The organism is Mesorhizobium sp. C399B, assembly GCF_030323185.1.
Classification (GTDB): domain Bacteria; phylum Pseudomonadota; class Alphaproteobacteria; order Rhizobiales; family Rhizobiaceae; genus Mesorhizobium.
This window is the reverse complement of record NZ_CP100472.1, coordinates 397,935-508,296: the sequence shown is the minus strand read 5'-3', so window position 1 is coordinate 508,296 and position 110,362 is coordinate 397,935. Positions and strand designations below refer to the sequence as shown.

Annotated in this window: 117 protein-coding genes and 1 tRNA gene (2 of these 118 only partly in view); 60 read left to right on the top strand and 58 right to left on the bottom strand. The window is 62.6% G+C overall.

Translation table 11 applies throughout. The features are described from left to right. Window positions 1–314, top strand: the 3' portion of a protein-coding gene (locus NLY36_RS02530; RefSeq protein WP_023667574.1) for a response regulator. It extends 58 nt beyond the left edge of the window; 314 of the gene's 372 nt are visible here — the last part of the coding sequence; its start codon lies off the left edge, out of view; it ends in the stop codon at window positions 312–314. Between the two features lie 24 nt (window positions 315–338). After that, on the top strand, window positions 339–1,712 hold the full coding sequence (locus tag NLY36_RS02525; RefSeq protein WP_023710626.1) for a PleD family two-component system response regulator: 1,374 nt from the start codon (window positions 339–341) through the stop codon (window positions 1,710–1,712). 409 nt (window positions 1,713–2,121) lie between these two features. Here the strand turns inward: NLY36_RS02525 and rpmG are convergent, their stop codons facing one another. From rpmG to NLY36_RS02485, 8 genes are all read right to left on the bottom strand, one after another. Then, window positions 2,122–2,289, bottom strand: coding sequence for a 50S ribosomal protein L33 (gene rpmG / locus NLY36_RS02520; RefSeq protein ID WP_006201775.1), 168 nt, complete (start codon window positions 2,287–2,289; stop codon window positions 2,122–2,124). Between the two features lie 323 nt (window positions 2,290–2,612). Then, the gene (locus NLY36_RS02515; RefSeq protein ID WP_023710625.1) at window positions 2,613–3,068 is read right to left on the bottom strand and encodes a YqfO family protein; all 456 of its coding nucleotides are present in this window, start codon (window positions 3,066–3,068) and stop codon (window positions 2,613–2,615) included. Window positions 3,069–3,184: 116 nt separating this feature from the next. Further along, complete coding sequence (locus NLY36_RS02510; RefSeq protein ID WP_023681570.1) at window positions 3,185–4,360, bottom strand: MFS transporter; 1,176 nt, start codon at window positions 4,358–4,360, stop codon at window positions 3,185–3,187. Window positions 4,361–4,439: 79 nt separating this feature from the next. Then, entirely contained in the window at window positions 4,440–5,180 is a 741-nt protein-coding gene (locus tag NLY36_RS02505) for an NUDIX hydrolase (RefSeq protein ID WP_023735321.1), read from the bottom strand. 87 nt (window positions 5,181–5,267) lie between these two features. Then, window positions 5,268–5,720, bottom strand: coding sequence for a DUF983 domain-containing protein (locus NLY36_RS02500; RefSeq protein WP_031194788.1), 453 nt, complete (start codon window positions 5,718–5,720; stop codon window positions 5,268–5,270). Continuing rightward, a complete protein-coding gene (gene rnr, locus NLY36_RS02495) occupies window positions 5,720–8,026 on the bottom strand; it encodes a ribonuclease R (protein ID WP_023735322.1) in 2,307 nt (768 codons plus the stop codon). The genes NLY36_RS02500 and rnr overlap by 1 nt, the downstream gene beginning before the upstream one ends. 4 nt (window positions 8,027–8,030) lie before the next feature. After that, window positions 8,031–10,694 carry a type I DNA topoisomerase gene (gene topA / locus NLY36_RS02490; RefSeq protein ID WP_023735323.1) on the bottom strand — a complete coding sequence of 888 codons (2,664 nt, stop codon included), beginning with the start codon at window positions 10,692–10,694 and terminating at the stop codon, window positions 8,031–8,033. A gap of 316 nt (window positions 10,695–11,010) precedes the next feature. After that, a complete protein-coding gene (locus tag NLY36_RS02485) occupies window positions 11,011–11,388 on the bottom strand; it encodes a COG4315 family predicted lipoprotein (protein ID WP_023725729.1) in 378 nt (125 codons plus the stop codon). Window positions 11,389–11,605: 217 nt separating this feature from the next. Between NLY36_RS02485 and NLY36_RS02480 the strand changes: the two genes are divergently transcribed. The 4 genes from NLY36_RS02480 to NLY36_RS02465 all read left to right on the top strand — a co-directional run bounded on the left by NLY36_RS02480 (window position 11,606) and on the right by NLY36_RS02465 (window position 16,720). After that, window positions 11,606–12,355 (top strand): cytochrome c biogenesis CcdA family protein, encoded by a 750-nt coding sequence (locus NLY36_RS02480; protein WP_023725730.1) that lies wholly within the window; start codon window positions 11,606–11,608, stop codon window positions 12,353–12,355. A gap of 122 nt (window positions 12,356–12,477) precedes the next feature. Beyond that, entirely contained in the window at window positions 12,478–13,851 is a 1,374-nt protein-coding gene (gene glmU / locus NLY36_RS02475) for a bifunctional UDP-N-acetylglucosamine diphosphorylase/glucosamine-1-phosphate N-acetyltransferase GlmU (RefSeq protein WP_023735325.1), read from the top strand. 194 nt (window positions 13,852–14,045) lie between these two features. Continuing rightward, entirely contained in the window at window positions 14,046–15,869 is a 1,824-nt protein-coding gene (gene glmS, locus NLY36_RS02470; RefSeq protein WP_023735326.1) for a glutamine--fructose-6-phosphate transaminase (isomerizing), read from the top strand. 92 nt (window positions 15,870–15,961) lie between these two features. Then, on the top strand, window positions 15,962–16,720 hold the full coding sequence (locus NLY36_RS02465; protein ID WP_027050381.1) for a DUF502 domain-containing protein: 759 nt from the start codon (window positions 15,962–15,964) through the stop codon (window positions 16,718–16,720). Here the strand turns inward: NLY36_RS02465 and recG are convergent. Continuing rightward, window positions 16,672–18,780, bottom strand: a complete 2,109-nt coding sequence (gene recG / locus NLY36_RS02460) for an ATP-dependent DNA helicase RecG (protein ID WP_286461663.1) — start codon at window positions 18,778–18,780, stop codon at window positions 16,672–16,674. The two genes, NLY36_RS02465 and recG, sit on opposite strands and share 49 nt — an antisense overlap. Before the next feature lie 314 nt (window positions 18,781–19,094). On the opposite strand from recG, the gene NLY36_RS02455 reads away from it, so the two are divergent. Next, the gene (locus tag NLY36_RS02455; RefSeq protein ID WP_023735327.1) at window positions 19,095–19,382 is read left to right on the top strand and encodes an FAD assembly factor SdhE; all 288 of its coding nucleotides are present in this window, start codon (window positions 19,095–19,097) and stop codon (window positions 19,380–19,382) included. A 10-nt stretch (window positions 19,383–19,392) separates the two neighbouring features. Beyond that, complete coding sequence (gene mfd / locus NLY36_RS02450) at window positions 19,393–22,884, top strand: transcription-repair coupling factor (protein ID WP_023735328.1); 3,492 nt, start codon at window positions 19,393–19,395, stop codon at window positions 22,882–22,884. Here mfd and NLY36_RS02445 read toward each other — a convergent pair. Continuing rightward, on the bottom strand, window positions 22,881–23,489 hold the full coding sequence (locus tag NLY36_RS02445) for a hypothetical protein (protein ID WP_198020825.1): 609 nt from the start codon (window positions 23,487–23,489) through the stop codon (window positions 22,881–22,883). The genes mfd and NLY36_RS02445 overlap by 4 nt on opposite strands. Window positions 23,490–23,760: 271 nt before the next feature. Between NLY36_RS02445 and NLY36_RS02440 the strand changes: the two genes are divergently transcribed. Continuing rightward, window positions 23,761–25,134 carry a class II 3-deoxy-7-phosphoheptulonate synthase gene (locus tag NLY36_RS02440; RefSeq protein ID WP_023735330.1) on the top strand — a complete coding sequence of 458 codons (1,374 nt, stop codon included), beginning with the start codon at window positions 23,761–23,763 and terminating at the stop codon, window positions 25,132–25,134. A 58-nt stretch (window positions 25,135–25,192) separates the two neighbouring features. Here the strand turns inward: NLY36_RS02440 and NLY36_RS02435 are convergent, their stop codons facing one another. The 3 genes from NLY36_RS02435 to NLY36_RS02425 form a co-directional block, all read right to left on the bottom strand. Next, window positions 25,193–25,963, bottom strand: a complete 771-nt coding sequence (locus NLY36_RS02435) for an RES family NAD+ phosphorylase (RefSeq protein WP_023735331.1) — start codon at window positions 25,961–25,963, stop codon at window positions 25,193–25,195. Further along, the gene (locus NLY36_RS02430; RefSeq protein ID WP_050590417.1) at window positions 25,923–26,321 is read right to left on the bottom strand and encodes an MbcA/ParS/Xre antitoxin family protein; all 399 of its coding nucleotides are present in this window, start codon (window positions 26,319–26,321) and stop codon (window positions 25,923–25,925) included. Before NLY36_RS02430 ends, NLY36_RS02435 begins: the two co-directional genes overlap by 41 nt. A gap of 105 nt (window positions 26,322–26,426) precedes the next feature. After that, window positions 26,427–27,497, bottom strand: coding sequence for a GGDEF domain-containing protein (locus NLY36_RS02425; protein WP_023681555.1), 1,071 nt, complete (start codon window positions 27,495–27,497; stop codon window positions 26,427–26,429). A gap of 338 nt (window positions 27,498–27,835) precedes the next feature. Here NLY36_RS02425 and NLY36_RS02420 point away from each other — a divergent pair, with 338 nt between their 5' ends. The 3 genes from NLY36_RS02420 to NLY36_RS02410 all read left to right on the top strand — a co-directional run bounded on the left by NLY36_RS02420 (window position 27,836) and on the right by NLY36_RS02410 (window position 29,321). Continuing rightward, window positions 27,836–28,255, top strand: a complete 420-nt coding sequence (locus NLY36_RS02420) for a GFA family protein (RefSeq protein WP_023725736.1) — start codon at window positions 27,836–27,838, stop codon at window positions 28,253–28,255. Window positions 28,256–28,330: 75 nt separating this feature from the next. After that, a complete protein-coding gene (locus NLY36_RS02415) occupies window positions 28,331–28,690 on the top strand; it encodes a diacylglycerol kinase (protein WP_023667554.1) in 360 nt (119 codons plus the stop codon). A gap of 43 nt (window positions 28,691–28,733) precedes the next feature. Continuing rightward, the gene (locus NLY36_RS02410; protein ID WP_023735333.1) at window positions 28,734–29,321 is read left to right on the top strand and encodes a hemerythrin domain-containing protein; all 588 of its coding nucleotides are present in this window, start codon (window positions 28,734–28,736) and stop codon (window positions 29,319–29,321) included. A gap of 3 nt (window positions 29,322–29,324) precedes the next feature. On the opposite strand, the gene NLY36_RS02405 is transcribed toward NLY36_RS02410, so the two are convergent. Next, window positions 29,325–29,933: a DedA family protein gene (locus NLY36_RS02405; RefSeq protein WP_023734443.1), complete on the bottom strand. Its 609-nt coding sequence runs from the start codon at window positions 29,931–29,933 to the stop codon at window positions 29,325–29,327. Then, on the bottom strand, window positions 29,930–30,493 hold the full coding sequence (locus tag NLY36_RS02400; RefSeq protein WP_023735334.1) for a DUF1003 domain-containing protein: 564 nt from the start codon (window positions 30,491–30,493) through the stop codon (window positions 29,930–29,932). The genes NLY36_RS02405 and NLY36_RS02400 overlap by 4 nt, the downstream gene beginning before the upstream one ends. A gap of 91 nt (window positions 30,494–30,584) precedes the next feature. Between NLY36_RS02400 and NLY36_RS02395 the strand changes: the two genes are divergently transcribed. From NLY36_RS02395 to NLY36_RS02370, 6 genes are all read left to right on the top strand, one after another. After that, the gene (locus NLY36_RS02395; RefSeq protein WP_023734442.1) at window positions 30,585–31,301 is read left to right on the top strand and encodes a DNA-3-methyladenine glycosylase I; all 717 of its coding nucleotides are present in this window, start codon (window positions 30,585–30,587) and stop codon (window positions 31,299–31,301) included. A gap of 62 nt (window positions 31,302–31,363) precedes the next feature. After that, window positions 31,364–33,079: an NAD+ synthase gene (locus NLY36_RS02390; protein ID WP_023735335.1), complete on the top strand. Its 1,716-nt coding sequence runs from the start codon at window positions 31,364–31,366 to the stop codon at window positions 33,077–33,079. A 32-nt stretch (window positions 33,080–33,111) separates the two neighbouring features. Further along, window positions 33,112–33,996: an SPFH domain-containing protein gene (locus NLY36_RS02385; RefSeq protein ID WP_023667548.1), complete on the top strand. Its 885-nt coding sequence runs from the start codon at window positions 33,112–33,114 to the stop codon at window positions 33,994–33,996. A 13-nt stretch (window positions 33,997–34,009) separates the two neighbouring features. Beyond that, the gene (locus NLY36_RS02380) at window positions 34,010–34,960 is read left to right on the top strand and encodes a diacylglycerol kinase catalytic domain-containing protein (protein WP_050588495.1); all 951 of its coding nucleotides are present in this window, start codon (window positions 34,010–34,012) and stop codon (window positions 34,958–34,960) included. Window positions 34,961–35,030: 70 nt separating this feature from the next. Then, a complete protein-coding gene (locus NLY36_RS02375) occupies window positions 35,031–35,441 on the top strand; it encodes a GNAT family N-acetyltransferase (RefSeq protein ID WP_023735336.1) in 411 nt (136 codons plus the stop codon). A gap of 392 nt (window positions 35,442–35,833) precedes the next feature. Further along, a complete protein-coding gene (locus NLY36_RS02370) occupies window positions 35,834–37,639 on the top strand; it encodes an ABC transporter ATP-binding protein (RefSeq protein ID WP_023735337.1) in 1,806 nt (601 codons plus the stop codon). Window positions 37,640–37,682: 43 nt separating this feature from the next. Here the strand turns inward: NLY36_RS02370 and NLY36_RS02365 are convergent, their stop codons facing one another. From NLY36_RS02365 to NLY36_RS02335, 7 genes are all read right to left on the bottom strand, one after another. Then, on the bottom strand, window positions 37,683–38,096 hold the full coding sequence (locus tag NLY36_RS02365; RefSeq protein WP_023735338.1) for a GFA family protein: 414 nt from the start codon (window positions 38,094–38,096) through the stop codon (window positions 37,683–37,685). A gap of 26 nt (window positions 38,097–38,122) precedes the next feature. Further along, complete coding sequence (locus NLY36_RS02360; RefSeq protein ID WP_023681542.1) at window positions 38,123–38,587, bottom strand: SRPBCC family protein; 465 nt, start codon at window positions 38,585–38,587, stop codon at window positions 38,123–38,125. After that, the gene (locus tag NLY36_RS02355; protein WP_023681541.1) at window positions 38,584–38,904 is read right to left on the bottom strand and encodes an ArsR/SmtB family transcription factor; all 321 of its coding nucleotides are present in this window, start codon (window positions 38,902–38,904) and stop codon (window positions 38,584–38,586) included. Before NLY36_RS02355 ends, NLY36_RS02360 begins: the two co-directional genes overlap by 4 nt. Before the next feature lie 185 nt (window positions 38,905–39,089). Further along, a complete protein-coding gene (locus tag NLY36_RS02350; RefSeq protein WP_023667541.1) occupies window positions 39,090–39,587 on the bottom strand; it encodes an NUDIX hydrolase in 498 nt (165 codons plus the stop codon). Between the two features lie 208 nt (window positions 39,588–39,795). Further along, on the bottom strand, window positions 39,796–40,296 hold the full coding sequence (gene gpt, locus NLY36_RS02345; protein ID WP_023667540.1) for a xanthine phosphoribosyltransferase: 501 nt from the start codon (window positions 40,294–40,296) through the stop codon (window positions 39,796–39,798). Between the two features lie 87 nt (window positions 40,297–40,383). Beyond that, window positions 40,384–41,217 carry a universal stress protein gene (locus NLY36_RS02340; RefSeq protein ID WP_023735339.1) on the bottom strand — a complete coding sequence of 278 codons (834 nt, stop codon included), beginning with the start codon at window positions 41,215–41,217 and terminating at the stop codon, window positions 40,384–40,386. A gap of 98 nt (window positions 41,218–41,315) precedes the next feature. Next, window positions 41,316–42,056 (bottom strand): competence/damage-inducible protein A, encoded by a 741-nt coding sequence (locus NLY36_RS02335; protein ID WP_023667538.1) that lies wholly within the window; start codon window positions 42,054–42,056, stop codon window positions 41,316–41,318. Between the two features lie 174 nt (window positions 42,057–42,230). On the opposite strand from NLY36_RS02335, the gene NLY36_RS02330 reads away from it, so the two are divergent. Then, window positions 42,231–43,232 (top strand): alpha/beta fold hydrolase, encoded by a 1,002-nt coding sequence (locus NLY36_RS02330; protein ID WP_050591490.1) that lies wholly within the window; start codon window positions 42,231–42,233, stop codon window positions 43,230–43,232. Between the two features lie 65 nt (window positions 43,233–43,297). Then, the gene (locus tag NLY36_RS02325; protein WP_023735341.1) at window positions 43,298–43,567 is read left to right on the top strand and encodes a hypothetical protein; all 270 of its coding nucleotides are present in this window, start codon (window positions 43,298–43,300) and stop codon (window positions 43,565–43,567) included. Between the two features lie 117 nt (window positions 43,568–43,684). Here NLY36_RS02325 and NLY36_RS02320 read toward each other — a convergent pair whose 3' ends face one another. The 4 genes from NLY36_RS02320 to NLY36_RS02305 form a co-directional block, all read right to left on the bottom strand. Beyond that, window positions 43,685–43,924, bottom strand: a complete 240-nt coding sequence (locus NLY36_RS02320; protein ID WP_023667535.1) for a DUF2188 domain-containing protein — start codon at window positions 43,922–43,924, stop codon at window positions 43,685–43,687. 59 nt (window positions 43,925–43,983) lie between these two features. Next, window positions 43,984–44,262 (bottom strand): DUF982 domain-containing protein, encoded by a 279-nt coding sequence (locus tag NLY36_RS02315; protein WP_032891817.1) that lies wholly within the window; start codon window positions 44,260–44,262, stop codon window positions 43,984–43,986. Between the two features lie 84 nt (window positions 44,263–44,346). After that, window positions 44,347–44,661 (bottom strand): SH3 domain-containing protein, encoded by a 315-nt coding sequence (locus tag NLY36_RS02310; RefSeq protein ID WP_023691186.1) that lies wholly within the window; start codon window positions 44,659–44,661, stop codon window positions 44,347–44,349. A gap of 124 nt (window positions 44,662–44,785) precedes the next feature. Next, on the bottom strand, window positions 44,786–45,883 hold the full coding sequence (locus NLY36_RS02305) for an NADH:flavin oxidoreductase/NADH oxidase (RefSeq protein WP_023735342.1): 1,098 nt from the start codon (window positions 45,881–45,883) through the stop codon (window positions 44,786–44,788). 144 nt (window positions 45,884–46,027) lie between these two features. Between NLY36_RS02305 and NLY36_RS02300 the strand changes: the two genes are divergently transcribed. Together NLY36_RS02300 and NLY36_RS02295 are read left to right on the top strand one after the other, a co-directional pair. Next, window positions 46,028–46,606, top strand: a complete 579-nt coding sequence (locus NLY36_RS02300) for an NUDIX domain-containing protein (RefSeq protein WP_023735343.1) — start codon at window positions 46,028–46,030, stop codon at window positions 46,604–46,606. Between the two features lie 89 nt (window positions 46,607–46,695). After that, window positions 46,696–47,667 carry an ATP-grasp fold amidoligase family protein gene (locus NLY36_RS02295; protein ID WP_023735344.1) on the top strand — a complete coding sequence of 324 codons (972 nt, stop codon included), beginning with the start codon at window positions 46,696–46,698 and terminating at the stop codon, window positions 47,665–47,667. 372 nt (window positions 47,668–48,039) lie between these two features. Here the strand turns inward: NLY36_RS02295 and NLY36_RS02290 are convergent, their stop codons facing one another. Both NLY36_RS02290 and NLY36_RS02285 read right to left on the bottom strand, forming a co-directional pair. Then, complete coding sequence (locus tag NLY36_RS02290; protein ID WP_023688348.1) at window positions 48,040–48,228, bottom strand: hypothetical protein; 189 nt, start codon at window positions 48,226–48,228, stop codon at window positions 48,040–48,042. A gap of 724 nt (window positions 48,229–48,952) precedes the next feature. Continuing rightward, window positions 48,953–49,174 (bottom strand): hypothetical protein, encoded by a 222-nt coding sequence (locus tag NLY36_RS02285; protein WP_023681532.1) that lies wholly within the window; start codon window positions 49,172–49,174, stop codon window positions 48,953–48,955. An 86-nt stretch (window positions 49,175–49,260) separates the two neighbouring features. On the opposite strand from NLY36_RS02285, the gene NLY36_RS02280 reads away from it, so the two are divergent. Next, window positions 49,261–50,124 carry an ATP-dependent DNA ligase gene (locus NLY36_RS02280; protein ID WP_023667527.1) on the top strand — a complete coding sequence of 288 codons (864 nt, stop codon included), beginning with the start codon at window positions 49,261–49,263 and terminating at the stop codon, window positions 50,122–50,124. A 1,088-nt stretch (window positions 50,125–51,212) separates the two neighbouring features. Here NLY36_RS02280 and NLY36_RS02275 read toward each other — a convergent pair. From NLY36_RS02275 to NLY36_RS02260, 4 genes are all read right to left on the bottom strand, one after another. Continuing rightward, entirely contained in the window at window positions 51,213–51,404 is a 192-nt protein-coding gene (locus NLY36_RS02275) for a hypothetical protein (RefSeq protein ID WP_023667524.1), read from the bottom strand. A 1,096-nt stretch (window positions 51,405–52,500) separates the two neighbouring features. Further along, window positions 52,501–52,586: transfer RNA gene (locus NLY36_RS02270), tRNA-Leu, on the bottom strand. A 128-nt stretch (window positions 52,587–52,714) separates the two neighbouring features. Further along, window positions 52,715–53,377: an outer membrane protein gene (locus NLY36_RS02265; RefSeq protein WP_023695400.1), complete on the bottom strand. Its 663-nt coding sequence runs from the start codon at window positions 53,375–53,377 to the stop codon at window positions 52,715–52,717. 127 nt (window positions 53,378–53,504) lie between these two features. Then, window positions 53,505–54,356: an alpha/beta fold hydrolase gene (locus tag NLY36_RS02260; RefSeq protein ID WP_023735346.1), complete on the bottom strand. Its 852-nt coding sequence runs from the start codon at window positions 54,354–54,356 to the stop codon at window positions 53,505–53,507. 261 nt (window positions 54,357–54,617) lie between these two features. Between NLY36_RS02260 and ade the strand changes: the two genes are divergently transcribed. Continuing rightward, window positions 54,618–56,429: an adenine deaminase gene (gene ade / locus NLY36_RS02255; RefSeq protein WP_023735347.1), complete on the top strand. Its 1,812-nt coding sequence runs from the start codon at window positions 54,618–54,620 to the stop codon at window positions 56,427–56,429. Between the two features lie 22 nt (window positions 56,430–56,451). Here ade and NLY36_RS02250 read toward each other — a convergent pair whose 3' ends face one another. From NLY36_RS02250 to NLY36_RS02240, 3 genes are all read right to left on the bottom strand, one after another. Beyond that, a complete protein-coding gene (locus NLY36_RS02250; protein WP_023735348.1) occupies window positions 56,452–57,615 on the bottom strand; it encodes an alpha/beta hydrolase in 1,164 nt (387 codons plus the stop codon). 133 nt (window positions 57,616–57,748) lie between these two features. Beyond that, window positions 57,749–58,822, bottom strand: coding sequence for an alpha/beta hydrolase (locus NLY36_RS02245; RefSeq protein WP_023681526.1), 1,074 nt, complete (start codon window positions 58,820–58,822; stop codon window positions 57,749–57,751). Between the two features lie 100 nt (window positions 58,823–58,922). Continuing rightward, window positions 58,923–60,326, bottom strand: coding sequence for an aminopeptidase P family N-terminal domain-containing protein (locus NLY36_RS02240; protein WP_031249063.1), 1,404 nt, complete (start codon window positions 60,324–60,326; stop codon window positions 58,923–58,925). Window positions 60,327–60,450: 124 nt separating this feature from the next. On the opposite strand from NLY36_RS02240, the gene ilvA reads away from it, so the two are divergent. Further along, window positions 60,451–61,707: a threonine ammonia-lyase IlvA gene (gene ilvA / locus NLY36_RS02235; protein ID WP_023735350.1), complete on the top strand. Its 1,257-nt coding sequence runs from the start codon at window positions 60,451–60,453 to the stop codon at window positions 61,705–61,707. After that, a complete protein-coding gene (locus tag NLY36_RS02230; RefSeq protein WP_050591491.1) occupies window positions 61,704–62,291 on the top strand; it encodes a DUF1697 domain-containing protein in 588 nt (195 codons plus the stop codon). Before ilvA ends, NLY36_RS02230 begins: the two co-directional genes overlap by 4 nt. Before the next feature lie 2 nt (window positions 62,292–62,293). On the opposite strand, the gene NLY36_RS02225 is transcribed toward NLY36_RS02230, so the two are convergent. Together NLY36_RS02225 and NLY36_RS02220 are read right to left on the bottom strand one after the other, a co-directional pair. After that, entirely contained in the window at window positions 62,294–62,587 is a 294-nt protein-coding gene (locus tag NLY36_RS02225; protein ID WP_023735352.1) for a DUF2218 domain-containing protein, read from the bottom strand. Between the two features lie 133 nt (window positions 62,588–62,720). Beyond that, the gene (locus NLY36_RS02220) at window positions 62,721–63,161 is read right to left on the bottom strand and encodes a VOC family protein (RefSeq protein WP_023667513.1); all 441 of its coding nucleotides are present in this window, start codon (window positions 63,159–63,161) and stop codon (window positions 62,721–62,723) included. Window positions 63,162–63,516: 355 nt separating this feature from the next. Between NLY36_RS02220 and NLY36_RS02215 the strand changes: the two genes are divergently transcribed. From NLY36_RS02215 to NLY36_RS02190, 6 genes are all read left to right on the top strand, one after another. Beyond that, entirely contained in the window at window positions 63,517–64,113 is a 597-nt protein-coding gene (locus NLY36_RS02215) for a cold-shock protein (protein WP_031244492.1), read from the top strand. A gap of 113 nt (window positions 64,114–64,226) precedes the next feature. Next, on the top strand, window positions 64,227–64,799 hold the full coding sequence (locus NLY36_RS02210; protein WP_023735353.1) for a DUF192 domain-containing protein: 573 nt from the start codon (window positions 64,227–64,229) through the stop codon (window positions 64,797–64,799). Window positions 64,800–64,809: 10 nt separating this feature from the next. After that, a complete protein-coding gene (locus NLY36_RS02205; protein ID WP_023735354.1) occupies window positions 64,810–65,577 on the top strand; it encodes an alpha/beta fold hydrolase in 768 nt (255 codons plus the stop codon). A 56-nt stretch (window positions 65,578–65,633) separates the two neighbouring features. Continuing rightward, window positions 65,634–66,005: a hypothetical protein gene (locus NLY36_RS02200; protein WP_023741428.1), complete on the top strand. Its 372-nt coding sequence runs from the start codon at window positions 65,634–65,636 to the stop codon at window positions 66,003–66,005. Window positions 66,006–66,075: 70 nt separating this feature from the next. After that, window positions 66,076–66,390, top strand: a complete 315-nt coding sequence (locus NLY36_RS02195; protein ID WP_023744842.1) for a hypothetical protein — start codon at window positions 66,076–66,078, stop codon at window positions 66,388–66,390. A gap of 39 nt (window positions 66,391–66,429) precedes the next feature. Then, a complete protein-coding gene (locus NLY36_RS02190; RefSeq protein ID WP_023735356.1) occupies window positions 66,430–66,930 on the top strand; it encodes a GNAT family N-acetyltransferase in 501 nt (166 codons plus the stop codon). Here NLY36_RS02190 and NLY36_RS02185 read toward each other — a convergent pair. Next, window positions 66,927–67,541 carry an HD domain-containing protein gene (locus tag NLY36_RS02185; protein ID WP_023681513.1) on the bottom strand — a complete coding sequence of 205 codons (615 nt, stop codon included), beginning with the start codon at window positions 67,539–67,541 and terminating at the stop codon, window positions 66,927–66,929. The two genes, NLY36_RS02190 and NLY36_RS02185, sit on opposite strands and share 4 nt — an antisense overlap. Window positions 67,542–67,674: 133 nt before the next feature. Here NLY36_RS02185 and cysE point away from each other — a divergent pair, with 133 nt between their 5' ends. Then, entirely contained in the window at window positions 67,675–68,523 is an 849-nt protein-coding gene (gene cysE, locus NLY36_RS02180; protein ID WP_023667506.1) for a serine O-acetyltransferase, read from the top strand. A gap of 256 nt (window positions 68,524–68,779) precedes the next feature. Then, the gene (locus NLY36_RS02175; protein WP_006200852.1) at window positions 68,780–68,983 is read left to right on the top strand and encodes a DUF3126 family protein; all 204 of its coding nucleotides are present in this window, start codon (window positions 68,780–68,782) and stop codon (window positions 68,981–68,983) included. Between the two features lie 287 nt (window positions 68,984–69,270). Here NLY36_RS02175 and NLY36_RS02170 read toward each other — a convergent pair whose 3' ends face one another. Then, window positions 69,271–69,996, bottom strand: coding sequence for a hypothetical protein (locus NLY36_RS02170; RefSeq protein ID WP_023735357.1), 726 nt, complete (start codon window positions 69,994–69,996; stop codon window positions 69,271–69,273). Between the two features lie 110 nt (window positions 69,997–70,106). Between NLY36_RS02170 and NLY36_RS02165 the strand changes: the two genes are divergently transcribed. The 3 genes from NLY36_RS02165 to NLY36_RS02155 all read left to right on the top strand — a co-directional run bounded on the left by NLY36_RS02165 (window position 70,107) and on the right by NLY36_RS02155 (window position 71,280). Further along, window positions 70,107–70,475 carry a DUF6949 family protein gene (locus NLY36_RS02165; protein WP_023735358.1) on the top strand — a complete coding sequence of 123 codons (369 nt, stop codon included), beginning with the start codon at window positions 70,107–70,109 and terminating at the stop codon, window positions 70,473–70,475. A gap of 84 nt (window positions 70,476–70,559) precedes the next feature. Continuing rightward, on the top strand, window positions 70,560–71,087 hold the full coding sequence (locus NLY36_RS02160) for a gamma carbonic anhydrase family protein (RefSeq protein ID WP_023735359.1): 528 nt from the start codon (window positions 70,560–70,562) through the stop codon (window positions 71,085–71,087). Between the two features lie 16 nt (window positions 71,088–71,103). Next, a complete protein-coding gene (locus NLY36_RS02155) occupies window positions 71,104–71,280 on the top strand; it encodes a hypothetical protein (protein WP_023735360.1) in 177 nt (58 codons plus the stop codon). Window positions 71,281–71,508: 228 nt separating this feature from the next. Here the strand turns inward: NLY36_RS02155 and NLY36_RS02150 are convergent, their stop codons facing one another. Then, entirely contained in the window at window positions 71,509–71,631 is a 123-nt protein-coding gene (locus tag NLY36_RS02150; protein ID WP_280812998.1) for a hypothetical protein, read from the bottom strand. 234 nt (window positions 71,632–71,865) lie between these two features. Between NLY36_RS02150 and NLY36_RS31495 the strand changes: the two genes are divergently transcribed. Continuing rightward, on the top strand, window positions 71,866–72,147 hold the full coding sequence (locus tag NLY36_RS31495; RefSeq protein ID WP_032905114.1) for an HNH endonuclease: 282 nt from the start codon (window positions 71,866–71,868) through the stop codon (window positions 72,145–72,147). An 84-nt stretch (window positions 72,148–72,231) separates the two neighbouring features. After that, a complete protein-coding gene (locus tag NLY36_RS02145) occupies window positions 72,232–72,891 on the top strand; it encodes a DUF2726 domain-containing protein (protein ID WP_023735363.1) in 660 nt (219 codons plus the stop codon). Window positions 72,892–73,079: 188 nt separating this feature from the next. Here NLY36_RS02145 and NLY36_RS02140 read toward each other — a convergent pair whose 3' ends face one another. The 3 genes from NLY36_RS02140 to NLY36_RS02130 all read right to left on the bottom strand — a co-directional run bounded on the left by NLY36_RS02140 (window position 73,080) and on the right by NLY36_RS02130 (window position 75,354). Further along, a complete protein-coding gene (locus NLY36_RS02140) occupies window positions 73,080–73,688 on the bottom strand; it encodes a transglutaminase-like cysteine peptidase (protein WP_023729811.1) in 609 nt (202 codons plus the stop codon). A 288-nt stretch (window positions 73,689–73,976) separates the two neighbouring features. Beyond that, window positions 73,977–74,594 (bottom strand): PilZ domain-containing protein, encoded by a 618-nt coding sequence (locus NLY36_RS02135; RefSeq protein ID WP_023667501.1) that lies wholly within the window; start codon window positions 74,592–74,594, stop codon window positions 73,977–73,979. A gap of 124 nt (window positions 74,595–74,718) precedes the next feature. Beyond that, on the bottom strand, window positions 74,719–75,354 hold the full coding sequence (locus NLY36_RS02130) for a PAS domain-containing protein (RefSeq protein ID WP_023735364.1): 636 nt from the start codon (window positions 75,352–75,354) through the stop codon (window positions 74,719–74,721). A 403-nt stretch (window positions 75,355–75,757) separates the two neighbouring features. On the opposite strand from NLY36_RS02130, the gene NLY36_RS02125 reads away from it, so the two are divergent. The 4 genes from NLY36_RS02125 to NLY36_RS02110 all read left to right on the top strand — a co-directional run bounded on the left by NLY36_RS02125 (window position 75,758) and on the right by NLY36_RS02110 (window position 79,290). Beyond that, window positions 75,758–76,525: a rhomboid family intramembrane serine protease gene (locus NLY36_RS02125; RefSeq protein WP_023695379.1), complete on the top strand. Its 768-nt coding sequence runs from the start codon at window positions 75,758–75,760 to the stop codon at window positions 76,523–76,525. 138 nt (window positions 76,526–76,663) lie between these two features. Then, window positions 76,664–77,095, top strand: a complete 432-nt coding sequence (locus NLY36_RS02120; protein ID WP_023667498.1) for a CBS domain-containing protein — start codon at window positions 76,664–76,666, stop codon at window positions 77,093–77,095. Window positions 77,096–77,297: 202 nt separating this feature from the next. Beyond that, on the top strand, window positions 77,298–78,797 hold the full coding sequence (gene gatB / locus NLY36_RS02115) for an Asp-tRNA(Asn)/Glu-tRNA(Gln) amidotransferase subunit GatB (RefSeq protein WP_023735365.1): 1,500 nt from the start codon (window positions 77,298–77,300) through the stop codon (window positions 78,795–78,797). 4 nt (window positions 78,798–78,801) lie between these two features. Further along, window positions 78,802–79,290, top strand: coding sequence for a GNAT family N-acetyltransferase (locus tag NLY36_RS02110; protein ID WP_023807389.1), 489 nt, complete (start codon window positions 78,802–78,804; stop codon window positions 79,288–79,290). A gap of 16 nt (window positions 79,291–79,306) precedes the next feature. Here NLY36_RS02110 and NLY36_RS02105 read toward each other — a convergent pair whose 3' ends face one another. The 4 genes from NLY36_RS02105 to panB form a co-directional block, all read right to left on the bottom strand. After that, window positions 79,307–80,707 (bottom strand): ArnT family glycosyltransferase, encoded by a 1,401-nt coding sequence (locus NLY36_RS02105; RefSeq protein ID WP_023735366.1) that lies wholly within the window; start codon window positions 80,705–80,707, stop codon window positions 79,307–79,309. A gap of 182 nt (window positions 80,708–80,889) precedes the next feature. Continuing rightward, the gene (locus NLY36_RS02100) at window positions 80,890–82,050 is read right to left on the bottom strand and encodes a helix-turn-helix transcriptional regulator (protein WP_050591492.1); all 1,161 of its coding nucleotides are present in this window, start codon (window positions 82,048–82,050) and stop codon (window positions 80,890–80,892) included. Window positions 82,051–82,274: 224 nt separating this feature from the next. Continuing rightward, window positions 82,275–83,132, bottom strand: coding sequence for a pantoate--beta-alanine ligase (gene panC, locus NLY36_RS02095; protein ID WP_023688379.1), 858 nt, complete (start codon window positions 83,130–83,132; stop codon window positions 82,275–82,277). An 11-nt stretch (window positions 83,133–83,143) separates the two neighbouring features. Then, window positions 83,144–83,974: a 3-methyl-2-oxobutanoate hydroxymethyltransferase gene (gene panB / locus NLY36_RS02090; protein WP_023710576.1), complete on the bottom strand. Its 831-nt coding sequence runs from the start codon at window positions 83,972–83,974 to the stop codon at window positions 83,144–83,146. Window positions 83,975–84,294: 320 nt separating this feature from the next. Here panB and NLY36_RS02085 point away from each other — a divergent pair, with 320 nt between their 5' ends. From NLY36_RS02085 to NLY36_RS02075, 3 genes are all read left to right on the top strand, one after another. Next, window positions 84,295–84,693 carry an NADH:ubiquinone oxidoreductase subunit NDUFA12 gene (locus tag NLY36_RS02085; RefSeq protein ID WP_023710575.1) on the top strand — a complete coding sequence of 133 codons (399 nt, stop codon included), beginning with the start codon at window positions 84,295–84,297 and terminating at the stop codon, window positions 84,691–84,693. Between the two features lie 115 nt (window positions 84,694–84,808). Beyond that, window positions 84,809–85,360, top strand: coding sequence for a DUF2155 domain-containing protein (locus tag NLY36_RS02080; protein ID WP_023681499.1), 552 nt, complete (start codon window positions 84,809–84,811; stop codon window positions 85,358–85,360). Window positions 85,361–85,435: 75 nt separating this feature from the next. Then, window positions 85,436–85,819 (top strand): hypothetical protein, encoded by a 384-nt coding sequence (locus tag NLY36_RS02075; protein WP_023667489.1) that lies wholly within the window; start codon window positions 85,436–85,438, stop codon window positions 85,817–85,819. A 42-nt stretch (window positions 85,820–85,861) separates the two neighbouring features. Here NLY36_RS02075 and aat read toward each other — a convergent pair whose 3' ends face one another. The 6 genes from aat to NLY36_RS02045 form a co-directional block, all read right to left on the bottom strand. Beyond that, entirely contained in the window at window positions 85,862–86,479 is a 618-nt protein-coding gene (gene aat, locus NLY36_RS02070; protein ID WP_023681498.1) for a leucyl/phenylalanyl-tRNA--protein transferase, read from the bottom strand. A 27-nt stretch (window positions 86,480–86,506) separates the two neighbouring features. Then, window positions 86,507–87,850 carry an acetyl-CoA carboxylase biotin carboxylase subunit gene (gene accC / locus NLY36_RS02065; protein WP_023681497.1) on the bottom strand — a complete coding sequence of 448 codons (1,344 nt, stop codon included), beginning with the start codon at window positions 87,848–87,850 and terminating at the stop codon, window positions 86,507–86,509. A gap of 10 nt (window positions 87,851–87,860) precedes the next feature. Further along, the gene (gene accB / locus NLY36_RS02060) at window positions 87,861–88,325 is read right to left on the bottom strand and encodes an acetyl-CoA carboxylase biotin carboxyl carrier protein (protein ID WP_023681496.1); all 465 of its coding nucleotides are present in this window, start codon (window positions 88,323–88,325) and stop codon (window positions 87,861–87,863) included. A 26-nt stretch (window positions 88,326–88,351) separates the two neighbouring features. Next, the gene (gene aroQ / locus NLY36_RS02055) at window positions 88,352–88,786 is read right to left on the bottom strand and encodes a type II 3-dehydroquinate dehydratase (RefSeq protein WP_023667485.1); all 435 of its coding nucleotides are present in this window, start codon (window positions 88,784–88,786) and stop codon (window positions 88,352–88,354) included. Between the two features lie 150 nt (window positions 88,787–88,936). After that, window positions 88,937–89,740: a DsbA family protein gene (locus tag NLY36_RS02050; protein WP_023735368.1), complete on the bottom strand. Its 804-nt coding sequence runs from the start codon at window positions 89,738–89,740 to the stop codon at window positions 88,937–88,939. 58 nt (window positions 89,741–89,798) lie between these two features. Next, a complete protein-coding gene (locus tag NLY36_RS02045; protein ID WP_023735369.1) occupies window positions 89,799–91,211 on the bottom strand; it encodes a M48 family metalloprotease in 1,413 nt (470 codons plus the stop codon). 152 nt (window positions 91,212–91,363) lie between these two features. Between NLY36_RS02045 and NLY36_RS02040 the strand changes: the two genes are divergently transcribed. Next, on the top strand, window positions 91,364–92,512 hold the full coding sequence (locus NLY36_RS02040) for a pyridoxal phosphate-dependent aminotransferase (RefSeq protein ID WP_023735370.1): 1,149 nt from the start codon (window positions 91,364–91,366) through the stop codon (window positions 92,510–92,512). A gap of 11 nt (window positions 92,513–92,523) precedes the next feature. Next, the gene (locus NLY36_RS02035) at window positions 92,524–93,453 is read left to right on the top strand and encodes a glutaminase (RefSeq protein ID WP_023735371.1); all 930 of its coding nucleotides are present in this window, start codon (window positions 92,524–92,526) and stop codon (window positions 93,451–93,453) included. Between the two features lie 93 nt (window positions 93,454–93,546). On the opposite strand, the gene NLY36_RS02030 is transcribed toward NLY36_RS02035, so the two are convergent. Then, on the bottom strand, window positions 93,547–96,465 hold the full coding sequence (locus NLY36_RS02030; RefSeq protein ID WP_023695366.1) for a ribonuclease E/G: 2,919 nt from the start codon (window positions 96,463–96,465) through the stop codon (window positions 93,547–93,549). A gap of 648 nt (window positions 96,466–97,113) precedes the next feature. Between NLY36_RS02030 and NLY36_RS02025 the strand changes: the two genes are divergently transcribed. From NLY36_RS02025 to NLY36_RS02005, 5 genes are all read left to right on the top strand, one after another. Continuing rightward, complete coding sequence (locus NLY36_RS02025) at window positions 97,114–98,373, top strand: N-acetylmuramoyl-L-alanine amidase (protein WP_023735372.1); 1,260 nt, start codon at window positions 97,114–97,116, stop codon at window positions 98,371–98,373. A 213-nt stretch (window positions 98,374–98,586) separates the two neighbouring features. Next, the gene (locus NLY36_RS02020) at window positions 98,587–101,043 is read left to right on the top strand and encodes a penicillin-binding protein 1A (protein WP_023695364.1); all 2,457 of its coding nucleotides are present in this window, start codon (window positions 98,587–98,589) and stop codon (window positions 101,041–101,043) included. Between the two features lie 130 nt (window positions 101,044–101,173). After that, a protein-coding gene (gene prfB, locus NLY36_RS02015) for a peptide chain release factor 2 (protein WP_155922402.1) occupies window positions 101,174–102,305 on the top strand; the annotation gives its coding sequence in 2 pieces (ribosomal slippage) (window positions 101,174–101,239 and window positions 101,241–102,305; 1,131 coding nt in all). A 119-nt stretch (window positions 102,306–102,424) separates the two neighbouring features. After that, window positions 102,425–102,844 (top strand): GFA family protein, encoded by a 420-nt coding sequence (locus tag NLY36_RS02010; RefSeq protein WP_023735373.1) that lies wholly within the window; start codon window positions 102,425–102,427, stop codon window positions 102,842–102,844. Between the two features lie 287 nt (window positions 102,845–103,131). After that, window positions 103,132–103,527 carry a hypothetical protein gene (locus tag NLY36_RS02005; RefSeq protein WP_023667474.1) on the top strand — a complete coding sequence of 132 codons (396 nt, stop codon included), beginning with the start codon at window positions 103,132–103,134 and terminating at the stop codon, window positions 103,525–103,527. A 57-nt stretch (window positions 103,528–103,584) separates the two neighbouring features. Here the strand turns inward: NLY36_RS02005 and NLY36_RS02000 are convergent, their stop codons facing one another. Beyond that, window positions 103,585–104,454, bottom strand: coding sequence for an NmrA/HSCARG family protein (locus NLY36_RS02000; RefSeq protein WP_023735374.1), 870 nt, complete (start codon window positions 104,452–104,454; stop codon window positions 103,585–103,587). Window positions 104,455–104,557: 103 nt separating this feature from the next. Here NLY36_RS02000 and NLY36_RS01995 point away from each other — a divergent pair, with 103 nt between their 5' ends. The 5 genes from NLY36_RS01995 to NLY36_RS01975 all read left to right on the top strand — a co-directional run bounded on the left by NLY36_RS01995 (window position 104,558) and on the right by NLY36_RS01975 (window position 107,856). Beyond that, window positions 104,558–105,448, top strand: a complete 891-nt coding sequence (locus NLY36_RS01995) for a LysR family transcriptional regulator (protein WP_023681487.1) — start codon at window positions 104,558–104,560, stop codon at window positions 105,446–105,448. A gap of 148 nt (window positions 105,449–105,596) precedes the next feature. Then, window positions 105,597–105,965, top strand: a complete 369-nt coding sequence (locus tag NLY36_RS01990; RefSeq protein ID WP_023667471.1) for a GFA family protein — start codon at window positions 105,597–105,599, stop codon at window positions 105,963–105,965. Between the two features lie 150 nt (window positions 105,966–106,115). Next, on the top strand, window positions 106,116–106,766 hold the full coding sequence (locus tag NLY36_RS01985) for a YiaD family glycine zipper/OmpA-like lipoprotein (protein WP_023667470.1): 651 nt from the start codon (window positions 106,116–106,118) through the stop codon (window positions 106,764–106,766). Window positions 106,767–107,002: 236 nt separating this feature from the next. Then, window positions 107,003–107,611: a hypothetical protein gene (locus NLY36_RS01980; protein ID WP_023735375.1), complete on the top strand. Its 609-nt coding sequence runs from the start codon at window positions 107,003–107,005 to the stop codon at window positions 107,609–107,611. 89 nt (window positions 107,612–107,700) lie between these two features. Beyond that, on the top strand, window positions 107,701–107,856 hold the full coding sequence (locus NLY36_RS01975; protein WP_023735376.1) for a hypothetical protein: 156 nt from the start codon (window positions 107,701–107,703) through the stop codon (window positions 107,854–107,856). Here the strand turns inward: NLY36_RS01975 and NLY36_RS01970 are convergent. Beyond that, the gene (locus NLY36_RS01970) at window positions 107,841–108,110 is read right to left on the bottom strand and encodes a DUF2798 domain-containing protein (RefSeq protein WP_023667468.1); all 270 of its coding nucleotides are present in this window, start codon (window positions 108,108–108,110) and stop codon (window positions 107,841–107,843) included. The genes NLY36_RS01975 and NLY36_RS01970 overlap by 16 nt on opposite strands. Window positions 108,111–108,157: 47 nt before the next feature. Then, window positions 108,158–109,042: an NmrA/HSCARG family protein gene (locus NLY36_RS01965; protein ID WP_023735377.1), complete on the bottom strand. Its 885-nt coding sequence runs from the start codon at window positions 109,040–109,042 to the stop codon at window positions 108,158–108,160. A gap of 119 nt (window positions 109,043–109,161) precedes the next feature. Between NLY36_RS01965 and NLY36_RS01960 the strand changes: the two genes are divergently transcribed. Together NLY36_RS01960 and NLY36_RS01955 are read left to right on the top strand one after the other, a co-directional pair. Further along, window positions 109,162–109,620, top strand: coding sequence for a LysR family transcriptional regulator (locus NLY36_RS01960; protein WP_245260195.1), 459 nt, complete (start codon window positions 109,162–109,164; stop codon window positions 109,618–109,620). Then, window positions 109,512–110,054 carry a substrate binding domain-containing protein gene (locus tag NLY36_RS01955; protein WP_353620215.1) on the top strand — a complete coding sequence of 181 codons (543 nt, stop codon included), beginning with the start codon at window positions 109,512–109,514 and terminating at the stop codon, window positions 110,052–110,054. The genes NLY36_RS01960 and NLY36_RS01955 overlap by 109 nt, the downstream gene beginning before the upstream one ends. A 162-nt stretch (window positions 110,055–110,216) precedes the next feature. Here NLY36_RS01955 and NLY36_RS01950 read toward each other — a convergent pair whose 3' ends face one another. Continuing rightward, window positions 110,217–110,362: the final stretch of a DEAD/DEAH box helicase gene (locus tag NLY36_RS01950; RefSeq protein ID WP_031198453.1), read on the bottom strand. Its footprint extends 1,471 nt past the window's final position; the window shows 146 of its 1,617 coding nt (coding positions 1,472–1,617); its start codon lies beyond the right edge, outside the window — the gene reads right to left on this strand; its stop codon occupies window positions 110,217–110,219.

Sequence of the window (110,362 nt, the reverse complement as noted above, 5' to 3'; positions counted from 1 at the left end):
ACCTCATCGAAGCCAGCGGTTATGAAACGGTGCGCACGCGCAACGGGCTCGAGGCGCTCGATCTGGCGCGCCAGCACAGGCCCGACCTGATCCTGATGGACATCCAGCTGCCCGAAGTGTCGGGGCTGGAAGTGACGAAATGGCTGAAGGAGGACGACGACCTCCATTCCATTCCGGTCATCGCCGTCACCGCCTTCGCCATGAAGGGCGACGAGGAACGCATTCGCCAGGGCGGTTGCGAGGCCTACATCTCCAAGCCGATCTCGGTGCCGCGTTTCATCGAGACCATCAAATCCTATCTCGGTGATGCCTGATGCCTTCAGCCGGAGCCTTGTGACATGACCGCGCGGATCCTCGTCGTCGACGACATCCCTGCCAATGTCAAACTTCTCGAGGTTCGGCTGCTGGCCGAATATTTCGAGGTGTTGACGGCCTTCAACGGGCCGGACGCGATCGAGACCTGCGAAAACGGCAAGGTCGATGTCGTGCTGCTCGACGTGATGATGCCCGGCATGGACGGGTTCGAGGTCTGCAAGCGGCTGAAAAGCGATCCGGCGACCGCGCATATACCGGTGGTCATGGTGACCGCGCTGGGCCACGTTGCCGACCGGGTGCGCGGCCTCGAGGCAGGCGCCGACGACTTTCTCACCAAGCCGGTCAACGATCTGCAGCTGATGACGCGGGTGAAGAGCCTGGTCAGGCTGAAGTCGCTGACCGACGAGCTGCGGCTGCGCGCATCGACCACCCGCAACATCGGCATCGAGGCGCTGTTGAGCCGCAGCTTCGCGTCGGAGGACGCCACGCCGAAGGTGCTGTTGATCGACGAGCGCAAATCGTCGTTCGAGCGCATCCAGAAAATGCTGCGCGGCAGCGCCGAGCTCGACATTGCGACCGATCCGCATGCCGGCTTCTTCCAAGCCGCCGAGGCGCCCTATGAGTGCGTGCTGATCTCGACCGGTTTTGCCGATTTCGATCCGCTGCGGTTGTGTTCGCAATTTCGTTCGCTCGACCGCACCCGCTTCCTGCCGATCATCCTGATTGCCGATGGAGGCGAGGAGGGGCGCATCATTCGCGGGCTCGAGCTCGGCATCAACGACTATCTGATGCGGCCGATCGACCAGCAGGAGCTGACGGCGCGGCTGCGCACGCAGGTGCGCCGCAAGCGCTACAACGACCAGCTGCGCGCCAGCGTCACCCAGACCATCGAGATGGCGGTGACCGACGCATTGACCGGCCTGCACAACCGCCGCTACCTCGACAGCCATTTGCAGACGCTGTTCGACCGCGCCGTGGCGCGGCGGCGGCCTCTGTCGGTGATGATCACCGATCTGGACCGCTTCAAGACCGTCAATGACTCGCATGGCCATGATGGCGGCGACGATGTGCTGCGCGAGTTCGCAAGGCGGCTGCGCAAGAACGTCAGGGGTATCGACCTTGCCTGCCGCTTCGGCGGCGAGGAATTCGTCGTTGTGATGCCGGACACGGACGGCGCGGTGGCGGAGAAAGTTGCCGAGCGCATTCGCGCTGAAATCGCCCAGCTGCCGTTTGCCATCGGCCCTGAAGGCAAGGCGATCGAAGTCACGGTCAGCGTCGGCGTGTCATCGGTTCTGAAGGGCGCGGACACGGTCGCGGCGTTGATGAAACGTGCCGACGTGGCGCTCTACGAAGCCAAAAGTGGCGGCCGCAACCGGGTCGTCGCCAAGGCAGCGTAGGCTAGACCACCGATTATGCAGTCAATCGGACAGGGTTAGGAATTTACCTTAATCCAAGCGATTCGGCAGGCTTGGTTAAGAAACTATTGATTTTCAAACATTGTTGCGCAAATGTGCGGTGCAAGAACAAGGGCGATGCGGGCACGAGGGTAGACAGCCGCATCGCTTCGCCGAATACCCCATGATGCTCAGGTCCGCCGCATCTCCTGGGTCCGTGGGGTCGGCCGGCCGGCGCTGGCACATAGTGGCCTCCTCGTACCGCTGCCATACGCCGACCGGCCCCCTTTTTTGCCAAAAAATGAGATGAGCACTTCGCGCCAAACAGCGGAGGGTTCTGGCTTTTCGGGGCCTTGAATCAAAAACGCCGCCCGAAGGGGCGGCGCTTTTGACAGAGCGTATGAAAACCAGATTACTTGATCTTGGTTTCCTTGAACTCGACATGCTTCTTGGCGACCGGGTCGTATTTGCGGAACGACAGCTTGTCGGTCTTGGTACGGCTGTTCTTGCTGGTCACGTAGAAGAAACCGGTGTCGGCGGTCGACAGAAGCTTGATCTTGATGTTTGCGGCTTTGGCCATTGTATCAGTCCGTTATGTTCGTGGGGTTTTGGCCGCTGGAGCGGGGGAAAACACCCGGACGCGGGAAACTTGGCGCGACACATAAAGAACGTGCCCGGAAAGTCAAGCCCGGCGCGGCCGCCGTGTCGTAAGCACATGAGTTGTCCGGATTAGGTAGCACATGAGTTGTCCGGTTTTATCACCGGCTCGATGGAGGCTGAGGCTCAGGGCGTTCGAATCTCGAAAACCAAGCAATTGGCTTTTCGTCCGCTACGAGGCCGCTTCTCACCCCACAAGGAGAGAAGGTAAGGTCGCTGTTGCTCGCCCTCAGCGGGGCCGGATTTCTAGGCTTCTTCCTTAACTGGAAGCGCTTTTTTCCAGTCCCCGGTGGTGTTCCACCAGCGATTCGGATTGGCGCGGTCGTCCAGGCCCTTGGAGCGGCTGGCGAGGATCGGCTGGATGCGGATCACCGGCTCCTGGTAGGAATGCGCCTGGAAAATCGCCTCGACGACGCGTGCGGCGAGCACCTGGTCGTCGGGCAACTCGAACGAGACCTCGACGGTGCCGGGGCGGCGGCGCAGTTCGGTTTCGACGCCGGCGGCTGCACCTTCCAGCGGTCGGTAGCGTTCGATGCCGTGCGCCGTTTGATAGGCGTTGCGGTCGTATTTGCCCATTGCCAGCGGCGCGATCGCGACCACGGCGTCCATGATGCGGTCGACATCGGTTGCCGGGGCCTGGAAGCTGACAAGCAGCAGAAGCGTCATGCGCAGAGATGTGGTTTCAAAGCCGCTGTCGATCATCACCGTATCCTCAAACTCGGGTTTTTTGGGACACCCTTTTAGCTGAGGTCTCCTGACACGGTTCTGTCAGCAGCGGCGACATCCCGTCAGGATTGCGCAGGCTGGCGACGGACAGGCTACCAGATCTTGCGGACCAGCCTGGCGCTGACCAAGGCGATATAGGCGGCAAAGAACAGGCCGAGCGACCAGCCGAAGCCGGAGGGCCCGAAGGCATCCATGCCGATGCCGATCGCCTGCGGGCCAAGCACCATGCCGACGCCGTAGCAGAGCACGAAGGCGGCATTGGCCGAGGCCAGTTCATGGCCGGAGAGCTGCGAGCCCAGATGGGCAAGGCCGATCGTGTACATGGCGGCCACCACGCCGCCCCAGACAAACAGAAGCGCCGCCATAAGGTGCCAATTGCCGGCGAAGAACGGCATGAAGATGGTGCCGGCAAGTCCGACCGTGGCACAGGCCAAAAGCAGATAGCGGCGGTCTGAGACGCGGTCGCTGATCATGCCGATAGGGATCTGCAACAGCACGTTGCCGAGGCCGATCATGGTGAGCAGGAGGGCTGCATCCGCCTCGGAATAGCCGATGCGGTTGCCATAGACGGGGAACAGCGCAAAGCCGCCGGTCTCGACGGCGCCGAACACCAGCACGGCGGCGGTCGCTGTCGGCACCAGCCAGATGTAGCGCAGGAAGTTGCTGGTTTCGCCGTCAACCACGATTGTGGGACTTTCATTCCGTGCGGCCAGCACCGGGATTGCGGCCAGCGCGACCAGGACGATGATGACGCCAAACGGCAAGAAGCCGGTGCTGCCGATATGGGCGAAGATCCATGGCCCGGCGGCGAAGCCGAGCGACAGCACTGTGGCGTAGATGCCGAGCACCAGGCCGCGCCGGCGCGGCGGCGCCGAGGTGCTGATCCAGAATTCCGACAGGATGAACAGCACCGTCAGCGCGATGTGCAGCACGACGCGTAGTGGGAACCACATCCAGAAGTCCGGCGCGAAGTGGAAGCCGACAAAGGCGAGCGCGCCGGCGGCGATCATGGCGATCATCGTCCAGGCGACGCCGAAGCGCATCGCCAGCGGCGTGGCCAGCGGGGCGCCGGCGATCGAGGCAAGGCCGGCGACCGCGGTGTTGAGGCCGATCATCGATGCCGAGTGGCCGCGGCTCTCGAGAATAACGCTGAGCAGCGGCATGCCGAGGCCTATGGCGATGCCGACGACGCTGATCGACGAGATCGCGGCGATCATCGGTAGCCAATGTACGCGCTCGTCGCCCTCTTGCTGGGTATCGACCGTCATGTGATGCCTGAATACTCTGTCTGTTTGATATTGCGTAATTCCGGACGGAAAACCGCGTCACACTTTTCCTGGAATTGCTCTAAAGAATTTCGCGAACGAAGCGGTTGCGGATAAGCCGGTAGAACGGCACGGACCCACCGGGTCGCAGGCGCGGATCGCCGGCAAGCCGCGTCTCCAGCTCCTGCAAGATCGTTCGGGTGATGTCGGGGATATCGGCCTCTCTGGCCTTGGCAAGCGGCAGCCAGACCAGTTCTTCCAGCTCATTGGTCGGGCCGCCACCCGGCAGTTCCACGGCGACATCGCTGCGCCAGGCGCTGAAGAAGCGGGTGTCGAAACGACGCACGCGATTGGGCGGGGTGATGGCGCGGGCGATGAAGCGCAGCGGCGCCAGCGAAGGCTGGACGCCGTGCTCGACAAAGCCCTGCCAGTCGCGCTTGTCGGTTGCGAACGAGCCTTTGCGGCCGATGAGCAGGCCGGCTTCCTCATAAGTCTCGCGGATGGCCGAGAGCGCGATGGCACGGGCCCGCGACGGGCTGATGCGGCCGACGCCGGCGGTCAGCCTGGCTTCTTCCTCCGGGAGCAATGGGATGGCAACGGCTATGCGGCTGTCGGCCGAATCGGTGCGGCCGCCGGGAAAGACGAACTTGCCGGGCATGAAGGCGTGGCCTGCATGGCGCCGGCCCATCAGCACCAGAATCTCGTCGCCCTCGCGGTCGAGCAGGATCAGGGTGGCGGCATCGCGCGGGCGTATGGGCAGGCCGCTGTGGGCGGCTGCGCCACGGTCCATCCTGCTGACTTCCGCCTTGGTCATACCTTCCATGCGCAGGACCTAGCGGAAACTTCTGGCAAACGAAAGTGGCCTTTCACGGTCGGCATGTTGCGCCAGGCGACATTGCCCTGACGCAAACTAGGTTCCGGGATGCGGCTCGGTGCCGTCTTTTTCGCCGCCGAAGCCGTGCATATAGAGCGCCCATTGCAGTCCGATGACGGCGCCCTTGACCGGTTGCAGCAGAGCGACCGACAGCACGATGGTCAACGGCACCCAAATGGCGATGTGCTGCCACATGGAGAGCGTCGAGGTCGCCTCAACGCCCATGAAGGCGCCGAGAACGATGTGGCCGACAATGACGATGACGAGATAAGCGGGCAGGTCGTCGGCGCGGTGGTGGTGGAACTCCTCACCGCACACGGCGCATTTGTCGACACTTTTGGTGAAGCCGGCGAACAACCTGCCTTCGCCGCAATGCGGGCAGCGGCCAAGGGCGCCGCGCTTCATCGCCGTCCACAGCGGGCGGGCGACTCGGCCCGAATGATGTTCGCCGCCGAAAACCTGCTTCTGGATTCCCATTTCGCTTGCCATTATCGTCTCCTGCCGCGCGACCCCGGGCGCGATTGCGACGCGCGGGCGCGGCCTTTTGCCTTGTGAAACGACCGTTTGGAGCCGGGCAGGGGCTTCGGGTCGGTCAGCATCTCGAAACGCATCGCGCCGGCCATAGGCGCCACCTCGATCAGGCGAACCTCGACGCGGTCGGCAAGCTGATAGCCCTTGCCGGTGCGTTCTCCGAACAGCGATCGCGCGGTTTCGTCATATATATAGTAATCGCCATCCAGACTTGACACCGGGATGAAGCCATCTGCGCCAAACTGCGGCAATTGGACAAATAGTCCCGATTTGGTGACGCCCGAAATGCGGGCGTCGAACCGGTCGTCGATGCGCTCGGCGAGGTAGGCAGCGATCAGCCGGTCGACGGTGTCGCGCTCGGCCGCCATGGCGCGGCGCTCGGTGCCGGAGATCAGCACCGCGACGTCTTCCAGCCGCGTCTCTTCGTCCTGCGTCAGCCCGCCAGGGCCGAGCCCAAGTGCGGCAATCAGCCCGCGATGCACGATCAGATCGGCATAGCGGCGGATCGGCGAGGTGAAATGCGCGTAGCGCTTCAGGTTGAGGCCGAAATGGCCGATGTTCTTGGGCGAATATTCGGCCTGACTCTGCGAGCGCAGCACCACTTCGTTGACCAGCCCCTCATTGTCGGCGCCACGCACGCGCTCGAGAATGCCGTTGAACTGGGCGGGCCGCATCTGCGCGCCACGCGCCAGCGACAGGCCGAGCGTCTGCAGGAACTCGCGCAGCGATTCCTGCTTGGCCAGCGACGGCGCATCGTGGACGCGGTAGACCAGCGCCTGCTTCTTCGCTTCCAGCGTTTCGGCGGCGGCGACATTGGCCTGGATCATGAATTCTTCGATCAGCTTGTGGGCGTCGAGCCGCTCCGGGACGACGACGCGGTCGACGGTGCCGTCCGGCTTGAGCAGGATCTTGCGCTCGGGCAGATCAAGCTCGAGTGGCTGGCGGCCATCGCGGCCGCGCTTGAGGATGGCGTAGGCGTCCCACAGCGGCTTCAGCACCGTATCGAGGATCGGGCCGGTCTTGTCGTCAGGAAGGCCGTCTATCGCGGCCTGGGCCTGCGGATAGGCGAGCTTTGCCGTCGATTTCATCATGACGCGGTGGAAGGTGTGACGCAGCTTGCGGCCATCGGCGGCAAAAATCATGCGCACGGCAAGCGCGGGACGGTCCTGGCCTTCGCGCAGCGAGCACAGGTCGTTGGAGATGCGCTCTGGCAGCATCGGCACGACGCGGTCGGGGAAATAGACAGAATTGCCGCGTTTCAGCGCCTCGCGATCGAGTGCGGTGCCATAGCGGACATAGGCTGCAACATCGGCGATCGCCACCGTGGCGATCACGCCGCCGGGGTTCTTCTCGTCGAGGTCGGGCGTGGCGAAGACGGCGTCGTCATGGTCCTTGGCGTCGGCCGGGTCGATGGTCACCAGCGGCAGGTCGCGCCAGTCCTCGCGGTGAGCAAGCGTCGCCGGTTTTACCGCCTCGGATTCGGCGATGACGTCGGCCGGGAAGATATGCGGAATGTCGTGCGCGTGGATGGCGATCATCGAGACCGCCTTTTCGCTGGTCAGCGAGCCCAGCACCGCCACCACTTTTGCGCGCGGCAAACCATACCGGGAGGCCCGCGCGGGCTCGACCTCGACAAGGTCGCCGTTCCTGGCGCCGTTCTGGAATTCCTTGTCGACGATCAGTTCGGGCTGGCGACGTTCCACCGGCTCGATGCGGAAGGTGCCGTCCTGAAGGATACGAAAGACGCCCAGCACGGCATCTGTCCGCTTCTCGAAAATCTTCATTACGCGGCCCGTATAGGCGGGCCCGGTCGCATCGTCGGTCGGGAAGGTCTTGGCCAGCACACGGTCGCCGATGCCCGGCTGCGGGCCATTGCCGCCGCGCGAGACGCGGATCGAGACGACGGGCGGTTCGCCGGTGCCTACGGGCTCGGCAGGATGCGCCAGCAGGATGCCGTCGCCATCGCGGCCAAAAATGTCGAGTACGGCGACATGCGACAAGGCGCCGACACGGGCCAGCCGTTTGCGCTCCTTGGTCAGGATGCCTTCGTCCTGCAGGTCGCGCAGAATGTCCTTCAGCCAGATGCGGTCGTCGCCGCGCAAGGCAAACGCCTTGGCGATGTCGCGTTTTCCCGCGCGGTCGGGGTTCTCGGCGATGTAGCGCAGGATTTCGTCACGCGAGGGCCTGTAGTCGTCCTTGACCTTGGCCCTCGTGTCGGCGGTGCGCGGATCGCCGTGGCTTCTACCGGTGATCCTGCGCGCCACGCTGCTATCCCTTTTTCTTCGCCGCCGGCTTCTTGGTCGCCGACTTCTTGGCTGTGGTTTTCTTGCCAGTGGTTGTTTTGGCAGTGGTTTTCTTGGCTGTGGGGGCCTTGGCGGCTGCCGCCTTGCGGAACGGCTTCTTGCCGCCGCCCTTGGCTTCCTTCTCGGCGATCAGCGCCAGCGCGTCCTCGACGGTCACCGACTGCGGATCCTTGCCCTTGGGCAGTGTCGCGTTGACCTTGCCGTAGTTGACATAGGGCCCATATTTGCCATCGCGCACGACGATCTTGCCCCCGCCATCGGGATGGTCGCCGAGTTCCTTCAGCGCCGCCGCAGTGCCGCCATTGCGGCCGCCCTTGCCCTTCAGCTGCTTCTCGGCGATCACGGTGACAGCGCGGTTGAGGCCGATCGAGAACACATCCTCTATGCTGTCGACATTGGCATAGATGCCATCATGCAAAACGAATGGACCATAGCGGCCAAGCCCGGCGGAGATCATCTTGCCGGATTCAGGGTGCTTGCCGATATCGCGCGGCAGCGACAGCAGCGCCAAGGCCTTTTCATGGTCGATCGAGTCGGGCGTCCAGCCCTTGGGCAGGCTGGAGCGCTTGGCTTCCTTGCCGTCGCCGCGCTGGATATAAGGACCGAAGCGGCCTGAGCGCAGCGTGATTTCCTCTGCCGTGTAGGGGTCCTTGCCGAGCACCTTGGTGCCGTCCTCGCCGCCGCCATTCTCGCCATTCGGGTTGGCGGCGTCGCCGAGCTGGCGGGTAAAGGAACATTCCGGATAGTTGGAGCAGCCGACGAAGGCGCCGAACTTGCCGAGTTTCAGCGACAGATTGCCGGAGCCGCATTTCGGGCAGATGCGGGGATTCGAGCCATCCTCCCGCGCGGGGAACACCAGCGGCGCCAGTTCCTCGTTCAGCGCATCGAGCACGTCGGTGACGCGCAGTTCCTTGATGTCGGCGACCGCGCCGGAAAAGTCTTTCCAGAAGTCGCGCAGCACGTCCTTCCAGGCGAGCTTGCCGTCGGAAATCTCGTCAAGCTTTTCCTCGAGTGAGGCCGTGAAGTCATATTCGACATAACGCTCGAAGAAGCTTTCGAGGAAAGCCGACAGCAGCCGGCCCTTGGCCTGCGGCACCAGCCGGCGCTTGTCGATGCTGACGTAGTCACGGTCTTCCAACGTCTTCAGGATCGCGGTGTAGGTCGACGGACGGCCGATGCCGAGCTCTTCCAGCTTCTTGATCAGCGACGCCTCGGAATAGCGCGGCGGCGGCTCGGTGGTGTGCTGGGTGGCATTGATCGCCTGACGGGCCAGCTGCTCGCCGGCACGGATCTCGGGCAGGCGACGGTTTTCCTCGTCTTCGGCGTCCTCGTCCTTCTGGTCGGTGTAGGCGGCGATGAAGCCGTCGAAGCGAACGACCGAACCGACGGCGCGAAGCTCCGCCGTGCGGGCGCCATTGACCGCCTCGATTTCGACCGTGGTGCGCTCGATCTCGGCCGACTGCATCTGGCTGGCGATGGCGCGCTTCCAGATCAGCTCGTAAAGCCGCAGCTGGTCGGAATCGAGATACTGCCTGACCGAAGCCGGCGTGCGCATGAAATCGGTCGGGCGGACCGCCTCGTGCGCTTCCTGGGCATTCTTGGCCTTGGCTGTGTACTGGCGCGGCTTTTCCGGGAGGTATCTTGGGCCGAATTCCTTGGCGATGGTGTCGCGGGCGGCGTCGATCGCCTCCGGCGCCATCTGCACGCCGTCGGTTCGCATATAGGTGATCAGGCCGGTGGTCTCGCCGCCGATCTCCATGCCTTCATAGAGGCGCTGCGCCACTTGCATGGTGCGCGTCGCCGAAAAGCCGAGGCCCGACGATGCCGCCTGCTGCAGCGTCGAAGTGGTGAAGGGCGGGCCAGGATTGCGCCGCGTCGGCTTGGCTTCCACCGACAGAGCCTTGAAGGTCGCGCCTTCGAGCATGCCCTTGATATCGTCGGCCTGCGCCTTGCTGGCGATGTCGAGCTTCTGCAGCTTCTTGCGCTCGAACGCGGTCAGCCGCGCCTCGAAGCTGTCGTTACGTGGCGTGCCGAGGAGGGCAGCGATCTGCCAGTATTCCTCGCGGACGAAACGTTCGATTTCGGATTCGCGGTCGCAGACCAGGCGCAGCGCCACCGACTGGACGCGGCCGGCCGAACGGGCGCCCGGCAATTTGCGCCACAGCACCGGCGACAGCGTGAAGCCGACGAGATAATCGAGTGCGCGGCGAGCCAGATAGGCATCGACCAATGGTGCATCGATCTGGCGCGGATTGGCCATCGCTTCCAGCACCGACGACTTGGTTATGGCATTGAAGACGACGCGGCTGACCGGCTTGTCCTTCAACACGCGCTTCTGCTTGAGCACCTCCAGCACGTGCCAGGAAATGGCTTCGCCCTCGCGATCCGGATCCGTGGCGAGGATCAGGCCATCGGCATCCTTGACCGCGTTGGCGATGTCGGTGAGACGCTTTCCGGAAGCGGTGTCGACCGCCCAGGACATGGCGAAATCCTCGTCGGGACGCACCGAACCATCCTTGGCCGGCAGATCGCGGACATGGCCGAACGAGGCCAGAACCTTGAAGTTCTTGCCGAGATACTTGTTGATTGTCTTTGCCTTGGCCGGCGATTCGACGACGACGACGTCCATGAGGTCTCATATCAGCTGTGGGGCGGCAGAAGAATTCCGCTGCGTGACGCATTCAATTGGTCGCTCACATGGCCGCGCTTTTGCGATCGGTCAAGGGCAAGCGGCCAAAATGCGGAGGCGTGTGCCGCAATACACTCTTAGAGTGTATGGAGAAGATCACAAAATTTTTGTCTGGGACGGTTCGTGTTTCGAGCCACCGGGAAAGGCGCCGCGACCAGTTCGTGCTGCGCGTAAATGCCGAACTGGTCGCCGGGTCGCTTGGAGCCGGCGGCCAGCCGAGTCCCGCCGATGGGGTGCGGGATAGAGGTTCGGACGATCAGTCGGCCTTGACGATGTGCCAGACTTCGCCGACGCCGTCGCCCGTGATGTCACCGGCCTTCTTGTCCTTGATGAAGGTGTAGACCGGCTTGCCGTCATAGGCCCACATCTTGGTGCCGTCGGTGCGGTCGACGATGGTCCATTCGTCGTCCGCCTTAGCGCCGTCCTCGGCCTTCAGCGGCGGCCAGTTGGTGGCGCATTTGTCGTAGCAGTTGGTCTTGCCCTTCTCGTCCTTGTCATAGGTATAGAGCGTCATGCCATTGGCATCGGTGTAGATCTTGGTGCCACCGACTTCGGCTTCCTTCCACGCTTCGGCGGCGAAGGATGCGGCGGTGCTGAGCAGAAGGGCGGCCAGGCCGACGGTGATCGTTTTCATGGAAATCTCCCTGGTGATCCGACGAAGCGCGCAGAAATCGCGGCTTCGCTCTGTGAACGCTCGGCGAGGGACATTTCTTCCCCGGCTTGGTCAACTTGGGATTGGCCGCCAACAATTCGTCCGCCGGACCGTATCTGTAGCCAAATGCCACACGATGGTGATTGGCGAACACGGGTTTGCACCGCTATATCGGCGCCAGGGAATCTGGAGTTCTGGAATGCCATTGGACGTCGGCTATGTCAGCGCGGTCGGAGCGGGGGCGATCTCGTTCCTGTCGCCTTGCGTGCTGCCGCTGGTGCCTCCCTATCTCTGCTACATGGCCGGCGTGTCGGTCGACGATTTTCGCGGTGACGATGCCGGCGTCACGGCCAAGGCCGGCGCCCGCGGCGCGCTCATCTATTCCTCGCTCGCCTTCGTACTCGGTTTCTCCACCGTGTTCGTGGCGCTTGGCGCCGGCGCCTCGACCATCGGCCACTGGCTGCGCGTCTGGCAGGAGCCGCTGGCGATGGCTGCCGGGGTGCTGATCATCCTGATGGGGCTGAATTTCCTCGGCATCCTGCGCATCCCGCTTTTGTCGCGCGAGGCGCGCTTCCAGTCGCAGGGCAAGCCCGCCAGCATGGTCGCCGCCTATGTCATGGGGCTGGCCTTCGCCTTTGGCTGGACGCCGTGCATCGGCCCGGTGCTGGGGCCGATCCTGACCTTGGCCGGCGGCCGCGAGACGGTGGGCGAGGGCGCTCTTCTGCTTGCCGCCTATTCGCTTGGCCTCGGCATTCCGTTCCTGATTGCTGCCCTGTTCTCCGGCGCCTTCATGCGCTTCCTCGGCAAATTCCGCGTCCATCTCGGCCGCGTCGAAAAGGCGATCGGCGCGCTGCTGGTCGTCGCCGGCGTGTTCTTCCTCACCGGCGGCGTGCAGACGGTGTCCTACTGGCTGCTGGAGACCTTTCCGCTGCTGGGCCGGCTGGGGTAGAGATCCGCTAATCGAGAGTGAACTGCCTCATCACCTCACCGGAATTTAACCCCATTGGTGCAGCATGGCGCCAGATGCTACCACTCTGCGATTCCTGATCCCATTCATACGGTTGTCCTTCCATGAGCCAGAGATCCTGCTTGTCCGTCATTCTCGCCGCCGGTGAAGGCACGCGCATGAAGAGCGCGATGCCGAAGGTGCTGCACCAGATCGCCGGACTGCCGATGGTCGCCCATGTGGTGAAAGCGGCCGAGGCCGCCGGCGCCCGCAGCCAGGCGCTGGTGATCGGCCATGGCGCCGATGATATGCGCAAGGCGGCGGCGAAATTCGCGCCCAAGGCCGAGACCTTCGTGCAGGAGAAGCGGCTCGGCACTGCGCATGCCGTGCTGGCTGCGCGCGATGCGATATCAAAGGGTTATGACGATATTCTCGTGATGTTCGGCGACACGCCGCTGATCGATGCTGAAGCCCTAGTGGCCGCGCGGCAAAAGCTTGCCGATGGCGCGGCCGTCGTAGTGATCGGTTTCCGTCCGCCCAGCCCGGCCGGCTATGGCCGGCTGATCGAAAAGGGCGGCAAGCTCACCGCCATCCGCGAGGAGAAGGACTGCTCCGCCGAGGAAAAGAAGATCGGCTTCTGCAATGCCGGCATGATGGCGGTGGCGGGCAAGCATGCGCTCGACCTGCTCGACCAGGTTGGCAACAAGAACGCCAAGGGCGAGTACTATCTCACCGACATCGTCGAGATCGCCAGTGCGAAAGGGCTCGATGTCGTCGCCACCGAAACGAGCTTCGAGAGCGCGCTCGGCATCAACAACAGGGCCGAGCTGGCGCAGGCGGAAGGCATCTGGCAACAGCGTCGTCGGGACGAGGCGATGCTGTCGGGCGTAACGCTGATTGCGCCGGACACCGTGTATTTCTCGCACGATACCGAAATCGGCGCCGACACCATCGTCGAGCCCAATGTCTGGTTCGGCCCGGGCGTGAAAATCGCCGGCGGCGCCAAGATCCACGCCTTCAGCCACATCGAAGGCGCGACCGTCGCTGCCAATTGCGACGTCGGTCCGTTCGCACGGCTCAGGCCAGGCGCCGATCTCCGCGAGAAAGCCAAGGTCGGCAATTTCTGCGAGGTCAAGCAGGCGGTCATCGAGGAGGGCGCCAAGGTCAATCATCTGACTTATATCGGCGATGCCCGTGTGGGCGCGGGGGCCAATATCGGCGCCGGCACCATTACCTGCAACTATGACGGCTACTCGAAGTTTTTCACCGACATCGGCGAGGGCGCCTTCATCGGTTCGAACTCGTCGCTGGTGGCGCCGGTTACGATCGGCAAGGGCGGCTACATCGCCTCGGGTAGCGTCATAACCGAAAGCGTGCCGGACGATGCGCTGGCCTTCGGCCGCGCCCGCCAGAAGACCATTCCCGGCAAGGGCAAGGAATTGCGCGAGCGCTTCGCGTCTGCCGCAGCGGCGAAGAAAAAGGCCGGCACCGGCCATTAACCGCCGAAGCAATTGAACAACCGAGGAATTGCGGTAACCGGATTGCAAGAGCGGTGTGTCATGGTGCATCGGGTTGAGAAGCGTTCCGTTACAGCAGACGAAACGCAAAGTGACTTTCGCGGCGGGCCGGCAATCCCTAGATAGCGCTGGTTTTCCATCGGGACTGGTTTTCCAGGTGAATCGGGGGCAGGCGCATGTGCGGTATCGTCGGAATTGTCGGCCAGAGCCAAGTCGCGCCGCTCATCGTCGATGCTTTGAAGCGGCTGGAATATCGCGGCTATGACTCGGCCGGTGTCGCCACGATCGAGCATGGCCGGCTTGGCCGCCGCCGCGCCGAAGGCAAGCTGATCAACCTCGAACGCCGGCTGAAGGACGAGCCGCTCGATGGCACGATCGGCATCGGCCACACGCGCTGGGCCACACATGGCGTGCCCAACGAGACCAACGCCCATCCGCATTTCTCCGACGGCGTCGCCATCGTTCACAACGGCATCATCGAGAATTTCGCCGAGTTGCGCGATGAGCTGATCCGCGACGGCTATTCCTTCTCGTCGCAGACCGATACCGAGGTCGTAGCGCATCTGGTGGCGCGGCAGCTTGCCAAAGGGCTGAAGCCGATCGAGGCGGCGCACCAGGCGCTGAAGCGGCTGGAAGGCGCCTTTGCTCTGGCCATCATGTTCACCGGCGACGAGGATCTCATCGTCGGCGCCCGCAATGGCCCGCCGCTGGCCGTCGGCCATGGCGATGGCGAGATGTTTCTGGGCTCCGACGCCATCGCGCTGGCGCCGTTCACCAATTCCATCACCTATCTCGAAGACGGCGACTGGGCGGTGGTGCGCCGCGATGGCGTCACCATCTTCGACATCGACGGCAAAGAGGTTGCCCGCAAGCGCCAGCAATCACTGTCGACCAGCTTCATGGTCGACAAGGGCAACCGCCGCCATTTCATGGAAAAGGAAATCCATGAACAGCCCGAAGTGATCTCGCATACGCTGGCGCACTATGTCGATTTCGTCTCTGGCGTGTCGAAGCCGCTGGAACTGCCGTTCGACTTCGCTAAGATCGGCCGGCTGGCGATCTCGGCCTGCGGCACCGCCTATCTCGCGGGGTTGATCAGCAAATACTGGTTCGAGCGCTATGCGCGGCTGCCGGTCGACATCGATGTCGCCTCGGAATTCCGCTATCGCGAAATGCCGTTATCGGCTGATGATGCTGCCTTCTTCATCTCGCAGTCCGGCGAAACCGCCGACACGCTGGCCTCGCTGCGCTATTGCCGCAAGGCGGGCATGAAGATCGGCGCCATCGTCAATGTGCGCGAATCGACCATGGCGCGCGAATCCGACGTGGTGCTGCCGACGCTGGCCGGGCCGGAAATCGGCGTCGCCTCGACCAAGGCTTTCACCTGCCAGCTTTCGGTTCTGGCGTCGCTTGCGGTGCGCGCCGCCGTGGCGCGCGGGACGATCTCGAAGGACGAGGAAAAGACGCTGGTGCGCGCGCTTTCGGAAGCGCCGCGCTATGCCAACCAGGTGCTCAAGCTCGAGGAGCAGATCGAGCGCATCGCGCGCGAAATCTCGCGCTACAAGGACGTGCTCTATCTCGGCCGCGACACCAATTTCCCGCTGGCCATGGAAGGCGCGCTGAAACTCAAGGAAATCTCTTACATCCATGCCGAGGGCTATGCCGCGGGCGAACTGAAACACGGGCCGATCGCGCTGATCGACGAGAACATGCCGGTCATCGTCATCGCGCCGCATGACCGCATCTTCGAAAAGACGGTGTCGAACATGCAGGAAGTGGCGGCGCGCGGCGGCAAGATCATCCTGATCACCGACGCCAAGGGCGCGGCGCAGGTCAGCGTCAAGACGATGGAGACGATCATCCTGCCAGACGTGCCGGAAATCATCTCGCCGATCATCTACGCGCTGCCGATCCAGATGCTGGCCTACTACGCCGCCGTCTTCATGGGCACCGACGTCGACCAGCCGCGCAATCTAGCGAAATCGGTGACCGTGGAGTAGTCGGCGCTCATCGGCGGTCTTAAAAACTTCGCGGTTCCAAAGCGCCGTTCGCTTCACTAGTGTGGCCCTGCAACCCGCGTCCCCGGTGAACCATGTCCGATGCTCCCAGAACTTCCGGCATGACCCGGCTGAGGAACTATTTCCTCACAGGCTTTATCGTCTGCGCGCCGCTGGCGATCACCGCCTATATCGCCTGGTCGTTCGTCGGCTGGGTCGATTCCTGGGTGAAGCCGTACATTCCGGCGCGCTACAGCCCCGACACCTATTTGCCGTTTCCGGTGCCCGGCTTCGGCCTGATCGTGGCGCTCGTGCTGATCACGCTGATCGGCTTCATGACCGCCAACATCGTCGGCCGCGCGATCGTCAATTTCGGCGAACGGCTGCTTGGCCGTATGCCGCTGGTGCGCGGCATCTACGGTTCGCTGAAGCAGATATTCCAGACGGTGCTGTCGAACAAGGGCGATATGTTCCGCCAGGTCGGGCTGGTCGAATATCCGCGAAAAGGCGTCTGGTCGCTGGTGTTCGTCGCCAGTGAAAAGGAAACCGAGATCAACCAGAAGCTCGACCATGCAGGCGACCCGATGATCGCCGTGTTCATGCCGTGCACGCCGAACCCTACCACCGGTTTCCTGATGTACGTGCCGAAATCCGACATCGTGCTGCTCGACATGACGATCGAGGACGGCGCCAGGCTGATCGTCTCGGCCGGGCTGGTGGCGCCCGAAGTCAAGCCGAAAATGGTGACTATGAACGGCCAGCCGATCGACGGAGATCTCGCCAACCCGCCGCTTGGCGCTTTGGCTCAGCCGGCACGCAAGAGCCGCACGGCCTCGTCGCGGCCGAACAAATAGAGCAGCAGCCGCAGCGCCTCGCCGCGCTCAGACTGTAGTTCCGGATCACGCGACAGGATCAGCCTTGCATCGTCGCGGGCTGCTTCGAGCAAGTCGGCGTGCACCTCGATGCGCGCCACCTGGAAGCCCGGCGTGCCGGACTGGCGGGTGCCGAGCAATTCGCCTTCGCCGCGCAGCTTCAGATCCTCTTCGGCGATCAGGAACCCGTCCTCGGTCTCGCGCATCACCGACAGCCGGCGCTTGGCCGTTTCGCCGAGCGGGTCCTTGTAGAGCAGCACGCAGGAAGAAGGCTTGTCGCCGCGGCCGACGCGGCCGCGCAACTGGTGCAGTTGCGCCAGGCCAAAACGTTCGGCATGCTCGATGACCATGATGGTGGCGTCCGGCACGTCGACGCCGACCTCGATGACGGTGGTGGCGATCAGGATGCGGGTTTCGCCGGCCTTGAACGCGCGCATCGCCTCGTCCTTTTCGGCGCCCTTCATGCGGCCGTGGACGAGGCCGATGCGATCGCCGAACAAGGGCTGCAGCGAGGCAAAACGGTCCTCGGCCGACATCAACTTGATCTCTTCGGATTCCTCGACCAGCGGGCAGATCCAGTAGATCTTCTGGCCGTCGGCAACCGCGTCCAGCATGCGACCGACCAGTTCGTCCAGCCGTTCCAGCGGCAGCGTGACGGTGCGGATCGGCTGGCGGCCGATCGGTTTTTCCGTCAGCTTGGAGACGTCCATGTCGCCGAAGGCGGTCAGCACCAGAGTGCGCGGGATCGGCGTCGCCGTCATCACCAGCATGTCGGGGGCGTCGCCCTTGGCGGTGATGGCAAGCCGCTGGTGGACGCCGAAGCGGTGTTGCTCGTCGACCACGGCAAAGACGAGGTCGTGATAGGTCACCGTTTCCTGGAACAGCGCATGGGTGCCGACGACGATGTCGATCTCGCCGCTGGCGAGACCTGATAGCGTTTCAGTGCGTTCGCGGCCCTTTTCGCGGCCGGTCAGGATAGCGACGCGTAGGCCGGCCTGTTCGGCCAGCGGCGTGATTGTCGCCAGATGCTGGCGCGCCAGGATTTCGGTCGGCGCCATCAAGGCCGCCTGGCCGCCGGCCTCCACGGCGCGCGCCATGGCGAGCAGCGCCACCACCGTCTTGCCGGAGCCGACATCGCCTTGCAGCAGGCGCAGCATGCGCTCGGGGTCGGCGAGATCGGCATTGATTTCGGCGAGCGCGAATTCCTGGCTGCCGGTCAATGAATAGGGCAGGGCCGCACGCAGTTTCTCGACGATGCGGCCGTCGCCGATGAGCGGCCGGCCCGACAGCCGGCGCACCTTTGCCCGCACCAGCGCCAGCGAGACCTGGCCGGCGAGAAGCTCGTCATAGGCAAGGCGGCGCCATGCCACCCCCTCGATGGCGACATCGATCGGGTCCGCGGGATAGTGGATGCGAGCGAGCGCGTCGGCGAAGGCGGGGAAAGTCTGCTTGCGCATGAAGGCGCCGTCCTGCCATTCCGGCAATTCCGGCAGCCGGCCGAGCGCCTGGCCGATGGCGCGGCGCAGCACCTTGCCCGACAGGCCGGCGGTCAGCGGATAGACCGGTTCGACCAGCGGCAGTGTTTCCGCCTCGCTCACCAGGGCGATATGGTCGGGATGGACCATGGTCGGGCGGCCGTTGAACCACTCCATGCGGCCGGAGACGACGACATGCTCGCCCACCGGCATCGCCTTTTCGAGATAGGCGGCATGGGCGTGGAAGAAGATCAGGCCGATCTCGCCGGTGTCGTCATGGGCATAGACGCGGTAAGGCACCGACCGGTTGCCCCGCGGCGGCGGCTGGTGGCGGTCGATGCGCACGTCGAGCGTGACGATGGCGCCGGCCGGCGCAAGCGCGATGCCGGGACGATTGCGGCGGTCTATGACGGTGTGCGGCAGAACGAACAACAGGTCGCCGGCGCGCGCCGGCCGTTCGCCGAGATCGGCCGCCACCACCTTCTCAATCAGAGCGCCAACCTTGGGGCCGACGCCGGCAAGCGAAGTGATCGGGACGAAGAGAGGGTCGAGGAGGGAGGGGCGCATGGCTTCACTCTCCCCCCTGTGGGGAGGGTCGATCCGCGAAGCGGAGCGGGATGGGGGTAGGTGCGCGGCTAACTTTCGAGGAAGTCGGTAGGTCAGCGCCGCACCCCCACCCCGTCTCACTCGCTTCGCTTTGCGAAGCGTGCTCGCCGACCCTCCCCACAAAGGGGAGGGTGAAGTGCGGGCGGTGTCCGGCACCAGCGTTGTCAGGAGTGTTCTTCACACCCGGGATGTTTAGCCGCCCACCCGTGCGTTGCAAGGCTGACACCGCCCTCTATCCACGCTATATGCGCCGCACCAAGCAAGGATGCGGCACGATGACCGGGACGAAACGATCGAGCGAGGGGCTGGATATCAGGCGCCGCAAGCTGTTGTTCCGCTCCTGGCATCGCGGGATGCGCGAGATGGACCTTATCCTCGGTACGTTTGCCGACAACGAGATCGGCGCCTTGACCGGCGATGAAATCGACCAATATGAAAGGCTCCTCGACATCCCCGACACCGAATTCCTGCCCATGGTCACCGGCGAACGCCCGGTTCCCGGGAATATCGACTGTGCCGTCCTGCAAAAGATCCTGGCATCGCGCCGGACCATGACATTTTAAACGTGCAACCATGAGCCTCATTCCCAGAATCGGTCTGCCGAAAGGCCGCGCCGGCCAGTTCATCGTCGATGGCGTTGCCGATGGCTACGAAGCTTTTGCTCTGGTGCAGGCGATCCATGAGATTGCGCCTGACAAACCGGTGCTGTTCGTGGCGCGCGACGGCCAGCGCCTGCCGTCGATCATCGAGGCGCTGACCTTTGCCGCCCCCGGCCTGCCGGTGTTGGAGTTGCCGGCCTGGGATTGCCTGCCCTATGACCGCGTTTCTCCCGGCTCCGATGCCGCCGCCAAGCGGCTCGACGCGCTGACGGCGATGATCGCGCTGGCGAAAAAGCCGCATCGCGCCGTCATCCTGACCACTGCCAATGCGCTGCTGCAGCGCATTCCGCCGGCCGATCTGGTCGAAGCGCAGACTTTCCACGCAAAGCCCGGCAACCAGATCGACATGAACGCGCTGGTGTCCCGGCTGGAGATTTCCGGCTTCGAGCGGGTGCCGACGGTGCGCGGTATCGGCGAATTCGCCGTGCGCGGCGGCATCCTCGACCTCTACGCACCCGGCTGGACGGAAGCACTGCGGCTCGATTTCTTCGGCGACACGCTGGAATCGATCCGCGTCTTCGACGCCGCCACGCAGCGCACCACCGGCCAGCGCAAGTCGATGGCGCTGCAGGCGATGAGTGAAGTGGCGCTGACCCCCGAAACCATCAGCCGCTTCCGCCGCTCCTATATCGAAGGCTTTGGCGCGCCGCAGCGCGACGACGGCCTTTATGCGGCGGTGAGCGAAGGGCGGCGCTTTGCCGGCATGGAGCACTGGCTGCCGCTGTTCTACGAGCGGCTCGAGACAGTGTTTGATTATCTGCCGGATGCGCCTGTCATCTTCGACCATCTGGCGCACGAAGCGCTGGCTGAGCGTCACACGCTGATCCTCGACCACTACGAAGCGCGCCGCAAACAGGCCGACGCCGCGTTGAAGGACGCCGTGCCCTACAAGCCGGTGGCGCCGGACCTGCTCTATCTCTCACCGGAAAACCTCGTAGCGTCGCTCGGACCGCGCGAAGCCATCGACTTCACCGCCTTCGACGCGCCCGATGTCGGGGCCAAGAAGGTCTTCCATGGCGGCTCGCGCCATGGCCGCAGCTTTGCCGAGGAACGGGCTGACCCAAACATCAACGTCTTCGATGTCGTCGTAAAACACATCGCTGACGAGCGCGCGGCGCGCCGCCGGGTCATCGTCGCCGGCTGGACCGAAGGCTCGCTCGACCGGTTGGGCCAGATCCTGGCCGAGCACCATCTCGGCAATCTCGTGCCGGTGGCGACGCTGGCCGAGGCGGAAAAGCTCGAGCCGGGGCAGGCGGCACTCGCCGTGCTGCCGCTGGAATCCGGCTTCGAGACCGAACAGCTGGTTGTCGTCGCCGAGCAGGACATTCTGGGCGACCGGCTGATCCGCCGCTCGAAGCGCAAGAAGCGCGCGTCGGATTTCATCGCCGAGGCCTCGTCGCTGTCGGCCGGCGACATCGTCGTCCACGCCGATCACGGCATTGGCCGCTTCATCGGCCTGCGCACCATCGAGGCGGTCGGCGCGCCGCATGACTGCCTGGAAATCCACTATGCCGGCGACGACCGGCTGTTCCTGCCGGTGGAAAACATCGAGCTTCTGTCGCGCTACGGCTCTGACACAGCCGAGGCGACGCTGGACAAGCTCGGCGGCGGCGCCTGGCAGTCGCGCAAGGCGCGGCTGAAGAAGCGCCTGCTCGACATGGCCGGACAGTTGATCCGCATTGCCGCCGAGCGCCAGATGCGTACCGCGCCGCCCATGGTGCCGGCGGAAGGGCTTTACGGCGAATTCTCGGCGCGCTTTCCCTATGAGGAGACCGACGACCAGCAGGGCGCGATCGATGCCGTCGTGGACGATCTCGGCGCCGGCAAGCCGATGGACCGGCTGATCTGCGGCGATGTCGGCTTCGGCAAGACCGAAGTGGCGTTGCGCGCCGCCTTCATCGCGGCGATGGAAGGGTTCCAGGTCGCGGTCGTGGTGCCGACGACGCTGTTGTCGCGCCAGCATTTCAAGACTTTTTCGCAGCGCTTCTCCGGCCTGCCGATCCGCGTCGGCCAGGCCTCGCGGCTGGTCGGCGCCAAGGAACTGGCGGAAACCAAGAAAGCCATCGCCGAGGGGCAGGTCGACATCGTCATCGGCACCCATGCACTGCTCGGGTCGGCGATCTCGTTCAAGAATCTCGGCCTGCTGATCATCGACGAGGAGCAGCATTTTGGAGTCAAGCACAAGGAACGGCTGAAGGACCTCAAGACCGACGTCCACGTGCTGACGCTGTCGGCGACGCCGATCCCGCGCACGCTGCAGCTTGCCTTGACCGGCGTGCGCGAACTGTCGCTGATCGCCACGCCGCCGGTCGACCGCATGGCGGTGCGCACCTTCATCTCGCCTTTCGACCCGCTGGTCATCCGCGAGACGCTGCTGCGCGAACGCTACCGCGGCGGCCATTCCTTCTATGTCGTTCCGCGCATCAGCGATCTCGCCGAAATCCATGATTTCCTGCGCGAATCCGTCCCCGAGCTGAAGGTGGCGGTGGCCCATGGCCAGATGCCGCCGGGCGAACTCGACGACATCATGAACGCCTTCTATGACGGCCAGTACGACGTGCTGTTGTCGACCACCATCGTCGAATCCGGGCTCGACATTCCGACCGCCAACACGCTGATCATCCATCGCGCCGATATGTTCGGCCTGTCGCAGCTCTACCAGCTGCGCGGCCGCGTCGGCCGTTCCAAGGTGCGGGCATATGCGTTGTTCACGCTGCCGGCCAACCGCAAGCTCACCGACACGGCCGAGCGCCGGCTGAAGGTGCTGCAGTCGCTGGACACGCTTGGCGCTGGGTTCCAGCTCGCCAGCCACGACCTCGACATCAGGGGCGCCGGCAATCTACTCGGCGAAGAACAATCCGGACACATCAAGGAGGTCGGCTTCGAGCTTTACCAGCAGATGCTGGAAGAGGCGGTGGCCGAGGTGAAGGACTCCGGCGAGGTCCAGGACGGCGGCTGGTCGCCGCAGATCGCTGTCGGCACGGCTGTCATGATCCCGGAAAGCTACGTGCCGGACCTTCAGCTCAGGCTGGCGCTCTACCGCCGCCTTGGCGATCTCGAAAACACCGAGGAGATCGATGCTTTCGGCGCCGAGCTGATCGACCGCTTCGGCCCGCTACCGGAGGAAGTGAAGCATCTGCTCAAGATCGTCTTCATCAAGGCACTCTGCCGCAGGGCCAATGTCGAAAAGCTCGATGCCGGCCCCAAGGGCGTCGTCATCCATTTCCGCAAGCGCGAGTTTTCCAACCCGGTCGGGCTGGTCAAGTACATCGGCGAACAGGGCTCGCTGGCCAAGATCAGGGCCGACCACAGCGTGGTCTTCATCCGCGACTGGCCGACAGCCGAGAAGCGTCTGGCGGGCTCGGCTGTCGTCATGACCCAGCTGGCGCGGCTGGTGGCCGCCTAGACTTTCGGATGGAAATTCGACTGCAACTGCAGGTCGGATGCCGAGAACGTGCCGGCGCCGACGATGACGTGCCCGGCAGGCACGGTGAAGCCGCGCGCGGCGCCGGCGCCTTTCAGCAATCCGGCCCGGCGGTCGGGGTCGGGCTCACGAAAACTGCCGCCCGGTTCCAGCCGGCAACTGTCGACTGTGATTGCACCGAGAAGCTGGCTGCCTGAACCCAGCACCGTTTCGCCGAAGACCGCCGCGCCGTTGAGATAGCGGCCTCGATCGCCGATCACGATCGAGGCTCCCGGCCTGTTGGCCTTTGCAGTAAAACCGCCTTCGCCAAACTGGTTGCGTGAGCCGACGCGGATTGCGCCGGCGGATGCTTCGAACAGTGTGTTGGCGTGGAAAATGTTGGCGTCGCCGATCTCCAGCGCGCCACCGTCGGTGCAGAACAGGTAGACGCCGGGGAAGAAGACGTTGCCTCGCCCGATGACGGCGCCTGCGGAAATCAGCGTGGAGTAGGGGTCGTAGATCACGTTGCCGCGCTCGGACAGGCCAACCACCTCTTCGATCGCAAACAGGCCTTTCTCGCGGCGCACGCGGTCAAGGTAGGCGGACACGGACATAGGGACTCCATGGAGAATTGTTGCGCAGCGGACGATGACCGGCGCGACTAGATCGGTGAGGATCGATTCTGGCACCAAGCGATATTGCACAGCCGTCGCGAAGATAAGAAGCCAAAGTGGGTCGCGGCATGGAGCTCCCCATCATTCGCCAGCGCTTGAATTCCGGTCTAGAATAGAAAATCGGCTTCGTGTATGGAGCCGCCATCCCCATATGGGGCGGGAATGGCGGGCAAAAGCCTGCTGGAAAGAGCGTTTGGGTGCAGCGATGACGAAATGGTCGCCGAATTCTTGGAGAGCAAAGCCGATCAAGCAGGTTCCTGCCTATCCGGACCTCGCCGCGCTGAAGAACACGGAAGCCCAGCTCGCCACCTTTCCGCCGCTGGTTTTTGCCGGTGAGGCGCGCAAGCTGAAGAAGCAGCTTGCGGCTGTCGCTGCCGGCGACGCATTCCTTCTGCAGGGCGGCGATTGCGCCGAGAGTTTCGCCGAACATGGCGCCGACAACATCCGCGACTTCTTCCGCGTCTTCCTGCAGATGTCGGTGGTGCTGACCTTTGCCGGCGCGCAGCCGGTGGTGAAGGTCGGCCGTGTCGCCGGCCAGTTCGCCAAGCCGCGCTCGTCCGACAATGAGACCAAGGGCGAGGTGACGCTGCCGAGCTATCGCGGCGACATCATCAACGGCATCGAGTTCGACCCGAAGTCGCGTATTCCCGACCCGGCCCGCCAGGAGATGGCTTACCGCCAGTCGGCGGCGACGCTCAACCTGTTGCGCGCCTTCGCCCAGGGCGGCTATGCCAGCCTGGAGAACGTGCATAGCTGGATGCTGGGTTTCGTCTCCGACAGCCCGCAAGGCGAGAAGTATGGCATGCTCGCCAACCGCATCACCGAGACGATGGACTTCATGAAGGCCGTCGGCATCACCTCGGAGACCAACTACGCGCTGCGCGAGACCGACTTTTACACCAGTCACGAGGCGCTGCTGCTCGGCTATGAAGAGGCGCTGACCCGCGTCGATTCGACCTCCGGCGACTGGTACGCAACGTCGGGCCACATGATCTGGATCGGCGACCGCACCCGACAGCCCGACCATGCGCATGTCGAATATTGCCGCGGCATCAAGAACCCGCTCGGCCTCAAATGCGGCCCGTCGCTGACGACTGACGGCCTGCTGGAGCTCATCGATCTGCTCAATCCGGAGAACGAGCCGGGCCGGCTGACGCTGATCGCCCGCTTCGGCTCCGACAAGGTCGCCGACCATCTGCCGAAGCTGGTGCGCGCGGTGCAGAAGGAAGGTCGCAGCGTCGTGTGGTCGTCCGACCCGATGCACGGCAATACGATCGAGGCTGCCGGCTACAAGACGCGGCCGTTCGACCGCATCCTCAAGGAAGTGCAGACCTTCTTCGAGGTGCATCGCGCCGAAGGCACGCACCCCGGCGGCATCCATGTCGAGATGACCGGCAAGAACGTCACCGAATGCACCGGCGGCGCCCGCGCCATCACCGCCGAGGAGCTGCAGGACCGCTATCACACCCATTGCGACCCGCGCCTCAACGCCGACCAGGCGATCGAGCTGGCGTTCCTGGTGTCGGATCTCTTGAAGAAGAGCCATCCGGTGCAGCACAAGCAGGTGGCTAACGGCTGAACCCGTTTTCAGAATTGAAATGATAAGCGCCAGAGAAATCCGGCGCTTTTTCGTTTGATCAACGCCCGCGTTCCCAGCGCAATCCGTTGAGCCGGGGATCGTTGGCAAAGGCGGTTCTGGAAAACTCGATGCGCCTTTCCGGAAATTCGCAGATCGCCTGGACGCCGAGGGAGCCCAGCCGGATGCGCCATGTGTGCGGCTCCAGCGGCTTGGCCTTGGTAAAGCCGCGGCATGTCAGCAGCGCCACATTGACGCCCTTCGGGTCGCGCGCCGAACGGTAACGGATCGCCTCCAGCCCAGCCTCACGCGCGACATCGGCAATCGCCTGGCTGGCGGCATAGTCGGTCGGATGCGTCCAATGGGCCCGGTCGCGGTCGAGCGGCGGCCGCGTCAGGTCGACGGCCTTGTCGGTACGGATCGCGGCGGCGAAGGCGGTGTATTCGGCGGCGTCGTGCGGCCATGGCGTGTCGGGCGAATCGGCGAAGAACAACAAGCGGTAGAAGGCCATTTCGGCGACCGCCGTCATGATCGTCTCCGCGGCATAGTAGACACCCAGGGTGCGGCCAGCGCGGCGGAAGCGCGAGCCGTAGGGATAGATCGAGCCGTAGCGGAAGGGCGTCGCCAGGAGATAGTGGAGATGCCGGCATTCCATGGGGATTTGCGGCTTGGTCTCCTCGATCAGATCCTCGAGCAGCGCCTGTTCGTCCAGCGTGTCGACGATCTTCAGCGTCGAGACGCGGTGCTGCGCCTCGACCATGCGCCAGTATTTGCCGTCGAGCCGGACGGCTTCAGACGAGAGCGCGTCGGGAGTCCAGATAGGCAATGACATCGACAAGCCCGGTAATAGTGAGGATCTTTTCAAGCGGGCTGCCATCGAAAGCCGTGTTGGCGTTCTTCAGCCATGCCCGGGCTATCGTCTCGTCACCGCCGACAATGGCATCGAGCGAACGGAACAGCCGCACGAACAGCACCGCGAGTTCGAACGGCTTGGTGCCGCGCTCCAGCAGGAATTCCTGCCTGCGCATGCGTGAAACCGTGGCTTCCGAGACGCCGATGATCGACGCAAGCACCCTGGCGGTTATATCCAAGAGTTCGGCGGCGCGCAGCGTGGCCTTGGTCAGAACCGCGTTTTCGGCCGCCTTCGCGGTCAGATCAGGGGCGGCAGCATTGGGTAGTGTAACAGACATGGCCTCTCTCTTTCCATGGAAAATATAGTCCACGGAAATTCATATGGAAAGAGGCGGGATCCGATAAATTTGCCTGTGCCCGGGAATTGGCTGCACGCCGAAGCGTCAGTCTTTCTTGTAGAGCAGCCAGTTCTTGCCGGTGCGGCCGGCCATTGTCGAGTGCCGGGTGACGCGGTTGCGCCCGCCAACCTTGGAGCGGTAGAGCGCCCGGTCCGCCTTGGTGTAAAGATCCTCCGGGCTTTCCGCTTCGGAAGCCATGCAGATGCCCATGGAAACGGTCACCGTGCCGTAATTGGCGCCGGTCTGGCTGCTGGTGAACGGCGTCTGTTCGATCAGCACGCGGATGCGTTCGGCGATCTCGTAAGTGGTATCCTCGCTGGCGCCCTCGACGATCAGCGCGAATTCCTCGCCGCCGGTGCGGGCAACGAACATGTCTTCACGGATGCTGGTCTGGAAGATTTCAGCGACGATCTGGATGATCTTGTCGCCGACCGGGTGGCCGTAGCGATCGTTGACACCCTTGAAATGGTCGATGTCGGCAAGGATCAGGGCGTTGAACAGGATCCCCTTGTTGGAGGTGTAAATCGCCGTGATTTGCTTGTCGAAGGCGCGGCGGTTCCAGATATGCGTCAAGGGGTCGGTGTCGGCGAGCCGCTTGTACTCCTCAAGCTTCGACTTGACGCTCTCCAGTTCCGCCGTCTTGTCGCTCAGCGTGGTTGCAACCTGCTTGCCGTGGTCGAGGGTCGAGTTGGTGGCCGCCGCCATGGCGCTGGCGACCTTCTGCAGCAGATCCTGCGAAAGCAGGCTGCGGTTGGCGAGGCCACTCGATGTCTCATCGAGGATCTTGCCGTATTTCTCGATATGGCTACGTTCGCTGCGCAGCAGCAAGGCGATGTCCTCGAGTTCCCTGGCCAGCACGTCGCGCGCCTGCTCGACAATGCCGGGACCGTGATGCTGGGCAAAGAAAGCGCGGCCGATGCGGTCGAGATCGTCCTGCGTCGGCTGGTTGCCCAGCGCGACGACGGCCAGGCCGAGTTCGCGATTGGTGCCTTTCAGTGCTTCGTAGAAGATTTCGTAATTGCGCGGCAGGCCAAGCACGCCGAGCTGACGCATGGTCGCCACAACGGCTGTTGCAATGTCGCTGTTTCGGTCGGTCTGGACGGCTGCCGGCTGCATGTTCTGTTCACTCTGCCTCTGGGAACCATCGCAGACCGTGCGAGATGCCGCCGACCGGAGAGTGCCAGCCGTATTTCGGATCATCCTGCGAAAGACACGTCCCCAATCGCGACATTCGCTTGGCAACGACCATAGATGCGCCGGCGCTAAAGTTTCCTTAATGTGCCGCCAGGTAACGCGTCCGTTCTACCGCAGGCTGCAGAAATGGTTTGCAAAGATCCTGAGGTCAGGTCCGAACACGCCCACCCCATGTCGCATTTGCCGGTGCCCGGCTGCGGCAAAACTGAAATCCTCTCGGCCAGCGGCGAAGCCGTGGACGATGGCTGGTGGAGGCAGGGATGAGCAACAACCACAGCGGATCTTGCCTGTGTGGAGCCGTGCGTTTCCAGACGCGAGGGCCGTTGCGCGGCGTCATTTATTGCCACTGTTCGCAGTGCCGCAAGCAGAGCGGGCATTTTTACGCCGCGACCAACGTCGCCGACGGCGACATCACGATAACCGGCGCCGACAACATCAGCTGGTACGAATCGTCTTCCTTTGCCAAGCGCGGCTTTTGCAAGATCTGCGGCTCGGTGCTGTTCTGGAAGCCGGGTCAGAATGCGTATGTCTCAGTTCTGGCCGGATCGTTCGACAACCCGACCGGGCTCGAAGGCCAATGCCACATCTTTGTCGGCGACAAGGGCGATTACTATACGATCGACGATGGACTGCCGCAGTTCGAGAAGTCGACGCCGACGATCAAGGTTGCGGAGGAGTGATTTTGCGGCGGCTGCCTTATTCCCTTGATCCAGCCATTGCGATATCCCCTGCCGGTGATTCGAAGGGGATGCGGCATGCAGCGGCTGATCGGTGCTTACTTCAATTCTGTGCGAGCCTTTCGCAAGCTCGCCGCCAGCGAAAGGGCATTTCAGCAGGAACTGATGCTGCTGGTGCTGGCGCTGCCGCTCGGCTGGTTCGTCTCGGTCTCGTGGCGCGGCTACGCGCTGTTGATCGGCGCGGTGCTGCTGCTCATCATGGTCGAAGTGCTGAACACCGGCATCGAGGCAGCCTGCGATGCCTTCAGTCGCGAGTTCAACGTCGACATCCAGCTCGCCAAGGACTGCGGCTCGCTGGCGGTGCTGATTTCGGTTGTTATCGTCGCCGGCGTCTGGGGAATCGCCCTCATCGAGCGCATCACGGGACTACCGATCTGATCTGAACGCTCCCATATGTTAGTCACCAAAGGAGACTGACGTCGTGGAAGCCAATTTTCTGCTGCTTGAAAGAGCCGGCCTGCCGGAAGACCTGCGCTGGCTGGCGGAAAAATATCCGCGCGAGACATGGCAGGGCCACGCCAACATCCACGGCATGGCAAACATGTGGCTGCAGCGGCACGACATGTTCCGAGAGCTGGGCGGCATGCTCACCAACGGCATTGGCGACTATCGCGAAGGCAGGCTGACGGCGCCGGATTTCGCGCGCTGGTTCGCGCCGCGGCTGAACCACTTTCTCGGCAATCTCGACGGCCACCACAATGTCGAGGACTACCAATATTTCCCGGCTTTCGCCAAGGCGGAGCCGCGCCTGAAGCGCGGCTTCGAAATCCTCGATGCCGACCATCACACCATTCATGAGGGGTTGGAGCGCAACGCCGAGACGGCGAACGCCTTCATCCGCACGCTCGAGGAGAGCGAGGACAGGCAACGCTTCGCCGCCGACGCCTATGCGGACGAGAACAGCCGGCTGATCGCCATGCTGAAGCGGCATCTGGCCGACGAGGAAGATCTCATCATCCCGCTGATCCTCGATCGCGGCGACCGGACTCTGGTCGAGGACGACGACTGAACCTTACGATATGGTTTCGCTGTCGCGGGCGTCCTTGGCGCGCTCCTTGCCGGCGACGGTGCGGGCGATGAGCCAGGCAAGGATGGCGACACCCAGACCTATGGCAAGCGCGATCAGCAGCCGTTCGTGATGGAGCAGTGCCTTGCCTATCATCTGCTCGGCGCCGAGGCCGAAGACGTAGCCGATGCCGCAGAACAAAGCCGCCCAGACCAGCGACGACACCGCGTTGAGGATAACGAAGCGCGCTACCGAAATGCTGGCGAAACCGGCCGCGATGCCGCCGACCAGGCGCAGGCCATAGATGTAGCGGTTGGACAGGACGAATATGTTGGGATGGGACGAGACGAGACGGTAGGCGTGGTTGAAGCCGGGCCTCGCCTTCAGTTTCAGCACCCTGGGATGGTCGGCAAAGCTGCGGCCGAGGACGAAGAAAAACGTGTCGCCGACGAAGGCGCCAATGGCGGCCGCGAGGAAAGCCTTCCAGAGGATGAAGACATGCTGATGGGCGAAGAAGCCGCCGAGGATGGCCGCACTTTCGCCTTCGGCGACACAGCCCAGGAAAACCGCGATCAACCCATATTGCTCGATGAGGTGATGGACGATCCCGGTCATTGAGAGGTTTGCCGGCCCGACAGTTTTTCGTCTATGCGGTTCACCTGTTCGGCCAGGCGCGCGATGTCCTCGCGCATGCCGATGATCTGGCTGTGGCGCAGTTCGTCCAGCTTTTCATGCAGAGCCATGATCTCGATCTCGGCCTTGAGGTTGACCTCATAGTCATGCGCGGCGTCGATGCGGTCGCGCGCGGCCTGTCGGTTCTGCGACATCATGATCACCGGCGCCTGCAGGGCGGCGATCATCGACAGCACCAGGTTGAGGAAGATGAAGGGGTAGGGGTCGAACGAGTCTCGCCCGAGCAGCCACCAATTGGCGCCGATCCACAGCACCAGGAAAGCAATGAAGGACAGGATGAACGTCCACGAGCCGCCGATGCGGGCAATGGCATCGGCGATCCGGTCGCCGGCGCCCTGAAGGCCGGTGAGGCTGTCGTTGATATCCTGCGAGATGGGCTTGCGGTCGACAGTGCTCTGCAACACCCGCCGCTCGAGCTCGCTGAGGCCCTCCGGCGTTCGCTTCAGCCAGCGGTTGGCCAGTTCTGGCACGGTTTTGTGCATGGATGTCTCCATAGGAAAAGCGTCGGCTTGGCAGCCTCGTTTGCATATAGGAAGATGGCGTTTCGTCAAAAGCGCGGCGCGAGGATGCAGGATGCCCGATTTCGCGAAGATTCGCGCCCGTGCTGCAAAACGCAAAGGCGGCGACGCGGTGCTGACCTCGCTGCTCGGGCCGGCGCCTGACAATGCTGCCGTTGCCGACATTACGGACGATCGCATCCTGTCGACGATGGCCGAGCGGGTGTTTGCCGCCGGCTTCGTCTGGCGCGTCATCGAACAGAAATGGCCGGGCTTCGAGGAAGCCTTTCTCCATTTCGACCCGAAACGGCTGTTGTTTCAACCTGATGACTTCTGGCACGACCTGACGGCTGATCAACGCATTGTGCGCAACCCGCAGAAGATCAAATCCGTCCGCGACAACGCCGCCTTCGTTGAGCGTGTGTCGAAGGAACATGGCGGTTTCGGCAAATTCCTCGCGGAGTGGCCTGACGACGACCAGGTCGGGCTGATGGCGTATCTCGGCAAGCATGGCAGCCGGCTTGGCGGCAACACCGGCCAGTATTTCCTGCGCTGGCTGCAATGGGACGCCTTCGTCATCTCGGCCGATATGGTCGCGGCTTTGCGTGACGCCGGCCTCGACATCGCGGAAAGTCCGACGTCGAAGAGGGATCTCGACAGGATTCAGGCGCAGATCAACAAATGGGCGCAGGAAACCGGCCTGCCGCGCCGGCACATTTCGCGCATTCTGGCGATGTCGATGGGAGAGAACCATTCGCCGCAATCGCTGCGCGAATATATGGGCGACGACTGATCACCGAATTGGTCCAAACGAACGCCATTGCTCGGGCAAATTTGCCGCGCTAAACCGCACAGATGACCCAGAAGACCGCACCCGATATTCTGCGCATCGCCGTTGCCCAGCTCAACCCGACGGTCGGCGATGTCGCCGGCAATCTTGCCAAGGCGCGCGAGGCGAGGGCGGATGCCGCCCGCCAGGGCGCCGACATCGTGCTCTACACCGAGCTTTTCCTTGCCGGTTATCCGCCGGAGGATCTGGTGCTGAAGCCGGCCTTCCTCAAGGTTTGCGAGAAGGCCGCTCAGGATTTCGCCGCGGATACCTCCGATGGCGGGCCGGGCGTCATCATCGGCACGCCGCTGAAGCGCAAGAGCGGCACCCACAATTCGATCATCGTCGCCGATGGCGGCAAGATCCTCGCCGAGCGCTACAAGCTCGATTTGCCAAACTATGGCGAGTTCGACGAGAAGCGCGTCTTCCAGGCCGGGCCCGAGGCTCAGGGACCCGTCAACTTCCGTGGTGTGCGCATCGGAATTCCGATCTGCGAGGACATCTGGGGCGACGTTGGCATCTGTGAAACCCTGGCCGAGAGCGGCGCGGAAATCCTGCTAGTGCCGAACGGCTCGCCCTACTACCGCGCCAAGATGGACGTGCGCCATCAGGTCGTTATCCGCCAGGTCATCGAGACCGGTTTGCCGATGATCTATGCCAATCAGATTGGCGGCCAGGATGAGCTGATCTTCGACGGCGCCTCTTTTGCCATTGGCGCCGACAAGACGCTCGCCTTCCAGATGAGCCAGTTCGAGGAAACTGTCGACGTCACCACCTGGAAGCGCAACCGCGTCGCCGCAGGCGCGCAAAACGCAGAAGAGTTCGACGGCTGGGTCTGCTCGGAAGGGCCGATGTCGAAAATCCCCGAGCGCGAAGAGGCGGACTACCGCGCCTGCATGCTCGGCCTGCGCGACTACGTCAACAAGAACGGCTTCAAGAACGTGGTGCTGGGTCTCTCCGGCGGCATCGATTCGGCGATCTGCGCGGCCCTTGCCGTCGACGCACTTGGCGAGGAGCGGCTGCGGGCGGTGATGATGCCCTACCGCTATACCTCGGAGGATTCGCTGAAGGATGCCGAGGATTGCGCCCGTGCGCTTGGCTGCCGCTATGACATCGTGCCGATCTTCGAACCGGTCGAGGGTTTTCTGCATACGCTGACGCAGCTTTTCGAGGGCACCAAGGAAGGCATTACCGAGGAAAATTTGCAGAGCCGCGCGCGCGGCACGATCCTGATGGCGATTTCCAACAAGTTCGGCTCGATGGTCGTCACCACGGGCAACAAGAGCGAGATGTCGGTGGGCTACGCCACGCTTTATGGCGACATGAATGGCGGCTTCAACCCGATAAAAGACCTCTACAAGATGCAGGTCTATGCGCTGTCGCGCTGGCGCAACAGCCATGTGCCGCCGGGCGCGCTCGGTCCCTCAGGCGAGGTGATCCCCAGGAATATCATCGACAAGGCGCCGTCGGCGGAATTGCGCGAGAACCAGACCGACCAGGATTCGCTGCCGCCCTATCCGGTGCTGGACGACATTCTGGAATGCCTGGTCGAGAACGAAATGGGCGTCGACGACATCGTCGCGCGCGGCCACGACCGGGCGACGGTGACGCGCGTCGAACATTTGCTCTACATTGCCGAGTACAAACGCCGGCAAGCGGCGCCGGGTGTGAAGATCACCCGGAAGAATTTTGGCCGCGACCGCCGCTATCCCATCACCAACCGTTTCAGGGATCGCGGCTGAACTTCGTTTAATTAGAGAACCTTGGGGCTTTCATGTTTTTCAGCTATTTCAAGGGAACGCCTGAATATCACATCCTGCGCTTCAAGAACGGCAAGGTCCGTGAGCAGGGGCGCGGCATCTCCTTCTGGTACGGGACGTTCGGCACCACCATCGCCATGGTGCCGGTGACGTCGCTCGACAACCCTTTCATCTTCACCGAGACGACGGCGAATTTCCAGGATCTGGCAATCCAGGGGTCGGTCAGCTACCGCATCATCGATCCACTCAAGGCAGCCGAAGGTTTTGATTTCAGCGCCAAGCTCAGCCGTGCCGACGTCGTCGGCGACGGCCGGGAGAAGATCGCCGAGCGCCTGGTGCTTGCGATACAGAGCCGCGCCCGCGCGGTGGTTTCGAGCATGACGCTGGAACAGGCGCTGGCCGAGGTGACCAAGCTCGGCGGCAATCTCGCCGAACTCCTGCGCAACGATCCGATTGCGGCAACCGCCGGCCTGTCGATCGAGGAGGTCCACATCACCTCGGTCCAGCCGACGCCGGAGATCCGCAAGGCGCTCCAGACCGAATATCGCGAGGCGCTGCAGCGCCAGGCCGATGCGGCGATCTATGGGCGCCGTGCCTGGGGCGTGGAGAAGGAGCGCGAGATCAAGCAGAGCGAACTGGCGACCGAAATCGAGCTTGCCGAACGCAACAAGCTGCTGGTCGACACCGAAGCGCGCAACAAGCTGACGCTTGCCGAGGCGCAAGCCAAGGCGCAGCAGCTGGAACTGACCGTCTATTCGTCGGCGCCCGCCCACGTGCTGACGGCGATGGCCTTCAAGGCCTGGGCGGAAAAGGGCGGTTCGGTCGGCAATCTGTCGATCACGCCTGACATGCTCACCAGCGCGCTCAGCCAGCTTTCCACGCCGAAAGCCGGGTCCTGAAAGGCAAGCACGGGTGGCAAGCGACCAGAGCGGAAGGCCGATCGACCGGGTGATCGTCGTCACCCGCAAGACCGAGCTGGAGGAGCTGACGACGCGCTTCAACACGCAGGGACAGGCGCGCTTTTATCTCCGGCAGGCCGGCATGAATTTCGACCCGGTCAAGGCGGCGCATGACGTCTATCACCAGGCGCTCGACCGGGTGATGGGTTCGCTTCCCCAAGGCCTCAAACAGTTGCGGCTCGACCGCGAACTGGTACCGCAGTTCGAATTCGGCTCCGACGCGGTGATCGCGCTCGGTCAGGACGGGCTGGTGTCCAACACCGCGAAGTACCTCCCGTACCAGCCGCTGATCGGCATCAACCCGAACCCGGCGCTTTTCGACGGCGTGTTGCTGCCGTGGAATGCCGACGATACCGAAAAGGTCCTCGGCCTGACGATCGCCGGCAAGGCGAAGCGCCAGGCGGTGGTGATGGCCGAAGCGCGCTCCAATGACGGACGCCGGCTGATCGCCTTCAACGATCTGTACGTCGGCGCCTCGACGCATGTCTCGGCGCGCTACGAGTTGACCTATGGCGGCAGGACCGAGCGCCAGTCGTCGAGCGGCATTATCATCTCCACGGGCGCCGGCTCCACCGGCTGGCTGCGCTCGGTGATGGCGGGCGCCGCGGGACTGGCCGCGGCCTATGGTGACAACTCCGTGCCGACCGTGCCGCCGCAAGGCTACGATCGCGAAGGCGAACAGCTGTTCTTTTCGGTGCGCGAACCGTTTCCGAGCAACACGACCGGCGTGTCGCTTGTGCATGGCGTCATCACCCGCGACCGGCCGCTGGTGGTTTCTTCGCGGCAGAGCAGGGGCGGCGTCATCTTCAGCGACGGGATGGAGCTCGATTTCGTCGAGTTCAATTCCGGCACCGACGTGACCATCGCGATCGCCGACCAGAAGGCCTATCTCGTGGTGCCATAAACGCGCCACGTGGGCAGCCAAATCACCGGCCGGACTGAATTCGGCCGCCCGCCATTCTTTGCGATGCACCATGCCCGACTGTGAAATCAGCTTCGACATGTCACGGATCGATTTCCGGGCGACCTCCGACCTGTTGATGGCCAGCTATTGGGGCGACGGTCGCAGCGATGAGTTTCATCGCCGCGCCTTTGCCAACTCGCTTTGCGCCAGCGCCTATCTGGATGGGAATCAAGTCGGTTTTGGCCGGGCCATCACCGACCGTACGGTGTTTGCCTATCTCGCCGACATCATCATCTGGCCGCAGCAGCGCGGCCGGGGCATTGGCTTGCAACTGGTGAGGGCGCTCATCGATCACCCTGAGCTCAGCACGGTCTCGCACTGGAGCCTGTCGACCAGCGACGCGCATGGCGTCTATGAGAAGCTGGGCTTCAAGGCATCGACCGATGGCCGCTATATGCGCCTCGATCGCAACCCTGATTGAGCGATGCGCCGTGCGGGCTCGCCCGCCAGTTGTTGCAAAATAACCTCAGTGGTTGGACCAGATACGCATTGCCGCTCGCTCGCTCTTGGCGATCCGCCGAGGCGTCTCTATAAGGACCGCTCCGCAATTGCCTTGCGGGAGGTCCGAATGGCAGTATTTCACATGGTAATGCGAGGCCGCGAAGCTTAGGTCTCACCTGGCGTCCGGCGAAGGCTTGTCCTTCGCGCCGATGCCGGGTCGAGTACAGGCTTTTGCCGATGCCGGTCGCCACCCGATATCTAGGGCGCGCCGCCACCTATGCCGAACCTCCGCATATCAGGGCGAATTGCCCAGCGCGGTTTTCAATTTTTCGACCTTACCGGGACCGGGCATTTTTGCGCCCGGAGGACATCATGCCTCGTTTTCGAATCGATCTGCGTGCAAGCGCCTTTCGCAGCGTTCTTGGCTTCACGCTCAGCCACTGGCGGCGCCAGCCGTGGCGGCTTTCGCTGATCATGGGCAGCTTCCTGCTGTCGACCCTGGCCGATGTCTTGACGCCGCTCTATTCCGGCCGGCTGGTCGACGCGGTAGCCAGCAGTGCGTTGGCTGACGATGTCGCGTGGAATGCGGCAATGGCGGCGTTCTCCGCGCTCATCGCTTTGGCGCTGACCGGCGTGGTGCTGCGCAACCTGGCTTTCATGGGTATTGTCGAGCTGACGCTGAAGATGATGGCCGACATCGCCGCCGACGCGTTCTATCGCGTGCAGCGCTTCTCAACCGACTGGCACGCCAATAGCTTTGCCGGATCGACGGTGCGCAAGGTTACGCGCGGCATGTGGGCTCTCGACCTGCTCAACGACACCATCCTGATTGCGTTGCTGCCGTCGGTCGCCATGCTGGTCGGCTCGACGTTGCTGCTCGGCTGGTTCTGGCCGCTGATGGGGCTGGTCGTGGCAGTCGGCTCGCTGCTGTTCATCACCGTGACGGCGCTGCTGTCGCTCGGCTATGTCGCGCCCGCGGCACGGCTCGCCAACAGCTGGGATACGCGGCTTGGCGGCTCGCTTGCCGATGCGGTGAGCTGCAATGCCGTGGTCAAGGGTTTCGGCGCCGAGACGCGCGAGGAAACGCGTCTTGCCAAGGTCGTCGCCAAATGGCGCGCGCGGACCAGCCGCACTTGGGTGCGCGGCACCATCAACGGCACGACGCAAGGCGCCATGCTGCTGGTGCTGCGGACGGCAGTAATCGGCCTGTCGCTGATGCTGTGGGCCTGGGGCCAGGCAAGTGCGGGCGATGTCGCCTTCGTGCTGACCTCGTTCTTCGTGCTGCAGGGCTACCTCAGGGACATCGGCACGCATATCCGCAATTTGCAGCGTTCGGTCAACGACATGGAGGAACTGGTCGATTTCCAGTCGCAACCGCTCGGCGTCGAGGACCGGCCCGGCGCCAAGCCGATCCGGATCACGCATGGCCACATCGCCTTCGATAACGTCACCTTCCACTATGGTAGCCATCGCTTGCCGCTCTACCGCGACTTTTCGGCGGAGATAACGGCGGGCGAGCGGGTCGGACTGGTCGGCCATTCCGGCTCGGGCAAGACGACCTTCGTGAAGCTGATCCAGCGTCTCTATGATGTCAGCGGCGGCAGGATCCTGATCGATGGCCAAGACATCTCCCAGGTTGCACAGGCGTCGCTGCGCGCGCAGATTGCCATCGTCCAGCAGGAGCCCATCCTGTTCCACCGCTCGCTGGCGGAAAACATCGCCTATGCCCGTCCGGACGCCACGCAGGCCGAGATCGAGCATGCCGCCAAGCTCGCCAGCGCGCACGACTTCATCACCAGCCTGCCGAAGGGCTACGGCACGCTGGTCGGTGAACGCGGCGTGAAGCTGTCGGGCGGCGAGCGCCAGCGCGTGGCGATCGCACGCGCCTTCCTGGCGGATGCGCGCATCCTGATCCTGGACGAGGCGACATCGAGCCTCGATTCGGAATCGGAAGTGCTGATCCAGCAGGCGATGGAGCGGCTGATGGTCGGCCGCACGACGCTGGTCATCGCACACCGTCTGTCGACGGTGCGGGCGCTGGACAGGCTGCTCGTGTTCGACCGTGGCAAGATCGTCGAGGAAGGCTCGCATGACGAGCTGATCCGGCTGAAGGGCGGCATCTACCGCCGCCTGTTCGAGCGGCAGGCGCTGGAACTGACCAAGGGCCTGGTGATCTGAGCTGAACGCAGAGCCCTATCCGAGGGATAGGGCTCTGCCTAGTTCATCCAGGCATTCGCTCGAATGGCTGAAGCGCTGGGTCGATCGTGTCCCAGGCGTGGCCGCGCACGGTGTAGGTGACCGCCTGCGGGTCGAACTGGCCGGGATCGTCGAGGCTCGTGGCCTGGATCGCCGTCACCTCCGGCATGGCGACGAACGTTACGTAGACCGGCGTGCCGCAGGTCGGGCAAAAGGCCTGGGCCTTTTCATTGCCGCTGTCGGCGATCATCCGCCATGTGCTCGGCTCGCCGGTGATCTTTACGTCAGCGCGCCGGCCGAAGGTCACATAGGAACAATGGCCAGTACCGCTGCGCTTTTGGCAATCGAGGCATTGGCAGTGGTTCTGAAAGATCGGCTCGCCGCTGGCCTCATAGCGGATCGCGCCGCAGGCGCAGCCGCCGGTATAGTGCCTGGTCATTGTCGTTCTCCCGCTGTCAGATTGCTTCAGGCCGATTTCGGCTTGGCGAACAGGTCGATGCCTGTGCCGGTTTCGAGGAAGGATTTCATGCTGGACAGCACGGCCGGCCAGCCCTGGCTGATGCCCTTGGCCATGCCGCTGCCGGCTTCGAGCTCGTCATGGCTGACGGTCAGCTTGACCATGGTGTCGTATTCCTCGATGGCGAACGTCACCCGGCTGTGCTTGGTGGGATCGTCGGCCTGCGAGGCGTTGGCCCAGCTCATGACCAGGCGTGTCGGCGGCGAGATTTCGACGACCTTGCCAACGAGTTCGACGGTCCGTTCGTCATTGGCGCGGATGTGTTCCCATTTCGAGCCGGGCTTCCAGTCGGAGACGTTTTCGTGGCCCCAGTAGCGCTTGGCGATATCGGGCCTGGTGATGGCTTCGAACACCTTTTGTGGCGTCGATCTGATGTAGGTCACGTAGACAAAACTGGTGGTTTCCCGGGTCATTGGTCGTCTCCTTCGAGTTCTTGTTTCAGGTCGTGCAGCAGGCTCAGCCGCTGCCGTTCAAATTTTCGCACCCACCGCTCGTAGACTTCGTGCAGCGGCACGGGGTTGATGAAATGCAGCTTCTCGCGGCCACGCTTGACCGTGCTGATCAGATTGGCCGCTTCCAGCAGATCGATGTGCTGCGTGGCGGATTGCCTCGCCATGTCGAGATTTTCGCAAAGCTCGCCGAGCGTCTGGCCGTTCTTCTCACACAGAAGATCGAGCAGCATTCTGCGGGTCGGGTCGCCCAGCGCTTTGAAAACCTTGTCGGCGTCCATCGGTCTCACTCATCTTGAAGACACAATATGCAGGTAAATGCCTGCATGTCAAGCTGTGGCTAAGCTTGGCCTGAAGGGGAGGGATTTATAGTGTCGGATTGCTGGCGCGCGGAGCGAAGCACCGAGCCCGGAATCGGGGCAAGAACCGGTGCGGGCTCGCAGGACTATGCAGCGGTGGCTGTGAGCTAGGCTCTAACGACGAACTTGTCGGGATCGGCGCAGAAATGGGCGATGATCTGGCAGAGGTCCGGCTCGTTGACCATGCGTACGGCCTCGGCCCCATTGACCCATTTGCGGGTGCGCGCGCGCTTTTCCTTCCAGCGGTCGGCAACGTGCTCGACCTGCAGCGGAAACACCAGCACTTCGCAAGGGACTTCCTCGCCGGACGCGAGGGCCTTGGCGTAGAAGTAACGACCGGCCTCGAAAAGCGAAATCTTGCCACGCAATCCGGCTTCCTCGCCCGCCTCGCGCGCCGCTGCCTCGCAGAGCGGCTCCCTGGCCTCGGGCCAGCCCTTCGGCAGCACCCAACGCCCGGTGTCTCGGCTGGTGATCAGCATGATCTCGACGCCGTCTTCGTTATTGCGCCATGGCAAAGCGGCAACCTGCAGGCGACAAGGCGAAGTGCCGAAGAGCTTGCGGACCCTTTCAGCCAGATGGTCGTGTGTCGCCGGTGTCGTCAGCATCAGTGAAAGCTACCCCAGCCCTCAGAATCGTTAGCCGCCGTATGAATCTTACCGACAAGTGTAAGTCTTAAAAGTAAAAAACCTCACACCGACCCGTCAAACTCCGCCAACAGCTGTCGATTCGACAGAATATTGTCCCTTCCAGTGCCTGTTTTCATAGCAAACGGGGCGGGTTTGGCCGTCTGGGCAGAAATGGGGCTGGCGCGAATCAGCCTGCGTGATCGTCGGCGATCGGCTTCTGGTAGGTAAAACCCATGTCCCAGGGAAAGTAGATCCAGGTGTCCTGACTGACTTCGGTGATAAAGGTGTCGACCAGCGGCCTGCCTTTCGGCTTGGCGTAGACGGTGGCGAAATGCGCCTTGGGCATCATGGCGCGCACGATGCCTGCCGTCTTGCCGGTGTCGGTGAGGTCGTCGATGATCAGCACGCCCGCCCCATCATCGGCGAGCAGCGCCGGGGTGATCTCCTTCAGCACCTGCAACTGCCCCTGGCTGGTGTAGTCGTGATAAGAGGCGACGCAGACCGTCTCGATGACGCGTATTCCGAGTTCGCGCGAGATGATGGCGGCGGGAACCAGGCCGCCACGGGTGATGCAGACGATGGCCTTCCACTGTCCCTTGTTGGCGCCGGCAAGCCGCCAGGCGAGCGCCCGGGCATCGCGGTGGAACTGGTCCCAGGAGACCGGAAAGGCTTTTTCGGGAAGGGACATTCTGCACTCCGCGCGCACCATTGTGGAATGCGCGCGGAATTAACTGGAAAGTCAGGGCATTGGCAAGGGCGGGGCCAGTCTGTGGAGTTACCGCGACAAAAAGGCCGCAACCGGCACGCTGCGCAACACGGTGCGCGTGACGCCGCCGAACAAAAGCTGACGCAGCCAGGAATGGCTGTAGGCGCCGAGCACCAGAAGGTCGGCTCCGGTCTCGGCGATCCGGGTCTGGATGACGTCATCGACCGAAGCATTACCCGATTTTTGCACCGACACGCTGACCGTTGCGCCATGCCTGGAGAGTGCCGCGGCGATCTCGGCGCCGGCGGCTTCCGGGTTGTCATCCAGCGTATCCGGCGGATCGATGACCAGAATGTCGGTTTTCTCGGCCTCGATGATGAAGGGCAGCGCGTCGAAGGCGGCACGCGCCGCCTCCTTGCTGCCGTTCCAGGCCAGCAGCACATGTTTGAATGTGGTGACCAACGGCCCCTCATGCGGCACCACCAGCACCGGCCGGCCGGCATCGTAAACCAGCGTGTCGACATCGGCGCTCTGGTCGCCTCCGGTCTCGCGCTGCGCGGCAATAATCAGATCGGCGGCGCGCACGCTGGAAATACCCGTCAGCGCGCTGTCGCCGGAAAAGCTCTCGAGGCTGCGCCATTCGAAGGAAAGGCCGGAATTCTCGATCTGCCGAACGAAAAGCGCCTGCAATTTCTCGGCGCGCTCGCGGTTCATGTCGGCGGAGACCTGCAGGAACTCGGTGTCGGGGAAGCCGGTTGCCGAGGTGTAGGGAACGGGCAGCGCTTCGGCATGGATGCCGATGAGATGGCTCTCGAACCGGTCGGCAAGCGGGATGGCGCAGTCGAGCACGCGTTCGGCGTCCTGTTCGTTCTGCAATATGGCGACGATGGTCTTGAAGCGCATGCGAAATCCCTCAAATCTGCCGGCGCGTGCTGCGCCCGAGGGAAAACGTGGGAGTGCGGTGCTTGGTTCCGGCCCGGCGATGGGCCGCGAACCCAGGGTCAATTGGCGGCGGTGAAGCCGGCCACCATCGCCTCGACGTCCTTGCGTGCCGAATCCAGCGCCTCCTGGCTGCGGGCGCGGACGACCAGCTCCGTCCAGAACTTGCCGTCGCCATATTTCGGATACGAGCCGATGATGGTGTCGGGATGCGCCTTCTGGATATCGCCCAGGGGACCACCGATCAGGCCTTCGCCGAACGGGCAATGGACGGTGGCCGACAGCATCTTGGTGCCGGCCTTCAGCGTCGGCACGACATTGTCGAGCATGGCCTGGAAAATCGCCGGTACGCCGGCCATGACATGGACGTTGCCGATGCGAAAGCCGGGCGCGACGGAGACCGGATTGTCGATATGGTCGGCGCCGCGCGGCATGCGCGACATGCGCTTGCGGGCCTCGGTGTATTCGATGCCGCGCGCGGCATAGCTCTCGCCCAGCATGGCATAGGCCTTGGCGTCGTATTCGCACGGCACCCCAAAAGCCTTGGAAATCGAATCGGCGGTGATATCGTCATGCGTTGGGCCAATGCCGCCGGTGGTGAAGACATAGGTGTAGCGGGCGCGCACGGCATTCACCGCAGCGACAATCTCGTCCTCCTCGTCGGGAACGATCCGCACTTCCTTCAGGTCGATGCCGATGGCCGTCATGATGTCGGCGAGGTGGCCGATATTTTTATCCTTGGTGCGGCCGGACAGAATCTCGTCGCCGATGACAAGCATGGCGGCAGTGACGATTTCAGGCATGGAAGGCTCCGGCAAACAGGCCCATTGGCAGACAAGGTCGCCTGAGGCAGAAAGAAGGTCGCCTGAGATAGCGCGCCATCGAACTGGCGGCAATGCCGACACAAGCCGCCATCTGCCTTGCCGAGCGTTCGTCAGTGGGTGATGGTGCGCGCCGGTCCGCTTCCCGGGTGAAACATGCTGGTATCGATTCTGCTTTGGCTTGTCGCCGGCCTGTCCGTGCTGGCTCTCGTCATCGTGGCCTGCCTGGTGGCCGCTACGATCTGGATTGCCGCCAAGGCCGAAAGGCTGGTGCCGGCCAGCGGAAACTTCGTCGAGATCGACGGCAGCCGCATCCATTATGTCGAAACGGGCGAGGGACGGCCGATCCTGTTCGTTCACGGACTTGGCGCGCAGCTCCACCAGTTTCGCCACACGCTGTTTGAGCGCTTTGGCCCTGGCTACCGCCTCATTGCACTCGACCGGCCGGGATCGGGCTATTCTGTTCGCGCGCGAGGAGCCACCGGCCGTCTGCCTGAACAGGCCGAGATCATCAGGCGCTTCATCGAAACACTCGGGCTGGAAAGGCCGCTCGTGGTCGGGCACTCGCTGGGGGGCGCCGTCGCGCTGACCCTGGCCTTGGAGCATCCCGGCGCGATTTCCGGCATCGCTTTGCTGGCGCCGCTGACGCATCTGGAAGCCGGCGCCCGCGAGAAAGCGGGCCTGCTCTATATCCGTTCGCGGCTTTGGCGCTGGATCATGGCCTACACCGTCGCGATACCGACAAGCCTCAGATATGCGCGGCAGACACTGGAGTTCATCTTCGCGCCGCAGGCCGTTCCCGCCGACTACATGATCGATGGCGGCGGATGGCTCGGGCTGAGGCCAAGCCATTTCCATGCAACCTCCACCGATTTCGTAGCGGTCGAACAGGATCTTGGCCGCATCGAAGAGCGCTATGAAGAGATCGCCATGCCGGCCGGCATTTTCTTCGGGACAGCCGATCGCGTCATCGCCATGCGCATACATGGGGAGCCGATGAAGGACAGGATCGAAGGGCTCGATTTCGAGACGGTCGAAGGCCTCGGCCACATGCCGCAATTCGACGAGCCGGACCGCGTCATCACCTTCATCAAGCGCATTGCCGAGCGGACATTCGCCGGCCAAGACCTCACCACAGCCTCACAACAATTTCACTGAACCATTCGGCTGATATCCGGTTTTACCCCGTGTCGCACCCAAGGCGGCAGATACGGAGTAATTCAATGTACAGGAAAGTTTTTGCAGCATCCGTGCTGACGATCGGTCTTGCCACACCGGCGATGGCGCAGTCATCGGACGGCACGTATTCCAACGATCACAGCTGGTGGCCGTTCGGCAACGAGCAGTCATCGACCGTCGACCAGAGCACCACCGGCAGCATCAATGCCGACGGCAGCCAAGGTTATGGCGCTACGGGGCCGTGCGCCTCCGACCCGTCAGGACCCTACGGAAATGTGAGGCCCAACGTGAACGATCAATATTGCGGCAAGTGATCAAGCCGCGGCTTCGACTGACCGGCAGGATGTCCCGCCTGTTTGTTTTGACGCAATTCCCAAGGGAATTGCTTAGGCGAGCATCCACGGCCGGCAGCGAAAGCTGAGGGGCAAGGATCAGTCGGAAACTTCGGTCTGCGGCCGGTCGCGGCCGTCGGCCAGTTCGTCGTGCCACTTGCCTTCGGCATCCTCATACTGGATGCCGTCCGTGGCGCCGGCGATCTGCTGTTCGGCCGAGGCGATCTCGGCGGCGCGCAGCGCATCCTGGTGGGTCGGGAATGTCTCCGAGAATGTCGAACCGACCTTGTAGGCCCAGCCCCCGTCATGCTCGACGATCTTGTAAGTCAGCTTCGCCATGAAATCCTCCGGTTCGTCCGTCCGCTCAATGCGGCCCGTTTTTCATTGCAATTTGGGCTTCAATGCAACTTGGCGTCTGGCAGCCGGTCTTCGGGAACCAGCACTTCCGATTCCTTGGCCGCTTCGATCAAGGCCCTGCGTGCATCGGCCGTCGAACGATAACCTTCCAGCACTTTGAGGCAAGTGTCGAGAGCATCACGATGGCGCGGGCCGCGATTGAGCGGCCACACCGTCATCAGACACTCCGCCGCTTCCTGGGTGCTGCGGATCTGGCGATATTTGCCGACATGGCCGAGTTCGACCACGACCGGGGTTTCAAAAGGTTTGTTATCCATGATGGCCGCAACGCAAAGCAGCCAATATGGTTGCAAAAGTGGCCGTCAGCCTGCGCCCAAACGTCTCACCAACCGCAATCGTTGGTCTCAGTAACCGCAGTCGTTGCGCAGCCAGTGGGCGTTGGCCCAGCCGGTCCGTCCGCCGATTTCGACCTGGTACCAGTTGCCCCGGCGGTCGAAAATCTCCGTGTGGTCGCCGTTGAACAATTGCCCGATCATGCGCGACGACGAGTTCGGCCGTGCGCGCACGGCGAGAAACCCGCTGCCGGTATCCAGATCGTAGTGCCTGGACAGGCCGTGCACCGTGCCTTCGCAATATTGCGCGCCGACCGGAGACGACGCGGCGAACGACAGTGCGACCACCAGAGCGGCTGCCGCCGGATAGATTGCCCTTGATGCCATGGACTTTGCTCCCAACCCGGCCGCCAAGGCGGCCTGCCCCCAGGGACTATAGCGGGCGGATTAAAGCGAAGCTGCGGCAATCTGTCCAGCAGATGCGTTTGGCGCATCCGTCGGCGCTGCCTGTTCAGCCCTTCGTCCAATGCTGCATCGTCGTCACCGAGCGGGCGAGCTGTGGCGCGGGATGGATTTTCTCGCTGAAGGTGGCGGCGGCGCGCCAGCCCCAGCGCGGATCGGCGAGGAAGGCGCGGGCCAGCGCGACCATGTCGGCGCGGCCGTCGGCGACGATCGCCTCTGCCTGCGCGGGATCGTCGATCAGGCCGACAGCCCGTGTCGGGATGCCGGCGCCCTTGCGCACCGCTTCGGCCAGATGCACCTGATAGCCGGCGCCGGTCGGCAGCTTCTGCAACGGCGAATTGCCGCCGCTCGAACAGCAGATATAGGCAACATCAAGCGCCTTCAAGGCTTTGGCCACCTCGATCGCCTCGTCGACCTCGAAGCCGCCATCGACCCAGTCCTTCACCGACAGGCGGGCGCCAAGCATCAGGTTTGGAACTGCCTTCCTCACCGATTTGGCGATCTCGATGAGGAAACGCATGCGGTTTTCCAGCGAGCCGCCCCAGCGGTCGGTGCGCTGGTTGGAAAGCGGCGACAGGAACTGGAAGATCAGATAGCCGTGCGCGGCGTGCAGCTCGAGGAAGTCGAAGCCGGCGCGCTCGGCCCGCCTCGCGGCTTGAGTGAAGCGCTCGACAAGCTGCAGGATTTCATCTTCCTCCAGCGCATGCGGCACATTCCAGCCGGTGTCATAGGCGATGGCCGAGGCCGAGACGGTCTGCCAGGGATCCTCGCCCGGCTGCAATGGGCCGCCGCCTTCCCAGGGCTTTCGGTTGGATGCCTTGCGGCCGGCATGGGCAAGCTGAATACCGAATTTCGTTTCCGGCGCGGCGACGCGCCTCGCTGCATCCAGCGTGCGCCGGGCGGCCGCCTCGTTGTCGTCGGAATAGAGGCCGAGGCAGCCATGGGTGATGCGGCCGCGCCGTTCGACGTCGGTCATCTCGACGGTGACCATGCCGGCGCCCGACATCGCCAGGTTCATCCAGTGATAGAGATGCCAGTCGCTGGCCGAGCCGTCTTCGGCGGAATACTGGCACATCGGCGCCACCGCGATACGATTCGGAAAGGTCAGGCCATCGAGGGCGATCGGCTGGAAAAGCGCTGCGGTCATCAAAAAAACTCCGGAGAGGGACTGCAGCTATTTAGGCGATGGCAGTTGCCGGCACCAGACACGAGGCGGTGAAAGGTTCGCCGTTTCGGTTGCGCGCAAAACCGTTCGCGGTTACGCCATGGCGCCGACAGCTTGGAGCTCATCATGGAAGATCGTATCCGCATCCGCTCGGAGGAAGTCCTGTCCGACGACTGGGCGGTTCTGAAGAAGACCGTCCTCGATTACCGTCGGCGAGACGGGCAGTGGGAGACGCAGATTCGCCAGACCTACGATCGTGGCGACGGCGCGGTGATCCTGCCTTTCGATCCCGAGCGTCAGACGGTGCTTCTGGTGCGGCAGTTCCGCTACCCCGCCTACGTCACCGGCCACCGCGAACCGCTGATCGAGGCCTGCGCCGGCCTGCTCGACAAAAACGATCCCGAAACCGCCATCCTCAAGGAGGCCGAGGAAGAGCTCGGCTATCGCTTACAGAACATCGAGCGGCTGTTTTCCCCCTATATGAGCCCAGGCAGCGTCACTGAACGGCTGTGGTTCTTTGTGGCGCGCTATTCACCCGCCGACCGCATCTCGACCGGCGGCGGCGCGGCCGACGAGGGCGAGGACATCGAGGTTCTGGAAATGCCTCTTGATGAAGCGCTGGCCGGCATTTCAGACGGCCGCATCATCGACGCCAAGACGATCATCCTGATCCAGCATTTGAAACTGTACCCGATGAAGGGCTAGCTCGGCGAAGCTCGACGTGCCTCACTGCTGCGGGCAGGGTGGCACGTCCACTTCGCGGATGAAGTTGCGCAGGTTGCAAGGACACCGGAATGGCGCGTGGCGCAAAGGCATGGCTGAAGCGAAACAGCGCGCGGGCATCTCTCCTGTTGCTGAACGCCGCGCTGCTTGTCCGCTACCGCCGGTTGACCCAGCGTTTCCTTGAGCGGATGCGGCATCTGCCGAATTTTGCAGCCCCGGTGACGTTCACGGAAAAGATCCACTGGCGCAAGATTTTCGATGACGATCCTCGCTTTACCGGCCTTCTCGACAAGCTCAAGTCCAAGGAAATCGTCAGGGAGCGGCTTCCCGGGCTCGCCATCCCGGAGGTGCTGTGGCAGGGCGACGATCCGCGCCAGATCCCTTTCGATGACCTGAAAATCCCCTACGCCGTCAAATGCAACCACGGTTGCGCCATGAATGTCATCGTTCGTGATCCGGCCAACGCCGACCGGGAGGCGATCATTGCCGAGATGACGGAATACCTTGGCCAAACCTATGGCGCCCGCAAGCTGGAGCGCAGCTATGCGCACATAGAGCGGCGGGTTTTCGTCGAAGCGCTTGTCGGCAAGGACCAGGATTATGACCCGGTCGACTACAAATTCTGTGTGCTGGCTGGCCACGTCGCCTACATTGTCGTCGTCGCCTTCCGTTCCACGGTCAAGAATACCGCCCACCTGGATCGCGATTGGCGCCCGCTGAACATCGTCCAGGGCGCGATCGACTCGAGCCTGGAAATTCCCCCTCCCAAGAGCCTGGCGCGGATGATCGAGGCAGCCGAGGTGCTCGGCAGCGAGTTCGACATGGTGCGTGTCGATTTCTACGAGGAGGAGGGGGAGCCGATCTTCGGAGAATTCACGGTCTACCCACGCAGCGGCTTGCTGCAATTCGACCCGGCTGCCTTCGACCGCGAACTGGGCGCGCATTGGGATATTGGCGCGTCAGCTTACCTCAGTCGTTTGCCCAGCCGATTTGCCCGGCGATATAAGGCAACGCTGGTCGCCGCCGGCTATCTCGACGTTTGACGGCTACTCGGTGGCCTGCCACCCCGAAGCTCGAAGAGCGAAGGGTGGTGCGGAGAATCCATACGATTAGAGATCGAGGGAAACTGATAGCTCAGCAGGTCAATAGCCGTGATTTCGAAGTGCTGCCTCAACTGAGCCGTAGCGGTCAATTTGCCCTGCTGGGATCAATCTTCGTGAGCCGCTGCCTGGTCTCGACCACGCGCCTTTGCGCAGATCGGATTCGGCAACACAAGGCGAGATTCATAGCGACGCCGCAGTCTTCATCGAGCAAGTTTTCAGCGCGCTTCCTGCTGCGACTCGGCCGATTACCGCTAAGGTTACCGGCAAGCTCTCCCACGTCCGGACTGGGTCGAGATCATTTGAAGAACTCTTTCAGCTTGTTGAGTCGACTGTCGCCAGAGGCCTTCCGGCCTTCAGGACACGCCGCCTCGCCGATCGTATCCTGCTGGATAAAGCGAGGTTCTCAGCCACCATTTTCTCGCTGAGTACCAGCGCGAACTCGGTCTGTTTGATGCGCTGCTGAGCATCAGCGAGTTGCATCGTGAAAAGATCGGTTGCCATTGTTGATCCGGGATCCGCGAGATTCATGATTGCGTAACACATGGCGGCCGAAATCGTTCCTAGTTGTCGGGCGAAGCCGGTGCCGCAAAGGGCGGCTGAGTTTGAACTTCCCACCCGACCAGACGTCCGCGAGCGCCAAGGCATCGAGAGCCCAGTAATCGGAGGGCCACTACGAGCGGGCGCAACCCGACCACTTAAGTGATCAGCCTCGCTACAGCCTTGACAGGTACAGTCGCGGCCTCATCAAGGGGAGGTATCAATGGTCTCGGCGATTGGAAACCAACATCGGCAGGCAGCTGAAACTCGACCGAAACCCGCAAAGACAGAACCGGGCGAAGGATTTGCGCCAGGCAAAAGCGCAGACAGCGTAGGACATCGCGCCAAGGCAATGGCGGCAGAAAGTGGCGACACGGATTCTGGCGCCCAGGGGCGCGCCGCATCGACAATCGCCAGGATGGATATCACCGTTCTGGCTCCACAGAGCGAAGAGCCGCCTTTGGAGTAGCCCGGGCGGCCGCGCCGCTGCCTCGGTCCTTGTGCAGCACAACGCGCGCTGGCTACGCTCGGTGGACATCGTCGTCTCGAAACACTTCGGGCGTTGCACTGCCGCGAGCCGCCTTCGCTGCTGGTCGAGGGGCTGTAACCCTTGGTGAGGCCGGCATCGCCTCGCCGGTCGTTGCGAGCCCACGATCGCGCGGCCAAGCGACCTTCCCTGTGTCGGTCTCTATTTGATACTAGGGGACGGCGGTTTCATCACGGGCAATTGCAGCTGGTCAATGGTTGCGACGATGCCGGCGGCAATGGCTTCCGCCTCATGGATCAGTTCCGGACCATAGAGCCCATTGACCATCTCTTCGCTCGGCAGCACGCCAGGAGGACAGTGCTCTTCCATCGTGCGCCGGATGAGCGTCAGCGCTGCCCGGCATTGGTCGGCTTCGATCTTCATAGCCCTTCAAACATCCAATTCGTCTAAAATGTTCCGGAACTAATTTAGCGATAGCTAATTTAAGTCGTGGTTCTGCGAGTCAGTGCATGCGTCTGAAATTCATCAAGCCCATGGAACCCGAACTGGTCGACACGCCGCCGATGGGCGATGATTGGATTCATGAGATCAAATTCGATGGCTACCGCACCCAGGTCATCAAGGATGATGACGGGATTCGGCTGATCACCAAGAACGGTTATGATTGGACGGGCCGCTACATCCAACTTGCCGGTGAGGCGGAAGCGATCGAGGCGAAAGACTTCATCATCGACGGCGAGACCATTACGATCAATGAGGCTGGCCTATCCGACTTCCATGCGCATCAATCAGCCGCGACCAGCCGCAAGCCGTCGCGCGATCTGTATCTGCTAGCATTCGACCTCTTGCATCTGAACGGGCATGACTTGCGGAACACGCCGGTGGAAGACCGTCGCGAGATCCTCCGGGCGTTGATCCCGGACGGCGGCCGAATCCAGTTCAGCGAAGCGATGCCGGGCACTGGCGACGCCGTCTTTCATCTGGTCGACCAGGCTGGGCTTGAAGGTATCGTTTCAAAGCGGAAGGGCAGCAAGTATCGGTCGGGTCCGACGACGAACTGGCGCAAGATCAAGTGCTATGCCGAAAAGGAGATGGACATCATCGGCGTGCAGCGCGAGGCCGGCAAGCCTGCCATGGTGCTGATGGCCGACAAAGGCCACTATGCCGGCGGCGCCTTCGTCACCTTCAAGGCGGACAAGCGCCAGCGCCTATGGGACCGCGTGCAAGGCAAGATTGGCGGGCCGGCGCCGAAAGGGCTCAAGAGTGACAAGGCCGAATGGCTAAAGCCCGGCCTGGTCGGCCGCGTGCGGTTCCTGAAGGGCGAGGAGAAGCTTCGCCATGCCAAGCTGCTGGATTTCCGGGAGGAGACTTAGCCCGGAGGCTTGTCCCGGGGCTGTGCCGGTCCTGTCCCGTTCCACTGGATGAACTTCGCCTTCTGGCCGGTGATGGTCTCGAGTACGCCAGGAGCGGCCCGACGATGCTCTTGTGCAGCGCTTCGGCTGCCGCCAGGAAGCGCTCGATTTCAGCCCGGGAAAGTTGTTCCGAAGGTTTGGTTCTGGCCATTGGCGCTCTCCATTGAGGGGTCGCCGCAACGAGGACTATAATCCTACATGCCGGACTGCCTGACAAGAGGGCTCGCCGGCCTTACCCCGCAGGTAGCAGTAGGGCGACGGCGTCAAGCGCAGCCATCAGGAGCAACCACCAGCAAAGATGAGCAACGGCAGGCCCGGCGACCTCCTTTGGCACACTGGACAAACAAGAAGGTCGCCGAGCCTTACCGGCGCTGCTTTGTGAGGGAGACGACGCCGGATGAGATGAGAGTATGCGATCGTGCTAATCTCTGCGAACCATGCGAACGAAGGAAAGCCTTGTGGCACCGACGTTGAGATCAAGGTCGGGCGGGGCGCTGATCGCTGCGGCAGGATTCTTCCAAAGCGGTAGTGAGTCCAGAGCGGAACATTAGCGTCGGCTAACGGTTAATTCGGCAGTGTTCCGAACCGTGATTGGTAGAGCGATGGTGACGTTTCATCTTGTCTATTTTTCCGGCCTGACGGCAGACCAGCTGCTAGGCAGCGCCGTTTCTATCCTGGCGTGTTTGCTGCTTTATAACGCTCTGGCTTCGGACGCCTGACTGATAGGTCGGCCAGCGGCCCGGCATCCTTGGCAGCCGGCGATTGCGATCCCGATGCCAACTTCAAGACCTATCACGAGGCCAAAGACAAGCTTGCCGACGAAATCAATGGCGAGGGCCGGACAGGACGCCACACGTCCAGGCAGGGCTCTCTGAGGGCATTGCGATGCCCGTTGCCTCAAGGTGGCGAGCTTTTTCGTTAATAGGCCTCCGCGCTGGGCAATCTGTTCCGAGAGCTTCTGTGATGCCTCTATGACGCGGCAAACCTTGGAAAAGGTTTCCGTGGCAGGACCGGGGTACGATTCTAACCAACTAGGGCTGTATAGGCCACTAGCGCCCGACGATCCGGCTAATCATGTCGTCGTCAGGTGCGCTGTCGGTGAATTCCCGTAGGAGCGCCTTCGCGTGGTCTACCCAATGCTCTTCAGCCAGGTTCAGCTCCCGAACGGATCTCCTGAAGGTCTCGCACACCACATCGAAATCGAAGGCGTCAATGCTGTAGCCTTCCTCGTCATGGTCCATCGGCAGCTCCCCCAATGGGGGAAACTGTACGGAATCGTACGAAGCAAGTGCAAGGGCATTCAAAAGCAATTGGCTGATGCCGCCCGATCGTTCCACAATGTGTTGCTAATATGCAGCACCGACTGAATCTCCGATCAGCGGCACTTGTGGTTGGTTCCAACAGCTGCACGTTGACGGCAAGATGCCAAAGCCAACGACATGCGGGCGACGAAGATGGACAAGCGACAAAACACAAGAAATGTTGAGTTGGTCGGTCTTCTGGCCGTGCCGTTGTCAGTTCTAATCACGCTGCTGATAGCTGGAATGATCCTTTGCTGAAATGTTTGAGTGGCAAAAGGCTGGGGCGGCGGGTTTTTCCCCTTTGAAAGAAGTCACGATGTCCCAATCCGTCGAACCCCCGATATTGCCAGAGGATAGCCCAGACCGTGAGGTGAACTGTGAAGTCGCATTAGAAGCCGCGTTTGCGGCCTTGGTGACTGCGTCAGAAGCGCAAGGTTGGACGCCACAGGAAACGGCTGCAACTCTTCTTAAAATCGCGACGGGGCATGCCCACCGGGTTGAGGCCGCTGCGGCCCCAGCCGGCTCCCGTTCTGCGGCCACATCCTGATCTCATAATGACCGTCAAGGCCGGACGACGGGTATTTCTCATGTCGGCCTTCATTGTAAGTTCCGGTACTTCGGAAGGCATCCTCGATGTCGACATGCTCCATAGGTATGAAGAGCTACCAGCACGCTTGTAATATTGCTTTTGATCGCTGCGATGTGGTCGACGTTCCGACCGTGGCACGTCGATGACTATGAACTCGGCGTTTTGGTCGGCATTCGATGCAAATCCAGCGACACGGATACCGTCGTTTTTCGGATGCAGTAGATCCCCAACTGCCGAGCTTACGACCGAAGGGGCTACAGGTTCGGGATTTGGCTCAAGCGCAGTTGCGCCGTCAGCCCCGTCACTGTTCTTACGGCAGCCAATACCGAACACCAAAACTCCAGCATGGCAGTTCCCGGCTTGTATCCCGGCTCTACGGCTACCCGCGTCAGCCTTTTCTATGGTAGCCAGTGAGTTCTTACAGAACGAATCCTAAGCATTTCAATTTGGTGCGGACGACGGGAATCGAACCCGTACGATCAGAGATCGAGGGATTTTAAGTCCCTTGCGTCTACCAATTCCGCCACGTCCGCAGGCCAGCCCTTTTCAGACGCCAGCGAAAACCCGTCAAGCCATCTTTTGCCGAGTGTCGAACTCATGAAAGGTGGTTCGTGATTTCAAAACAATTGGTTGTGGCGAAAATCTCAGTCGCCGAGAACGCTCAGAATTTGTAGCTGAGATTGATACCGACCGCGTTCAGCTTCACATCCTGATCGCGATCGTTGAAGGGTTCCGCCACGTCATAGTGCTCGGAGCCGAAATCGTAATAGCGATATTGCGCGCCGACGATGAATTTGTCGGTCAGCGCGTAGTCGACGCCGGCACCCAAGGTCCAGCCGACATTGGTGCGTGTGCCGGCGAACGACGCGCCCGCGACTTGCGAAGTTTCGATGCCGGCAAAGGCGACGCCGCCGACGCCGTAGACCAGCACGCGGTCCATGGCGAAGCCCGCTTTGGCGTCGACAGATCCGAACCACTTGATGTCCGTGCGGAATGTGCTTCCAAGGCCTGATACGGCCGTACCGTCGACGGCGGAATAATTGAGCTCCGCCTCGGCGCCGAGCACTGCCTGGTCGAACTGCCACAGGCCGGCGACATGGGCCCCGACGAAACCGCCGTCAATGTCGGGCGAGATGGAAAACGGCGCGCCTTCCGTCACTGATATGTCGGACTGCCCCCAGCCGTAGCCGGCCTGCAGGCCGGCATAGTAGCCGGTCCAGTCGAAGCCTGGTTCGGTCATCGGCACCGCCATCGGGTCGGCGGCGAATGCCGGCGCGGCCAGAGCAATCAGAAATCCGGCACTGGCAATCGTCAGACAGCGCATCGAGTTCTCCGAAAAGGCGGTTCAGAAGGCGCCTTGTCGGAAGGTAATCCTATTCGCCGCAAAACGGAACCCATTGTTCAACAATCGGAATGCACCCGTGCTGCGCTGGGTGCTCTAGCTGGGGGCGCTATTTGGCGTCAATGAAGTCCAGCGCCGCCTGACTATATTCGTCCGGCGCCTGCAGCATGGCGAAATGACTGGCGTTGGGCAGGATGATGAGCTTGGCGCCCGGAATGACGGAGGCCATGTATTCGGTGTGTTCGCGCTTGATCGCCTCGTCATGGTCGCCGGCAACGATCGCGGTCGGCGTGGTTATCTTGCCGAGCTGTTCCTTGGTCCAGGCCGGCTCCGACTCCCACATGTGGCTGATCTGCGCCACGAAGGCATCGTACTGGTCGGGAGTCTTCGACAGTTTCTTGTAGTCGCGGCCCGAGCGGTCGATATAGGCGGCAAAGGTCTTGTTGGTCAGCACACCCGGATCGACGCCATCGGTGGTGACGTTGGCGGCCTGCGCAAAGAGCCGTGTCAGCCGCTCCGGATGATGCAGCGCGATGTCGATGCCGATAATGCCGCCGTCGCTCCAGCCGACAAGAGCGGTCTTGTCGATCTTAAGATAGTCGAGCAGTGCAAGATAGTCCGACGCCATGAGGTCATAGCCGTAAGGCTGCTCGGTGCGGGCAGAGCGGCCGTGGCCGCGGCTGTCGGCGATGATAACCTTGTGCGTCTTGGACATGGTCGCCACCTGGCTTGCCCAGATGTCGCCATGGCCAAGGCCGCCATGAATCAGGAGAATCGGATCACCGGCGCCGAAAACGGCATAGTACATCTGAATGCCGTTGACCGGCGCATATCCGCTCTGATCCGGTTTGGGCATCGCCGCCGGCTCCGGCAAGGTCTGCCAACGCTCCTCGGCGGATGCAAAGCCGGACGAGATCAGGAACAGGGTGACGAAGGCGAATGCTTTCAGGAACCGGATCATGACTTCACCTCAGGAGGTTTCGGGCTCATCACAACAAAAACCCGCCTCGCGGCGGGTCGTCGGTGCAAATCAGCACCATAGCCAGAATGGTAGCATAAGTGGCGGCACAAGCCAAACTGAATGACCGCACCACTGATGCCTGCCCTCGGGGTGAGCAGGTGCGGCGCATCCGCCCGGGCGAATTCTCATCGACGGATTTCGTCCGTGATCGCTGGCCAAAACCTTGCCGGCTTGGCACAGTCGGGCAAACAGGAGTCTTTCATGGCCAAGCAGCCGTCGGCGACGAAACCCAAGCCCTGGACCGAGATGGCGACGCATCTGGTCGACGTCGCAACGGGGCGCAAGCCGGCCGACCTCGTCATCCGAAACGGCCGCTGGGTGAACGTGCATTCCGGCGAAATCATAGCCGGCACCGACATCGCAATCTCAGGCGGCCGCTTCGCCTATTGCGGGCCGAATGCCAGCCATGCCATCGGCCAGGGCACCAAGGTGGTCGATGCCGGCGGCCGCTATCTCGTGCCCGGCCTGTGCGACGCGCACATGCATGTCGAGAGCGGCATGGTGACGGTGACCGAGTTCTGCCGCGCTGTCATCCCGCACGGCACCACCTCGATGTTCATCGATCCGCACGAGATCGCCAATGTGCTGGGTCTGCCCGGCGTGCGGCTGATGCATGACGAGGCCGTCGCCATGCCGATCAACGTGCACGTCCAGATGCCATCCTGCGTGCCGTCCGCGCCGGGGCTGGAGCATGCCGGGGCCGAACTGACGGTCGCCGATGTCGCGGAAGCGATGACCTGGGAAAACATCATCGGGCTCGGCGAAGTCATGAATTTTCCCGGCGTCATCGCCAATGATCCGGTCATGTCGGGCGAGATCGCCGCAACGATCAAGGCCGGCAAGACGGTCGGCGGCCACTATGCGTCGCGCGATCTCGGCCTGCCGTTCCATGGCTATGTCGCCGGCGGGCCGGAGGACGACCATGAAGGCACGCGCGCCGAGGACGCAATCGCCCGTGTGCGCCAGGGCATGAAGGCAATGCTGCGGCTGGGCTCGGCCTGGTACGATGTTGCCTCGCAGATCAAGGCGGTGACCGAGAGCGGTCTCGACCCGCGCAACTTCATCCTGTGCACCGACGACAGCCATTCCGGCACGCTGGTGCATGAAGGCCATATGGACCGGGTGGTCCGCCACGCCATCCAACAGGGATTGAAGCCGGTGACGGCGATCCAGATGGCGACGCTGAATACCGCCCAGCATTTCAAGCTGGAGCGCGAGATCGGCTCGATCGCGCCGGGACGGCTGGCCGATCTGCTGATCGTCTCCGATCTTGCCGCCATGACCATCGACGAGGTCTATGGCCGCGGTATCAGGCTGGCCAAGGGCGGCAAGCTCGAGATCGACATCCCGGCCTATGATTACCCCAAATCGGCGAAGAACACCGTCAAGCTCGGCAAGAAGCTGAAGCCAGGCGACTTCGACATTGCGGCGCCCAAGGGCGCCAACGAGGTGCGGGTGCGGGTCATCGGCGTGATCGAAAACCAGGCGCCGACGCGGGCGCTGGAGGCCGACCTGCCGGTCGAGGACGGGCTGGTCGCCATGGACCGCCGCAACGACATCTGCCAGATCGCGCTGGTCGAGCGCCACCGCGGCACCGGAGGCGTCACCAATGCCTTCGTCTCCGGCTTCGGCTATATGGGCGACTGCGCCATGGCGTCGAGCGTCGCACATGATGCCCACCACATCATCTGCGTCGGCACCAACAAGGAAGACATGGCGCTGGCCGTCAACCGGCTGGGCGAGGTCGGTGGCGGCGTGGTGCTGTTTTCGAAGGGCAAGGAGCTTGCGCTGGTCGAAATGCCGATCGCCGGGCTGATGTCGGACGAGCGCGCCGAAATCGTGGCGGCCAAGGCCGAGAAACTGACCGAAGCAATGCGCAAGATGGGCTGCTCGCTCAACAACGCCTACATGCAGCACTCGCTGCTGGCGCTGGTCGTCATTCCGGAGCTCAGGATTTCCGATGTCGGCCTGATCGACGTGACGACGTTCCAGAAGGTCGATCTTTTTATCTGAGATCAGCCCCGGTGCTTGGCTCTCATCCGCCGGTGGCGATGGTCAGCACCTTGAATGGCGTGGTGATGATGATCTCGGCGACGGATCCGACTGCCTTGCCGAGGCCTCGGCCGAGATTGTCGATCTGGCCCTGCGTGGGTTCGTCCGATGCCAGGCCGGCTGGAGCGCGCAGACGGTCACCGAGCAATTGCACCAGGAACGGGTTGTCGGCGAATTTGGCGTGGTTCAGGCGGTCGCCGCCCTTGATCTGGCTGAGGTCGGCCACGACGACGCCGTAGCTGGCGATGTCGGCGGCGTTGCCGTAGTCGCCGACGCGCGGCTTGTCGCCGGATATCAGGCTGGACAATCGCAGAGCACGGTCGTCGGCGGAAAGCAGGATGACGAACGGCCTGTCGGGCTTGCCGTAGCGGATCATCTGCTTCTTGAAGACGTCGACATCGATATCGGGCGATGCCAGGACGACACGGCCGAGCTTGCCGTCGAGATCGCGGTCGCCGGTGATGGCGAGCTGGCGCAGCGCTTCCATCGTCACCCAGGTTCCCATCGAATGCGCGATGATGTCGATGCTCTTGACCCGTGTCTTGGCGAGCATCCTGAGCGTCGCCTCGAGGTCGTCGCGCGCGGCGTTGGCGCTGTCCTTGTCGTAGATATAGCCCGTGGTCTTGCCGCTCGAAGCCCACGAAAACAAGATCGGCGTACCCGGATATTCGGTGTCGTGGGCGATCTGCGTCAGCCGGTAGACCCCATCGTCGAAGCCGTTGTTGAAGCCGTGGACGAAGACCAGCGCGCGGTCGCCATTCATGGTGATGTTGGCGCCGACGGCCTTGGCGAATTGCGAGGCGTCGCCATAGTGGACGACGTCGGTGGCGGTGAATTGCTTGGCCGGGTTCGAATTGGCCGAGCCCTTGGCGCGCTCGATGGCGCCGACCTGGTGGACCTTCGGCACGGTGACGTCGACGCGGGCGTAGCTGGTGGTCAGCGAGCGATCGCCATCGAACACCTGGCGTGGGTCCTTGGTCGCCTGCTTGCGGGTGGTGGCGACGAAGATTTCGTGGGTGGCCGCGATGTCGGAGGCAGGCACCGAAACCGTCGTCTCGTTCAACAGGTCATGGGTGTTCGGGCCGGCGCAGCCGGCGGCACCGAGCGCGAACGCAAGGACCAGGACAGTCTTCCAACGCTCGTTCACGCGGGCTCCCGCTGGCGCATTGGCGCCGATTTCAATGTCGTAGAGGCAGAGACCGGCCCGGTCCAGTTGAAAGTGATCGGGCCGAGCGGCATTCGCGACCTCACGCGGCGACGGTCGCCGCAAGGCAACAGCCTTATTGTCCGAGCGCGCTGATGCGGTCGGTCACCGTCTGGTCGCTTGCAAAGCCGTCATCCTCGCGCAGCCGCTGGCCGATCATCTTCACCAGTTCGGGATTGTCGGCGAACTTGGTGTGGTTGAAGCTGTCGCCTCCCTTGACCTTGGAAAGGTCGACCACGGTGACGCCATAAGCGGCGAGGTCGGCGGCATCCTTGTAGTCGCCGACGCGCGGCCGCGAGCCTGCGATCAGGCCTGAGAGCCGCAGCGCCCGGTCGTCGTCGGAGAGCAGCAGGATGAACGGCTTGTCCGGCTTGCCGTAGCGGCGCATCTGGCTCTTGAAGACGTCGACGTCGATATCGGGCGAAGCCAGCACGACATCGCCGAGCTTGCCGCCGAGATCGCGGTCGCCGGTGATGGCCATCTGGCGCAGCGTTTCCATGGTCACCCAGGTTCCGAGCGAATGGGCGACGATGTCGATGCGCCGCGCGCCGGACTGCTGCAGCATGCGCAATGTCACCTCCAGCTGATCGCGGGCGGCGCTGGCGCTTTCCTTGTCATAGACATAGTCGGTGGTTCTGGCGCCGGATGCCCAGGAAAACAGCACCGGCGTGCCGGGATAGCCGGAATCGTGGACGATCTGGGTCAGGCGGTAGACCGCGTCGTCGAAGCCGGTGTTGTAGCCATGCACGAAGACCATGACGCGGCCGCCGCGCGCGGCGATGTCGGCATTGAGCGCACTGGAGAATTTCGGCTGCGCATCGTAGCCGACGACCTCGGAGGCCATGAAGTACTTCGCCGGGTCGTTGGACCTGCCGCGCGAGCGGCGCTCGATCTGGCCGGTCTGGTGGGTGCCGGGAACGGTGACCGTGACGCGGGCGTAGTTCAGCGTCGCCGAGCGTTCGCCGTCGAAAACTTTGTTGGGATCGTCGGATTTCTTGCGTGTGGTGGCAATGAAGATCGAGTGATTGCCTGAGATTTCGGTCACCGGCGTGGACATGACGGCGCTGCCGAGCAGTTCCTCGGTTTTGCGGCCGCCGCAGCCGGCGATCAACAGGGCAAGTGCAAGAATGCAAATCGTCTTCAAACGCACGTCAAAAATTCCACTCCGGCCAAAAGGCCCATATACCCCCGCGGCACCTCCCGGACAGTGAGAGTGCGGCAGAAGTAAGTCGTGTCCAGCCGAAATGTGGTCAGCGTCGAGCCACGGTCATCGCACTGTTGCGCGAAAGCCAGAATGGCGGCAGGAACGCAGGGATGTTGGAGAAGGGCAATACCTCGGGCTTGAGCCTGATGCCGAGCACATCGCCCATGAAGGCGCGGCGCGCCTCGATGCGGCGCCATGCCTCGGGATAGCGGGCCGCGATCTCCTCGCGCAGGGACTCATCGGCAAGCGCGATACCGTCTTCGATGTTGGTGGTGAAATAGCTGGTTCCGGTCGCCGGAATGATGTCGACCTGCAGCGCCATGCCCGATTGCAGCTTGATGTCCGAGCCGGAAAACACCGGCGAATGCATCCATTCGTCGATATGGACGAGATGGCCGGGATTGAGCGAGACGCCGAAGAACGGGTCGCCTATGCGGTCATGCACGGCTTTCCAAAGCGCTCCGCCGGCAACGCCTATGCCGATGGTCTCGTACCAGTCGACGACGGCGGCGAAATAGGGCGCTACCAGCTGTTCGACATAGTCGCTTATCTCGCGCGGCAGTTCGGCCGCGCTCTCGACCAGGAAGCCGGCGCGGGCGTTGAGCGAGCCCTGGATGCCATAGGCCATGGTGACGGGATCGCCGCGCTTGATGATGTCGAGGCGCGGGCTAGGCAAGCCGTAGGGCGCACGCCTGCCGGCGGACAGTATCGGGTGGCAGCACAGGGGCAGGCCGTTGATCCCCATCAGCCGCGCGGCCTGCAATTCGCTCATGCCGGGCTCAATATTCCCAAGCACGTTGCGCAGGCCCTGCGAGGAAAAGGTCGCGGCGAATTCGAAGGACGCCAATTGGTCTGCCTCGTTGATGGCGCGTAGGCCGTCGGATGGGTTCATCAACAGGTTGGCGGCGTTGACCACCGCGCCTCTATCGCCGGCCAGTGTGCGCAGCGTATCGGCGATGAAGGAAGGCAGGTCGAGCGTCGTCTCGCCAAAGCCGCCATCGCCGGGGCCGAACGGCTTCCAGCCGATGGCGCCGATCTTCTGGCCGGCCTTCAGGCCGCAGGCGGCAAGCGTGTCGGATAGAGAGGCCGAGCGGTCGCGTGGCTGCGCCGGCAGCGAGAAGGTCTGGTAGAGGACGCGCTCGTAAGGCCCGTCGCAGATTTCGGCATAGCCCCAGCCCTCATTGCCGACGAGAAGCTTTGACTGGCTGCCGGGGACGATGACCAGCAACGTCTCCTCGAAACGCGGATCGTAACCACTGAGATAGGCGACATTGGCCGCGTGCTCGCGGTCGCCATAGACGGCAAAGGCGTCGAGCCCGGCCTTGGCGCCGCGCGCCAGCAGAGCCTCGATGCGTGCTTCGTAGGTCCGCCGCTGAACTAGCGGCATCACTGTTGGCTCGCCGAATTCAGGAAGGTCTACGGTCTTCAGGGCGACAGCCGAAACAGGCATGAAGATGGCTCCAATGGATTTCCTGCTGGCGCGTCAAAGCGGCCGCGCCGCATCGGTGGCTGCAAACGGCGAATTGTGCAATAGGCTTCGCCTTCGAACCATTCGATCCAGAGGTGACGGCGCCATGAACAGTTTCTCCTCCCGTGTCGCCACCGCCGCAGCCGCGATCCGCGAGATCTTTCCCGAAACGCCGCTGCAGGAAAACGACTATCTGTCGAAGAAGACGGGGGCTCGGGTGCTGTTGAAGCGCGAGGATCTTTCGCCGGTGCGCTCCTACAAGATCCGCGGCGCCTTCAACTTTTTCCGCAAGGCGCTTGCCGCCGGCAACGAGGCCGAGCTGTTCGTCTGCGCCTCGGCCGGCAACCATGCGCAGGGCTTTGCCTTCGTCTGCCGCCATTTCGGCAAGAAGGGCGTGGTCTTCATGCCGGTGACGACGCCGCAGCAAAAGATCGACAAGACGCGGCTGTTCGGCGGCGATTTCGTCGAGATCAGGCTGGTCGGCGACTTCTTCGACGACTGCTACCGCGCCGCCTTCGAATTCACCGAAAGTTCCGGCGCGCATATGGTGCCGCCCTTCGACCACAAGGATATTATCGAGGGGCAGGCGACGGTCGCCTATGAGATCGCCGACCAGATGCCAGGCGCGCGCATGCCCGACATCATCATGCTGCCGGTCGGCGGCGGTGGCCTGGCCGCGGGGGTGACGCACTATTTCGCCGATCAGCAACGTGACGCGCGCTACGTCTTTTGCGAACCGGCCGGTGCGCCGAGCCTGCATCAGAGCCTCGCCAGCGGCAAGCGCGTCCGGCTCGCCAATGTCGACAATTTCGTCGACGGCGCGGCGGTGGCCGAGATCGGCCGCGAGCCGTTGCGCCACCTCAAGGAGTTCGCCGCTCAGGCGGTGCGGCTGATCCCTGAGAACCGGCTCTGCGCCACCATGATCGAGATGCTCAACATCGAAGGTGTGGTGCTGGAGCCGGCCGGTGCCTTGGCGATCGACGCGTTGAAGGATTTTTCGCGCAAGGAAATCCGCGGCAAGACCATCGTCGCGGTGGTGTCGGGCGGCAATTTCGATTTCGAGCGGCTGCCCGACGTGAAGGAGCGGGCGCTGCGCTTCGAGGGGCTGAAGAAATACTTCATCATCCGCTTTCCGCAGCGGCCGGGCGCGCTGCGCGACTTCCTCGAACTGCTCGGTCCCGACGATGATATCGCCCGCTTCGAATATCTGAAGAAATCGGCACGCAATTTCGGCTCTGTGCTAATCGGCATCGAAACCAGGGACCGGCGTAACTTCGATCTGCTGAGGGCAAATTTCGAGGCCGAGGGCGTGCACTATCAGGACATCACCGACAACGAGACCCTGGCCGGGTTCATCATATGAGCGGTACAGCCTGCCACCCGAAGCTCGAAGAGCGAAGGGTGGTCTTCGTCGCGCTGTTTTCCGGCATCAACGTCGGCGGCAACCGCATCGTCAAGATGGCGGAGTTGCGAGCGTTTTTCGAAGAGTTCGGTTTCTCGGACGTCGCCAGCTATGTACAGAGCGGCAATGTCGTGTTCCGGGCCAGGAAGGGCGACGCCGCCACGCTGACGAAACAGATCGAAGCCGCTTTCGAGAAGAAATGGGGCTTTCATTCGCGCATCATGGTGCGCGATCTCTCCTGGTTCGAACGGTTGGTGAAGGAGAATCCGTATCCGGAAGTCGCCGGCGATCCGACCAAGCTGCACGCCTACACGCTGGAGCGCCAGCCGACGGCGGACGAGATCGCCAAGCTTGCCGAAAAATGCACCGGCCCGGAAAGCTTTGAGGTCAAGGGCGACGTGCTTTACCTCAAGGCGCCGGACGGGCTCGGCAAATCGGTGTTCGCCGGGCTGATCCCGCGCATGCTGAAAGTGCCGGGCACCGCGCGCAACTGGCGGTCGGTGCTGGCGCTGCTGGAGATGGCCGGCAAAGCCGGTGCAAAATAACGCTATGCCGCCGGTGCCTGCTTCCACTCGAAAGTCAGCTCCTCGCGGAAGGCAAAGCGCTTGATGTGATCGGCAACGACGCTCTCCATGCGCTCCAGCGATCCGCTTTCATCCGTCGACACCGTGATATGCAGCGCTGCCGCATCGGCATCGAGAACCGTGCGGCCGAGCGACAGATCGATGGTGCCGTGGTTCAGATCGAACTCGACGGGAAATTTGTGCGCCCAGTGCTTGCACAACTGCTGCAAATAGCGGCTGGCATACGCGGTGGAGACATCGGCACGGCTGGTCGGCATAAATGAATTCTCCTGGGTGAGGCACTGGCTTTGCTTGGCTGGCGCGACAGGCAGGTAAATAGGTGCCGTTGCTCGAAATGGCAAAGGCGGCCGGCTTGTCGGCGCGGCCGCCTCGCTCAAGATGGCGTGATCGCTACCAGGTGCCGGTGTTCGGCATCGATGCCCACGGCTCAGCCTTGGGCTTGGCCGGGCCCTTCTGCAGCAGTTCGAAGGAGATGCCGTCCGGCGACTTGACGAAGGCCATGTTGCCGTCGCGCGGCGGCCGGTTGATGATGACGCCATTGTCCATCAGATGCTGACAGGTGGCGTAGATGTCGTCGACCTCATAGGCGAGGTGGCCGAAATTGCGTCCGCCCTTATACTCCTCCGGGTCCCAATTGTAGGTCAGTTCGATCAGCGGCGCCTTCTCAGTGATGCCGCTTTCTACATCCTCGGAGGCGGCGAGGAAGATCAGCGTGAAGCGGCCCTGCTCGTTTTCGTAGCGGCGCACTTCCTTAAGGCCGAGCTTGTTGCAGTAGAAATCGAGCGAGACATCGACGTCGGCGACACGGACCATTGTGTGGAGGTAGCGCATGGGATTTCCTCGGGGATGTTTGGGTTGCGAGGCAACATAAGGTCCACCCCGCCGAAGGGCAACGAGCATCGACTGAAAGTGGTCACCGGTTTTGGAAAAATCAGATTGCTCTGACAAAAGCGACGGACACAAGTGGTTGCCGATTTCGGCGAAATCCCTTGCAAATTGCCGACCGGTTGACCGCCTTGATGGATCGTCATTGCTGTCGGCAGCGACGCCGGCAAACAACAAGTCAGCTATTCCTGTATTCAACCGTGAAAAAAGGCACGGCAGGTCTTGCACACCCCGGAAGCGGCGGTGTTAATCTAATGTCAAGAATCACTTGCGGTTTTCTTGAAAAAAAGGGGGCGTTCTTATGGGGGATAAGGCCTCTTTCACGAGGCGGGATGAGAACCTTGACGACGCCCTGAAGAGTGACAGTGGCGGCGATAGCGCCGACCTTGTCGAAATCGCCGGCGCCATCAAATGGTTCGACGTGGCCAAGGGCTACGGTTTCATACTTCCCGATGACGGTTCTTCGGGCGACATCCTCCTCCATGTCACCTGCCTTCGAAAGGACGGTTTTCAGACTGCATTGGAGGGCGCGCGTGTCGTGTGCCTTGTCAAGCACGGCGACCGTGGTTTGCAGGCGTTCCGGGTGCTGTCCATGGACACCACTACGGCGATCCATCCGGCCGAGATGCAGGAACAGCGCACCCATGTGGCGGTGACGCCGGAAAGCGGGCTCGAGCGGGCGCTGGTCAAGTGGTTCAACCGCACCAAGGGCTTCGGCTTTCTGACGCGCGGCGAGGGCACCGAGGATATCTTCGTCCATATGGAGACGCTACGCCGCTATGGCATCACCGAGCTCAGGCCCGGACAGGTCGTGCTGGTGCGTTTCGGACGCGGTGACAAGGGCCTCATGGCTGCCGAGATTCACCCTGATATGGGCACCTTGCCGGTCGCGCATTAGGACGCGAGCCTTCCTGAGGAAGTCAGGACGGCGTTTTTCTTGGTTTCACCACGATCTTATCCGAATACCTGAGACCACTTTTAGGGATCATGGTCTTTGGTCGAGGATTTCCAATGGCGTACAGGAACTGGCTGACAGCGGGCGCGCTCTGCGTCATCGTTGCGGGAGCCGCAGGCGCTTACTTCTATTCCGGGCAGCCGACCGCATCCCAGCAGACGATCGCCGGCGGTCAGGCGATGATCCTTCCCGTCGATCCGACACCCTTGGTCGTGGCGACGAAAGGGGGCGATAAATCCTTTTCGATCGAAGTCGCCGACACCGACTCGGAACGCGAGGCCGGCCTGATGTATCGCCAGGATATGGCCGACAATCATGGCATGCTGTTCGTCTTCGAGATGCAGAAGCAGGTCGGCTTCTGGATGCACAACACGCCGATGCCGCTCGACCTGATCTTTGTTGGACAGGACGGCAAGGTCCGGGCGGTCAAGCACGGCACTCCATTGTCCGATGCAGTCATCTCGCCGGGTGTGCCAGTGCGCTTCGTGCTGGAGCTCAAGGCCGGCACCGCCGCCAAAAACGGCATCGACCATGGCGATCTGCTGCGCCATCCGGCCGTCGGCACGGTGTCCGGCCCCGGCATGCCGCCATCGGACAAGGGCAACGCGCCCACGCCCGGCGCCGGCTGAGCCGCTCCCGATGCAATTCTTCTCCCATGACGGGTTCGACTTCGCCTTCCTCGACCGCCGGCCGGCGTCGGGGGCGGGCGATCCGGTGCTGATGATCCACGGCTTTGCCTCCAGCCACTATGTCAACTGGGTATCGCCCGGCTGGTTCAAGACGCTGAACGATGCCGGCTATCGCGCCATCGCCTTCGACAATCGCGGCCACGGCTCGTCGTCGAAAAGCTATGACGAGGCCGACTACACCCCGGCCAAAATGGCTTCGGACGCGGCGGCCCTGCTCGACCATCTCGGCATCGGCCGCGCGCATGTCATGGGCTATTCGATGGGCGCGCGCATCGCGGCGTTCCTGGCGCTGTCCGATCCCGACAAGGTGGCGACGCTGGTCTTCGGCGGCCTCGGCATCGGCATGGTCGACGGCGTCGGCGACTGGGATCCGATCGCCGAGGCGCTGCTGGCCGACGATCCGGCCGCCACCAGCCATCCGCGCGGTCGCTCCTTTCGCGCCTTTGCCGATCAGACGCGCAGCGACCGCCGGGCATTGGCTGCCTGCATCGCCACGTCGCGCGAACTGCTCAGCGAACACGACATGACGCGCATCGCCCAACCGACGCTGATTGCGGTCGGGACGACAGACGATATCGGCGGCTCGCCCGACGAGCTCGCCGCGCTGATGCCGAACGCCAAGTCATTTCACATAGACGGCCGCGACCATATGCTGGCTGTGGGCGACAAGACCTTCAAGCAGCGGGTTTTGGAGTTTTATGCCGAAAATCCGCTTTAACCGGTAAGCGATTTTCGGGCGATATGGATTGGGCGGCCGGCGAGGGGTGGCAAACAATGGCACAATGGGGAAGAAGCGCCGACGCTCTGCCGGGCGCCGTCGTGACAAGCAAGTTCGGCAAGCGTTCCGTCATCCTGGCGCTGCTCGCCTTCGGTGCCGGTGTGATGGCGCTGACCACAATGGTGGCGCTTCCGACCCACGCATCCGAGCGTGCCCAGAACATCGCCACGGGTTTCTTCATGGCGGTTTTCCTGCTGGCAGGGCCGTTGGCGCATATTGCCGGATTGATTTTCGGACTGATGGCGCTGGTGCGTTCGAACGATAGCCGCGTGCTTGGGGTCGTCGGCATCCTGCTCAACGGCGGCTCCCTGGCGGTTGGCTTCCTGCTGCTTGTGGCAATGGCATCGACGATAGGCGCTTTCACCTGATCGGGGACGAGTAATGGCCGGATGGGGAAGAAGCACGATAGCAATGCCCGGCGTGGTGGGGCGGAGCAGCTTGGGCAAACGCTCGGTGATCCTGGCCCTGCTGGCGTTCGCAATGGATTTTGCGGCGGTGGTCACGCTGGCGTTGATGCCAGGCGAGGCGTCGCTGGCCGCTCAAAACGTCCTCGGCGGGGTTTTTCTGGTGGTGTTTCTCGTTGCGGCGCCGCTGGCGCACATCACCGGCGTGGTTTTTGGCTTGATGGCACTGGGACGTTCAAACGACAATCATGTCCTCGGCATCATGGGTATCCTCCTCAACGGGCTGTCGTTGGTGATCGGCCTGTTCTTTGTTTGGGCGGCGACCAAATCCGTTGGCGCCTTCAGGTGATCGATCTTCGTCTGGCTTGCAGCCGGAGGCGGTGCCGCTTTGGTTGAACTTTTCGTCACCTATATGGAAATGCGCCAGGCCGATCTGGCGCCTGCGCGCGCCAACCCGGCGGCAAGTGCCAGGGTTGTGCGTGAGAGGCTGGACCGCGCCGCCTATCTCAGCCTCTACCGCGCTGTCGGCGAGCCGGTGCAGTGGGACCAGCGGCTGCGCATGCCGGCGGAAGAGCTCGAGCGCCTGCTGGCGCTGCCCTCGACACATATCCATGTGCTGCGCGTCGAGGGCGAAGCGGCTGGTCTGTGCGAATTCAACGGCGTCGGCCAGCCTGAGGTCGAGCTGGTTCATTTCGGGCTGGTCCCCGTCTTCCAGGGTCGCAGGCTTGGGCCGTTCCTGCTCGACCAGGCGCTTCGCGCCATCTGGTCGCACGCGCCGCAAGGGGTCTGGCTTCATACCGACACATACGACCATCCGGCTGCGCAATCGGTCTACAGGCGCGCCGGGTTCAAAGCCTATGCGCAGCGCATGGAGACATTTCCGGATTAGGATTTGAGCGTTTCTAGAGACCGCGCCAGGTTTTGCCTGGCCTGGGGCTCGAACCTCTGGCGGAATTCCTGCGTGTGAAAAATATGCTGGCGCGCGAGGAAAGTCTTGAGAATCGCGCCGCGACCGGCCCGCCACATCGGCTCCTCGACCCAGCCATATTCGCGGCGGACCGCTTGTTCATAGGCGTCGAAAGCGTCGGCTGACGCACCCAGGATCGCCAGGTCCATGTCGAGGAAAAGCGCTGCGTCGCGGAGGGCGTTCTCATCGGCAAGGCACCGTGGTTGAAGGCTGGGCAGTTCATGCGTGGCGGTGGCGACGATCATCGCCGCTATGCGGCCGAGGCGCTCCGGATCGGTGCGGGCGGCAAGTTTGTCCTGCGCAAGTGCCGCACTCCTGGCCTCGTTGTCCTTGGCGCGGCTGTCATAGATGGCGTCATGGAACCAGATTGCGGCTTCGACGGCGCCGGAATCATGCAGCGATGCTCGATATTCGTCCGCCAGCGCCAGCAACGCCTCGATATGGGCGAGGTTGTGATAGTGGCGATCCGGAGCTTGATAGAGCGCGGAGAGCGCGCGTTTCAGCGGAGCGTCGATCAAGGGTTCGTTTTCCATGGCGGCTTGAATTTCCGTGAACCAAATCCATTTCACCGAGCACTAAGGAAAATTGAGTTCAATCGTGCTATGATCTGGCTTATATGTGCCGCCGGAGAATAGGCAAGCGGCCAGGACGCAGGACAAGACGTCGATGAACAGCATCAGCATTTCCCGCCCCACAATGGTCCAGCCGGTCGATCCGATCTGGCGTTCGGTCCGCGACGAGGCGATGGAAGCGGTCAACCGCGACCCGCTTCTGGCGGCGTTCCTCTATTCGACCATCCTCAACCAGGAGAGCCTGGAGGAAGCTGTCATCCATCGGCTCGCCGAGCGGCTCGCGCATCAGGACATCGGCTCCGACCTCATCCGCCAGACGTTCAAGTCGATGCTGGCCGACGACAAGGAATGGTCGTCGATCGTGCGTGTCGACATCCAGGCCTATTACGACCGCGACCCGGCTTGCGACCGCTTCATCATGCCGGTGCTCTATTTCAAGGGTTTCCATGCCATCCAGACGCACAGGCTGGCACATTGGCTGTGGAATCAGGGCCGCAAGGATTTCGCCCTCTATCTGCAGAGCCGCTCGTCTTCGGTGTTCCAGACAGACATCAACCCGGCCGCCCGCATCGGCAAGGGCATCTTCATCGACCACGCCACCGGCCTTGTCGTGGGCGAGACGGCGGTGATAGAGGACGATGTGTCGATCCTGCACGGCGTGACGCTGGGCGGCACGGGCAAGGCCGGCGGCGACCGCCACCCCAAGATCCGTTACGGCGTGCTGATCGGCGCCGGCGCCAAGATTCTCGGCAATATCGAGATCGGCCATTGCTCGAAGATCGCGGCAGGCTCGGTCGTGCTGTCGCCGGTGCCGCACAACAAGACGGTTGCCGGCGTACCGGCCCGCGTCGTCGGCGAGACCGGCTGCGACCAGCCTTCGCGCCAGATGGACCAGCTTTTGCCGTCGCAATCGATGGACCAGGTCGTCAGCTTCGACATCTGATTTGCAACACCCGGCGCGCCGGACTGAAGTCCGGTTGCCGGCGCCGTTGCCTCTGAAGCATGATGCCGAAAAGTGTGAGGCGGTTTTCGGACGACATCATGCTCTACCTCCTTGATTTAGAGGCGGATTTGGATTCGACCTGAAATCATCCGGCCCCAGGGTTCGCGTTCTATCCAGCCGGCTTGCCTTTACATCGCCATTGTCGACGTGCCAGAAGCGCGTTCCAACGAGCAAGCCCGACGATCGGAGAAGACTTTTGAAGCCGGACGAAATCAGAAAGCTGGACGCCTATTTCAAGCGCGTCTTCCAGAATCCCAAACTCGAGGTGAAGGCGCGGCCGCGCAAGGAAGATTCGGCCGAGGTCTATGTCGGCGACGAGTTCCTCGGCATCGTCTTCAAGGACGAGGACGACGGCGACTATAATTTCTCGATGGCGATCCTCGACATCGATCTGGCCTGATCGCGGAACTGGGGATCGGAGTTGCCTATCTCCAACGAAGTGGGGAGATGAAGAGCAAGCCTCGGCGATCCTTCCCACCCCCCTCTGTCCTGCCGGACATCTCCCCCGCAAGGGGGAGATCGGCAGTTCCTCGGCTCTTCTTCTGCAACCTCGATAATTGGCGAAAGCAGTGATGGGGGCGTAATCTCCCCCTTGCGGGGGAGATGTCCGGCAGGACAGAGGGGGGTGCTGTCCCGCCAACGGTCGTAAACTTCTGCGCCGCTTCGCTTCGCCCGAACAGAGGCAGGCTAGCGCCCCGTCTTCAGGACGCGCGTGGCCTCGGCGACGATAGCGGCGTCAAGCGCCGGCCAGTTGCCCAGCAACTCCCGGGGAAAGCGGTAGGTCAGGCTGAGGCTGTCGCCGACCTGGATGTCCCGCTCGCAGGGCGCCAGCGATTCCTCGGCGCTCGGTCCGCTCAGGCAGCGGGCGACGAACGGGTCCTTGCCGGCCCGGCCGGCGACCGCGAGCACCTCGTTGAGATAGCCTGATTTTTCCGTAAAACCGTAAATCGTCGTGCCGCCGGGGCCGGGCGCGCCGGGCTGGCTTATGAGCGCGCTATAGATCGGCACGAAACGGCCGCTCATGTCGCGCGACATCATCTGCGGTTCGAACGACAGGAAGATGATGTTCTTGGCCGTGCCCGTGTGGTTGAAATCCTCGCGTGCGGCTTCGCTGTAGCCGTCCATCTGGGGATAGCGCAGATAAAGGTCTAGGCGCGAAGCGATGCCGTCGCGCCGCGCCTGCAGGAAGCGGATGGCGTTGGCCGGCACGGCAATGACATTGTTGCCGATCACCACCCTGTGGACCGTGGTGTCGTCGGTGTAGCCGGCCATGGCGATCGAGCGGCCGAACCATTTTCCGCCAAGGCTGATCGCCAGCGACAGCAGCGCCAGTGCGGCAAAGGCATAGAACACCCGCTTCATCAGCACGGAATCGACGACGTTGAATTCTTCGGCGGTCGCTGCCTGCTTCATCGCAATCCCCATAGTCGCCGCCGTCTGTCCTTGGGCGGCACACATGCCGTGGCACGGCTCTTGCTGCGCTGGACGCGACTGTGCGATCTCATGGTAAACGGAAGGTTAAGATGAGCCTGCTGCTGCCCGTTCTCTTCGCTTTCGCCGTCGGCCTCACCGCCTGCGGGCTTACCGGGTCTGTGATGGAACTGGCGGCGGGCCGCCGGCTTGCCTTTGCCGAGCCTTATGTGTCGCCGGCGTACATCCTGCGCTCGCTGGCCGCGACCGCTTGCGCCGGTCCGTTCATGCTCGCCAACGATGCGCTCGATGCGCGGCGCGAAGGCCGTATTTCCACGCTGATGCTGGTGTCCTGCGGCTGCACGGTGATCGCCTGGGCGCTGGCGCTGGGCATCGTGCTGATCGCCATTGTCTCCTGGGGCATCAGCTCTCCTGGTGCGCTTCAGCTTTTGGTGGAATCGCTGGCGCGGTATTTGCCTTGAGGCAATTGCGGGAGAAAACCGGCACGCGTTTTCCTCGGATTGTTCTAGGGTTTGTCCCGGCCTGCGACGAATCGGAGACTGCAAATGCCGACCTACGCAATCGACGGAAAAGCGCCCCGTTTCGAGGATGCCGACAGCAACTGGATCGCGCCGGACGCTACGTTGATCGGCGACATCAGCGTCGGCCGCAATGCCGGCTTCTGGTTTGGCGTGGTCATCCGCGGCGACAACGAGGCGATCGTCATCGGCGCCGACAGCAATGTCCAGGAACACACGGTGATGCACACCGATCCCGGTTTTTCCCTGACGATCGGGCAGGGCTGCACGATCGGCCACCGCGCCTTGCTGCATGGCTGCACGATCGGCGACAACAGCCTGATCGGCATGGGCGTCATAGTCCTCAACGGCGCCAGGATCGGCAAGAATTGCCTGGTCGGCGCCGGCGCGCTGGTCACCGAAGGCAAGGAGTTCCCCGACAATTGCCTGATCGTCGGCTCGCCCGCGCGGGTGATCAGGACGCTGGACGACGCCGCGGTCGCCAGGCTGCGCGCCTCGGCCGCGCACTATGTCGCCAACGGCAAGCGCTTCAAGGTGGGGCTGAAAGAGACGTAAGGCCAGCCGGCCAATCTTGTCCCGACGGTTCATTGCGCCCAACTCACTGTCCGTCGGAGCTGCGCCCGGCCATCGCATCGCGCAGCAGCTTTTGGCGGTGGGCGCCGACCCGGCACTCGAAACCCGCATTGATGACTATACGACAGCCCTCAAGGAAGCCGACAATGCCGGCTTCGAGGACGGCGCTTCATAAGGCGGATCGCATCGACACTGCGGATGGCCACAGCATAGGGAAGCGGCGTCCAGTCGTTCACGCCCCGCATGTCGGGGTCGGCGCCACCGTTGACCAGCACCTGGGCGATTCCAGTCTGTCGGTTCGGTCGGTGGACAGAGCAGCAATGATTGCCGGAAACCCGCCATGATCCGGATAATTCGGATTCGAGCCGGCATCGAGCAAGGTCAAGATGAACCCGACGGGGCTTCAATAGACCGCATACTCCAGCGGGTGCCCGAGGCCGATCTCGAACGGCATGTGCTCGTCGAACCAGCGGGGCGTGCCGCAATGCCACGCCGAGCCCCGCGAAATCGCCGGTCTTGAAGGCACCGTCGATCGCCTCGAACAGGCGATGGCGCTCGCAGTGATCTTCGGGGATTTCCAACATCGCCGCGATCCAGAAGGCGAAACTAACGGCCTATAGTGCCTCGATCTCCTGCCCGTGGAAAGGCGGTCGTTAGATGCGCTTGGCGGGGGCGATAGGGAGGTGTCGACTGTGCACGGTCCCTTACAAGAGACGGATTGACGTTTGGCCGCTGCCATAGTTCCCTGTTGCGGGGGGATATGACGGATCTAAGAAACCTTCAGTATCGTGCCTGGGTGCGCCGACATTTAGCTAAGAGCCAAGGCGGGAAATGTTGCTATTGCAAGCGCCAGTTCACGAAGAGCGGCTCGACCCGTTTCACCATTGAACACAAGAAAGCTCGAATGGACGGCGGCTCTGACGATCTCAGCAACCTTGCAGCCGCTTGCTTCCATTGCAATCAACATCGCGGCCTACAAAAGAACCGTGCCCGGCAAAAAGCGCAGCGACAAGTTCAAACTGACCCCACTACCCAAAATTGACATCGCTGGCCCCTTGGCCGCTTATTGTTGCAACTGGAACTAGGCCGTCAATGAATAATCTAGTCGTGGAGGTAGCTTACTTGCATGCCACCGGAGTACGTTGAGCTAATCGCGAAACCTCTTCTGCCAACCGCTATTTTCCTCGCGGGCGTTTTCGCTGGCATGGCCCTAGAGCGTTTCGTGTCAAGAATTCGAAAGCAGGCATGGAGGAAGAGAAACCGCTGGCGGTGGGCGAGAGAGCGCAGTGGTGGTGACATCCTTAGCGGCCTGTGGACCGCCACGAAGCCTGTTTCCGCGCCAACGAAACCAATTGATCCAGCTGACCAGTTGCGAATTGTCATGGATGCGAACTTCACCGTTCAACCGCTTCTCAACAAGAGTGAAGCGCGCGTCTTCAAGGAACTCGACCGTATGGTTATTGGCTGTAATCCAGCATGGCAGGTTATGGCACAAGTGTCTTTGGGGGAGATCCTGCGCAGCAAGGACGCGGACGCCTACAGCTGCATCAACTCGAAACGCGTTGACCTCCTCCTCGTGGACGAGAATTGTTTGCCTCGACATGCCTTGGAATACCAAGGTCACGCGCATCATCAGGGTTCGGCTGCGGCGCGTGATGCGGTTAAGAAGGAAGCCTTGCGAATAGCGGGTATCAGTTATCACGAGATCGTCGGTGGCCACACTACACCTTCCGAACTCAAGCGGCTGGTTGAGAAACTCGTGGACAAGCCCCTAGCAGCTCAATAGCTGGCCTATGCCAGCTTCGGGAGCTTGGCTGATCTTCTAGCCATCCTCCAGAAATGGTGGAGCCGGCCCGGGGACGGGGCCGGCTCCTTAAAACCCGGTCGTTGGGGACGGGGAGGGTGGGGACTCGACCGGGCTTTCTCGTTAGGCACGTCGCATTATTCGATGTGCTTGACCTCTGTGATGGCGTCCTAGCGGACGCTGGCAACCGCGTCGGCGCGACCGTCATTGATCGTCACCCACACGCCGGAATTCTGGTCGGACTGGCGCTTCAGGTAGGTGTAGTCGGTGTCGGTCCAGGACAGCACCTTGGAGTCCAGATTGTCGAGGATGAACTCGCCGAGGCTGGTGCGCACGGTCAGCACCGCGTGGCCGTCGCCATTTTGTTGGCGCGCCACGGTCATCAAGAGATTGCCGGCGGGAACGCCGAGCGCCATCAATTCGCGGCGCTTCTCCAGCGCATAGTCCTCGCAGTCGCCGAAGCCGCTGTCGGGATAGGACCAGACCTCTTCCTTACCCCACATTTCCATATCGGTGCGCGGCACGATCCGGGTGTTGACCGAATTGTTGACGTCGACGATCGCCGCCCACAGCTTGCGGGTCAGTTCGACCGGTGCCTGCTTCGGCGTGCGCTGAGCGCACTCCTGCGGCAGCTTCTGGCAGAATTCGTAGTGACCGACCGGCTGTGTCGTGCGGCCGCCAGTGTGCATGTAGGCCGGTCCTGCTGCTTGCGCCGTTCCCCAAGCGGAAAGCTGCATCGCCATTGCCAAGAGCAACAGCTTGCCCCAAATCTTCGCCATTGGTCAGTCTCCCCGTTTGAGGAGACAATGACAGCGCTGGATTTATTTGACGCAAAAACCCGAAGTAGACATTGAGTAAAAGCTCAATAGAATACGCGTAAAATTTGACCTATTTTAAAATAAAATCGTTCAGGTCTCGGCGTAAAACCGCGGTGTCGGGGCGCGGATTTCCGGGTGGAGCCGTGGATTTGCTGCGTGCCGCTACAAGCTGGAGAGGCAGGCGGAACGCCGGCAACAAAAAACCGGCCGCGCAGGGCCGGTTCGTTTTTGCTGCCTGTTGCCGATCGTTCAGGCGCGCGGGGCGTTGAACTCGGAATCGAGCGTTTCCGGGCGCTGGATGACGGCGAATTCGATGGCGACGCCATCCTCGAAATGACGCACCACCTGGCCACGCATGGTGCCCAGCATCACCTGGATGCCGAGCGCCGGCTTGACGTCGATCTCGACCGCCGCGCCCGACAGCGACAGGTCGATGATGCGGCACTGATACTGGCGCCCGTCGGTGAGCTGCAGCACGCTTGTCGGATTGCGCGGCGCCACGCGTTCGTGGCGGCGGTCTTCCGGCAGGTCGAGTTCATGCTTGTTGGCGAGCCAGGTCAACTGCGCGGCAAGCTTGTCCTTCTTGCGATCCGAAGCAATGACGGTCATGGCGAAGCCGTCCTGCGAGGTGCGCGTCACCACGCCCTCGATGCGGCCGATATGATCGATATAGGCAATGATTTTTTCGCCCGGCATGCCGACGCGCTCGGTGCGCAACGCGACATTGCCCGGCGACATATCGACGACCTGGCAGGGGTGCTCGGTGCGGTCCTCCAGCATGAAGCGCCCGTAGATCTTGACCCGGACGCGCTGAAAATTACGCCTTTCGGCGCGGGACGGTGCGTATTCGACCGCCGCTGACCTCATGACTGCCTACACCCCGTTGGCATTCCCGCGTCGTGCGTGGAATCTCGGCAAAAACTACAGCCAAGCAGGTTAACAAAGGGGAAAAGTGGGCCCCCGATAGTTAAGATTAGCGCCGGCTTGGAGACTATTGCTCGCGCCCGCCGTCGAACACGACGAGGTGGCGGATACGGCGCGACCGACCGAGCGCCGAGATGGTCTCCGGCGCTTCGAGTTCGGGAGCCAACGACGGAACGGATATTTCCGGCCGGTTTTTCAGGAACATCGGTTCCTTGTCGGGAGCGATGACGCGGATGGCGTCGATCAGCGCGTCGGTGATCGGGTCGGCGCCCAGCCAGAACGGCTTTTCCACGGCGCTGATGACGCCGAGGCAGCGCGGGTTCTCGACGCCGCCGTCGAGCGGCAGCGCAAGCAGTTCGAAGTGGTTGGACCGGCCGCTGCGGCTGAACCCCTCATAAGTGATCAGCACCACGGATTTCTGCTCGAAAACGCCGTGAATGAGGCGCGACACCAGCCGCTGGTCCTTCTCGCGCCATAGCGAGGGGAACGAAAAACCCTTGAGTTCGCGGCCGTAGCCGGCGCAAAGCCTGGTGCCGGCAAGCCGGAACACCGCTTCGCCGCGCGTATCCCTTTCCAGGATGAAGGTGTCGGCCAAAAGCGCCTTGATATCGGCCGGTTCGACTTCCGAACGCTTTGGGGCAGGACGTCCATGACGCAGGCGATTCCAATAATGGAACAGCGCGATTGATCCGTTCTGGTTCATGCTATGAAACTCCGCGCATTCTGCCGTCTGATGGTCCCATCGGTGAACAGAAAGGGCGCCCTCCGATGACCTACATGCGTTCCGGAGCAGGATGCGTGCCAGCGTCGTTAAGACTTGTTCACGGGTCGGGGGCGTTAAGGTTAACAAGTGGTTTACGTTGCGCGCGCAGGCTTGCCATGGCACACCAAAACCACTCCAGAAGCGGTCGTTTCGCGACGACCAACAGCACTTCGGTCAATAGTTTAGGGGAGCAGGGGGCTCGACCAGCCGTTCAAGGGAAACCTTGGACGGCTTCTTTTTGATTCGCGCCCCTGGTGATTCGCGGTTGTGATTCGTAGTTTGTGATTTGTCCGGGCATGGCCTAGATGCTCGCGACTACACGCAAATCCCTGGATCAGAGCATATGAGCGAACCGGCCGGCCCCTTGGAGACCGAACAGACCGCGGAGGCGCCGCCGCCGCGCCGCGAGCCGGTGTTCAACCTGCCACCGGTGGTGCTGGCGGTGATCGGCATCTGCGTTGCCATCTTCCTGCTGCAGCAATATGTGCTGACCGAAGAGCAGCAGATAACATTGCTCACCGACGGCGCCTTCATTCCGGTCCTCTATACCGGCCAATACGGTTTCGACTGGTTCCTCTTCACCCGTCCTTTCACCTATGCCTTCATGCATGGCGGCGTTGCCCACATTGCCATCAACATGGTTGCGCTGGCCGCCTTCGGGTCGCCGCTGGCCAACCGTCTCGGCTGGTTCTGGTTCGCCTTGTTTTTCGCCGCCACCGGGCTGGCCGCGGTGGTGCTGTTCTGGGCGGTCCATCCATACGGCGAAGCACCGCTGGTCGGCGCTTCCGGGGCGATATCGGGCATGATGGGTGCGGCGGCTCGCTTCGGGTTCCGTACCGACCGCTCCTCCGGCAGGGCGGCCTTTGCCGGTCCCGTGCTGCCGATCGCAATCGTTTTGCGCATGCGCGGCGTCGTCAATTTTCTCGGCGCCTGGATGGTCATCAATCTCGCCACCGGCCTTTACGGTCTCGGGCTCGGAGAGCCCGGCCAGATCGCCTGGGAAGCGCACATTGGCGGCCTCGTCGCAGGCTTCTTCGGGTTGCGCTGGTTCGACCGGCGCTGGCGGGCGCCTGAATGGGAGATCCCCGACGACCAGCGCACCCCCGACTAGCGCACTCTATTGGCGCAGCCCACTGGCACACCCCACTGGCACACTTGAAAAGCAACCGATCACGGCGCACGATGTTCACTCTTATGTGAAGCCGGTCAGGGCGGGAGCTGGCTAGCCAAGCAGGAGGAGGAGGACGCCATGACGGTTAAGGCAATTCTCGAGAGAAAAGGCCATGACGTGTTCACGCTCGGGCCGAATGTAAAGCTCAGCGAAGCCATTCGAATCCTGGCCGACCACAAGATCGGTGCACTGGTCATCACCAATGGCGATCGCAAGATCGTCGGCATCCTTTCCGAGCGTGACATCGTGCGGGTCGTCGCCAGGGAAGGCGCTGCCGCACTTGATATAACGGTACGCTCGGCGATGACGCCGAAAGTGAAGATCTGCAACGAGAACCACACGGTCAACGAGGTGATGGAGATCATGACCAAAGGCCGTTTCCGCCATCTGCCGGTGGAAAAGGATGGGCTGCTCGACGGCATCGTGTCGATCGGCGACGTGGTCAAGCGCCGCATCGAGGATGTCGAGCGCGAGGCCGACGAAATCAGGGCCTATATCGCAACGGCCTGACCTGACGAAGAAACCGCCGACCGAATACCGGCCGGCGGCGTTCATTCTATCGGTTGCCGAGCGGCCGAAAGGGGCTGAAAAGACCAGCCCGCTGCTCTGCGCTGCTTTGGGCGCTTGTCTCGCGAAGCGGTTTGCACTAGCGAAGACCGATACCCAAATTCGCGAAAATCGCAGTTTTCGCGAGCCAAAAGCGCAGGCCACCATGACCCTTATCGATACCCGCACGCCCGATGCCAAACGTTTTATTCCCGGCGCTACCGGCGATTGGGAGATCATCATCGGCCTCGAGGTTCATGCGCAGGTGACCTCGGAAGCAAAGCTGTTTTCCGGGGCGTCGACGACTTTCGGCGCGGCGCCCAACGCCAATGTCAGCCTCGTCGACGCGGCCATGCCCGGCATGCTGCCGGTCATCAATGAGGAATGCGTCAAGCAGGCGATCCGCACCGGCCTCGGATTGAAGGCGCAGATCAACCACAAGTCGGTGTTCGACCGGAAAAACTATTTCTATCCCGACCTGCCGCAGGGTTACCAGATATCGCAGTTCAAGCAGCCGATCGTCGGCGAAGGCACGATCGTCATTTCGGTCGGTCCCGACCGGCAGGGCGAGTTCGAGGACATCGAGATCGGCATCGAGCGCCTGCACCTGGAGCAGGACGCCGGCAAGTCGATGCACGATCAGCATCCCACCATGTCCTATGTCGATCTCAACCGCTCCGGCGTGGCGCTGATGGAGATTGTCTCCAAGCCCGACATGCGCTCCGCCGAGGAGGCCAAGGCGTATGTCACCAAGCTGCGCACCATCGTGCGCTATCTCGGCACTTGCGACGGCAACATGGACGAAGGTTCGATGCGCGCCGACGTCAACGTCTCCGTTCGCAGGCCCGGCGGCGAATTCGGTACGCGCTGTGAGATCAAGAACGTCAACTCGATCCGCTTCATCGGCCAGGCCATCGAGTTCGAGGCGCGCCGCCAGATCGCCATCCTCGAGGATGGCGGCAAGATCGACCAGGAAACCAGGCTGTTCGACGCCGTCAAAGGCGAGACGCGCTCGATGCGCAGCAAGGAAGAGGCGCATGACTACCGCTACTTCCCCGATCCCGACCTTTTGCCGCTGGAGTTCGACCAGGCCTATGTCGACGCGCTGGCCAAGGAGTTGCCGGAACTGCCCGACGACAAGAAGGCGCGCCTGATCTCCTCACTTGGCCTGTCGATCTACGACGCCTCGATCCTGGTGTCGGAAAAGCCGATCGCCGACTATTTCGAGCAGGTGGCCTCGGGCCGCGACGGCAAGCTTGCCGCCAACTGGGTCATCAATGACCTGCTCGGCCAGCTTAACAAGGCCGGCAAGGACATTGAAAATGCTCCTGTAACACCGGAGCAGCTCGGTGCCGTGATCGACCTGATCAAGGAAGGCACCATCTCCGGCAAGATCGCCAAGGATCTGTTCGAGATCGTTTGGAACGAGGGCGGCGATCCGCGCCAGCTGGTCGAAAGCCGCGGCATGAAGCAGGTCACGGACACCGGCGCCATCGAGAAGGCGGTCGACGAAGTCATCGCCGCCAACCCCGACAAGGTCGAGCAGGCTCGCGCCAAGCCGACCATGGCCGGCTGGTTCGTCGGCCAGGTGATGAAAGCCACCGGCGGCAAGGCCAACCCGCAGGCGGTCAACGATCTGGTCAAGGCCAAGCTCGGTATCGAATAGAACAATGTTCGTCCGCACCGCCAGCGAACGTGACCTTGCCGCTGTCCGCGCGCTGCTGGTCGAAACCTGGCACGCAACCTACGACGCGATCTATGGCGCCCAGCGGGTGATCGAAATTATCGACGACTGGCATTCGATCGCCTCGCTCAAGGCGCGGCTGACAAGGCCGAACTCGGAATTCCTGGTCGCCGATGACGGCAAGCGTATCGGCGGCATGGCTTTTGCCGCCGCAACGACGGATGCGAAGATCGTGCTGCTGAACCAGCTCTATGTACTGCCGGCCTGCCAGCGGCAAGGCATCGGCCAGGCCTTGCTGGACGAGGTCGAAGCCAGCTTTCCCGAGGCGAACAGGTTGCGCGTCGAGGTGGAAGAGGCCAACGTGCCGGCCATCGCCTTCTACCGTTCGAAGGGATTTTTGCCGGTCGGCAGCACCGCCGATTGCGGCGGCGGTTCGGGGTTGCCGGCGCTGATCTTCGAGAAACCGCTGGGATAGGCGCCCGACGAAACGCTCAGTGCTGTCCCTTCAGAACGACCAGATAGCCGCGTTCCACCGGCTGCCGGAAGGCGATCTGTTCGGATGTGCCCGGATCTTTCGATTGCTTTTCGATGACGTAGCCGCCGGGATGAGACTTGAGCCATTCCTCAGGCTTGTCGGCGTTCTCGAATGGCTTCTCTATTCGCCCAAGGAAACCGACCTCGCCCTGATAGTCGTAAGCGACGGCCCAGTCGGCGTCCTTTCGTTCGTCGATGAAGCTCGCCAGCGGCGTGAGATCGTAGCGTTTGAACACGGTCGCCGAGGCGGCGGCGTGGCCGATGGCGAAAAGGGCAAGCATGACAAAGGCCGTCGCCCTCAGCCTGGCTACTGAAATCTCGGCCATGAAGTAGCCCAGCAGAATGGTCGCGAACGGTAGTGCCGGCACGACATAGTGCGGCTGCTTGCCGGATATGGCGCTGAAGACCAGCAGCACCGCAATGAACGAGAACGACAGCAGGCGCAGGGCACGCAGATCCGGGGATTTCGTGTCGATGAGGCTGCGTATCCGGGCAGCCGGCTTCAGCCGCCACACCGGGGGGACAAAGGCCCAGGGCACGAACATGAGCGGCAACAGCATCAGGTAAAAGTAAAACGGCCGGCCATGCGAATTGTGCAGGCTTCCGGTAACCCGACCTGCCGACTGGTTCCAGACGAGGTCGTAGACGAAACTGCCCTTGGTCAGGATGGTCGCGGGCGCCAGCCATATGGCGACCGGGACAAGGGCGGCGAGAATTGCCAGGCCGGCTCCGGCAAAGAACTGCAAAGGGGCAAGGCCGGCTCGCCGGTCACGCCAGAGGGGATAGAGCAGGACGGGCGCGCCGATGTGAATGAGCACGACCGGGCCTTTGGCCAGCACGCCGAGCCCGATGAACAGACCCGCCAGCACCGCCTGCCACCGGTTGCCGGTCCTGGCGAAGGCCAGCAGCGCCAGCAGTGCGGCGACCACACAGGCCGTCAAAAGCATGTCGAACAGGATCAGGGTCGAATAGATGACAAAGACGGTGCTGCCGGCCACCAGCCAGGGGATGCGACTGGCGATGTCCGGGCGCTCGGGAAACAGGGTTTTGGCCAGAAGCGTCGTCAGCCAGATGACCAGCGACGAGGCGGCGAAGATGACGAGCATCGCCGCCGCGCGGCTCACACCGAAGATGTTCCAAGAGAGATCGATGAGCCAGAACAACAGCGGCGGCTTCTGCAGATAGGGCGCAAAGTTCATCGTCGGTACGAAGACATGTCCACCGAGATACATCTCCCAGGCGACGCTGAGATAGCGCGTCTCATCGACCGGCAGTAGCGGACGGAAAGCGAGCGCGATGCAAAGCAGGGCCAGCAGGAAGAGGTAAGGCAGCAGCCGTTCAATTCGTGTCGGTATCAAGTTCGGGGACCGCCCAGGAAATGGTTTCCACGTCCGGTCGTGCACGATGCACCGTCTCCGGACCGGAGCAGAACCGCACCATGATTTTGGCCGAATTGCAACGATGCCGGCTTGGTATTGTGGATTACGCCTGCGTACCGGCAAATAGTTGAAAAATTTGACGATTGGCTCCGAGTATGGCTTCAGGCCGAGCGCAGCGGCGGCGTCAATTCGCGCATCAGGAGTTCCAGCTCTCGCTGGTCGCCGGTGGCGGTCTTGTCGAAGATGGTTGCCAGCTGTGATTTGACGGTGCCGTCCGAGACGCCGCTGGCAGCCGCGATTTCACGCCGTGTCAGCCCGGCGGCGACATGGCCGGCGACACGCTTTTCCGCTGCGGTCAGTCCGAACAGCGCAGCGATCGCTTCCAGCGCCGGCACTGATGCGGCGCCGGCGGCGGCAATGAAAATGGCCGCGGCGGCGCGCGGCGATATGCGGGCCGAAATGTCGCGTCGCGCCAGAGGCATGACATGCGCCACCGCCGGAGACATGGCCTTCACCAGCGGAATGTTGATGCCGGACGGTCCGAGCGCGAATTCGTCGCGCGTGCCGAGCTGGACGGCGCGGCCGATGGCGGTGTTGGCGTTAGCATAAGCGAAGGACAGCTGGCCGCGCACCGAGGACACTGAGGCGGTTTCGGTGAGCAGGGCTTCGGCTGCCCGATTGGCGAAAATGATCTGCATATCGTCGGCGACGATCAGCACCGGATGGTCGAGGCTCTCGAGGATCGAGCGAAAGACGTCGGCCTTGCGCCGCTCGGCCTCGAACAGGTCGCCGATGGTCACCGCACGCCGGACATGGGGGGCGAGCGTGGACATCAGGTCGATATCCCTGGCTGAAATCTGGGGCCTGTCCTTGTCGGTAACCACCATCAGCGTGCCGGCGCGCGCCGGCTGCTTCATCAGCGCCACCCAGAAGAAATCGTCGAGACGGTTGGGTTCCACCCACTCGCGCACGATGCGGCTTTCGAGCCAGTTCTGGCGGGCGTCAGGGCCTTGCAGGGCGTAGACGCTATCGACGGTGAACGGTATGTCGATTTCCATCTTCGGCACCGCCTTGAAGAAGGGCACCTCGCAGGCGTAGTCGCGCTGCAGCGGCTCAAGCAGGACCGGATCGCCGCAGGAAGTCGAAAACCGGGCCGAGTTTCTCGCCGTATCGACGACCGCCAGCATGGCAAGCCGGCCGAGCGCCAATTTGCAGATTGATTCAAGCGTCGATGGCCAACGGCCGACATCGGCAATCGAATCGTAAATCGCTTCGACGATCTGCGGCAGGGCGCGACCGAATATGTTGGCCTGGACAGACACGTAGAGCCTCGTAAGGATTGCAGCGTAGTGGCAGGTCACACACTGTCTCCGCCTGAGGTCGCACACAACATAGCCGGCTTGGTTACGTCTGTGAAACGTCTCACAGCGGCGTTCGGTGTATTGTGAGCGCTTACGGGCTGGCCAGAACGTGCCTGATGAGCCGTTGTCTAAGAGCACTCGGGCCGCTCTGCGATACAAATCAAAGTGAACGGAATTGCAATTTTTCAGGGAATAAATGAGGAAACTTCCACATTGTCGATCAACCTGGTTCTGCCAAGCCACGCCGCGGCAAGCAGGCGGCCATCGCCGTCACGCCGCCACGAGGTGAGCGTCAGGCTCTTGCGCGCGGCGACGTAGTCGACGCTGTCGAAGCCTGCCTCGAGAAGCGCGGCAGTGGCTTTGCCGGTCACGCCGTTTTCATCGGCGCCGGCCGCGAGCGCTGCCGCCGTCTGGCGCAAGATGACATTGAGCTGTCGCGCGACGTCGAGTTCGGCGGCGTCGAGATAGGCGTTGCGCGACGACATTGCCAGGCCATGCGCATCGCGCACGGTTGGCGCGCCGACGATTTCCACCGGAAGGTCAAGATCGCGGCAGAGCTTTCGGACGACGCAAAGCTGCTGGTAGTCTTTTTCGCCGAAGATGGCGTAGTCGGGCAGGGCTTGCAGAAAGAGCTTGGCCACGACCGTGGCGACGCCCTCGAAGAAGGTCGGCCTGAAATCCGATTCCAGGCCAGAAGACGGGCCGCCGACCGAAATCTTCGTCGCAAAGCCTGCCGGATACATCTCGGAAACCGTAGGCGTGAAGGCAAGCTGTGCGCCGGCCTCGGTCAGCCGGTCGAGATCGCGGGCCAGCTGACGCGGATACTTGTCGAGATCTTCAGTGGGGGCGAACTGGGCCGGGTTGACAAAGATCGAGACGACGCAGCGATCGGCCGTTGCGAGCGCGGCCCCGACCAGCGAGATATGGCCGTCATGCAAAGCGCCCATGGTCGGCACCATGGCGACGCTCAGGCCTTCGCGCCGCCATTCGCGGATCTGCGCGCGAAGGCCGGGCACGGTGTCGACGACGAGCGGCTGGCTGATGGGGGGCCGGTTCATGCCTTGTCCTTGTCGCTCGCGGCTGAAAAGACGTGGCCCGGCCCGGGGAAGGTGCGGCTGCGCACCTCCGCCGCGTAGCGCGCGGCGGCATTGGCGACCACGCTGCGCAAATCGGCGTATTCCTTGACGAATTTCGGCACCCGGTCGACCGTCAGGCCGACCATGTCGTCGATGACCAGGATCTGGCCGTCGCAATCGCGGCTGGCGCCGATGCCGATGGTGGGAATGGCAATCCGCCGGGTGAGGTCGGTGGCAACGGCCTCGACCGTGCCTTCGATGACCAGCGAAAACGCGCCGGCCTTTGCGACCGCGTCGGCGTCGCGCATGAGCGCGGCCACATTCTCCGGGGTGCGGCCCTTGATCTTGTAGCCACCGTCCTTTTCCACCGATTGCGGCTGCAAGCCGATATGGCCCATCACAGGAATGCCGGCCGCGACGATTGCCGCGATCTGGAGGGCGACTTCGACGCCGCCTTCCAGCTTCACCGCCTGGCAGCCGGTTTCCTCAGAGATGCGGCGCGCCGAGGCAAGGGCTTGCGCGGCCGAAGTCTCGTAGCTGCCGGCCGGCATGTCGACCACCACGCAGGCCTTTGCCGAGCCGCGCATCACGGCCTGGCCATGGACGATCATCATTTCCAGCGACGCGCCAAGCGTGGTCTTGTGGCCATGCAGCACCATGGCAACGCTGTCGCCGACCAGGAGAAGGTCGACATGATCGTCGAGCAGGCGGGCGACGGGATAGGTGTAAGCGGTAAGGCATACGACCGGCACGCCGCCCTTGCGGGCGCGTATTGTCTCCGCACTGATCCTGGCGACAGCTAAGGCCATTCCTCACCTCCCGCAGCCGGCGTTGACTACAGCGCCGCGCGTCCCGTGGACGCGCAAAGGAGGCTGTATCACTTTGGTTGCGCATGACCCCGAAAATCGACTTCGATTTTCGGGGTCATGCGGCAGCGCCGGGCGATGAGAGCTTTAGGAAGACGCAGCCGGCTTGGCAAGCGTCGGTTCGCAGGTGCGAAATGGATCGGCCAATGACCGAGCGTTTCGGCATGCCGTCAGTGCCGCAGGCGCCGCAAAACCCTTGCCTTCGCCAAGGCCTGACGCCATAAGCAGGGAACAGCCACCGCCGCGCGCCCGCGAGGATCTGAATGAAAACTTTCCTTCTGCAGTTTTTCACCTGGTGGAACCGCCAGACGCTGGGAACCCGTTTTCACACCTGGCGCCACGGCAACAAGGTCGGCCAGGATGGGGCCGGCAATGTCTACTACGAAGGCGGCGTCGATTCGGAAGGCCGCACCCGCCGCTGGATCATCTACGCCAATTATTCGGAGGCGTCGGCGATCCCTCCGGGCTGGCACGGCTGGATGCATCACCGCGTCGATGTGGCGCCGCCAAGCGACGACTATCGGCCGCGCGAATGGGAAAAGGCGCATGAGCCGAACCTCACGGGAACACCGGCGGCTTATCGCCCGAAGGGTTCCGTGCTCACCAATCAGCACCGTCCGCAGGTGACGGGCGACTACGATGCGTGGACGCCTGGTTCTTGACCGCCGGCCGGTCCTTTGTCGCCACAATTGGCGTTTAGCTGCTTGCTGATATGACAACGGCGAATAGCCTTGGGCGTGACAGAATCACCCGGGCCCAAACCACCGGTATCTCCGCATGAACATTTTCAGCCTGACATCGATGGCCGGACTGGCGGCAATTGGCGCTGTCGCCATGTTCCCGACAGCGTTTGCCGCGGCGCAGGCGCCTGCGGCAGCACCCGCAATCTCCGATCGCATCACCAATCCGGTCGCCGAATTTGCCGGCATCGACAAGATCACCGGCCGTATCATCACCTTCGATGTCTACATCGACGAAACCGTGCAGTTCGGCGCTTTGCAGGTGACGCCGCGCATCTGCTATTCGCGGCCGGAGAATGAAGAGCCGAAGACCGATTCCTTCGTCGAAGTCGACGAAATCACACTCGACCGCAAGATCCGCCGCATCTTCACCGGCTGGATGTTCGCCGAGAGCCCCGGCCTAAACGCCGTCGAGCACGCCGTCTATGACGTCTGGCTAAAGGGCTGCAAGCAGAAGTCGGATGTGCCGCCGCCCGACGCGGCCAATGCCGAGACGCCCAAGGTCGACACGTCCAAGCCAAAGCCCGCCGCTGCTCCGGCCGCCGAACAGCCGGACCCCACGGAACCTGACGCTACCAACACCAACTGATCCTCCGGAACCGTCATGGCCACCATGCGTTGGGCCATGGACGACCGCGCATTTGCGCGCTTGGAGGATATTCTGATGTCGGACAGCAAACGGATCACGGCCAGCAAAGACGACCTGCTCGAACTCGAAAAGGGGTTCTGGACGGGCGACGAAGCTTACTACGCCGCCAACGTCGACACAGAATGCCTGGTGGCATTTCCTGAGATGGCACAGGCAATGGACAATGCCGATCTGGCCAAGACCGCGACCAAGCCCAACCGCTGGCGCGACCTTCAGATCGACCTCAAGGGTATCATCGAGCCCGGCAGCGACATTATCATGCTGACCTATGAGGCTCATGCGACACGGGAAAACGGCGAGCCCTACGCGGCGCTGGTCAGCACTGGCTATGTCCACCGTGTCAACGGCTGGAAGATGATGTTCCATTCGCAGACGCCGATGGAAACCGCGAAGGGCTGACCCCTTTCACCTGTCGAGCCGGCTCGGCCGCTCGGTCTCCGGTCAGGGATAAAAAACGGCTTCGCCCTTCAGCGCGTCGGCCAACATCTTCTCGTATTTGACGCGCGGCACGTCGACCGCGCCGAAGCGTTTGAGATGCTCGGTGGTGAATTGCGTGTCGAGCAGGGCAAAGCCGCGCGCCTTCAGCCGTTCGACCAGATGATACAGGCAGGTCTTGGACGCGTCGGTTTCCCGGGCGAACATGCTTTCGCCGAAGAACACGCGACCGAGCGAGACGCCATAGAGGCCGCCGACCAGCCGTTCCTCGCGCCATGCCTCGACCGAATGGCAGTGTCCCAGACGGTGCAGCTCGATATAGGCTTCGCGGATCGGCGCGTTGATCCAGGTCGAGCGGCGCTCCTCGCGCTTTTCGGCGCAGCCGTCGATCGTCGCCTCGAAATCGAAATCGAAGCGGATGTCGAACGGGTGCTTGCGAATTGTCTTCCGCAAGCTCTTCGGCGTGTGGAAGCCATCGAGCGGTATGATGCCGCGCGTCTCCGGCCGCACCCAGAACACTTCCGGGTCGGAAGCGCTCTCGGCCATCGGGAAGACGCCCGAGGCATAGGCCTTGAGCAACAGGTCGGTCGGAATGCGATAGCCGGGAGCGTAAGGACGGGTCATCGCGGCATCATAGCGGCAAGTCGGGCGCTATTCCTCTTTGGCCAGATACTTTTCCAGCCAGTGGATGTCGTAGTCGCCATTGGCGATATCGGCATTGCCGACCAGGTCGCGAAACAGCGGCAGTGTCGTTTTGATGCCGTCAACGACGAATTCGTCGAGCGCCCGGCGCAGCCGCATCATGCATTCGACGCGGTTGCGGCCGTGCACGATCAGCTTGCCGATCAGGCTGTCATAATAGGGCGGGATCTTGTAGCCGGAATAGACACCGGAATCGACGCGGATGCCGAGACCGCCAGGCGTGTGGAAATGCGTGATCGTGCCGGGCGAAGGCGTGAAGGTGCGCGGGTCCTCGGCATTGATGCGGCATTCTATGGCGTGGCCGTTGAACTTGATGTCCTCCTGGCGCACCGAAAGCCCGCCGCCGGAGGCAACGCGGATCTGTTCGTGGACGAGATCGATGCCGGTGATCGCCTCCGTCACCGGATGCTCGACCTGCAGCCGCGTGTTCATCTCGATGAAGTAGAACTCGCCATTCTCGTACAGGAATTCGATGGTGCCTGCGCCGGAGTAGCCGAGGTCGGCGATGGCCTTGGCACAGATATTGCCGATGCGGGCGCGCTCCTCGGCGTTGAGGGCCGGCGAGGGCGCCTCTTCCCAGACTTTCTGGTGGCGGCGTTGCAGCGAACAGTCGCGCTCGCCGAAATGCACGCCGCGGCCGGCGCCGTCGCCGAATACCTGGACCTCGATGTGGCGCGGCTTTTCCAAGTATTTCTCGATGTAGACGGCATCGTCGCCGAAGGCCGCGCCGGCCTCCGTGCTGGCTGTCTGCAAGGCGATCTCGAGATCGGCTTCGGTAAGGGCGACCTTCATACCGCGCCCGCCACCGCCTGCCGAAGCCTTGATGATCACGGGATAGCCGATCTCGGCGGCAATGCGCCTGGCTTCCTTCTGGTCGGTGACGGCGCCGTCGGAGCCCGGCACAACCGGAATGCCGAGCCGCTTTGCGGTGCGCTTGGCCTCGATCTTGTCGCCCATGATGCGGATGTGGTCGCCCGATGGGCCGATGAAGGTGATGTTGTGGGCGGCGAGAATGTCGGCGAACTTGGCGTTTTCCGACAGGAAGCCATAGCCCGGATGCACGGCATCGGCGCCTGTAATCTCGCAGGCTGCGACGATCTGGTGGATGTTGAGGTAGCTGTCGCGCGACGGCGGCGGACCGATGCACACGCTTTCGTCGGCGAGCCTGACATGCATGGCGTCAGCGTCGGCGGTCGAATGCACGACCACGGTCTGGATGCCGAGTTCCTTGCAGGCGCGCAGCACCCGAAGCGCGATTTCGCCGCGGTTGGCGATGAGGATCTTCTGGAACATCCGGCCCGCTCTATTCGATCACGACGAGTGGCATGCCGTACTCGACCGGCTGGCCGTCCTCGAACAGGATCGCCGTCACCGTGCCGGCGCGCGGCGAAGGGATCTGGTTCATCGTCTTCATCGCTTCGATGATCAGCAGCGTCTGGCCTTCCTTGACCTTCTGGCCGACTTCGATGAAGGCCTTGGCGTCGGGCGAGGGCGCGAGATAAGCGGTGCCGACCATCGGCGAGGGGACCGCGTTCTTGGACGGGTCGGCCACTGCTGGTGCGGCAGCCGCGCCCGCCGCGGGCTGCTGCGCTGCCGGAGCATAACCGGCCTGCGGGGCGGCGATGGCGTGGACGGCCGGCGCCTGGCGCGACACGCGCACCTTCAGGTCGCCGAGCTCGACTTCGATCTCGGTGAGATTGGTGTCGTTCAGTATGCCCGCGAGATCGCGGATCAGTTGCTGGTCAACACCGGTCTTCTTTATCGACATTTTCGAGCCTTCTGTTTGTGGGCCGGTCATAGGCGTGCCGCCAGCGCCTGCAGCGCCAGCGAGTAGCCAAGCGGCCCGAACCCGCAGATCATGCCGACAGCGACCGGCGCGACCATGGAGACGTGGCGGAATGGTTCCCGCGCGTGGATGTTGGAGAGGTGAACTTCGGCGACGGGCAGCGGCGCGACAGCGCGGATGGCGTCGTGAATGGCAATCGAGGTGTGGCTGTAGGCACCCGGATTGATGACGATGCCGGCTGCCTTGTCGCCGGCTTCCTGGATCCAGTCGACGAGGTCGCCCTCATGGTTCGACTGGCGAAAATCAATCTCGAGGCCAAGCGCGGCGCCCGCCTGCTTGCAGTCGTCGGCGATCGCGGCAAGCGTCTTGCCGCCATAGATGCCCGGCTCGCGCTTGCCGAGCGCGTTCAGGTTGGGGCCGTTCAGGACGAAAATCGTTTTCAAAAATGCCGACCTTTTCCGACGCCGGCCTCAAGCCGGCGCGCAGGGCCTTCTATAATGGGCATAGCCGCCCGCGGAAAGAGCACAAGTGCGATCTTTCACTGTCCACAACAGGCGGAAATGTGCCCGTGAGAAATAGGCTCGCGTGCAAGATCAGAGCGCGGCTTTCGCCGCCTCGATCTTTTCAGCCAGCACTTCCTGGCCGAGCGCCCCGAACACCACCTCATTGCCGACCACGTAGGAAGGCGTTCCGGTGATGGCCAGCTTGTTGGCGAGGTCGAAGGTCTTGGAGAAAGCCTCGGTGATGGTCGGATCCTTCATCTTCTCGCGCAATTTCGCCTCATCGGCGCCTAGCGACAGCGCAACCTTGATGGCCGCCGCCTCGGTGGCGCGGCCCTGGCCGCCGAGCAGGGCGTTGTGGAACTCGCCGTATTTCTCCGGATGCATCAGGTGGAAAGCCATCGAGACGATGCTGGCCTTTTGCGAATCCGGCCCGAGGATCGGGAATTCCTTGAGCACGAAGCGCAGCTCCGGATCGGCCTTTGTCAGAGCCTGCATGTCGTCGATGGCGCGTTTGCAGAAGCCGCAATTGTAGTCGTAGAATTCGACGATGGTGACCTTGCCCTCCGGATTGCCGACGACGCCGTCGAAGGTCGAGTTGAAAATCTCGGACTTGGCCTTCTCGATGACGCCGAGGCTGGCGATGCGCTGCTCTTCCTTCTGCTTGGCCTCGAGCGCCTCCTGCACTTCGAGCAGCACTTCGGGGTTCTTCAGGAGATAGTCGCGGATAATGCCCTCGACCTCGGTGCGATCGATCTTGGTGTCGGCCGAGGCGGTCTGCACGGCCTGGGCCGTGCCGGCCTTGGCCACCTGCGGACTGCCGGCGACGAACCCGAAAGCCAGCATGGCAAGAGCAGCCGCCACTCCCGTCGTGCCGAGCAATATTGCCTTGTTCATCGTCTGATCCTCTTTACCGGTTCCGGTCTATCCTAGTCGCCGCGGGCGACCGGAAGGTTCATTTCTTGAGTTTGCCTGAAGGGTTGTAGTTTATGATGTCCTGCGCCCGAATCCAGCCGGGTTCGCCACGCTTCAAGTCCTTTTGCGCGCGCATGGCGAAAATTTTCGCATTCGTGTAATCGCCGGAATAAAAGTGGCCCTCGGCGGTGGCGAGTTCCGCCGCCGGAATGTTGCCAAGCTCGCCATAGGCCTGGGCGAGATAGCGGTATCCGACCGTGTTTTCCTTGTCACGCCCGAGGCCGTTGTTGATCTGCACCACCGCCTTCTTCAGCGAATCGGGCGTGCCGATGGCCATCAGCGCCTGGCCGAGAGAAACGGGCAACAGGCCCGACCTCACCGGATCGAGGCTGACCGCCTTGGCATAGGCGTCCGCGGCGTCCTTGGGCTTGTTGGCCTTCATCAGTATGTCGCCGCGCATTTCCTGGAAGTAGGGGTTCTTCGGCTGTTCCTTGATCAGTGCATTGGCCTTGGTCAGCGCCGCACCCAGATTGCCGTAGAGATAGGCCATCTGCGCTTCGCCATAGCGCGAGGCGAGGCTGCCCGGGGCCTTGCGGATCAGCCGCGTGGCCGCGGCCTGGCCGCCCATATAGGCGGCGATCTTGATGCGCATCATGTCGTGCCGCTGCTGCAGTGCCGGCGGATCGACCTTGTCGACATTGGGGCTCTGCTTGACCAGCACTTCGAGATTGGCGATGCGCTCCTGCGGCATCGGGTGGCTGATGCGGTAGGGATCGACCTGCGTGCCGGACAGCGACAGCGCGGTCTGGAAGCGGGCGAAGGTCTTCAGCATGCCCATGCCGGACTGGCCGGTGGCATTGAGATAGGTGATGGCAGAGCGGTCGGCGGTCGACTCTTCGGTGCGCTGGTAGGCAAGAATGCTGCGCTGCGCCATCTCGCCGCCGCCCGCGGCCACGCCCATGCCGGCGCCGGCAAGGCCGCGGCTGTTGGTGGTGGCGCCGGCAACGATGGCGCCGGCGCCAAGCAGCGTGGCGATGATGGCCATGGTCTTGGCGCGCTCGAGCTGGTCGCGTAATTTCTGCTGATGGCCGCCTGCGATGTGGCCGGCCTCATGGGCGATGACGCCGATGATCTCGTTGGGCGTTTCTGCCTGCATCAGCGCGCCGGTGTTGATGAACAGCCGGCGCCCGGTGACGAAGGCGTTGAAGCTCTGATCGTTGACCAGAACGATATCGACACCGTCATTGGCAAGACCGGCCGCCTTGAAGATCGGCCGCGCATAGTCGCGCACCAGCGCCTCGATCTCGGCATCGCGCACGACCGGCACCGCCTGCGCGAAGGCCGTCACGGAGCCGGTTACAGCGACGGCGGCGGCAAGCAAAAGCGTCGCAAAGCCGCGCGCTGTCTTCCTGATGGAAGATTTGGACATCGTTGATTTGGGTCGGCTCTGCATGAGGTCCACTGGTAAACGAGCGCGCGAACGATGAAAAGTCACGGCACCGAAACTAGGCGAACTTGTGATCCTCACATCAATCGGGCATTTGTGCGGCGCTGCCGCCGGTTGATGGCTTCGAGCGGCGGGCCGGACGGAAAGATTGAGGTCAAATGGTAGTTTCGCTGTCGCGCCGCGGTGAAGTCGAGCCGTTTCACGCCATGGACATTCTGGCCGAAGCCAACCGGCTGAAGGCGACGGGCGTGCCTGTCATGTCCATGGCCGTCGGCCAGCCATCCGATCCGGCGCCCGTGGGCGTGAGGGAAGCAGCCGCAAATGCGCTGAAGATCGGACGCATCGGCTATACCGACACGCTCGGTCTGGCGGATCTGCGTAAGGCGATCGCGACGCATTGTGGCGACCATTACGGGATCGATGTCGCGCCGAACCGGATCGCCGTGACCACGGGATCGTCGGCCGCCTTCAATCTGGCATTCCTGGCGATGTTCGATCCCGGCGACCGCGTCGCCATCGCAGCACCCGGCTATCCGGCCTACCGCAACATCATGGCCGCGCTCGGTATCCAGATCGTCGAGATCGAGCTCGGCAGCGACGCCTATCTTCATGCCGAACATTTGAAATCGGCGCACCGGGAAAAACCGCTGAAGGGTGTGTTGTTCGCCAGCCCGGCCAATCCGACAGGTGCGGTCATTCCCGTCGACGAGTTGTCGGCACTGGTGAGGACAGCCGAAGAACTCGGCATCGCGGTGATATCGGACGAAATTTATCACCGGCTGGCCTATGCCGCGCCCGACACCACGGCGCTGGCCCATGGCTCAGGCGTGACGGTGATCAATTCCTTCTCGAAATATTATTGCATGACCGGATGGCGCATCGGCTGGATGGTGCTGCCGGAAGCTCTGGTGAGGCCGATCGAGCGCATCGCCCAGAGCCTCTACATCTCGCCGCCGGAACTGTCGCAGATCGCCGCGATCGAGGCCTTCAAGGCGACCCAAGAGCTGGAAGCGGTGAAGGCGCGCTATGCCTGGAACCGCGAGCTGTTGATGCGGCGCCTGCCGGAACTCGGATTTCCCTTGGCGGCGCCGATGGACGGCGCCTTTTACGCTTTCTGCGATGTCACCCGGCATACCAATGACAGCATGGCCTTTGCGCGCAAAATGCTGGCCGAAGCGCATGTGGCGGCGACGCCCGGTCGCGATTTCGATCCGCTGGCAGGACACCGCACGATGCGCTTTTCCTATGCCGGCAGCCATGACGACATGGTCGAGGCGATGGCGCGCATCGAGCGCTGGCTGAAATAGCGGGGACGAGCATGCCGGATCTTAAACAAGCGCTGGCCGACGTCGCCGCCGAGATGGCCGAGCGCTCCGATCGCGGCGAGGTCGCCACCTACATTCCGCAGCTCGGCAAGGTCGATCCGAACAAATTCGGCATTGCCGCCGTGACCAATGACGGCCGCGTGCTGGTCGCCGGCGACGCCGACCAGGCGTTTTCGATCCAGTCCATCTCCAAGGTGTTTACGCTTACGTTGGCGCTCGGCAATGTCGGCGACGCGCTGTGGCAGCGTGTCGGACGCGAGCCGTCGGGCAATCCGTTCAACTCGATCGTGCAGCTCGAGCATGAGAACGGCATTCCGCGCAATCCGTTCATCAATGCCGGCGCCATCGTCGTCTCCGACATACTGCTTGCCGGCCACCAGCCGCGCGAGGCGATCGGCGAAATCCTGCGCTTCATCCAGTTCCTTGCCGATGACGAAGCGATCATCATCGACCGCGAGGTCGCGGCTTCCGAACGCGCCACCGGCTATCGCAACTTCGCGCTTGCCAACTACATGAAATCCTTCGGCAATCTCAACCATGCACCGGAGCTGGCGCTGGGCGTGTACTTCCACCATTGCGCCATCGCCATGAGCTGCCGGCAATTGGCGCTGGCCGGCCGCTTCCTCGCCAATGGCGGCAGAAACCCGGCAACCGGGCACTCCGTGGTGTCTGCCGAGCGGGCGCGGCGCATCGGCGCCATGATGCTGACCTGTGGCCACTATGACGGTTCCGGCGATTTCGCCTTCCGTGTCGGCATTCCCGGCAAAAGCGGCGTCGGCGGCGGCATATTGGGGATCGTGCCGGGTGTTGCTTCGCTCGCCGTATGGTCGCCGGGCTTGAACGCCAACGGCAATTCCAAGCTGGGGTCGATCGCCTTGGAAAAACTGGCCAGGATGATGAACTGGTCGATTTTCGCCCCCTGACGCCTTCCGTCATTCGCGCATGCAAAAATCCCGCGCCGTGGTTTGAACGGCGCGGGATTTTTGTCAGGAACCTATCTTAATCGGCTGAATAGCTTAGAAAAAGCCCTTCCGCTGCCACCAGCCGGCGCGCTTCGGCTTTTCCTCGGCCTTTGCCTCGTCGGCAACGCTGGAGGAAACCACCGGCACCGCGGAGGTATCCGCGGCCACGGCTTTGCGCCGTGACGGGCGAGCCTTGGCGGGCTCGTCGTCGACGGTCGTTTCCGTGGCGGCATCGGCCGCAGCGGGGGCGGCTGCTTCGACGGCAGCCTCCGGTGCAGCCTCGGCCGCCGTCTCATCGGCGACTTCCACCACAGCCTTCTTTGCCCTTGAAGCGCGCTTCTTCTTCGGCTTTTCGGCTGGAGCGTCGTCGTTCGCCGCGGCGGGAGCCGCTGCTTCTTCAACCGCTACGGCTGCTACAGGCTCGCTTGCGGCCGTTCCGACTTCAGCGGCCTCGGCCACCGAGGCGGTTTCGCCGGCTTCGGTCTCCGTGCCGTCTTCGCGACGATTGCGCTTGCCGCCGCGCTTGCCGCGACGGCGCTTCTTGCCCTGGGCGTCATCTGATGCTTCCATCGTTTCGACGGCGCCAACCTGGGCTTCGTCTTGCTGTGTTGCATCGTCATCGCCTGGTTCAGCGGCAAAGTCGTCGCTTGCCGCAGATACCGAAGCACCTTCGGCGCCATGCTCGCGATCGCCATGTTCGCGTTCGCGATCCTTGCCGCCGCGCCGCCTGCGGCGCTTGCGACGCTTGCGGTCGCGGCCTTCGCCGTCCTCAGCCGATCTCGGCTGCTGCTGCTGCGACTGCGGCTGCGCCTGGCGCGGCTGCTCGGCCTGTACCACAACCTCGTCGTCTTCCTCCTCGATGACGATCTCGTCCTCGGGCTCTTCCGGCTCGACATAGGCCGGGAAGGTTCGCGCTTCGACAAAGCCTTCCGGCTTTTCGGCAATGGCGCCGCGGAAGATCGCGTAATGCTGCACACCGACCGTATCATCGGCCTCGACGGTGATGGTCAAGCCAAAGCGGCTTTCGAGTTCCACCAGCGTGCCGCGCTTGTGGTTGAGCACATAGAGAGCGGTCGCCGCCGGGGTCCGCACCGTGATGTGGCTGCGCGAATCCTTGAGCAGGAATTCCTCGATCGCCCTCACCACCATCAGCGCCACCGACGAATCGGAGCGCACATGGCCGGTGCCGCCGCAATGCGGGCAGGGCTTCATGGTCGATTCCAGCACGCTGGCGCGGATGCGCTGGCGAGACATCTCCATCAGGCCGAAATGCGAGATGCGGCCGACCTGGATGCGGGCTCGGTCGTTCTTGAGGTGATCCTTCAGCCGCTTCTCGACGGAGCGGTTGTTGCGGTTCTCCTCCATGTCGATGAAGTCGATGACGATCAGGCCGGCGAGATCGCGCAGCCTCAATTGTCTGGCGACTTCTTCCGCCGCTTCAAGGTTGGTGTGGAGAGCGGTGTCCTCGATCGAGTGCTCCTTGGTGGAGCGGCCCGAATTGACGTCGATGGCGACCAGCGCCTCGGTCTGGTTGATGATGATGTAGCCGCCGCTCTTCAGCGTCACCTGCGGCTGCAGCATGCGGTCGAGCTGCGCCTCGATGCCGTTGCGCACGAAGATCGGCGTCGTGTCGCGGAACGGCTGAACCACCTTGGCGTGGCTCGGCATCAGCATGCGCATGAAATCCTTGGCCTCGCGGTAGCCTTCCTCGCCGGAGACAAGAATCTCGTCAATATCCTTGTTGTAGAGGTCGCGCACCGAGCGCTTGATCAGGCTGCCTTCCTCATAGACGAGGGCAGGGGCGGTGGATTGCAGCGTCAGATTGCGGACGTTTTCCCAAAGCCGCATCAGGTATTCGTAGTCGCGCTTGATTTCCGCCTTGGTGCGGCTTTCGCCGGCGGTGCGCAGGATGACGCCCATGCCCTGCGGCACTTCGAGATCGGCAACGACCTCCTTGAGGCGCTTGCGGTCGACCGCACTGGTGATCTTGCGCGAAATGCCGCCGCCGCGTGCGGTGTTGGGCATCAGCACGGAATAGCGGCCGGCAAGCGACAGATAGGTGGTGAGTGCAGCGCCCTTGTTGCCGCGCTCTTCCTTGACCACCTGCACCAGCAGAATCTGCCGGCGCTTGATGACTTCCTGAATCTTGTACTGGCGGCGCACCGGCTTGCGGCGGCTGCGCACCTCTTCCAGCGCATCCTCGGCGCCTACGGATTCGATCTCGTGGTCGTCCGGATGCGAGGACTGCACCTCTTCCAGCATGCCGCGGTCATTGTCCCCGGAGGTGGCTTCGCCACTTGCCTCGCTGGACGACCTTTCGTCACCCGGCTCCGCCGCAGGGACAGCTTCGGAGATCACATCCGCTTCGACGCTTGCCGCGATCGATGTCGGGCCGCCTTCCGACGGTTCGCTCCTGGATGTCTCGGCGTCGGAGGCTTCGCTGTCGCCATGCCCGGCATGATCGTCATGCCCGGCGGTATCGGCCGCGGCATGCTCGGAAGCAGGCGCTTCGGAGACGGCATCGCTGCCGGCATCGCCATGTTCGCCGTTCTCATCATCGGCGCCGGCGTCGCGCTTGTGTTCGCCTCGCTCACGACCCTTGCCGCCGCGCCGGCGGCCGCGCCGGCCGCGATCGCGGCTCTGGCGGTCGTCGCCGTCATTGTCCTCGTTCTCCTCGTCCTCGGCTTCCTGCGCTTCAGCGCGCAGCAAAGCCTGACGATCGGCGACCGGGATCTGGTAATAGTCGGGGTGAATTTCACTGAAGGCGAGGAAACCGTGACGGTTGCCGCCATATTCGACAAAGGCTGCCTGAAGGGAAGGTTCGACGCGCGTTACGCGGGCGAGATAGATGTTTCCTTTGAGCTGCTTCTTGTCCTGAGATTCAAAGTCGAATTCTTCAATACGGTTACCGCGGATAACGACAACGCGTGTTTCCTCCGGGTGGGAGGCGTCTATCAGCATTTTGTTGGGCATTATTTCGTTTCCTCCCGGCAGCCGTCAGCCGCAGCTTGCGAGGCAAAGCCCGCTGCTGCGTGTCTGGGATGTGGGTGCCGGATGTCTGAATGTCCGCCGGACGCCGCTTGAGCGCCATGGCGGTGCCGCCCGCAGCCACAATGGCGCGGTTTGATGCGGACCTTTCCATGATTGCGCTTGAAGCCATCGTCACCAGCAGAACCTTTTGAACCAAAGCCCGGACGAACCGGACCAGCTTGTTTGCTCATACAGAGCCGGCACGGGAACAAACCCGGCCGTTTTCCTCACGCAGGCGATTCCCCCGCCACGGGCGCACACCTGCGAAATTCGTCGCGATCACCTGAAGCCTTTTCGCGGGAAGCGAAAGGAGCCGCCTTTCATCTGACCTGTAGCAGGAAGCTGCGGGAGAAGCGGTTCCAGGATTGCAGTGATCCACCATCGCTTTTATGATTTGACGGGGTGGAAGGCAACCCCGATTTCGGATGCCGGCAAAAAGCAGTGCCGTAACGGAAGCACAGGCCTTAATCCTCAATGAAAAGGCTTGGTTAACCTTCTCTGGATACCAATCGTTAATCGAGTCTGCGGCCTGACCGGCATTTCGACCAACCACGCGGGCGCAAGGCGCCAAACCAGGAGCGACTGCAAGAAATGGGACTGGCGGGCACCACAGACAAGGGCCATGGCCGTGCAGGCCGTTTCCTGCGCGCTGCCGGTGTGCTGTTGCTGCTGGCGCTTTGCCTTGCTTTTGCGCCGGTTTCACGCGCCGCCGATGCGCCACTCGGCGCCACCGCCTACAAGATGGCCGGCGACGCAACCAAGATGCGCATCGTCATCGATTTCGACCGCGAGCCCGACATCAAATGGTTCCTGCTGCGCGGCCCCAACCGGCTGGTCGTGGACCTGCCGCGCACCCGATTCGCCATTGGCGCGAAGGACGCCAAGGCCCGCGGCCTGGTCAAGGCGGTGCGTTATGGCGATCAGGGCGAGGGATCGCGGCTGATCCTGACCGGCAAGGGGCCGTTCTCGGTCGACAAGCTCGACGTGCTCAAGAACGAGGACGGCGCAGGCTATCGCATCGCCATCGACATGTCGGCAGCCTCCGACCGCGAGTTCGACGAAGCCCTTGCCAACCAGGCGCTGACCACCGGCTCGACCGTCTCCACCGACAAGGGCTCCAGGGTCGGCACAGGGCCGATCTCCAATCCCGGGCATCGCTTCACCATCGTCATCGATCCCGGCCATGGCGGCATCGACGGTGGCGCCGAAGGCCTCAACGGCACCATCGAGAAGAACGTGACGCTGGCCTTCGCCACCGAATTGCGCGACAAGCTCGCCGCCGTCGCCAACTACGACGTGTTCATGACGCGCGATACCGACGAGTTCCTGCGGCTCGACGACCGCGTGCGCATCGCCCGTCAGCACGAGGCCGACCTTTTGATCTCGATCCATGCCGACACGATCAGCGTCAAGGGTATCAGAGGCGCCACCGTCTATACCGTCTCCGACAAGGCATCCGACCCGGAAGCGCAGGCGCTTGCCGACCGCGAAAACCTCTCCGACCAGTTCGCCGGCATGGTGATCAAGGACGACAACAAGGAAGTCACCGACATACTGATCGACCTGATCCGCCGCGAGACGCATAATTTCTCGATGAGCTTTGCCCACACTCTGGTCGGCCAGTTGTCCACCAGCGTCGGCCTGATCAACAATCCGCAGCGTTCGGCCGGCTTCAAAGTGCTGAAAGCGCCCGATGTGCCGTCGGTGCTGGTGGAACTCGGCTATCTCTCGAACGCCAAGGATGAGGCGCAACTGCTCGACGCCGACTGGCGCGGCAAGGCGGCGCAGAGCATCACCAACGCCGTCGCCCTGTTTGCCTCCGCCAAGATGGGAACGGGAACCGGAGGCTGAGATGGTCGCCGCCGCCCACGACCGGAGGCAGCGTTGCACGGGGACAACACCAGGCGCTTTTATTTCCGGTGGGGGATGCCGAAACCGGGCACTGCCGTATTTTGCCCACATGGTGGCGACATGGGTTTTCCATCACGGATCGGGACAGTTGCGAAGGCTTGCGCGAAAGGCGGCTTCGTCTAGGAAATTCCCGGACCTCGGACTGGAGCGGGCATGATTCGTCTTATCGGCTATTTCTTTGGTATCGGCACGACGCTGGCGCTTATCGTCGCCGCGGGCGTGGCGATATACATCAGCCATCTGTCGAAAGACCTACCCGACTACGAGGTTCTGGCCAAGTACGAGCCGCCGGTGACGACCCGCATCCATGCTTCCGACGGCTCGCTGATGGCCGAATATGCGCGCGAACGGCGGCTCTATCTGCCGATCCAGGCGGTTCCGGACCGGGTCAAGGCGGCGTTCCTGTCGGCCGAGGACAAGAATTTCTACAACCATCCCGGCATCGACATCACCGGGCTTGGCCGCGCCATCTACGTCAACCTGCAGAATCTGGGGTCGGGCAGGCGCCAGGTCGGCGCCTCGACCATCACCCAGCAGGTGGCGAAGAACTTCCTCTTGTCCTCGGACCAGACCTACGAGCGCAAGATCAAGGAGATGATCCTGGCCTTCCGCATCGAGCAGGCTTATTCGAAGGACCGCATCCTTGAGCTCTATCTCAACGAAATCTTCTTCGGTTTCGGCGCCTATGGCGTTGCGGGCGCGGCACTGACCTATTTCGACAAGTCGGTCAACGAACTCACCGTCGCGGAAGCCGCTTATCTGGCGTCGCTGCCGAAGGGGCCCAACAACTACCATCCCTTCAAGCATGCCGACCGCGCCATCGAGCGCCGCAACTGGGTCATCGACCAGATGGTCGAGAACGGGTACGTGACGCGCGAGGAAGGCGACAAGGCCAAGGCCGAGCCGCTCGGCGTGACGCCGCGTCGCAATGGCTCCTATCTGTTTGCGGGTGAATATTTCACCGAGGAAGTGCGCCGCCAGATCATCTCGCGCTATGGCGAGAACGCGCTCTATGAGGGCGGCCTTTCGGTGCGCACGACGCTCGATCCGAAGATCCAGCTCATCGCCCGCAAGTCGATGCAGAACGGCTTGCTCAAATACGACACGCTGCGCGGCTATCGCGGACCGGTGACGCATATCGATGCTTCCGGCGACTGGGGCGTGGCGCTGGGCAACGTCAAGGGGCTGGAAGACGTGCCGGAATGGTCGCTTGCCGTCGTGCTCGACAGCTCGGCGACCGGCCTTTCCATCGGCCTGCAGCCGACGCGGCAGATTTCGGGCGATATCGTCAAGGAACGCGTCGAAGGCGCCGTCAGCAAGGAAGACATGAGCTTTGCCATGCGCCATGTGGTCGATGGCAAGACGGTCAAGGCCAAGTCTCCGGCCGATGTACTGCAGCCCGGCGACGTCATCTTCGTGCAGAAGAACGAAGGGTCGGAAGGCGCCTACACGTTGCGCCAGGTGCCGGAAGTGGAGGGCGGCCTGATCGCCATGGATCCACATACCGGCCGCGTGCTGGCCATGGTCGGCGGCTTCTCCTATGCGCAGTCGGAGTTCAACCGCGCCACGCAGGCGATGCGCCAGCCGGGATCGTCCTTCAAGCCGATCGTCTATTCGGCCGCGCTCGACAATGGCTATACGCCGGCCTCGGTTATCATGGACGGACCGATCACCATCCAGAGCGGCAACACGACCTGGACGCCGAAGAACTATGACGGCACGGTGGCCGGCCCCGCGACCTTGCGCTCCGGTATCGAAAAGTCGCGCAATTTGATGACGGTGCGGCTCGCCAACGACATGGGAATGAAGCTGGTGGTGGAATATGCCGAGCGTTTCGGCGTCTACGACCATCTGGCGCCGTATCTGCCGATGGCGCTGGGTTCCGGCGAGACGACGGTGATGCGCATGGTGTCGGCCTATTCGATCATGGCCAATGGCGGCAAGTCGATCAAACCCTCGCTCATCGACCGCATCCAGGACCGCTACGGCAAGACCGTGTTCAAGCAGGACGAGCGCGGCTGCGAAGGTTGCAATGCGCCCGAATGGAACAACCAGCCCGAACCGGAACTGGTCGACAATTCCGAGCAGGTGCTCGATCCGATGACCGCCTACCAGATCACCTCGATGATGGAAGGCGTCGTCCAGCGCGGTACCGGCGCCACCATCGCCGAGCTTGGCCGCCACATCGCCGGCAAGACCGGAACGACCAATGACGAGAAGGACGCCTGGTTCATCGGCTATACGCCGAACCTCGTCGTCGGCCTCTACATGGGTTACGACACGCCGCGCGGTCTCGGCCATGGCGCCACTGGCGGCGGTCTGGCGGCACCTATCTTCAAGGACTTCATGCGCGTTGCGCTGGACGGCACGCCGAATGTCGACTTCAAGGTGCCGGAAGGCATGAACCTGGTCGCGATCAACCGCAAGACCGGCATGCGTGCCGCGTCGGGCGATCCCGGCACCATCATCGAAGCCTTCAAGCCCGGCACCGGCCCAGCCGACAGCTATTGGGTGATCGGCATGGGCGCCGACGGGTCCAACGGCGCCGGCGGACCGCTATCGCCGCAGGCAACGGAAGCCATCCAGGCACCCGGCGGCGGACTCTACTGACGACCTGATTTTTTACGTCGAATGGGCTGGCTTGTTGAGCCGGCCCATTTCGCTTTACAGGCAGCAATGCCGTGCCTATGTATCGCGCCGACCCAAGCGCCACTTCGAAAACAGGACAGAACAACCAGCCATGCGCGCGGAAACGCAGAATATTGTCGACGAGATCAGGCAGGCGATCACCCTGCTGAGGAGGCATCTTTGACTGGGATCAGGCTATAAAGCGGCTTGAATACCTGAACGTGCGCGCCGAGGATTCCAGCCTCTGGAATGATCCGCTGGAAGCGCAAAAGCTGATGCGCGAGCGCCAAGGCCTCGAAGACGGGATCGCCGGCGTCAAAAGCCTGACTCAGGCGCTGGAAGACAATATCGGCCTGATCGAACTGGGTGAGGAAGAGGGCGACCAGAGCGTGATCGCCGAGGCGGAAGCAGCCCTCCGCTCGATGCAGGGCGAGGCCAAGGCCCGCCAGGTCGAGACGCTGCTGTCGGGCGAGGCCGACGCCAACGACACCTATCTCGAAGTCCATGCCGGCGCCGGCGGCACCGAGAGCCAGGACTGGGCCTCGATGCTTCTGCGCATGTACACGCGCTGGGCCGAGCGTCGCCGTTTCAAGGTCGAAGTGCTGGAAGTCCATGACGGCGAAGAGGCCGGCATCAAGTCCGCCACGCTCCTGATCAAGGGCCACAATGCCTATGGCTGGCTGAAGACCGAGTCGGGCGTTCATCGCCTGGTCCGCATTTCACCCTATGACAGCAATGCGCGCCGCCACACGTCCTTCTCCAGCGTCTGGGTCTACCCGGTCGTCGATGACAGGATCGAGATCGACGTCTCGGAATCCGATGTACGCATCGACACCTACCGCTCATCCGGTTCGGGCGGCCAGCACGTCAACACCACGGACTCGGCGGTTCGCATCACCCATATCGCCACCGGCATCGCGGTTGCCTGCCAGGCCGAACGCTCGCAGCACAAGAACAAGGCGAAGGCCTGGGAAATGCTGCGCTCGCGCCTTTACGAGGAAGAGCTGAAGAAGCGCGAAGCGGTGGCCAATGCCACAGAAGCGTCGAAGAGCGACATCGGCTGGGGTCACCAGATTCGTTCCTATGTGCTGCAGCCCTACCAGTTGGTGAAGGACCTGCGCACCGGCGTCGAGAGCACCAGCCCGTCGAGCGTGCTCGATGGCGACCTCGACGACTTCATGGAAGCCTCGTTGTCGCAGCGCATCGAGGGCGGTGCCGGTGAAGCCGTGGCCGACCTCGACTAGGCTATGTCCTTATTCAGGTGAGGCCGGCCTCCGAATGGCTGATTCCTGCGCTTCCGCCACTTTCGACTCGGCCTGACTTTGTTCTGACATATCCCTGGGCGGGGAGCGAAGGAGGAACCATGACTCGCAGGCTCACCGGCAAATGCTTTTGCGGCGCGGTTCATTATGAGGTGAGGGACGAGTTCGTCTATGCCGCCAACTGCCATTGTTCGAACTGTCGGCGCACCACAGGTTCCGCTTTCAAGCCTTTCGCCGGCATCGAGCGCGAGAAATTCGCCCTTGCCGAAGGGCATCACGGGCTCATCCATTTCGGCGATGACAGCGGCCACGATGCGCATTGCAGCCGGTGCGGCTCGTTGCTGTATTCGCTGGTCCGCGAAGGCGCCTATGTCCACGTCGCCATGGGCACGCTGGTCGACGATCCAACGATCCGGCCGACCGCGCACATCTTCGTCGGCTCCAAGGCGCCATGGTTCACCATCGCCGACGACTTGCCGCAATATGAAGGGCATGTGATCGCCGGTCCAGGCGACGTATAGGCTGGAACCACATACGGCCAATCCCGTTGTTTCGTTGCCCGTCTGCCGGGAGTTGAGCCTGGCCTTGGATCTCGTCAGCGGTTGCAGATAGCGGCGTAGATGTGCGGCCTCGCGCAGCAACTTCTTGCGCCGGCCAAGGAATCAGCCCAGCATCCGAGGGCTGGAAGAGAAAAAGCATTTATGGCCGGACGCGGCATATCTGCGACCTGACGATCCGGCCACTGGGAAGACACGTTCCGGGAACGGGCAAGCGAAACGCTTGATGCTCGTTTGAAAGGAACGCTTCCATGTCTGCTGCCACTCTCCGATCGGCCAGAGCCGTTCAACCGGCTGGCCGACTCCTGTTTTCCTTGTTCGTGACCCCGATCTTTGCAATCGCGATGCTTGCGGCGGTGCTGACCGCACCCGCCTTCGCCCATGACGCCAAGCCCACGGCGGCGAAGCCGCAAGGCTGGAGTTATCCCTTCGCCTGTTGCGCAAACTACGACTGCCGCACCACCCATACCGGCGAGGTGCTGGAAAAGCCGGAGGGCTATGTCATCGCCGGAACGGGGGAGGTCGTTCCGATGAGCGACAAGCGGGTCAAGGACTCACCCGACGGCGATTTCCACTGGTGCGCGCATCAGGCCGGCCTCGACGCAGGCAAGACGATCTGCCTGTTCGTGCCACCGCGTTCCTACTGAGTTCTGTTGGCAGTTCTCATCGGAAGGCCGGCCTTGGTGGTGCTGAAGGCGCTTGCGTCAGACGGAAGCAGCGAGTGCCGAGGCGAAGTCGCGATACGGGCGCAGTGGGCGACCCAGAAGTGCAGTCAGGCGCTCGACGTCGCCGGCCTCGGGCAGCATCCCGTCGGTGAAGAAACGCTCGCCCATCAGGCGCATGTCGTAGGCCATCCAGGCGGGCAGGAACTGCTTGAGATTTTGCTCAAAACCCTCCGTATTGTCGCCGCTGTAGCTGATCGGGCGGGCGAGTACGTCTGACCAGATTGCGGCAATATCCGTCCCGGTCAGTGTCTGCGGACCGACGAGGTTGATCCGCTCGACCGCAAGCGGCTCCTTGGACTGTTCGCGACGCAGCAGCTCAAGGGCGGCGATCTCAGCGATATCGCGGGCGTCGATCATGGCGAGACCCTTGGGGCCGATCGGCATTGGGTAGGTGCCGTAGCCGGTGATGACGTCTTCGACCGTCAGATCGTTCTGGATGAAGTAGGCCGGGCGCAAGATCGTAGCTTTGAAGTCCATGTGTTCGATCATTCGCTCGACGCCGAACTTGCCCGCGAAATGCGGCACGTTCACATAGACGTCAGCGTGGATCACCGAGAGATAGACGATCCGCTCGATGCCGGCCGATCGGGCGACGTTCAAGGCGATCAAAGCCTGGGTGAATTCGTCCGGCACCACGGCGTTCAAGAGAAACAGCGTGGAAACGCCAGACATGGCTTTGCGCAGCGAATCGACATCGAGAAAGTCGCCTTGCACGACGGATACGCCTGCCGGAAAACTGGCTTTCGACGGATCGCGCACGAGAGCACGCACATCGGCGCCGCGCTTGGCGAGCTGTTCGACGACTTGGCGGCCGATATTGCCGGTGGCGCCGGTAACGAGAATGGTCATGGAATTTCTCCTGTTGGGTTGCTTGACAGTCCCAATATGTGTGGCTCACAAAGAGCCCAGTAGACGGCAATTTTAGACACGTCGTCTCACTGGTGGGACAGTCATGGATCTTTTAGCCCTTGCCGATTTTAACCTCGTGGCTCGCCATGGCGGCTTCGGCAAAGCGGCAAGGTCCACCGGCCGGCCCAAAGCAACATTGTCCCGGCGCGTTGGCGAATTGGAAAGCAGTCTCGATCTGCGTCTGTTCGAACGGGGTGCGCGTAACCTGAAGCTGACCGAAGAAGGACGGGCGCTCTTCGAGCGGACGGGGGCGTTGCTTGCCGAGCTGGACGAGACGGCATCGGCGATTGCCTCGGGCGGTCAGAGACCCAAGGGCAGATTGCGGATCAGCGCGCCTTTGCATTTTTCGCAGACTGCAATGGGGAGGATCGCTGCGGGATTTGCCCTGAGGTATCCTGAGGTGAGGCTTGAAGTGACCACCGAAGACCGGCATGTCGACATGATCGAGGAAGGCTACGATCTGGTAATCCGGGTCAATCCGGATCCCGATGAAAGCCTGGTCGGACGGGCGTTTCTCCGCGACCGCCTGGTCGTCGTCGCGAGCCCGGACCTTCCTCGCCCGGCCGACGGGCTCGCCGCTCCTGGCGTTGCGCGCGGGACGGGCGAGCGGCAAACATGGCAGGTGAAGACACCAGGTGGCCGGGCAACACTTAGAATCGAGCCGGTCCTCGCCTTGTCGACGCTCATCATGGTCCGGGATGCGGTGCGAGCCGGCATCGGCGCAGGACGGCTTCCCATTTCGTTGGTGGCCCACGACCTGGCTGACGGCACACTGGTGAATTGGGGGGATATCGACGGCCCGGAGATCTCTCTATGGACGCTCTACCCGTCGCGGCGGCTGCTCAGCGCGCGCGTGTCGGCGTTCCTGGATTTTCTGAAACAGGCTTTCCCAAACGGGACGCCGGACGAACTGGCCGCCTATATCGGCAGGTGACGACGATTGGGAGGTGGCGACGGGGCCTGCTTCAGCCAGAGCGCCGCTCGGCTCGATCGACCGGAGCCTGCTGACAGACAGTTGTCAGGAGCCTTCCTTTATGGTGCCTTGCCGCATGGGTGGCGAGCAACGGAGAGGAAAGCTTTTCATGACCATCAAGGCCAGCTGTCATTGCAAGGCGACGACGTTCGAGGTCTCGCAGGCGCCCGAGACGGTAACGCAATGCACCTGCTCGTTCTGCTCCAAGCGCGGTTCGCTGTGGGCTTACTACGTTCCGTCGCAATTCAAGCTCACCAGCTCGCCGGAAAACGTTTCCTTCTATCAATGGGGATCGAAGACCGTCAAACACGGGTTTTGCGCCATTTGCGGCTGCGGCACCTTCACCGAAACGCCGGACTGGTCAACCGGCAAACCGGACTTCGACAATCCCAAGATCTCAGTCAATTCGCGGCTGTTCGACGATTTCGACCTCGATAAGGTCGAGGTGGTCGTCATTGACGGCAAGAACCTCTGGTAGGCCAGCACCAGCCACCGAAGCGGAAGAGTGGCGCGAGCGGGGAAAAGCCGCTTTCGTCGCTCGGTTTTTCGCCGCATTTCATGTTACAAGACCGGAGAAGGGCTTATATGCGCGAGCCGCAAAGGCCGCGCTTTGGAGAGGGACGATTCTATGAAAAAGACTGTGCTCGTCGCCGTTGCGACGGCTGTGCTGGTGAGTGCCTGCACCACGACCGATCCGTACACCGGCGAGCAGAAGGTTTCGAACACCGCAGCCGGCGCCGGCCTTGGCGCCCTGGCGGGTGCGGGCCTCGGCCTGCTTGCCGGCGGCAATGACCGCCGCAACGCGCTGATCGGTGCCGGTATCGGCGCGCTGGCCGGCGGCGCCATCGGCGCGACCATGGACCAGAACGAGGCTGAACTGCGCCGCCAACTCGAAGGCACCGGCGTCAGCGTCACCCGCACCGGCGACCAGATCATCCTCAACATGCCGTCCGACATCACTTTCAACGTCGACCAGGATGCGGTGAAGCCTGGCTTCTACCAGGTGCTGAACTCGGTTGCGCTGGTGCTGAAGAAGTTCAAGCAGACCACGGTGGACGTGTTCGGCCACACCGATTCGACCGGTGGCGACGAACACAATTTCGATCTGTCGCAGCGCCGCGCATTGGCGGTCGCCAACTATCTCTCGGGCCAAGGTGTCGATTCGCGCCGCTTCGCCGTCACCGGTTTCGGCAAGACCCGTCCGATCGCGTCCAATGGAACGGCGGCCGGCCGTGCGCAGAACCGGCGCGTCGAGATCCAGCTTTCGCCGCTGACCTGAATTGTTCGGCATCGAAATGCGAAGGCGGCCCCCGCAAGGGGCCGCTTTCTTTTTGGGCTCCTGTGGTCCGTCAAAAGGTCTAACGCATTAGAGATTTCTAATAATTCCTTTCCGGAGGCCTTGGAAGGGATTAGCATTGGTGCGGTTCCAGAGGGGATGGGGCGATACAAACGGCCGCGCAGTCACTTAGTCGGCCCCGGTCCTGCACGGCCAGATAGGAAATCTGGGAGGAATGCATGACAAGAACAGCTCGTCTTGGGCGTTGCGGCGTCCTCATTTTGACAGGTCTGGTCTCCGCTTGGTGCGCAGCGGCCACGGCTCGATCCGAGGACGCCAACAAAGCCGACATTGAAGCGTTGAAGGAATCGCTCGCCAAATATGAAGACTACACGGTCGCCGTCCGCGACCTTTATCTGTCGACTGTCGGGTGCGTCTATTACAGTGGGGACAGGATCGAGGGCGCAATGGACTATCCGAAGGGCGCTATGGGCATCCATTTCGTCAACGTCCCGAGTGTCGGTCAGAAACTCGATCCGATGCGCCCCAATGTGCTGATCTACGAGCCGACCAAGAAAGGCTTGAAATTGGTTGGCGTGGAATGGCTGGTGCCCCTGACGCCAGACACCAAGGAACCTCCAAAACTATTTGGCCAGACCTTCATGGGACCGATGGAAGGGCACTATCCGCTCATTCCGAGGGAGTTCGTCCACTACGACCTTCATGCCTGGCTGTTCAGAGACAATCCGAACGGCATGTTCAGTCCGACCAACCCGAACGTGAAATGCAGCAAGGCAGAGTTTCCGATGCTGGAAAAACCGACCAAGATGATGCCCGGCCCGATGTGACGGACGGGCCAGGATAGAAGCTTGCCAAGGGTGCAAGCTGGCCGGCTGCATTTGAGAGCGCTCGGGATCAGGCTCGGACGACGATCGGCATGAGGGCCGGCGCGCATGAAGGCTGCCCGCATGATGTCGTCGCGGAAGCCGACAATGGCGCTGCGAGCCGTCAGTCGAAGGTAAAAGCGGCCCGCAAGGGCCGTTTTTTGTTTGGCATGTCGGACCCTGTAATCAAGGCCTACGAGGTCGGCTGATCGACAATTGCCGCAACGATACGGCGCACGATCGGCAAGACCAGCAGCAGACTTGGAAAGCCCACTAGCCATGATGCTCCCCATGCATACGGCCAGGTCGCCACGAAACCGGTTGTCCAGCCCGCATTGATCAGCGTCGCTACCGCGGAAACAATGCACGACATCAGGATGGAAAGAACGAATGGCATCACCAGCGCATTGTAAGAGGCCGGTAGCTTTCTCGATTTCAAAACCTTGTGGGATGACGGTCGCATCACCCATCTCCTTCTCGAAAAGTGAAAGTATGCGCGGCTGAGCGCAGTCAGGCGGCCTGCGCCATTTGCTGGGCCAGGTTCCGAATAAAGCCGCGCAACGAACGCGGTTCGCGGCCCAGGGCGGCGCGCAATGTCAGACTGTTTCCGCCAAGGCCATAGTGGGCATAGTGGGCGTATATTTTGGCCAGCACCTGCATTTGGCGGTCATTGTAGGGAAGGCGTGCCTCGGCCGCCCACTCGCCAAATGTCGGCTCACCAGAAGAGATGGGTCTGCCAAGTTCCTCACTCATCATCGCAACGATGTCTTCCCGGCTGTGCATACCGTCAGCGCACAGATCGAGGGTCGCGTAGGACAATCGCGCTTCGGTTAGGGCGATCGCCGCCACCTCAGCGACATCGCGGTAGTCGACGCGGGCCAGCTTCGCCGTCTTTGGAAACGGTTCCGAGAAAACACCATGTTCAACGACGGACGGCCAGGCCGCTGCGAGGTTCTGCATGAAATTGGCAGGGTGCAGAATCGTATATTCCATCGTCGTCGAGTAGAGAGCAGCCTCGACAGGCACCTTGCTGGCATGGTTCTTCAGTCGCGTATTGGTAGGCTGGATCACCGACGAGAAGACGAACTTTCGAACTCCTGCTCGCGTGGCGGCCTCAACCATGGCAACGCCCATGGCTGCTTCATCGGGAGCAAAAGCCGGCCCAATGTGAAAGACGCCGTCGACGCCCTCGACCGCCCTTTCGAGGCTCTGACGATTTCGCAAATCTCCTGTCGCAACCTCGGATGCCCCTAGCTTCCGGGCCTTTTCGGCATTCGCAGGGTCGCGAACGAGCGCTCGAACATTGGCATTGCGTCGGACAAGTTCAGGCGCCACAAGTCCCGCAACTCGGCCTGTGGCACCAACGACCAGAACAGTTGGATTGGCTACTTGCATGACGATTCCCTTCCATCAAGCCTGTCCTCGCGGGACAACTTGCAGAGAGGTACGACGTCGCAATTGTCGTTACAATTACCCGTTTTTGCGATATATTATGTCGAAGATCGGGAGAATACATGAGCCGGATGGACGATTTCGAGGCTTTCATCGCGATCGTCGAGCATGGAAGTCTGACGACTGCCGCACATCGGCTGAACCGCTCGCTGCAGTCGGTCAGCCGGTCCCTGGCGGCACTGGAGGAATCAGTCGGCGTCGAGCTGATCCACAGGACAACGCGTCGCTCGACACCGAGTGAAGTCGGAGCAGCCTTTTTCAACCGGATCAAACCCGCGGTCGACGAAATAAACGACGCAAGACTTCAGGCGATCAATCAACGATCGGAGCCGGCAGGCGTCCTGCGCATCGGGGCGCCGGTTCTGTTTGGCCCGAACGTCCTGATGCCTGTCATCGCCGAATACATGCGGACATTTCCCCGGTCGAGGTCGATCTTCAACTTTCCGATGGATTTGCCGATCTTGGCGCCGAAGGTCTCGACCTGGCAATACGCATCGGCGATTTGCCGGATTCCAACTTGAAAGCCAAACGTTTGGGGGCGTTGCGGCGCGTTGTGTTCGGCGCGCCTTCCTATTTCGCGCGGTGTGGCCGGCCGGCCCATCCCTTCCAGCTGAGTGAGCACAGTTGCATCATCAGAACCGCTAACGAGTGTCCAGGTGAATGGACGTTTCAGATCGACGGGAAACCCCGGACCGTGAAGGTCGCAGGCGCTTTTCGCTCCAATCTGATGACCTCGGTCTATGCCGCCGCAATCCACGGACTGGGTTTGGGCTTCTCGCCTCTGTGGCAGATAAGACATTTGGTCGACGACGGTCTCGTCGAACTGGTTTTGACGGAATTCGAGCCGGCACCGGTGCCGATCCATGCCTTGTGGCAGGAAGGCCGGTCATCTTCGGCCAAGGTTCGGGCATTTTTGGATTTATTGGCATCCCGCCTGGAACTGAAAAGCCTGTAGCATCGACGGGCTATTTAAGCCTCCAGACCGGAAGCGATCGGGTAGATCGAGCCTGTTTTGCAGTTACCGCGCATGGCGCCGATCCTGGAGCGGGCTCCAGATCTCACATCCCCGTCGCGTCCAGGCAAGCCGCGCGTCCTCGGGACGCCGCGGCTCATGGGATCAGACCTTGGCGACGATCTTCATGAAGGCCGGCATGTCGTCGCCGAAGCCGACGGTGCCGTCATTGTCTTCACCGCGGTTGTTGCCGCGGGCAGGGCGGCTGTTGCCGCTGGCGCGCTGCGGCCTTGTGTCGCCGCGTTCCGGGG

Excerpts from the sequence above, each read along its gene's own strand:
- NLY36_RS02525 (WP_023710626.1), top strand. The coding sequence starts at position 339 with ATGACCGCGCGGATCCTCGTCGTCGACGACATCCCTGCCAATGTCAAA.
- rpmG (WP_006201775.1), bottom strand. The coding sequence starts at position 2,289 with ATGGCCAAAGCCGCAAACATCAAGATCAAGCTTCTGTCGACCGCCGAC.
- NLY36_RS02515 (WP_023710625.1), bottom strand. The coding sequence starts at position 3,068 with ATGATCGACAGCGGCTTTGAAACCACATCTCTGCGCATGACGCTTCTG.
- NLY36_RS02510 (WP_023681570.1), bottom strand. The coding sequence starts at position 4,360 with ATGACGGTCGATACCCAGCAAGAGGGCGACGAGCGCGTACATTGGCTA.
- NLY36_RS02505 (WP_023735321.1), bottom strand. The coding sequence starts at position 5,180 with ATGGAAGGTATGACCAAGGCGGAAGTCAGCAGGATGGACCGTGGCGCA.
- NLY36_RS02500 (WP_031194788.1), bottom strand. The coding sequence starts at position 5,720 with ATGGCAAGCGAAATGGGAATCCAGAAGCAGGTTTTCGGCGGCGAACAT.
- topA (WP_023735323.1), bottom strand. The coding sequence starts at position 10,694 with ATGGACGTCGTCGTCGTCGAATCGCCGGCCAAGGCAAAGACAATCAAC.
- NLY36_RS02485 (WP_023725729.1), bottom strand. The coding sequence starts at position 11,388 with ATGAAAACGATCACCGTCGGCCTGGCCGCCCTTCTGCTCAGCACCGCC.
- NLY36_RS02480 (WP_023725730.1), top strand. The coding sequence starts at position 11,606 with ATGCCATTGGACGTCGGCTATGTCAGCGCGGTCGGAGCGGGGGCGATC.
- glmU (WP_023735325.1), top strand. The coding sequence starts at position 12,478 with ATGAGCCAGAGATCCTGCTTGTCCGTCATTCTCGCCGCCGGTGAAGGC.
- glmS (WP_023735326.1), top strand. The coding sequence starts at position 14,046 with ATGTGCGGTATCGTCGGAATTGTCGGCCAGAGCCAAGTCGCGCCGCTC.
- NLY36_RS02465 (WP_027050381.1), top strand. The coding sequence starts at position 15,962 with ATGTCCGATGCTCCCAGAACTTCCGGCATGACCCGGCTGAGGAACTAT.
- recG (WP_286461663.1), bottom strand. The coding sequence starts at position 18,780 with ATGCGCCCCTCCCTCCTCGACCCTCTCTTCGTCCCGATCACTTCGCTT.
- NLY36_RS02455 (WP_023735327.1), top strand. The coding sequence starts at position 19,095 with ATGACCGGGACGAAACGATCGAGCGAGGGGCTGGATATCAGGCGCCGC.
- mfd (WP_023735328.1), top strand. The coding sequence starts at position 19,393 with ATGAGCCTCATTCCCAGAATCGGTCTGCCGAAAGGCCGCGCCGGCCAG.
- NLY36_RS02440 (WP_023735330.1), top strand. The coding sequence starts at position 23,761 with ATGACGAAATGGTCGCCGAATTCTTGGAGAGCAAAGCCGATCAAGCAG.
- NLY36_RS02435 (WP_023735331.1), bottom strand. The coding sequence starts at position 25,963 with ATGTCATTGCCTATCTGGACTCCCGACGCGCTCTCGTCTGAAGCCGTC.
- NLY36_RS02430 (WP_050590417.1), bottom strand. The coding sequence starts at position 26,321 with ATGTCTGTTACACTACCCAATGCTGCCGCCCCTGATCTGACCGCGAAG.
- NLY36_RS02425 (WP_023681555.1), bottom strand. The coding sequence starts at position 27,497 with ATGCAGCCGGCAGCCGTCCAGACCGACCGAAACAGCGACATTGCAACA.
- NLY36_RS02420 (WP_023725736.1), top strand. The coding sequence starts at position 27,836 with ATGAGCAACAACCACAGCGGATCTTGCCTGTGTGGAGCCGTGCGTTTC.
- NLY36_RS02415 (WP_023667554.1), top strand. The coding sequence starts at position 28,331 with ATGCAGCGGCTGATCGGTGCTTACTTCAATTCTGTGCGAGCCTTTCGC.
- NLY36_RS02405 (WP_023734443.1), bottom strand. The coding sequence starts at position 29,933 with ATGACCGGGATCGTCCATCACCTCATCGAGCAATATGGGTTGATCGCG.
- NLY36_RS02400 (WP_023735334.1), bottom strand. The coding sequence starts at position 30,493 with ATGCACAAAACCGTGCCAGAACTGGCCAACCGCTGGCTGAAGCGAACG.
- NLY36_RS02395 (WP_023734442.1), top strand. The coding sequence starts at position 30,585 with ATGCCCGATTTCGCGAAGATTCGCGCCCGTGCTGCAAAACGCAAAGGC.
- NLY36_RS02390 (WP_023735335.1), top strand. The coding sequence starts at position 31,364 with ATGACCCAGAAGACCGCACCCGATATTCTGCGCATCGCCGTTGCCCAG.
- NLY36_RS02385 (WP_023667548.1), top strand. The coding sequence starts at position 33,112 with ATGTTTTTCAGCTATTTCAAGGGAACGCCTGAATATCACATCCTGCGC.
- NLY36_RS02375 (WP_023735336.1), top strand. The coding sequence starts at position 35,031 with ATGCCCGACTGTGAAATCAGCTTCGACATGTCACGGATCGATTTCCGG.
- NLY36_RS02370 (WP_023735337.1), top strand. The coding sequence starts at position 35,834 with ATGCCTCGTTTTCGAATCGATCTGCGTGCAAGCGCCTTTCGCAGCGTT.
- NLY36_RS02365 (WP_023735338.1), bottom strand. The coding sequence starts at position 38,096 with ATGACCAGGCACTATACCGGCGGCTGCGCCTGCGGCGCGATCCGCTAT.
- NLY36_RS02360 (WP_023681542.1), bottom strand. The coding sequence starts at position 38,587 with ATGACCCGGGAAACCACCAGTTTTGTCTACGTGACCTACATCAGATCG.
- NLY36_RS02355 (WP_023681541.1), bottom strand. The coding sequence starts at position 38,904 with ATGGACGCCGACAAGGTTTTCAAAGCGCTGGGCGACCCGACCCGCAGA.
- NLY36_RS02350 (WP_023667541.1), bottom strand. The coding sequence starts at position 39,587 with ATGCTGACGACACCGGCGACACACGACCATCTGGCTGAAAGGGTCCGC.
- gpt (WP_023667540.1), bottom strand. The coding sequence starts at position 40,296 with ATGTCCCTTCCCGAAAAAGCCTTTCCGGTCTCCTGGGACCAGTTCCAC.
- NLY36_RS02340 (WP_023735339.1), bottom strand. The coding sequence starts at position 41,217 with ATGCGCTTCAAGACCATCGTCGCCATATTGCAGAACGAACAGGACGCC.
- NLY36_RS02335 (WP_023667538.1), bottom strand. The coding sequence starts at position 42,056 with ATGCCTGAAATCGTCACTGCCGCCATGCTTGTCATCGGCGACGAGATT.
- NLY36_RS02330 (WP_050591490.1), top strand. The coding sequence starts at position 42,231 with ATGCTGGTATCGATTCTGCTTTGGCTTGTCGCCGGCCTGTCCGTGCTG.
- NLY36_RS02325 (WP_023735341.1), top strand. The coding sequence starts at position 43,298 with ATGTACAGGAAAGTTTTTGCAGCATCCGTGCTGACGATCGGTCTTGCC.
- NLY36_RS02320 (WP_023667535.1), bottom strand. The coding sequence starts at position 43,924 with ATGGCGAAGCTGACTTACAAGATCGTCGAGCATGACGGGGGCTGGGCC.
- NLY36_RS02310 (WP_023691186.1), bottom strand. The coding sequence starts at position 44,661 with ATGGCATCAAGGGCAATCTATCCGGCGGCAGCCGCTCTGGTGGTCGCA.
- NLY36_RS02305 (WP_023735342.1), bottom strand. The coding sequence starts at position 45,883 with ATGACCGCAGCGCTTTTCCAGCCGATCGCCCTCGATGGCCTGACCTTT.
- NLY36_RS02300 (WP_023735343.1), top strand. The coding sequence starts at position 46,028 with ATGGAAGATCGTATCCGCATCCGCTCGGAGGAAGTCCTGTCCGACGAC.
- NLY36_RS02295 (WP_023735344.1), top strand. The coding sequence starts at position 46,696 with ATGGCGCGTGGCGCAAAGGCATGGCTGAAGCGAAACAGCGCGCGGGCA.
- NLY36_RS02290 (WP_023688348.1), bottom strand. The coding sequence starts at position 48,228 with ATGGCAACCGATCTTTTCACGATGCAACTCGCTGATGCTCAGCAGCGC.
- NLY36_RS02285 (WP_023681532.1), bottom strand. The coding sequence starts at position 49,174 with ATGAAGATCGAAGCCGACCAATGCCGGGCAGCGCTGACGCTCATCCGG.
- NLY36_RS02280 (WP_023667527.1), top strand. The coding sequence starts at position 49,261 with ATGCGTCTGAAATTCATCAAGCCCATGGAACCCGAACTGGTCGACACG.
- NLY36_RS02275 (WP_023667524.1), bottom strand. The coding sequence starts at position 51,404 with ATGGACCATGACGAGGAAGGCTACAGCATTGACGCCTTCGATTTCGAT.
- NLY36_RS02265 (WP_023695400.1), bottom strand. The coding sequence starts at position 53,377 with ATGCGCTGTCTGACGATTGCCAGTGCCGGATTTCTGATTGCTCTGGCC.
- NLY36_RS02260 (WP_023735346.1), bottom strand. The coding sequence starts at position 54,356 with ATGATCCGGTTCCTGAAAGCATTCGCCTTCGTCACCCTGTTCCTGATC.
- ade (WP_023735347.1), top strand. The coding sequence starts at position 54,618 with ATGGCCAAGCAGCCGTCGGCGACGAAACCCAAGCCCTGGACCGAGATG.
- NLY36_RS02240 (WP_031249063.1), bottom strand. The coding sequence starts at position 60,326 with ATGCCTGTTTCGGCTGTCGCCCTGAAGACCGTAGACCTTCCTGAATTC.
- ilvA (WP_023735350.1), top strand. The coding sequence starts at position 60,451 with ATGAACAGTTTCTCCTCCCGTGTCGCCACCGCCGCAGCCGCGATCCGC.
- NLY36_RS02230 (WP_050591491.1), top strand. The coding sequence starts at position 61,704 with ATGAGCGGTACAGCCTGCCACCCGAAGCTCGAAGAGCGAAGGGTGGTC.
- NLY36_RS02225 (WP_023735352.1), bottom strand. The coding sequence starts at position 62,587 with ATGCCGACCAGCCGTGCCGATGTCTCCACCGCGTATGCCAGCCGCTAT.
- NLY36_RS02220 (WP_023667513.1), bottom strand. The coding sequence starts at position 63,161 with ATGCGCTACCTCCACACAATGGTCCGTGTCGCCGACGTCGATGTCTCG.
- NLY36_RS02215 (WP_031244492.1), top strand. The coding sequence starts at position 63,517 with ATGGGGGATAAGGCCTCTTTCACGAGGCGGGATGAGAACCTTGACGAC.
- NLY36_RS02210 (WP_023735353.1), top strand. The coding sequence starts at position 64,227 with ATGGCGTACAGGAACTGGCTGACAGCGGGCGCGCTCTGCGTCATCGTT.
- NLY36_RS02205 (WP_023735354.1), top strand. The coding sequence starts at position 64,810 with ATGCAATTCTTCTCCCATGACGGGTTCGACTTCGCCTTCCTCGACCGC.
- NLY36_RS02200 (WP_023741428.1), top strand. The coding sequence starts at position 65,634 with ATGGCACAATGGGGAAGAAGCGCCGACGCTCTGCCGGGCGCCGTCGTG.
- NLY36_RS02185 (WP_023681513.1), bottom strand. The coding sequence starts at position 67,541 with ATGGAAAACGAACCCTTGATCGACGCTCCGCTGAAACGCGCGCTCTCC.
- cysE (WP_023667506.1), top strand. The coding sequence starts at position 67,675 with ATGAACAGCATCAGCATTTCCCGCCCCACAATGGTCCAGCCGGTCGAT.
- NLY36_RS02170 (WP_023735357.1), bottom strand. The coding sequence starts at position 69,996 with ATGAAGCAGGCAGCGACCGCCGAAGAATTCAACGTCGTCGATTCCGTG.
- NLY36_RS02165 (WP_023735358.1), top strand. The coding sequence starts at position 70,107 with ATGAGCCTGCTGCTGCCCGTTCTCTTCGCTTTCGCCGTCGGCCTCACC.
- NLY36_RS02160 (WP_023735359.1), top strand. The coding sequence starts at position 70,560 with ATGCCGACCTACGCAATCGACGGAAAAGCGCCCCGTTTCGAGGATGCC.
- NLY36_RS31495 (WP_032905114.1), top strand. The coding sequence starts at position 71,866 with ATGACGGATCTAAGAAACCTTCAGTATCGTGCCTGGGTGCGCCGACAT.
- NLY36_RS02145 (WP_023735363.1), top strand. The coding sequence starts at position 72,232 with ATGCCACCGGAGTACGTTGAGCTAATCGCGAAACCTCTTCTGCCAACC.
- NLY36_RS02140 (WP_023729811.1), bottom strand. The coding sequence starts at position 73,688 with ATGGCGAAGATTTGGGGCAAGCTGTTGCTCTTGGCAATGGCGATGCAG.
- NLY36_RS02135 (WP_023667501.1), bottom strand. The coding sequence starts at position 74,594 with ATGAGGTCAGCGGCGGTCGAATACGCACCGTCCCGCGCCGAAAGGCGT.
- NLY36_RS02130 (WP_023735364.1), bottom strand. The coding sequence starts at position 75,354 with ATGAACCAGAACGGATCAATCGCGCTGTTCCATTATTGGAATCGCCTG.
- NLY36_RS02125 (WP_023695379.1), top strand. The coding sequence starts at position 75,758 with ATGAGCGAACCGGCCGGCCCCTTGGAGACCGAACAGACCGCGGAGGCG.
- NLY36_RS02120 (WP_023667498.1), top strand. The coding sequence starts at position 76,664 with ATGACGGTTAAGGCAATTCTCGAGAGAAAAGGCCATGACGTGTTCACG.
- gatB (WP_023735365.1), top strand. The coding sequence starts at position 77,298 with ATGACCCTTATCGATACCCGCACGCCCGATGCCAAACGTTTTATTCCC.
- NLY36_RS02110 (WP_023807389.1), top strand. The coding sequence starts at position 78,802 with ATGTTCGTCCGCACCGCCAGCGAACGTGACCTTGCCGCTGTCCGCGCG.
- panB (WP_023710576.1), bottom strand. The coding sequence starts at position 83,974 with ATGGCCTTAGCTGTCGCCAGGATCAGTGCGGAGACAATACGCGCCCGC.
- NLY36_RS02085 (WP_023710575.1), top strand. The coding sequence starts at position 84,295 with ATGAAAACTTTCCTTCTGCAGTTTTTCACCTGGTGGAACCGCCAGACG.
- NLY36_RS02080 (WP_023681499.1), top strand. The coding sequence starts at position 84,809 with ATGAACATTTTCAGCCTGACATCGATGGCCGGACTGGCGGCAATTGGC.
- NLY36_RS02075 (WP_023667489.1), top strand. The coding sequence starts at position 85,436 with ATGTCGGACAGCAAACGGATCACGGCCAGCAAAGACGACCTGCTCGAA.
- aat (WP_023681498.1), bottom strand. The coding sequence starts at position 86,479 with ATGACCCGTCCTTACGCTCCCGGCTATCGCATTCCGACCGACCTGTTG.
- accC (WP_023681497.1), bottom strand. The coding sequence starts at position 87,850 with ATGTTCCAGAAGATCCTCATCGCCAACCGCGGCGAAATCGCGCTTCGG.
- accB (WP_023681496.1), bottom strand. The coding sequence starts at position 88,325 with ATGTCGATAAAGAAGACCGGTGTTGACCAGCAACTGATCCGCGATCTC.
- NLY36_RS02050 (WP_023735368.1), bottom strand. The coding sequence starts at position 89,740 with ATGAACAAGGCAATATTGCTCGGCACGACGGGAGTGGCGGCTGCTCTT.
- NLY36_RS02045 (WP_023735369.1), bottom strand. The coding sequence starts at position 91,211 with ATGCAGAGCCGACCCAAATCAACGATGTCCAAATCTTCCATCAGGAAG.
- NLY36_RS02040 (WP_023735370.1), top strand. The coding sequence starts at position 91,364 with ATGGTAGTTTCGCTGTCGCGCCGCGGTGAAGTCGAGCCGTTTCACGCC.
- NLY36_RS02035 (WP_023735371.1), top strand. The coding sequence starts at position 92,524 with ATGCCGGATCTTAAACAAGCGCTGGCCGACGTCGCCGCCGAGATGGCC.
- NLY36_RS02030 (WP_023695366.1), bottom strand. The coding sequence starts at position 96,465 with ATGCCCAACAAAATGCTGATAGACGCCTCCCACCCGGAGGAAACACGC.
- NLY36_RS02025 (WP_023735372.1), top strand. The coding sequence starts at position 97,114 with ATGGGACTGGCGGGCACCACAGACAAGGGCCATGGCCGTGCAGGCCGT.
- NLY36_RS02020 (WP_023695364.1), top strand. The coding sequence starts at position 98,587 with ATGATTCGTCTTATCGGCTATTTCTTTGGTATCGGCACGACGCTGGCG.
- NLY36_RS02010 (WP_023735373.1), top strand. The coding sequence starts at position 102,425 with ATGACTCGCAGGCTCACCGGCAAATGCTTTTGCGGCGCGGTTCATTAT.
- NLY36_RS02005 (WP_023667474.1), top strand. The coding sequence starts at position 103,132 with ATGTCTGCTGCCACTCTCCGATCGGCCAGAGCCGTTCAACCGGCTGGC.
- NLY36_RS02000 (WP_023735374.1), bottom strand. The coding sequence starts at position 104,454 with ATGACCATTCTCGTTACCGGCGCCACCGGCAATATCGGCCGCCAAGTC.
- NLY36_RS01995 (WP_023681487.1), top strand. The coding sequence starts at position 104,558 with ATGGATCTTTTAGCCCTTGCCGATTTTAACCTCGTGGCTCGCCATGGC.
- NLY36_RS01990 (WP_023667471.1), top strand. The coding sequence starts at position 105,597 with ATGACCATCAAGGCCAGCTGTCATTGCAAGGCGACGACGTTCGAGGTC.
- NLY36_RS01985 (WP_023667470.1), top strand. The coding sequence starts at position 106,116 with ATGAAAAAGACTGTGCTCGTCGCCGTTGCGACGGCTGTGCTGGTGAGT.
- NLY36_RS01980 (WP_023735375.1), top strand. The coding sequence starts at position 107,003 with ATGACAAGAACAGCTCGTCTTGGGCGTTGCGGCGTCCTCATTTTGACA.
- NLY36_RS01975 (WP_023735376.1), top strand. The coding sequence starts at position 107,701 with ATGAGGGCCGGCGCGCATGAAGGCTGCCCGCATGATGTCGTCGCGGAA.
- NLY36_RS01970 (WP_023667468.1), bottom strand. The coding sequence starts at position 108,110 with ATGCGACCGTCATCCCACAAGGTTTTGAAATCGAGAAAGCTACCGGCC.
- NLY36_RS01965 (WP_023735377.1), bottom strand. The coding sequence starts at position 109,042 with ATGCAAGTAGCCAATCCAACTGTTCTGGTCGTTGGTGCCACAGGCCGA.
- NLY36_RS01960 (WP_245260195.1), top strand. The coding sequence starts at position 109,162 with ATGAGCCGGATGGACGATTTCGAGGCTTTCATCGCGATCGTCGAGCAT.